This window comes from Delftia sp. WSY_12, from assembly GCF_043104645.1.
GTDB classification, from domain to species: domain Bacteria; phylum Pseudomonadota; class Gammaproteobacteria; order Burkholderiales; family Burkholderiaceae_C; genus Comamonas; species Comamonas tsuruhatensis.
Genome location: NZ_JBICKW010000025.1, coordinates 57,672 through 143,891, shown reverse-complemented (window position 1 = coordinate 143,891; position 86,220 = coordinate 57,672). Strand labels below are relative to the sequence as shown.

Below are 86,220 nucleotides of genomic sequence, written 5' to 3'. Positions count from 1 at the left end.
GCACGGCCGTGCTGGCCGGGGCGTTGCCCTTGTAGGGCACGTGGCTGACCTTGGCGCCCGTGGCATGGGTGAGGATGGCCGAGGCCAGGTGGCCCGGCGTGCCGTAGCCGGCCGAGCCCAGCGTCAGGCCGCTTCTCTTGCCCTGGGCGATGAACTGGTCCAGGGTCCTGAGGCCGGTGCGGGGATTCACGGCCACCATCATTCCCTGCGAGGCGATCATCATCACGGGACGCAGGTCCGTGCCCTTGAACGGCATGCTCTTGTAGATGAAGGGATTGACGGTGAAGGTCGTGTCGATGCCGACCAGCAGCGTGTAGCCGTCGCCGGGCGCCTTGGCCGCGTTGTCGGTGCCGATGTTGCCGCCCGCGCCGGGCCGGTTGTCCACGACGAAGGGCTGTTTGAGCTCACGCTGCAGTACCTCGCCCAGGCTGCGCGCCAGAATGTCGGCGGCGCCAGCGGGCGCGAAGGCGACGACGATGCGCACGGGTTTGGCGGGCCAGGCGGCAGCATCGGCGGCCGCATCGGCCCGGGCGCCAGCGCCGGAGCCCAGGCCCAGCAGAAGGGCCAGGCCGGCCCGCAGCAGCGGGCCGCGCAAGGCATGGGTGGCATGGGTGGCTTGGAACAGGGAAAACATGGTGGCGAACTTTCTGCGCTGAGGGGGCGCCGGGCTTTGCGAGAATCCCCAAGCCGGCTCCGGACGGTGGCTCCCGTTGTCTCCTTTCCGGACGGGGCCACTGTAGAAGTCCCCGCAGCAATTGATCTAATCAACTGTTCCCCGTGAATACCCGTCCAGCCCCCACGTCCATCCAGCAGATGCTGCTGTTTCGCATCAACCGCTACTTTGGTGCGGCCGGCGGCGTGGCCATGCGCATGTGCGAGGCGCATTTCGGCATCACGCGCCGCGAGTGGGGCGTGATGGCCACGGTGGCTGCCAACGAGGGCCTGCTGTCGTCGGAGCTGGCCGAACGCGCGCAGCTGGACCGCGCACGCACCTCGCGCGCCCTCAGCGGGCTGGAGGAAAAGGGCTGGGTGCAGCGCAGCCCCCTGCCCGGCGACCGCCGCCGCGTGGCCGTGTCGCTGACCGCCGAGGGGCGGCGCATGTACGGCCTGATCCTGCCGCGCATGGCCCAGATCCACCTGGACCTGGTGTCCGTGCTCAGCGACGAGGAACTTGAACAATTCGACACCTTGCTGGCCAGGCTGCAGCGCCATGCGCTGACGCTGGAGGCAGAGGGCCGCTACGACGCCCTGCCGCGCGTGGACCGCGGACGGCACCGGCGCTGACACGCCGACGGCAAAGCCTGCCGCCATGCAGGGCCTGCGGGCGATGACACAATGCATGCCCATGCAATTTCCCTACGAACTGGCCGTCGGCTGGCGCTACACCCGGGCCGGGCGCGCCACGCGCCGCAACGGCTTCATCTCGTTCATCTCCGGCGTCTCCATGCTGGGCATCGCCCTCGGTGTCGCGGCGCTGATCATCGTGCTCAGCGTGATGAACGGCTTCCAGAAGGAAGTGCGCGACCGCATGCTCAGCGTGGTCTCGCACATCGAGATCTTCGCGCCCCAGGGTGCGGCGCTGCCCGATCTGGAGCGCACCATGCGCGAGGCGCGCGCCAACCCCGACGTGCTGGGCGCCGCACCCTTCGTCGCGGCCCAGGCGCTGCTGGCGCGTGGCGAGGACATGAAGGGCACGCTGGTGCGCGGCATCGATCCGGCGCGCGAGGGCGAGGTCACCGACGTGGCCGCCACCAATGCCGAGGTGCTCCAGCGCCTGGTGCCTGGCGAGTTCAACGTGGTGCTGGGCGTGGAGCTGGCGCGCTCGCTGGGCGTACGCCAGGGCGACATGGTCACGCTGATCGCCCCGGGCGGCCAGGTCACGCCGGCCGGCGTGGTGCCCCGCCTCAAGCAGATGCATGTGGCCGGCACCTTCGACTCCGGCCACTACGAATACGACTCGGCCCTGGTGATGATGCATTACGAGGACGCGCAGCGCCTGTTCCGCCTGGAAGGGCCGACCGGCATCCGCCTGAAGCTCAAGGACCTGCATGAGGCACCGCGCGTGGCCATGGAACTGGCCCACACCATCACCGACCGCCTGCTGATCCGCGACTGGACCCAGCAGAACCGCACCTGGTTCGCGGCCGTGCAGCTGGAAAAACGCATGATGTTCATCATCCTCACGCTCATCGTGGCCGTGGCTGCGTTCAACCTCGTGTCCACGCTGGTGATGACGGTGACCGACAAGCGCGCCGACATCGCCATCCTGCGCACGCTGGGCGCCTCGCCGTCCAGCATCATGGGAATCTTCATGGTGCAGGGCGCCATGGTGGGCGTCATCGGCACCTTCGCGGGCCTGCTGCTGGGCCTGGGCATTGCCTTCAACATCGATGTCATCGTGCCGGCCATCGAGCGCCTGCTGCATGCCAACTTCCTGCCCAAGGACATCTACCTGATCAGCAAGATGCCCAGCGATCCGCAGTACAGCGACATCATGCCCATCGCCGTGATCTCCCTGGTCCTGGCCTTTGTCGCCACCATCTACCCGAGCTGGCGCGCCAGCCGCGTGAACCCCGCCGAGGCGCTGCGCTATGAATGAAGTGAATGTGATGCCCGGTTTCGAAGTGTCCCAGCAGGGCGCCGTGGTCCTCGATGCGCGCGGCCTCACCAAGCGCTTCGCCGAAGGACGGCTCAACGTGCAGGTGCTGGCAGGTGTCGACCTGCAGGTGCGTGCGGGCGAGACGCTGGCCATTGTCGGCGCCTCGGGCTCGGGCAAGAGCACGCTGCTGCACCTGCTGGGCGGACTGGACGCCCCCACCAGCGGCAGCGTCACCCTCAAGGGCGAGCCCCTGCATGAACTCAGCGCCCAGAAGCAGGGTGCGCTGCGCAACAGGCACCTGGGATTCATCTACCAGTTCCACCATCTGCTGCCCGAATTCAGCGCCCAGGACAACGTGGCCATGCCGCTGCGCATACGCCGCGACGACCGGGCCGAGTGCATGGAGCGCGCCGCACGCATGCTGGCGGCCGTGGGCCTGGGCGAACGCATGCTGCACCGGCCGGCCGAGCTGTCGGGGGGCGAGCGCCAGCGCGTGGCCATTGCCCGCGCCCTGGTCACGCAGCCTGCCTGCGTGCTGGCCGACGAGCCCACCGGCAACCTGGACCGCAGCACGGCCGACACCGTGTTCCGCCTGATGCTGGAGCTGGCGCGCAGCCATGGCACGGCCTTTGTGATGGTCACGCACGACGAGCAGCTCGCGGCGCGCTGCGACCGCATGGTGCGCCTGGTGCAGGGACAGCTGGCCTGACCCTGTACTGGGTCCTGCGTGCGCCGTCCTGCGCGCTCCGGCGTCAGGCCATGCGCAGCAGCTTGCCGCCCATGTGCGGCGTGCGCACAGGCACCACGGAGGGCGCTGGCGCCGCCTTGATCTGCGGGGCCTCGGGAACCATGGCCGCCGGCAGCGACTTGCGCACGGGTTGCGCGCGGGGCGTGTCGCCGATGTTCACGCTCTGGGCCGTCAGGTCGGCCGTGACCTCGCGCAGCCGCGCAGACTGCGCCATGGAGGCCTGCACCACGTCGCCCATGATGGCCGTGACCTGGTGGGAGGAATCCACGATTTCCTGCATGGTCCCGCCGGCCTGTCGCACCTGCTCGGCGCCCAGAGCCACCTGCTCCACCGAGGTGTGGATGAGCTGCTTGATCTCCTTGGCGGCGGCGGCACTGTTCTGCGCCAGTGCCCGCACCTCGCCGGCCACCACGGCAAAGCCCCGGCCCTGCTCGCCGGCGCGGGCCGCCTCCACGGCGGCGTTCAGCGCCAGGATATTGGTCTGGAAGGCGATGCCGTCCATCACGCCGATGATGTCGCTGATCTTGCGCGAGCTGGCGCTGATGGACTCCATGGTGCCCATCACCTCGTGCACCGTGCGCCCGCCCTGCTCGGCCACCAGGCAGGCCTGGCGGGCCAGTTCATTGGCCTGGCCTGCGTGCTCGGCGCTTTCGCTCAGGCCCTGCATGGCCTCGCCCAGGGTCTGCGCGGCCGTGAAGCGGCGCGTGATATCGCGGGCGTACTTGACTACCTTGAAGGGCCGGCCGTCGGCATCGAGGATGGGGTTGTAGCTGGCCTCGATCCAGACCTGGCGGCCGTGCTTGCCGATGCGCAGGTACTGGCCTGCATCGTGCTGGCCGCTGCCCAGCTTGCGCCAGAACTGCGCGTATTCGGCGCTTTGGCGCTCATGGGGCTGGACGAACATGCTGTGGTGCCGCCCCGTGACCTCGTCCAGCGTGTAGCCCATGGCCTGCAGGAACAGGCGGTTGGCATGGAGGATGTTGCCGTCCAGGTCGAACTCGATGATGGCCTGCACCTTGGAGATGGCGGCCAGCTGGCCTTCGGCATCGGCGTTGCGGCGCTGCTGCTCGGTGATGTCGGTGGCGTACTTCACCACCTTGAAGGGCCGGCCATGCCGGTCGAAGATGGGGTTGTAGCTGGCCTGCAGCCAGACATCGCGCCCATCCCTGGCGATGCGCCGGTAGCGCCCCGCATCGTGGATGCCGCTGCCCAGGCGCTGCCAGAACTGGGCGTATTCGGGGGATTCGCTGACCTGGCTGTCCACGAACATGCGGTGGTGCTGGCCGATGACCTCGTGCTCCTCGTAGCCCATGGTGTCCAGGAAGTTCTGGTTGGCAGCCAGCACATGGCCTTGCAGGTCGAACTCGATCACCGCCTGGGACTTGTGTATGGCGGCCAATTGCCCGTCAAGCTCCGCCTTGCGGCGTGCGCCACCGAGGTCCAGGATTCGACTCCATGCTGAGCGCTTCATGGGAATTCCTCTCTCCAAAGCATGCCGGCCGGTGATGCGGGAGCCCGATGCGGGGTGTAAGTGTTACTTTATGTATTTTTATGGAGGCGCAAGCCATTCGTGTATTGATTTTGTCAAACGGAGCCGACTCGCAATAAGCCAAGGGTTTGCCCTTGCTCCGGGCCTCGTCTGCCCCTTGGACGGGCGCTGCCCGGGCCGGTGGCATGATGCGGCCATGCCCGCCTGGATAGACACCCACTGCCACCTCGATGCCCCTGAATTCGATGCCGACCGCGATGCCGTGCGCGCGCAGGCGGCCGAGACAGGCGTTGCGCATCTGGTGATTCCGGCCGTGGCGCGCGAGCACTGGGACACGGTGGTGGCGCTGGCGCGGCGCCATGGCGACAGCTATGCGCTGGGCATCCATCCGCTGTACACGCCCAATGCCCGCGAGCAGGACATTGCCGCATTGCGCGAGACGCTGGACCGGCTGCGTGGCGATCCCCAACTGGTGGCCGTGGGCGAGATCGGGCTGGACTTCTTCGTGCCAGGGCTGGACGCACAGCGGCAGGTCTGGTTCTACGAGCAGCAGATCGCGCTGGCGCGCGAGTTCGATCTCCCGGTCATCCTGCATGTGCGCAAGTCCAGCGACCGGCTGCTCAAGACCCTGCGCGCGCGGCCCGTGGCGGGTGGCATTGCCCATGCCTTCAACGGCAGCGTGCAGCAGGCCCAGGCCTTCATCGACCTGGGTTTCAAGCTGGGCTTCGGCGGCGCCGTGACCTATGACCGCGCGCTCAGGCTGCGCGAGTTGGCAGCCAGCTTGCCGCTGGACGCGCTGGTGCTGGAAACCGACGCTCCCGACATTCCGCCGCACTGGCTCTACACCACGGCCGGGCAGCGTGCCCAGGGCCAGGCCCAGGGCCGCAACACGCCGGCCGAGCTGGCACGCATTGCGGATGTGATTGCGCAACTGCGCGGCATTACGCCCCAGGCCCTGGCCGAGGCCACGGGCCGCAACGCGCGTGCCGCGCTGCGCGGCCTGCCCGCCATGGCCTGAGCCTGGGCCGCGCATGCCCATGAGCGGTCTTGCCGCCCGCTGCGAGCAGCCCGGCGAGTGCTGGGCGACAATGCCGGCCATGTCCTTGACCGTTTCCGATCTGCCGCCCCCCGGCACCCCGCGCTGGCAGGGCCTGGCGCCGGTGGCCGATGCGCGGACCCGGGCCCTGGTGCTGGGTAGCTTTCCGGGCCTGCGATCGCTGCAATTGCAGCAGTACTATGCCCATCCGCAAAACCAGTTCTGGCCCCTGCTCCAGGCCTTGTGGCCCGAGTATCCGCAGCCCGGCCGCGATGACTATGCGGGCCGCTGCGAATGGCTGCTGGCCCGGGGCCTGGGGCTGTGGGATGTGTACGCCAGCTGCGAGCGCGAAGGCAGCCTGGACAGCGCCATCCGCGCTGCCGAGGTGAACGACTTCGCTGGGCTGCGCACGCACTGCCCGCTGTTGACGCTGGCCTTGCACAACGGTGGCGAGAGCTACAAGCACGCCGGCCGCACGCAGGCCCTGGGCCTGGCTGCCGTGAAGCTGCCATCGACCAGCCCGGCCAACGCGAGCTGGCGTTTCGAACGCAAGGTCCAGGCCTGGCGCGAGGCGCTGGCTCTCCATCAACTGCTCTGAATCTTTCCATTTTTCCCGACGTGATACGCAAGACCCGTGGCGCCGCCAAGGCCGCCCCTTCCTCTCCCGCCAACGCCGCAGATGCCGAGCTGCCCGAAGTCAGCGTCTCCGACGATGGCGATGTGCGCCACCTGCACCTGGGCACGCCCTGGATACAGGGCTCCATGCGCATACGCGAGCCCTTCGAGATCGAGCTGGAGTACGTGCAGCGCATGATGGCCTGGCTGCTGTTCATGGAACCCGCCAGCGTGGCCGGCCGCCATGCCATGCAGCTGGGCTTGGGCGCCGCGGCCATCACCAAGTTCTGCCACAAGAAGCTGCGCATGCGCACCACGGCCATCGAGCTGAATCCGCAGGTGCTGGCCGTGTGCCGCAGCTGGTTCAAGCTGCCGCCCGACAGCGACACGCTGCGCGTGGTGCTGGCCGATGCGGCCCAGGAAATCCGCAAGAGCCAGTGGCTGGGCACGGTCGATGCGCTGGCCGTGGATCTCTATGACCACGATGCGGCCGCGCCCGTGCTGGACAGCGCCGAGTTCTATGCCGATTGCCGCAATCTGCTGACCGAGGACGGCATCATGACCGTCAACCTGTTCGGCCGCACCTCCAGCTACGAGCGCAGCCTGGCACGCATGGCCGAAGCCTTTGGCGAAGAGGCCATGTGGGCCTTCCGCCCCACGCGCGAAGGCAACACCGTGGTGCTGGCCCAGCGCACGCCGCGCGCGCTCGACCCCGCAGCGCTGCAGGCCGCCAGCGCCCAGGTGCAGGCCCGCTGGGACCTGCCCACCACGCGCTGGCCCAAGATCTTCGTGCGGCCCTGGTAGAGCGGGCTGGCCGGGCAGGGAGGCCGGCAGGCTTACCATAGGGCGCAGTTCAGCTTCCGGCCCAACGCCATGTCCGACCCGACCTCCACCGCACAGCCCACAACCGCCGTCGCTCCGCGCAATCCTTCGGGGCCCCTGGACTGGCGCAGGCTGGTGCAGTGGCTGCAGGCCGACGGCGTGATCACGGCCGAAGAGGCCCAGCGCACCGTGGCGCGCTGCTCGCAGGCCGAGAGCACCCAGCACCCGCTGGTCCGGCTGGCCAACGTGGGCGTGGCCCGGGCCGGTGACGGGCGCGCGCTGGACATCGAGGAGCTGACCCAGTACCTGGCGAGCCGCAGCGGCCTGGCCTACCTGCGCATCGACCCGCTGCGCGTGGATGCGGGCCGCGTGGGCGAAATCATGAGCGCCAGCTATGCCGAGCGCCACAAGGTGCTGCCCGTGCAGGTGTCGCCGCAGGAAGTGGTGGTGGCCACGGCCGAGCCGTTCATCGACGACTGGGTGGCCGAGGTCGAGCGCCAGGCGCGCCGCAAGGTGCGCCGCGTGCTGGCCAGTCCGGTGGACCTCAAGCGCTACACGGGCGAGTTCTTCGCCTTGGCCAAGTCGGTGCGCGCTGCCGAGAAGGCCGGCGGTGCGGCCAGCGCGGCCAGCTTCGAGCAGCTGGTGGAGCTGGGCAACAGCAGCAAGCAGCTCGATGCCAACGACCAGGGCGTGGTGCGCGTGGTGGACTGGCTGTGGCAATACGCCTTCGACCAGCGCGCCAGCGACATCCACATGGAGCCCCGACGCGACCAGGGCGTGATCCGCTTTCGCATCGACGGCGTGCTGCATCCGGTCTACCAGGTGCCCATGGGCGTGCTCAACGCCATGGTCTCGCGCGTGAAGCTGCTCGGGCGCATGGACGTGGTGGAAAAGCGCCGTCCCCAGGATGGGCGCATCAAGACCCGCAACCCGCGCGGCGACGAGGTGGAAATGCGCCTGTCCACGCTGCCCACGGCCTTTGGCGAAAAGCTGGTGATGCGGATCTTCGACCCCGACAACACGGTCAAGGACTTGGACGCCCTGGGCTTCACCAGCCATGACGCCCAGCGCTGGAACGAGCTGGTGCGCCGCCCGCACGGCATCATCCTCGTGACCGGTCCCACGGGCTCGGGCAAGACCACCACGCTGTACTCCACGCTCAAGCGCGTGGCCACGGAGGAGGTCAACGTCAGCACCGTGGAGGACCCGATCGAAATGATCGAGCCCAGCTTCAACCAGACCCAGGTGCAGACGCAGCTGGACTTCGGCTTCACCGAGGGACTGCGTTCGCTGATGCGCCAGGACCCGGACATCATCATGGTGGGCGAAATCCGTGACCTGGCCACGGCCGAGATGGCCGTGCAGGCCGCGCTGACCGGCCACCTGGTGTTCTCCACGCTGCACACCAACGATGCGCCCAGCGCCGTGAGCCGGCTGATGGAGCTGGGCGTGCCGCCCTACCTGATCAACGCCACGCTGCTGGGCGTGCTGGCCCAGCGCCTGGTGCGCACGCTGTGCCCGCAATGCAAGCAGCGCGACGAGGAGACTTCGGCCGCCACGCTGGCCGAGGCCGTGCGGCCCTGGAAACTGTCAGGCAGCTACCAGCCCTACAAGCCCGTGGGGTGCGTGGATTGCCGCATGACGGGCTTTCGCGGGCGCATGGGCCTGTACGAGCTGCTGACCGTGAGCGAGGCGCTCAAGCAGCAGATCCACACCTCACCGTCCATGGATGCGCTGCGCCGCCAGGCCGTGCAGGACGGCATGCGTCCGCTGCGCCTGGCCGGAGCCCTGCGCGTGGCCGAAGGCGTGACCACGCTGCAAGAGGTCATGGCCAGCACGCCCCTGCTGGGCTGACTGGCGGATAAAAACGTAAGTGCCTGCTCTTGCGCAGGCCGTTGCCAATGATGGATGGGGTGCCTGGCATGGGCACCCTTTTTTCCTCATGCGGGTAGGACATGAGGGTATGCCCTTTGTAGGTGGAATCCACATTCGGACACAGTTTTTCTGAACGCAAAATCGCCGGGTCGTGATTCCGTAAGGAGACATTCTCGTGAAAATCAAGAGTCAGAAAGACTTTTTTTCCGGCGTGATGTTTTTGGTTGTCGGCCTCGCTTTTGCGATCGGCGCAACCAACTACACCGTCGGCACCGGTGCCCGCATGGGCCCGGGCTACTTCCCGCTGATCCTGGGTGTGCTGATGTCCATTCTGGGCACGGCCATCTGCTTCTCCGGCCTGACCAAGGGACCCTCCGGCGGTGACAAGATCGGCAAGTGGGCGTGGAAGCAGGTGTTCTTCATCCTGGCCGCGAACTTTGCCTTCGGCATCCTGCTGGTCGGCGTTCCCAATCTGGGCATTCCCCAGTTCGGTCTGATCGTCGCCATCTATGCGCTGGTGTTCATCGCCAGCCTCGGCGGCCATAGCTTCAACTTCAAGGAAGTGGCAATTCTGGCCACCGTTCTTGCCGTAGGCAGCTATGTGGCCTTCGTGTGGGCACTGAATCTGCAGTTCCCCGTCTGGCCCAGCTTCATCACCGGCTAAGCAGGAGCATCGTCCGTGGAACTTTTTCAGAACCTGGCGACCGGCTTCGGCGTCGCCTTCACTTTCCAGAACCTGATCTACTGCTTCGTCGGCTGTCTGCTCGGTACGCTCATCGGCGTGCTTCCAGGCATCGGCCCCGTGGCAACGATCGCCATGCTGCTGCCAGCGACCTACGCCCTGCCTCCGGTGGCGGCGCTGATCATGCTGGCCGGTATCTACTACGGTGCGCAGTACGGTGGCTCGACCACCGCCATTTTGGTGAACCTGCCGGGTGAATCCTCGTCCGTGGTGACCGTGATCGACGGCTACCAGATGGCCAGAAAGGGGCGAGCGGGACCCGCTCTCGCTGCCGCAGGACTCGGCTCGTTCTTCGCAGGCTGCGTGGGCACCGTGATCCTGGCCGCCTTCGCGCCTCCGCTGACGGAAGTGGCCTTCAAGTTCGGCCCTGCCGAGTACTTCTCGCTGATGACCCTGGGCCTGATCGGCGCCGTGGTGCTGGCTTCGGGCTCGCTGCTCAAGGCCATTGCGATGATCGTGCTGGGCCTGCTGCTGGGCATGGTCGGTACCGACGTGAACTCCGGTGTGGCCCGCTACAGCTTCGACATTCCCGAACTGACCGACGGTATCGACTTCGTCGTGATCGCCATGGGCGTGTTCGGCTACGGCGAAATCATTGCCAACCTGTCCAAGCCCGAGGACGAGCGCGAAGTGTTCGCAGCCAAGGTGACGGGCCTGATGCCCACCGCCGAGGACTTCAAGCGCATGCTGCCTGCCATGCTGCGCGGCACGGCCCTGGGTTCTGCCCTGGGTATCCTGCCCGGTGGCGGTGCCATGCTGTCGGCCTTTGCTGCCTACACCATCGAGAAGAAGACCAAGCTCAAGCCGGGCGAAGTCCCCTTCGGCCAAGGCAACATCCGTGGCGTGTGCGCGCCCGAGTCGGCCAACAACGCAGGTTCGCAGACCTCCTTCATCCCGCTGCTGACGCTGGGCATTCCGCCCAACGCCGTGATGGCGCTGATGGTGGGCGCGATGACCATCCACAACATCCAGCCGGGCCCGCAGGTGATGACCAGCAACCCCGAGCTGTTCTGGGGCCTGATCGCCTCGATGTGGATCGGCAACCTGATGCTGATCGTCCTGAACCTGCCGCTGATCGGCGTCTGGATCAAGCTGCTGACCGTGCCCTACCGCTGGCTGTTCCCGTCCATCGTGCTGTTCTGCGCGATCGGCGTGTACGGTACCAACAACAACACCTGGGACGTGTGGATGGTGGGTATCTTCGGCTTCGTGGGCTATGTGTTCCACAAGCTGGGCACCGAACCGGCTCCCTTGCTGCTGGGCTTCATCCTGGGCCCGATGATGGAAGAAAACCTGCGCCGTGCGCTGCTGCTGTCGCGTGGCGACTGGAGCGTGTTCGTGACCCGTCCGATCTCGGCCGGCCTGCTGCTCGCCGCCGTGGTGCTGCTGGTGGTGGTGCTGATGCCCGCAGTGAAGAACAAGCGCGAAGAAGCATTCGTCGAGGATTGATCGCCTCAGCGCTGCAACCATGTTGCTTGACGGCCCTTCGGGGCCGTTTTTTTTTGCGTCGACGAGAAATGCACGTGAAAGCTGTTGATCCCGGATGGCAGGAGGACGCAGCGCCCGTGCCTGCACAATAGCGCGCAGTCTTTCGAGGTCACGATGTCCCCACTTCTGTCATCCCAGCACCCGCTGCGCGTGCTGCTGCACAACGAGATCCATGCGCGTCCAGCCGAGGAAATGCAGGCGCCGCTGGCCATCACCCACGTGGTGATGCTCACCGACGCGGCCCAGCGCGAGGCCAGCCGCGCCCATGTGGCCACCCTGCTGCGCAACCACCACCTGCCCCCGCCCGATGCGGCGACCACGCATGTGCTCATCGATCTGGGCGCCTTTCACCTGCGCTGGGAGCTGCACACGGAATTCGTCTGCTGGACCTTCAGCAAGCCCATGTCGCAGGCCGGCATGGACGATGTGCGCGAGCCCGAGGCCGCCATCGACTACGTGCCGCGCGACTGGCTGGCTGCATTGCCTGGCCAGTGCCTGAGCGGCCTGCACCTGTGGGCCTTGCAGGAACAGGCGATCAACGAGCCGCACCTGGTGCGCCACCTGTTGCAGGAAGACACGCTGGTGGGCGCACGCGTGGCCGGCGATGCGGGCAAGGTCTACACGGACTTCGCCATCCATGCCGATGGCTTCTCGCGCATGCTGCTGCTGGCCGGCGAATCGCTGTCGCCGCGCCGCCTGGGGCGGCTGGTGCAGCGCCTGCTGGAGATCGAGACCTACCGCATGGCGGCCTTGCTGGGCCTGCCTGCCGCCCGCCAGGCCGCTGCCGTTCTGGCCACGGCCGAGCGGGACCTGGCGGCCCTGGCCCATTCCATCCGCCTGGCGGACCGCGATGCCGAGCCGGCGCTGCTGGACCGGCTCACGCGCCTGGCCGGGCAGGTGGAGAGCGAGTACGCCACCACGCACTCGCGCTTTTCCGCCAGTGCGGCCTATTTCGAGCTGGTGGACAAGCGCATTCAGGACATCCAGGAATCACGCATCGACGGCATACAGACCATCCGCGAGTTCATGGACCGGCGCCTGACGCCGGCGCGCAGCACCTGCGAATGGGCGGCGCGGCGGCAGAACGCGCTGTCCGAGCGCGTCTCGCGCGTCAGCAGCCTGCTGCGCACGCGCGTGGAGATCGAGCAGCAGCAAAGCAGCCAGCAACTGCTGGGCGCCATGAACCAGCGCCAGGACATGCAGCTCAAGCTGCAGTCCACGGTGGAAGGCCTGTCCGTGGCCGCCATCACCTACTACTTTACGGGCCTGATCAGCTATCTGGCCAAGGGCGCCAAGGCCCTGGGCTGGCCCTGGTCGCCGGAGAGCACGGCCGCCGTCGCCATTCCCGTGGTGGCGCTGGGTGTGTGGTGGTCCTTGCGCAGGCTGCACCACAGGCTGTTCCGTGGCCAGCACGGCGGCGGCGCGCATTGAAGGCAGCGCCAGGGGCTCGCCGGTGTGCCGGCGAGTTCACGTTTTCTCACGTTTGGCGTGAAAGCGTCGAAGCCTCGCGCACAATGTGCGCTGCCGTTCTGCAAGGATCGAGCAAGGTTGTGTTTGTTCAGGAGTGAGACATGGATCTGGGAATCGCGGGCAAGTGGGCCCTGGTATGTGGCGCCAGCAAGGGCCTGGGCTTTGGCTGTGCCAAGGCGCTGGCGCAAGAGGGTGTGAACCTGGTGATCAATGCGCGCAATCCCGAGGCCCTGCAGGAGGCCGCGGCCAGCCTTGCGGCCCTCGCGCCGCAGGTGAAGGTGCTGGCCGTTGCCGCCGACATCACCACCGAGGAAGGCCGTGCCGCCGTGCTGTCGGCCGCCGGCGGCCCGGGCGTGGATTTCGATATCGTCATCACCAATGCGGGCGGCCCGCCTCCCGGCGATTTCCGTGACTGGGACCGCGCGGCCTGGCTCAAGGCCGTGGACGCCAACATGCTCACGCCCATCGAGCTGATCAAGGCCACGGTGGACGGCATGGCGGCACGCGGCTTCGGCCGCATCGTCAACATCACGTCCAGCGCCGTGAAGGCGCCCATCGACATCCTGGGCCTGTCCAACGGCGCGCGCAGCGGCCTCACGGGCTTTGTGGCGGGCCTGGCGCGCAGCGGCATCGCGGCCAAGGGCGTGACCATCAACAACCTGCTGCCCGGCAAGTTCGACACCGACCGCCTGCGCACCACCTTCACGGCCGCCGCCAACAAGAGCGGCAAGAGCCTGGACGATGTGCGCCTGGTGCAGCAATCCCAGGTGCCGGCGCGCCGCTTCGGCACGCCCGATGAATTCGGCGCCATCTGCGCCTTCCTGTGCAGCGCCCACGCAGGCTACATGACGGGCCAGAACATCCTGCCCGACGGCGGCCTGTACGCAGGAACCTTCTGATGCGCCAGGGCACTGCGACCATGACCGCCTCCGGAGCCCGCAAGCCCCGGGCAGTGCCAGGCATGGCCGCGCAGTTGCAAACGGGCGGCGGACAGGGGCGGTCTTGAAAACCCCGGCCCTGCATCGCGGCCAGCGGCCTCGCCGCAGCCTGCCCATGTCGCATGCCATGCAGGGAGCCGGGAGATGAGCGAACTGTCCCACCAGACGGACTGGTCGCAGGCGATTGCAGGCCCCTCCGCGCGCCCGGCGGCTGCGCTCAGTCCCCCAGGCATGCGCCATACCCTGGGCCTGATGCTCGTGCTGCTGACGGTGGCCCTGGCGGCCGCCGTCGTCTGGCTGCTCAGCGGCATGCGCACCACCGCGCAGGAAGAGGCATCGCTGCGCCTGGTGCGCTTTGTGCTCGGTACCGAGGCGGCCATCAGCCGCAGCCTTGAATCCCTGGACGCACTGGCCATGGGGGTGGATGAATGGCTGGGTTCGCGCGATCCCGCATCGGCCTCGCAGCCGCAACTGCAGGAGATGCTGCACGCCATGGAGCGGCAGAACACGCTGGCGCGCCGCGCCTCCGTGCACGACTCCAAAGGCCGCGAACTGGCGGCTTCTGGCGATGGCCCGGCCATTGATCTGCCGGCCCAGGCCTGGGAGCGCCTTGCGGCCCAAAGCCGCTCAGAATTGCTGGCCAGCCCGCCCTCCGTGGCGCCGCAGCCGCCGGGCGGCGAGCGCATGCTCTATCTGGTGCGCCCGCTGAGCCGTGCGCAGCAGGGTGGCTATGTGCTGATGCAGGTGCCGGTGGCGGCGCTGGGCGCGGTGCTGGCCCAGGGCGGCGTGCTGGACGGACTGGAAGTCACGCTGGAGCAGGGCAGCGGCGAGCTGCTGCTGTCCATGCCCCCCTACGGCGAGGCCTCGGCTGCGCGGTTGCTGCCGGCGACATCGCAGTTGGCGTCCAGCGGCGTCATGCCCATGGCCGCACGCCTGAGCCGAGTGCCCGCCCTGGTGGCCGCGCATCCGCTGCCCAAGGGCAATCTGTGGGTCACGGCCAGCCTGCCCATGTCCTCCGTGCTGGCGGGCTGGCGTGTGGCGGCCTGGCTGATGGTGCTGGCCGTGATGATCTTCGGCGTGCTGCTGGCCATACTGGGCTGGACGGTCCACCGCTACATGGATCGCCTGCATGCCGCGCGCCGTCAGGCACAGCGCTCCGAGCAATGGCTGGACCAGGCGCTGGACAGCATGGTCAGCGGCTTTTTGCTGCTGGATTCACAGCAGCGCGTGCTGCGCTGGAATCGCTGCTACGAGGAGATGTTTCCATGGCATGCGGATCAGCTGGAGCCCGGCCGGCCCCTGCAATCCCTGCTGGATGCCAGCCCCAGCGCCGTGGGTCTGGTGGCGGCGCCGGAGCAGATCGATGAGGCGAAGGACCTGCACCGGCAACTGGTGCTGCGTCCTGGCGTCCCCATGGAGCAGCAACTGGCCAGCGGCCGTTTCGTGCAGATGACGGCGCGCCCGGCTGCCGAGGGCGGCGTGGTCATCACCTACAACGATGTCACCGATATCCGGCTGGCCACGGCCGAGATCGAAAGCCTGGCCTTCTACGATCCGCTGACCAGCCTGCCCAATCGCCGCCTGCTGCTGGACCGCCTGGCCCAGGCCACGGTGCTGGCTGCGCGCGAAGGCTGGACCGGGGCGCTGCTGTTCCTGGACCTGGACCAGTTCAAGATGCTCAACGACACGCTGGGCCATGAAGTGGGCGACCAGCTGCTGCAGCAGGTGGCGCACCGGCTGCGCAGCGCCGTGCGCTCTTCGGACACGGTGGCGCGCCTGGGGGGCGATGAATTCGTGGTCATGCTCTGCGAGCTGTCGCACGAGCCTGCCGAGGCGGCCACGCTGGCCCAGCGCATTGGCGAGAAGATCCTGGCGCGGCTCAACCAGTCCTATGTGCTGGGTGCCCACCTGCACCGCAGCGCCTGCAGCATTGGCGCCACGCTGTTCGGCCGCCAGCCGCAGTCGGCGGCCGAGCTGCTCAAGCAGGCGGACATCGCCATGTACCAGATCAAGGCGCGCAACGGCAGCGGCCTGTGCTTCTTCGATCCGCAGATGCAGGTGGAGATCCACCAGCGCGTGCGCATGGAGGGCGACCTGCGCCAGGCCCTGGCGCAGTCCCAGTTCGAGCTGCACTACCAGCCCCAGTTCACGCTGGCAGGCGAGGTCATCGGTGCCGAAGCCCTGCTGCGCTGGCGCCACCCCGAGCGCGGCCTGGTACCGCCCGGCATGTTCATCGCCGTGGCTGAGGAAAGCGAGATCATCGTGCCGCTGGGCATGTGGGTGGTGCGCACGGCCTGCGAGCAGCTGGCCGCCTGGCAAAAGGATGCGCGGCTGCGCCATCTGCAGGTGGCCGTGAATGTCAGCGCCCGCCAGTTTCGCCACCAGGACTTTGCCTCCCAGGTCATCGAGCAGGTGCGCAGCGCAGGCATCGCCCCCCATCTGCTCAAGCTGGAGCTGACCGAGTCGCTGGTGATCGAGAACGTGCAGGAGTCCATCGCCAAGATGAAGCAGCTGCGCAGCCATGGCGTGTGCTTTTCCATGGACGACTTCGGCACCGGCCATTCCTCGCTGACCTACCTTACCCAGCTGCCGCTGAACCAGCTCAAGATCGACCAGTCCTTCGTGCGCCACCTGGGCATGCGCCATACCGACGATGTGATCGTGCAGACCATCATCGGCATGGCTCGCAACCTCAACCTGGATGTGATCGCCGAAGGCGTGGAAACGCTGGAGCAGCGCGCCCTGCTGGCGCACTACGGCTGCGAGTACTTCCAGGGCTATCTGTTCAGCCCGCCCGTTCCCATCCGCGCGTTCGAACAGCTGCTGGCCAAGGTGCCCGTGCGCACCGCGGCACACGGCCTGCCCAAGGCTATCCCCGGCGCGAAGACACCATGATGCCGCCCACGATGAGTACGAACGCCAGGCCGTGGTACAGGCGCGGCGCTTCGCCCAGCAGCGCGATCGACAGCAGGGCGGTGAACAGCGGGATCAGATTGCCGAAAAAGCCCGCCACGGCCGGGCTGCTGCGCTGCACGCCCAGCCCCCAGAAACGGTAGGCCAGGATGGCCGGGCCCAGGGCGATGAACAGCAGTGCCCCGCCCAGAGGCCAGCCCCACTGAATGTGGAACTGCCCCATGGCCATCTCGCCGCCCGTGAACAGGCCGGACCAGCCCAGGCCGAAGACCATCTGGGCCAGCAAAAATCCTGCCCAGTCCGAGCGCAGCCGCTGCGGGACCTGCGCCTTGGACAGCAGCCAGGTGTAGAGGGCCCAGACCATGGTGGCCAGCACCATGAACAGATCGCCGGGCACGAGCTGCAGATGCAGCAGCAGCTCGGGATCTCCGCGCGACAGCACCACGGCCACGCCCAGCATCGACAGCAGTGCGCCCAGCAGTTGGCGCCGGCTGACGGGAATGCCCCATACGATGCGGCCCAGGGCCAGCATCCACACCGGCATGCTGGAGCTGACCAGGGTGACGTTCAGCGGCGTCGAGGTCTTGAGCGCCAGATACAGCAGCGCGTTGTAGCAGCCGATGCCCAGCAGGCCCAGCACGGCGAACTGCCGCCAGTGGCTCCAGGTGCCGCTGCTGCGGCCCAGTGCCCATCCTGCCAGCGGCACAAGCAGGACAAAGGCAATGGCCCAGCGCAGGAAGTTCAGCGCAAACGGCGAGATCAGGTCATGGACCAGGCGACCCACGATGGCGTTGCCGGCCCACAGCAGGGGCGGCAGCGTCAGGATGGCGGCGGTGGACAGCTTCAGCGGCGGGCTCGTGTGGCTCATAGGCCCGCCACTATAGGTGCTGCGAACGCTCTTTGCCGGCCTTGCGCCAGTCCTGTGCGGGCCCGGTGCAGCGTCTTGCGCGTGGCCTCCCGAAACATGGCACGATGCCGCTCTTGTTGGTTTTTTGCAGGAGTGCATCCCATGGGTATTGCAGTGCAGATCCGCCACAACGGCGGCCCCGAAGTCCTGGAGCTGGTGCAGGTCGCCGTGGGCGAGCCCGGGCCGGGCCAGGTGCGCATACGCCACCATGCGGTGGGCCTGAACTTCATCGATGTCTACCAGCGCTCGGGCCTGTACTCGCTGCCCATGCCCTTGAGCCTGGGCATGGAGGGCGCAGGCGTGGTCGAGGCCGTGGGAGAGGGCGTGCAGCACCTGGGCGTGGGCGACCGCGTGGCCTATGCCAGCAATCCGCCGGGCAGCTACAGCGAGGTGCGCGTCATGCCCGCCATGTGCGTGTGCCGCCTGCCCGATGCCATTGCGTTCGAGACGGCCGCCGCCATGATGCTCAAGGGCCTGACCGCGCAGTACCTGCTCAAGAAATGCATTCCGGTCGAGGGCCTGGCACCGGGTGATGCCGTGCTGTTCCATGCGGCGGCCGGTGGCGTGGGCCTGATCGCCTGCCAATGGGCCAGGGCACTGGGCCTGCAGCTCATCGCCACGGCAGGCTCGGACGAGAAGTGCGCGCTGGCCCTGGCCAACCGTGCAGCCCATGCCATCAACTACCGCAGCGAGAACTTCGCCGAGCGCGTGCAGGAGATCACGGGCGGCCAGGGTGTGAAGGTGGTCTACGACAGCGTGGGCAAGGACACCTGGGAAGGCTCGCTGGCCTGCCTGCGGCGCTTCGGCCTGTTGGTGAGCTTCGGCAACGCCTCGGGCCCCGTGGCGCCTTTCGCTCCTGCCGTGCTGGCGGCCAAGTCGCTGTATGTGACGCGCCAGACCCTGTTCTCCCACATCACCAGCCGCGAGGCCACCCAGGCGATGGCCGACGATTTGTTCGCCGTGGTGGAAAGCGGTGCCGTGAAGATCCATATCGACCAGCGCTATCCGCTGGCCGAGGTGCGCCAGGCCCACATGGACCTGGAGGCGCGCAAGACCACCGGCTCGACCATCCTGCTGCCATGAGTGTGCAAAAGCGCCTGACTGATCCGGCTGACCCGGCCGACCCGGCCGTGAAAGCCTGGCTGGACCGCCTGCGCGCCGACACGCGCCAGCCCGCGCTGCAGCCGCGCCGGCCGTTGCTGGTGACGGGGCAGGAGACCGGTTCGCTGGAAGACGGCCTGGCCGCGCTGCTGCCGGACGATGTGATGCATGCCCACGGCGTGGCACTGCGCCTGCAGGCCGGCCAATGGCATCTGCAAGGCCAGGGCGATGCCACGGTCCTGCTCAACGCCCTGGCCCGGGTGCTGCGTGCCACGGGCCACAGCGGCCCCTGGCGCGATGAGCAACTGGCCGTGTGCAACGTCCAGGGCCAGCGCATTGCCACCGTGGAGCGCGGCGCCGTGCGCCCGCTGGGCATTGCCACCCAGGCCGTGCATCTGGTGGGCGAGACGGCCGATGGCCGCATCTGGGTGCAGCAGCGCGCCGACAACAAGCCCACCAACCCCGGCATGTGGGACACGCTGATGGGCGGCATGGTGGCCGCGTGCGATACCGTGGCCGAGGCCGTGGAGCGTGAAACCTGGGAAGAGGCCGGCTTGCGCGTGGCCGAGCTGCAGGGCCTGCGCCATGGCGGCCATGTGCTGTTCGAGCGCCCCAGTGACGAGGCCGAGGGCCGGGGCTTCATGCGCGAGCGCATCGACTGGTTCAGCGCCACCGTGCCGCCGGCGCTGGAGCCCGGCAACCAGGATGGCGAGGTCCAGGCTTTTGCGCTGATCGAGCGCGACCAGCTCGTCGAATGGCTGCTGCAGGGCCGCTTCACGCCCGAGGCCGCCCAGGTGCTGGCGGCCTGGCTGGGCTGGTGAAACGCTTCAGCGCGCCGTCTTGTTCAGTGCCGATTCCTTGAGCCGGCTGGGCGCCAGGGCGCCGGCCGATTCGAGGATGGGGTAGGCCACCGAGCACAGCAGCGAGTTGATGCGCTTGAGGTCACTGATCAGGTCGATGTGCAGCGAGCTGGTCTCTATGCTGGAGACGGTGTTGTCGGACAGGCGCGCCAGGTGGGTGGCCGAGTAGGCCAACTCCAGGTCGCGGAAACGCGCCTTTTCCTCCAGCAGCTTCTGTGCCTCGCGCACATTGCCGTTGAGGAACACGCTCATTGCCAGGCGCAGGTTGTCCAGCAGGTGGTGCAGCAGCTCGCGGATCTCCTGCGTGCCGGCCTCGGAGAACTGGCGGCCCTTTTTGATCTTCTTGTCCTCGATGTCCAGCAGCACGCGCTCGATGATGTCGCCGATCTGCTCCATGTTGATGGTGAAGCTGATGATTTCCGTCCAGCGCTGGCCCTCGCGCTCGTCCAGTTCGGCGCGCGAGATCTTGGTCATGTAGTACTTGATGGCCGAGTACAGATCGTCCACCGTGCCTTCAAGCTCGCGCAGCTCCTGGGACAGCTTGAGGTCGTCGGTCTCCAGTACCCGCTGCATGCCGATCAGCATGGACTCGACCATGTCGGCCTGGTGCAGGGCCTCGCGCGCGGCGCAGGAAATGGCCAGCGATGGCGTGCTCAGCGCCGACGGGTCCAGGTGGCGCGGGCGCAGCAGGCTGGTGGAGCTGGCCTCGGGCTTGGGCAGCAGGGCCGTCACCCAGCGCGCCACGGTCTGCGTGAGGCCGATGAAGCACAGGCTGTTGAAGATGTTGAAGGCCAGGTGGAACAGCACGATGTTCTGGCCCTTGCCGTCGATCATCGGCATCACGTAGGTGGCCCACAGCCCCAGGAAGGGCGCCACGATGGCCACCCCCATGATCTTGAACAGCATGTTGCCGATGGTGACCTGGCGCACTTCGGTGCTGGACTTGGCCGTGGTCAGCACGGCCACCAGGCCGCTGCCGATATTGGCGCCCAGCGTCAGGCCCAGCGCCACTTCCATGGGAATCGCGCCCGAGCTGGCCATGGCCGCGATCAGCAGCACGATGGCCAGGCTGGAATAGGCCATCACGGCCAGCAGCGCACCCAGCAGCAACTCCATGAAGATATCGCTGGTGACCGAGCCCAGCAGGGTGCGCACGGCGGGGGCTTCCAGCAGCGGCTCGGTGGCCTCGACCACCAGGCGCAGCGCCAGCAGCATCACGCCCAGGCCGATCAGCACGCGGCCTATGCGCCCGGCCGTGGTGTCCTGGCGGGTGATGAACAGCACCACGCCCACGAAGATGAACAGCGGCGACAGCCAGGACAGGTCGGTGGAGAACAGCACGGCCATCAGCGCCGTGCCCACGTCGGCGCCGCGCATCACGGCCAGCGCGGCCGGCAGCGAGATCAGGCCCTGGCCCACGAAGGCCGAGGTCATCAGCGAGGTGGCCGTGCTCGACTGCACCAGCGCAGTCACACCCAAACCCGACAGCGCAGCCGAGAAACGGTTGCTCATGCTGTGGGCGAGCAGGTCGCGCAGGTTGGCGCCGAACACCCGCAACACGCCGGTGCGGACCATGTGCGTGCCCCAGACCAGCAGGGCGATGGCGGCCAGTAGATTGAGTAAGTGCTTCATGTGCTGTGAGCGGAGAAGCGGACCAATATAACCCCGGTCCCGGCTTGCGCGCAGGAGAGTCGGCCGCATGAGCGCACAGTTTGGTGCGAAATAAAGAAAATTGTAGAAATAAAACGAATCAAAAAGAATTTCGGTTGACCAAAAACGCACTCAGGAAAACCCGAGGAGAAAGCCCGTTGGCACGCAGTTGGCGGCAGCCTCCATGAAAAAGCCCCTCGCAGGAGGGGCTGGGCTGGCTGTCGTGGCGTGCGCCGCGGCGGGGATCAGGTTCTTTTGGCCCGCCGTGCGCGCAGCACCTCGTCCAGGATCAGCAGGCCCGCGCCCACGCTGATGGCGATGTCGGCGGCATTGAAGGCCGGAAAGTGCGAACGGCCCCAGTAGAAGTCCAGGAAGTCCACCACGTAGCCGTGCTGCAGGCGGTCCACCACGTTGCCGATGGCGCCGCCCAGGATGCTGGCCAGCGAGAAGCAAAACAGCTTCTGCCCCGGATGCTTGCGCAACTGCCAGACGATGAGCAGCGTGGCCGCCACGCCGATGCCCACGAACAGCCAGCGCTGCCAGCCGCCCGCTCCGGCCAGGAACGAGAAGGCCGCGCCCGTGTTGTGGGCCCGCACGATGTTGAAGAAGCCCGTGATCGGCGTCCAGTCACCCAGCTGGTAGGCACCAAGGATCCACTGCTTGGTGAGCTGGTCGATGGCGATGATCGCCAGCGACCAGGCCAGCCAGGGCCAGATGCGGCTGTTGCGGGATTCGGGGACCGCAGCAAAGGTAGGGGTCATGGCAGCGCCTCAGGGGTTGATTACGCCTTGTGGCGCTCTTCGCCAGCACCGTGCAGGTTGCTGTCGCAACGGCCGCACAGGCTGGGGTGCTCGGGGTTGATGCCCACGTCGGCGCGGTAGTGCCAGCAGCGGTCGCACTTGGCGTGGCTGCTGGGTGTGACGGCGGCCTGCAGCGCCTCGCCCGCCAGGGCCTCGGCCGCCGAGGTGATGAAGACGAACTTCAGGTCGTCGCCCAGGCTTTGCAGCAGGGCCAGGTCTTCGGGCTGGGCCGAGACACTGACTTCGGCCTGCAGCGAGGAGCCGACCCGGCCTTCGGTGCGCACGGCCTCGATGTCCTTGTTCACCACGTCGCGGATCTCGCGCAGGCGCGCCCACTTGGCCAGCAGGGCCTCGTCACCGGCCGGCAGGTCGGTGTAGGTCTCCAGGAAGATGGACTCGCTGTCGCCGAAGACCTTCCAGGCCTCCTCGGCCGTGAAGGACAGGAAGGGCGCCATCCAGCGCAGCATGGCATGCGTGATCTGGTGCAGGGCGGTCTGGGCGCTGCGGCGGGCCAGGCTCTTGGGCGCGCTGGTGTACAGGCGGTCCTTGAGCACGTCCAGGTAGAAGCCGCCCAGGTCTTCCGAGCAGAACAGCTGCAGCTTGGCCACCACGGGGTGGAATTCATAGACCTTGTAGTGGGCCAGCAGCTCGGCCTGGAACTGGGCCGCGCGGGCCAGGGCCCAGCGGTCGATCTCCAGCAGCTCTTCGGTGGGAACCGAGTCCTGCGCAGCATCGAAGTCGCTGACGTTGGCCAGCAGGAAGCGCAGCGTGTTGCGGATGCGGCGGTAGGCGTCTACCACGCGGGCGAGGATCTTGTCGTCGATGCCCAGGTCGCCCGAGTAGTCGGTCGAGGCCACCCACAGGCGGATGATCTCGGCGCCCATCTTGTTGCTCACGTCCTGCGGGGCGACGGTGTTGCCCAGCGACTTGGACATTTTCTTGCCCTGGCCGTCCACGGTGAAGCCGTGGGTCAGCAGGCCGCGGTAGGGCGCGCGACCGAAGATGGCCGAGGCCAGCAGCAGCGACGAATGGAACCAGCCGCGGTGCTGGTCATGGCCTTCCAGGTAGAGGTCGGCCTCGGGGCCCTGGTCGTGGTGCATGTCGGCGTGCGTGCCGCGCATCACGTGCCAGAAGGTGGAGCCGGAGTCGAACCAGACTTCGAGGATGTCGGTGCTCTTGGTGTAGTGCACGGCCTCCTCGGCGCCCAGGATGTCCTCGGCCGTCACGCGGCTCCAGGCCTCGATGCCGCCCTGCTCGACCATGGTGGCCGCCTGGTCGATGATCTCCATGGTGCGCGGGTGCAGCTCGCCGCTGTCCTTGTGCAGGAAGAAGGGCAGGGGCACGCCCCAGCTGCGCTGGCGCGAGATGCACCAGTCGGGGCGGCCGGCGATCATGTCGCGCAGGCGGGTCTTGCCGTTCTCCGGGTAGAACTGGGTGTGCTCGATGGCTTCCAGTGCGATCTGGCGCAGCGTCTGCGCGGGCTTGTCGCCGGGCTTGGTGAACACGCCCTCGCCCTCGTCCATGCGGATGAACCACTGGGCTGCGGCGCGGTAGATCACGGGCGTCTTGTGGCGCCAGCAGTGCGGGTAGCTGTGGGTGATGGTCTTGGTGTCCATCAGGCGGCCGGCCAGCTTGAGCGCGTCGATGATGACGGGCGTGGCCTTCCAGATGTGCTGGCCACCGAACAGCGGCAGCTCGGGTGCGTAGACGCCGTTGCCCTGTACGGGGCTCAGGATGTCTTCGCGCGTCATGCCGTTGTTCATGCAGCTGTTGAAGTCGTCCACGCCATAGGCGGGGGCCGAGTGCACGATGCCGGTGCCGTCATCGGCCGTGGCGTAGTCGGCCAGGAACACGGGCGAGACGCGGTCGAAGCCCTTGTCCATATCGGCCAGCGGGTGCTTGAACTGCAGGTGGTCCAGCTTCCTGCCCACGGCGGTGGCGACGACCTGGCCTTCGAGCTTCCAGCGTGCCAGACACTTCTCGACCAGGGCCGAGGCCACGATCAGCAGACCGCGCTCGGTGTCCACCAGGCTGTATTCCAGCTCGGGGTTGACGTTGAGCGCCTGGTTGGCGGGGATGGTCCAGGCCGTCGTCGTCCAGATGACGATGAAGGCTGGCTTGGCCAGCGATGGCAGCCCGAAGGCGGCCGCCAGCCTGTCGGGCTCGGCCGTGGGGAACATCACGTCCAGCGTCTGGCTTTGCTTGTCGGCGTACTCGATCTCGAACTCGGCCAGCGAGGAGCCGCAGTCAAAGCACCAGTACACCGGCTTGAGGCCGCGGTAGACGAAGCCGCGCTCCATGACGCGCTTCAAGGCGCGCAGCTCGGCGGCCTCGTTGGCGTAGTTCATGGTCTTGTAGGGATGGTCCCAGTCGCCGAGCACGCCCAGGCGCTTGAAGTCCACCATCTGCTGGGCGATCTGCTCGGTGGCGAATGCACGGCTCTTGGCCTGCATCTCGTCGCGCGGCAGATTGCGGCCATGCAGCTTTTCGATGGCGTTCTCGATGGGCAGGCCGTGGCAGTCCCAGCCCGGCACGTACATGGCGTCGAAGCCCTCGAGCTGGCGGCTCTTGACGATCATGTCCTTGAGCGCCTTGTTCACCGCATGGCCGATGTGGATCTTGCCGTTGGCGTAGGGCGGGCCGTCGTGCAGGATGAACTTGGGCGCACCGTGGCGCGCATCGCGCAGCTTCTTGTAGATGCCCTTGTCCTCCCATTCCTGGACCCAGCCCGGCTCGCGCTTGGGCAGATCGCCGCGCATGGGGAAGGGCGTGTCGGGCATGTTCAGCGTGGCGCGATAGCCCGCATTGGCGTTGGGAGAGACTTTCGAATCAGACATGGAGAACCTTGAAAGCAGGCCAGAGCCCGGACCGTCTGGTCCAGGCACGGGGAAAAGGGGAGGAAGCCTGGTGCGCACCCGCGCCCGGGCAGGTGACGGAGATCGTCAAATTCGGTCGCGCGTGGTCTGGCGACGGGTCTCGGTGTAGATGGGTGTGTGGATGGTGGCGAAGAACGCGCGCGCGTCATCGCAGTCCTTGGCGATGCCGGCGGTGAGGGCGTCGAGACTGTCGTACTTCAGCTCGTCGTGCAGTTTGTGCAGAAGTTCCACGCGGATGATTTTACCGTAGGCCTCTTCGCCACCCGGCGCGCCGGGCCAATCGAGGCAGTGGGTTTCCAGCAGGACGCGCCCGCCGTTGACATCCGTCGGGTCCAGGGAAGGGCGCACACCGAGGTTGGCCACGCCGCGCAGAGGACGCTCATGCAGTCCGTGGACCAGCACCGCGAAGATGCCGCTGGCCGCGGGCTTCCAATGGTTGAAGCGCAGGTTCAGCGTTCGAAAGCCGTCGCCCGCGCCCTGGCGGCTTTCGGCCAGGCTGCGGCCCAGCTTGCGCCCGTGGACCACATGGCCGGAGATGGTGTAGGGATGACCCAGCAGCCGCGCCGCATCCTGCATGCGCCCCTCGGCCAGGGCGCAGCGCACATGGGTGCTGGACACGCGCAGGCCATGCACTTCGTAGCTGTTCATGCGGGCCACGTCAAAGCCCTGGCGCTGGCCTGCCGCGTCCAGCATGGCGTAGTCGCCCGCGCGCTGGGCGCCGAAGCGGAAATCGTCGCCGACCAGCACGTATTTCGCGCCCAGGCCGGCCACCAGCACCTCATCGATGAAGGCCTGGGGCGCCTGGCTGGCCAGCGCCCGGTTGAAGGGCAGCACCACGGTCTGGTCCACGCCGCAGCGCTGCAGCTCCGACAGCTTGTCGCGCAGCGTGCCTATGCGCGCCGGCGCGATCTCGGGCCGGCCCAGGGCCTGGGCGAAGTAGTCGCGCGGATGGGGCTCGAAGGTCAGCACGCAGGTGGGCACGCCACGCTGGGCAGCTTCAGCCGACAGCAGGGCCAGCATGGCCTGGTGACCCCGGTGAACACCATCGAAATTGCCGATGGTGACGGCGCAGGCCGGTTCTCGCCCTGGATGGTTGAAGCCTCGAAAAATCTTCATGGGACGCTTTGTTTTCAATAGCGGCTGGCACGCGCGCAGCCAGCACAGGCTGTCAATCCGACACGGAAACAGAGTATATTGCCTCGATAAGGCCTGCCTTGCAGGCCCTGTGCACTGGCTGCATTCCCGTTCACCTTGGTGTCAGAGGAGGCGTGTCGTGAAGGTCTTGAAGCTGTCGGCCCAAGGGCTGCCCCAATCCTGGATTACGCTGGAGCAGGCGGCGCTGCATTACGCGGCGGACGATGTGCGCTGGGAGTCCGGCGGGGAAGTCGCCTGTTTCCGCGGTGGCCACAATGCCGTCACGGGCTGCCAGTCGGTCATCCACATCAACAGCATCATCGGCACGCGCGGTGCGCCCTCCATCAACCCGCACAGCCTGCAGCCGGGCCTGACCAACGGCAAGCTGTTCGCACGCGACCGCTGCATCTGCGCCTACTGCGGCCGGGTCTTCCACGAAAACGACCTCACGCGCGAACACATCGTGCCCATCTCCGCAGGCGGCGGCCATCACTGGATGAATCTGGTGACTGCCTGCCGTTCCTGCAACCACCGCAAGGGCGCCCGCACGCCTGAACAGGCGCGCATGCCCCTGCTCTACACGCCCTATGTACCCAGCCTCTGGGAAGACTTCATCCTGCGCAACCGGCGGATTCTGGCGGACCAGATGGAGTTTCTGCTGCTGCACGTGCCCAGAAGCTCGCGCTGGGCGCGCGATAGCCTTGTCGGGGACGGTGGTGCGCCCACGCACGAGGTGGCGTGGGCTTGATGAGAACTGTCAGGCAGCGGTCTTGGTTGCGGTCACGACGAAGCCCTGAACCGGTTGCCCGCCTTCCTGCCGCAGCACCAGTTCCTCGGTCGATACGCTGAAGCCCGCTTGCTTGCACAGTGCTTCGATATGGCTGCGCTTGTGGGCGTAGCGTTGGCTGGGCTTGGGCTGCAGGATCAGGTCCGGGCCATCTTCCGGAGCCGTCTCGCAGGAGAGGATGAGCTCGCCGCCTGTCTTGAGAATGCGTGCCGCGTTGGGAACAACCAGTTGGGGATCGCCGATATAGATCAACACGTCCAGCAGGGTCAGAACATCGTATTCATTGGCCGGTGTGTTTTGCAGCGCATCCACCAGATCCACATTGTGGAAACGGTCATAGACGCCGTGTTTGGCAGCTTCCTCGATCATCTTGAGCGAGCTATCCACGCCGATCAGATAGCCTTGCATCGGACCCAGGAACAGCCCCAGCAAGCCGGTGCCGCAGCCCAGGTCCAGCAGATTGAAGTCCTTGGCCGGGTGGCGCTCCATCAGCTGGCCAGCAACGATTTTCGGTAGTTGGTAGTTCAGGCCAAGAACCAGATGCTTGTCGAAGCGCCCGGCCATCTCGTCGAACATGGCCTGGTGCATCTTTACTGGAATATGTTTGGGAGTCTCGGCTCGTGCCAGCGCCGCGTAGTAGGCCAGTGTGGCGTCCTGCGGGAATTTCGCCTCGAGCGTCCGGATATCGTCCAGAGCCGCTGTGGTTTCGCCACGTGCGATTTGGACCTTGATGCGCCCCATTTTGTAGGCAGGCTGTTCCGGGAATTCATCCACCAGGGCGTTCCATATCTGGAGCGCCTCGGAGTGTTCTCCCAATTCGGCCAGATCGGCAGCCAGATGCTGTCGCAGCAGAGCATCGTTGGGGAAAAGTTCCAGTCCCCTGCGAAGGTGAAGGACGGCCATTTCAAGCTTGCCGGCACGGTGTGCGATGTCCACAACGCCGGCCAGCACCTGGGGATTGCGGGGCTCGATGCGCGCCACTTTCTCCGCCATTTCAATGGCGAGATCGAACTGATCGCGACGCGCACGGTAGAGGGCCGATTCCAGCAGACCCGGACCCCACATCGGTGCGAGTTCAACGCAGCGATTGAAGGCTTCCTCTGCTTTGGCGGGGTTGCCTGCCTTCTCTGCCATCAGCCCTGCCAGCATGAATACGCGGGCATCGCCAGGCATCTTGCGGTGAGCCTTGTTCAGAGTCTGTGCGGCCTTGCGCAGATCGCCGTTGGAGATCTGCTGGCGAGCCATTTCCAGGTGCTTGCGGTTGATATCGGCGGGGATGGAAGTAGCGCTCATGGACAGGTGTGTGTTTATGGCCAGGATGAGGCGGGCCTTGATGGCGGCAAATGCCGACAGGCCACGCCAGTGGCGAACTTTTCATTATCGTGGATTCTTCGCCGCATCATGTTTCAAGCCGCTGTCTGCAAGGTTTTGGACTGCGCAGCGGGAGCGGGATGCGGCGGCAGCGTGAGCGTGAAGCTCGTGCCGCCCTCCGGTGAAGGTGCCGCCTGTATGTCGCCGCCATGCAGTCGCGCAATGCGCCGGGCGACCCACAGGCCCAGGCCGAAGCCGCGGGCCTGGTCCGCGCGGTGGCCGCGCTCGAAGCGCTCGAAGATGCGTTGCGCCAGCCCGGGCGCCAGGCCTGGGCCCTGGTCGCTGACGGTGAGTTCCAGCTGACCACGGTCGTCGGTGCGCGCGCGCACGGTGATTTCTCCGGCCTTGGCGTACTTCACGGCGTTGTCCACGAGGTTGGACAGTGCGATGCGGATGAGCGTGGAGTCGCACTCCCAGATGGGGGGCGCCTGCGCGCTGTCCAGGCGCAGACGGTGGCGGCGAGACCAGTGCACGAGCTGCGCGGCATCATCGACCAGCTCCATGACGGGAGCGCGGTGCAACTGCAGCCTGAAGGCGGGAGCGTCCAGGCGGTCGCTGATCAGGCAGTTGTCCACCAGGGCCGTGAGGCGTCTGCAGGCGCGCCGGATCTGGGCGGCGCGTTCGAGCTGGGAGTCGATGTCGGGGGAGGGAAAGGAAAGTTGCTCGGTGGCGGCACTGTCCACCACGGCCAGCGGCGTGCGGAACTCATGGTTGACCATGTTGAAGAACTGCCGCTGCTCCAGTCGCAGCGTGCGTTCGCTGTGCAGCGCCGCCTGCAGTGCGTTCTGCGCCCGCAGCAGCTCGGCCGTGCGCAGCCGCACGCGCTCTTCCAGCGCATGCTCGGATTTGGCCAGGGATTCGAGCAGTTGTGCCTGGCGTGCCATGGAGTCCCGAAATTTCTGGATCAGGCTGGCGCCGACGGCCACGGTGATCACGATGTTGACCAGCAAGGTGTTGAGCTGCCAGAAAACGCTGGTCTCTATGGTGGGCAGGCTGGCAAGGCCCACATAGGCTGCCGTCACATACAGCCCCATGAGCCCGTACATGGTGCTGGGAACGACCATCAGCACATGGACCAGGCTGGCACGATCGCGCAGCAGATTGCTCCATGCGACCACCGCAAACAACGCGCTGATGGCCCAGGGCGCGCCGACCCCTATCCAGGCCCAGTCCTGGTAGCGGCCGAGCGGGATGCTTGGCAGGCACAGCAACGGGATGATTCCCAGGGCGAGCAGGGCCCGGTCCATGCGCCGCCAGCGTGTGTCGCGGGTCAGCAGCTCGCGCATCTGCCAGGCCAGGGCGGCGGGAAGCATCAGGGTGCCAAGGCTGACGCACAGATGACCCCAGTGCGCCAGATGGTCGGGCAGCCAGATCTGCAGGTAGCCCCGGTCGCTGGCGCCATGGATCAGTACGGCGATGGCTGCCACGGCCATGGCGGCCAGTTTGCGCAACCGCAAGGCCAGGGCTGCCCCGATGATCAGCAGGGCCAGCATGAGGTTGATGCCCTGGTGGATGCCCGATGCCCATTCCACGGCCGAGAACTGCGTCATCAGACCGCTGCTGCGCCAGATCGTGGCGTCCAGCTGCATGGGGCTTGAGGTCTGCACGCGCAGGATGAAGGGCTGGTCCGTGTACAGCGGAAACACGAGCTGGCGCACATGGACCCGTGGTTCGCCGGTTGCTGTATCGCCGCTGCTGCGCATGCGCCAGGCGCCGTCCATGTACTGGTACAGCGCGACCTGGTCCAGGTAGCTGGGCAGGATCTCCAGCCACAGAGGGTCCTGCTCGGGGTCGATCTTCCCGGCCGCGATATAGGGAGCCTGCACCTTGAGCCAATACACATCGCGCGTGTAGCCCTTGTTCAGCGGTGTGTCGAGCGCGGTGAAGTCCGTATCGGGCAGGGCTGCCACCTGGTCGATGGTGAGGCTGCCCTGCGCATCGACAAGCGCCAGCATGGGCAGGTCCGTGCCCAGCTGCAGGCGCTTGGCTGGAAGGGACTGCCAGGCCGGACTGAGGATGAAGCAGACCACCAGCACCAGCGAAAACACCAGCCAGCCCGGCAGCGCCAGACGGTTCAGGACACGCAGCAGGTTCAGGATACGCATGGCGAGGCGGGCTGTGTTGCAGCTGTGGCAAGGCCGCTGTCTTCGGGAATGCTGCAGGGCAGCGTCAGCGTGAAGCAGGTGCCTCCGCCCGCAGCTGGCGTGACCTGCACATCGCCGCCATGCATCTGGGCCACGCGCCGGGCCACCCACAGGCCCAGGCCGAAGCCTCGGGTCTGGTCCGAGCGCTCTCCGCGCTCGTGCAGCTCGAAGATGCGCTGCGCCAACTCGGGCGCCAGGCCAGGGCCCTCGTCGCTGACGGTGAGCTCCAGCCGGCCCTGCCCGTCCAGGCGGGCACACACGGCGATTTCGCCGGCCTGGGCGTATTTCACGGCGTTGTCCACGAGGTTGGACAGGGCGATGCGCACCAGCGTGGGATCGCACTGCCAGGAGGCGGGGATGCCGGCAGTCTCCAGCCTCAGATGATGGCGGCGCGACCAGTGCACGAGCTGTACGGCATCGTCGATCAGGTCCGTCACCGGAACCCGGTCGAGCTGCAGCCGGAACGCAGGCGCGTCCAGGCGGTCGCTGACCAGGCAGTTGTCCACCAGGGCCGTGAGTCGCCTGCAGGCACGCCGGATCTGGGCGGCCCGCTCCAGTTGGGAGTCGATGTCGGTGGACGGAAAGGTCAACTGCTCCGTGGCCGCGCTGTCCACCACGGCCAGCGGCGTGCGGAATTCATGGTTGACCATGTTGAAGAACTGGCGCTGCTCCAGCCGCAGGGTGCGTTCGCCGTGCAGCGCGGCCTGCAGCGCGTTCTGTGCATGCAGCAGCTCGGCCGTGCGTGTGCGTACCCGGCCTTCGAGCGCGTGCTCGGAGCGGGCCAATGACTCCACCAGTTGCGCCTGCCTGTCCATGGAGTTCTGGAATTTCTCGACCAGGCTGGCGCCCACGGCAATGATGATGAGGATGTACAGCAGCAGCGATTCCAGTTGCCAGTACATGCCGGCTTCGATGTCGGAGGACACCAGCCCCGTGAACGCTGCAGCCACGTGGATGCCCATGACCGCATGCAGCGTGTAGGGAATCAGCACCAGCAGGTTGACGATGCTGGGGCCCTGGCGGAGCAGGTTCTTCCAGGCCACCAGAGCGCTCAGCATGCTAGCCATCCAGGGGACGCTGACTCCGAGCCAGGCCCATTGCGTGTAGTGCCCCATGGGAATGCTGAGCAAGGCCAGCAGCGGCGCCAAGGTCAGCAGCACCAGCATGCGGTCGATGCGGCGCCAGATCGTGCCGCGCGTCAAGGTCTCGCGTGCCTGCCAGGCAAAGGCGGCAGGCAGCAGGAAGACGCCCACGCTCACCCAGATATCCGCATGCGGCGCCCAGGGCTCGGGCAGCCACAGCTGGGCATAGCCGCGCACATTGGCGTTGTGGGTCAGAACCACGAACGCCAGCAGCGTCATGGCCATCAGGCTGCGCATGCGAAGGGCCAGGGCTGCGCCGGCGATCAGCAAGGTCAGCACCAGGTTCACGCCCTGGTGCACCCCCGAGGCCCACTCCACGCTGGACAGCCAGGCCATCAGCCCCGTGCTGCGCCAGACCGTGGCGTACAGCTGCATGGCGCTGCTGGTCTCGATGCGCAGCACAAAGGGCTGGCCGGCGCGCAGTGGAAACACCAGCTGGCGCACATGGATGCGCTGGGCCATGGGCACCGTGTCGCCGCTTTCGCGTGCCTGCCACAGGCCATTCGCCTGCTGGTAGAGCGTGACCCTGTCCAGATAGGTGGGCGTGATCTCCAGCCACAGCGGATCATTGCCGGCCAGCGCACTGGCGGGTGCGAGGGCAGGCATGGCAACCCTCACCCAGTAAGCCTGGCGGGTATAGCCCTCGTTCAGAGGCGTGCGCCGGGTTTCGAAGGCATCATCGGGCAGGGCCGCGACCTGTTCAATGGTCATGCTGCGGCCCGCATCGGCAAGCACCTGCATCGGCAGGTCCTTGCCCAGACGCAGTCCCTTGTCAGGGGGAGACATGGTTGCCGGGCTCAGCACGAAAAATGCGAGCAGCCCGAGCGATACCGTGATCCATGCAATAAAAGTAAATTTTTGTGTGTTTCTCTGAACTGTGAGCATTCGAGAGTGTTCGTGCATGGCGGCGGACGTTCACCCCAATGAAAATCCGCGCACCAATAGGCAAACATCATGCAGCAGACACTAGAGCCATCGATCGAGTTCACCGTCGCCGTCGTAGAGGACGACGAGGATATTCGTATCAATGTGTGTCGATTTTTAACAAAGTCTGGCCTGCATGCCTGGGGCACGGATTCTGCAGAAGACTTCTACATAAAGCTACTGCGCGAGAAGGCAGATCTGGTCGTCGTCGACCTGGGTCTGCCCGGCGAGGACGGGCTGAGCCTGGTCAAGCGCCTGGCCGAGCAGGAGATCCCCGTGGTGGTGCTCACGGCACGCGGCGATCTGGACAGCCGCATTGCCGGCCTCAATGCTGGCGCCCTGCAGTACTTCGTCAAGCCCACCGACATGAACGAGCTGGTGGCCGGCATCCGCTCCCAGCTGCGCCGCAACACCGGTCAGCCGGGCAGGGCGTCCGCCCCATTCCTGACCTGGCGCCTTGACCCCCTGTCGGCCTGCATGGTCGCACCCAACCACCAGATCATTGCCCTGACCAGCCGCGAGCTGGAATTGCTCGGCTGCCTGATGGCCACCCCCGGGACCATGGTGTCCAAGCAGACCCTGATCGAGGCCATGGGCTATGCCGATGTGGATGACGGTTTTCACCGCATCGAATCGCAGCTGACGCGGCTTCGCCGCAAGACCCTGGATATCTCCGGGCTGGCCCTGCCGGTGAGGGCCGTGTTCGGCCGAGGGCTGGTGTTCGTGCCTTAGGCGCCTTTTTCTTCTCCATTTCAGCTTTTTGAACCGCAGCCGTCCGGGCATGCGGAAGGGATTCGTTCGCCCATTTTTTTGCTGCAAAAGCGCGTGCGCGTGCTTGGGCGGCTTGGTGCGGGCGGCGTGCGCAGGCGGGCGGCGTGGGCCGTCGGAGTTTTCAACCGTGATCAAACACACATGAAGAGAGGAATGGTATGGCGAGACAGAGTTTGCATATCCGGCCCACAGGGCCGCGCATGAAGGCCTGGAGGCAGGCCAGAAGTCTGGTTGCAGCCGGCACCCTGGCAATGGTGGGTGCAGTTGCGCAGGCGGCATTTCTGAATGGGGACTTCGAGGCAGGGGACCTGACTGGCTGGACCCCCCAGGCCTGGACCAACAATGGCACCCAGGCCAATCCGAAGCGCTTGAGCGAGTTGCGCCTGCAGCCACCTGGCACCAAGTCCCATCTGGTCGAAATCGCCAGCGGCTCGGAAGGCGCTGCAGACGAAGTCCTGTTCCGGGGTGACGCCGGCCAGTCCGCCCTCAAACTGACTTTGGCAGGCTCCCACTCTGCCCGCATCAACCTCAAGGCGAACAGCGCCACCCCAGCCAGCAACGTGATACCTCGGTCCAGCAAGGTCACGGGGGGACTCGCCGGCTGGACCCAGCAGGTCAATACGGCAAGTTCCATCACCCAGGAAGTGACGCTGACTGCAGATGACATCGACCAGGACGGCAAGATCCACATTCGATTTGTCGCGGCGCCCGTGCTTGAGTACGCCAGCAATCACGGAGGCGAGGATCGCCCCTACTTTGCCATCTCGCTGGTCAAGACCTATGACGCCCAGACCGCCACGGATCTGACGGGCTCACCCCAGGAGTTGTTCTTCAAGTACCACTACGGCGGCGAGCCGGGAGCACCCTGGAAGACCTTTACCGACAAGGGCGGTGCCATCCAGAACTACACCGACCCCCAGGCCTACGATGTCGCTCCTGGCAATGCCTACCTGCGGGTAGGCGACAAGGTCAGGCTGCAGGCCGTGGCCTCGGCCTGCAGTGCCGGTGGCCACGCAGGCCATCTGTACGTTGACAACTTCGGCACGACCCTGCCCAAGACCCTGTGGATCAGCGCGTCCGGGCCTGTCAGCGCGCCCAAGGCGGACGGCACGGAGATCACCTACACCTATACCTATACGAACAACGGCAGCACCCCGGTGAACAACGTGAAGGTCACGCCCGCCATGCCCGTGGGCACGGATGCGGGCGTCAGTCCGACCACGTTCGTGTCGCTGGCCGGCGACGGCGGCGCTTGCACGGCCCCGGCCGTGGGCAGTTCAGATCCTGCACAGTGCGACTTTGGGACCCTGGCTCCCGGGCAGTCGGGCACGTTCACGATGACCGTGAAGGTTCCTGCGGGCACGCCGTCAGACCAGATCAACAACGGCAACTACACCATCGGAGGCGACCTGACCTCGACCCTGCTCGGTGCCATGGTGCAGACCCAATTGCTGGCTCCCGCGGCGAGCAGCGACATGGTGCCTGATGTCTCCGGACTCCCGCCCACCGCCGTGGTCGGCGTCCCCTACACCGGCAGCTTCTCCTGCAAGAACGATGGTGCAGCCAGCGCAGGCCAGGCCATCTGCGATGCCTCCGGTCTGCCCCCTGGCGTGACGGCAGGCCAATGCACGATAGACGGCGCGGCCTGGATGCAGCCCGCCGTGGTGCCTGCGGGCAAGACGGTGGTCTGCCAGGTCTCCGGCACACCGACGGGTCCAGGCGGCAGCTCGACGGTCACGGTGACCACGGGCGGCGACAACGATCTGACCCCGGGCAACAACACGGCCACGTCGAACATCGCGGTCACCACAACGCCGGACATGCAGATCAATCTGAGCGGACTGCCCTCCACCTCGCCGCTGAACATTCCCTATAGCGGCAGCTTCACCTGCAGCAACCAGGGCCTGGCCAACGCCGTGAGCGGCACCTCCTGCGCCGTCACCGGCCTGCCGGCTGGCGTGACGCAAGGCGCATGCTCCATCAGCCCCGGCAATGCCGCGTGGGTGGCGGGCAATGCGGTGCCGGTGGGAGCCACGGTCACCTGCCAGGTGAGCGGTACGCCCACAGCCGCAGGTTCGTCCACGGTCACGGGCACCACGGGCGCAACGGATGATTCGAATGCGGCAAACAACACCGCGACCATGAATGTGTCCACCGTTGCAGTGCCCGACATGGGCGTCGATCTGAGCGGCCTGCCGACCGCGTTCACTGCCGGCACGCCCTACAGCGGCAGTTTTGTCTGCAAGAACCAGGGCTCGGCCGAGGCATCGGCAGGGACCTCGTGCGCAGTCACGGGACTGCCGCCTGGCGTCAGCCAGGGCGCTTGCCGCATCAGCCCCTCCAATGCAGCCTGGTCCGCAGGGGATGCCGTGCCTGCGGGCGCCAGCGTGACCTGCACGGTCAGCGGAACGCCCAGCTCCGTGGGGGCGGTGGCACTGACGGGCAGCACCGGTGCGACCGGAGATGCCAACCCGGCCAACAACACGGCTTCCCGCGCGGTGGCCGTGGCCGTATCGCCCGCCTCCATCCCCACCCTCTCCGAATGGGGCCTGATCCTGATGTCCGGCTTGATGGGCATCATGGGCTGGGGCATGGTGCGCCGCCGCCGCTTCAACGCGCTGTGACCGGCAACCGGTCGTGACGCAGGGCGGCCTTCGGGGCGCCTTTTTTTTTTTGGTTCGGAGCATGGCCGCAGCCCATTGACATGCTCAATATGTGATCGAATAAGGGTTTATACCTATCATTCGCCCCATGATCGTCCGTGATCGCCCCGCCGGCCTCAGGCTGTTTCTGATTTTGCGGGGCTCGGTGCTCCAGCGCATCCAGGTCACGCTGCTCGTGAACATCGTGTTTGCCGCCATCATCACCCTGGTGCACGGCAATCTCTTCGACGTGAAGATCACGGTGACGCCCATCCCTTTCACGCTGATCGGCCTGCCGCTGGCCATCTTCCTGGGCTTTCGCAACAACACCGCCTATGACCGCTACTGGGAAGGCCGCAAGCTCTGGGGCGAGATGGTGATCTGCGCGCGCACGCTGGCGCGCCAGTGCCAGAGCCTGATTGCGCTGGACACGGTGCCCGATCCCCGGCGCCGCGACAGCGACGTGCGCGTGCGCATGGTGCACCGGGCTGTTGCCTTCGCGCATTCGCTGCGGTCCCAGCTGCGGGGCCTGCACGACGATGCCGAAGCCGGCCGCTGGCTCGTGGACAGGGAATGGCGCCAAATCCAGGCCCTGCCGCTGGAGCAGCGCTGCGACGCACTGATGATGTCCATGGGGCATGACCTGGCGCAGTGTGTGCGCCGTGGCGAGATGGAGCCCTGTCTGGCCGCGTCCATGGACAAGACCTTCACGCGCATGACGGCGGCAGCCGCCTCGTGCGAGCGCATTCGCAACACGCCCATGCCGTTCTCGTATGCGCTGCTGCTGCACCGCACGGCCTATATGTACTGCTTTCTGCTGCCGTTCGGCCTGGTGGACACGACCGGGTTCATGACGCCCTTTGTCGTGGCCATCGTGGCCTACACCTTCTATGGGCTCGACGCCCTTGGCGATGAACTCGAAGAGCCCTTTGGCCTGGAGAGCAACGACCTGCCGCTGGACACCATCTGCCGCTCCATCGAGATCAGCCTGGGCCGCACGCTGGGCGAGACGGATCTGCCCGCGCCGCTCAGGCCCGAGGGCTACAGGCTGACCTGAGGCGGCGGGCAAGCATGGGAAAAAGCAAAGGCCCATGAAAAGCCCATGAAAAAGCCCCGCAGTTTCCTGCGGGGTCTGGTGGTCTGAAGCGGGACCCGAGGCTCAGGCAAACACGCCGGCCGTGTCCTGCATCTTCCCGGACACGATGCCCAGATGGTGCAGCGTGTCCCCACCCGTCATCTCCATCTGCGTCAGGCGCTTGAAGTAGTGGCTGCCTGCGTACTCGTCGGTCACGCCGATGCCGCCGTGCAGCTGCACCGACTGCTGGCCCACATAGCGCAGCGACTGGCCCAGCTGGACCTTGGCGCGCGCGATGGCCACGTGGCGCTCCGCCTCGGGCGTGTTCATCTTGAGGCTGGCGTAGTAGCTCATGGAGCGGGCCAGCTCCAGCTGCATCTTCATGTCCGCCACGCGGTGGCGCAGGGCCTGGAAGCTGGCGATCACCGTGTTGAACTGCTTGCGCTGGTTCATGTACTCGGTGGTGAGCTTCAGTGTCTGCTCCATGGCGCCCACGCCTTCGGCGCACAGGGCGGCGTTGGCCACGTCCTGGGCCAGTGTCAGGGCGGCCAGGCCATCGGTCGTCACCAGCGTGGCGGGGGCCGCCTGGCAGCGCAGCTCGGCGGCGCGGCTGCCATCCTGGGTCCGGTAGCCCTGGGTGCTGACGCCGCTGGCGCCGCGCTCCACCAGGAAGAGGGCGATCTTGCCGTCCAGCTGGGCCGGCACCAGGAAGGCATCGGCCGCGTCGCCTGCGGGCACCACGCTCTTGGTGGCATCCACCGTGTAGCCGCTGCCGCTCTTGCCGGCCGTGGCCGCGCAGACGTCGAGCCGGTAACGGGCCTGGCGCTCCTGGTGTGCCAGCACGACCAGGGCCTCGCCGCTGGCCACGCGCGGCAGCCACTGGCCGGCCACGGAGGCGTCGGCATGCTGGCCGAGCACGCTGGATGCCACGAAGGCCTGTGCCAGCGGCTCCATCACCAGGCCGCGGCCCAGCTCTTCCATCACCACCATCACGTCGGTGGCGCCCTGGCCCAGGCCGCCGTGCTCCTCGGGCACGGTCAGTGCCGTCAGGCCCAGTTCGGCCAGCTCGCCCCAGGCCTCGCGCGAGAAGCCGCCCGCCTCGACGATGGAGCGGCGGCGCTCGAAGGTGTAGCCCTTGTCCACCCAGCGGCGCACCGCGTCGCGCAGTTGCTGCTGGTCATCCGAAAAATCAAAGTCCATTTTCTGTCTCCCGAAGCTGATCGAAGCGCGTCCGGCGCACTTCTGGGGTCAGCGAAACTCCAGCCAAAATCAGCCCAGCACCGTCTGAGCGACGATGTTTCTCTGGACCTCGTTGGAGCCGCCGTAGATCGTCGTCTTGCGCATGTTGAAATAGGTCGATGCCAGCGGCGCGTTGTCCGCCACGCCGCCGGGGAAGTCGCCCTGCCAGCCGGCTTCCATGGCTTCTTCGATGAAGGGCAGGCTGAAGGGGCCTGCGGCCAGCATCATCAGCTCGGAGTAGCGCTGCTGGATTTCACTGCCCTTGATCTTGAGCAGGCCGGCGATGTCCAGCGGGTTCTTGCCCGATTTCTCGGCCGACAGCACGCGCAGCACCAGCATCTCCAGCGCGACCACGTCGACTTCGAGCTTGGCGATCTCGTCGCGGAAACGCTGGTCCTCATAGACGCCTTCGGCCTTGGCGATGCGCTTGAGGCGTTCCAGCTCGCGCTTGGCGCGGTTCACGTCGGCGATGTTGGTACGCTCGTGGCTGAGCAGGTGCTTGGCGTAGGTCCAGCCCTTGTTCTCCTCGCCGATCAGGTTCTCGGCCGGCACTTCCACATTGTCGAAGAAGACCTCGTTGACCTCGCACTCGCCGTCCAGCAGCTTGATCGGGCGCACGGTCACGCCAGGGCTCTTCATGTCCACCAGCAGGAAGCTGATGCCGGTCTGGGGCTTGCCCTCGTTGCTGGTGCGCACCAGGCAGAAGATCCATTCGCCGTACTGGCCCAGCGTGGTCCAGGTCTTCTGGCCGTTGACGATGTATTTGTCGCCCACGCGCTCGGCGCGGGTCTTGACGCTGGCCAGGTCCGAGCCCGAGCCCGGCTCCGAGTAGCCCTGGCTCCACCACACTTCGCCGCTGGCAATGCCGGGCAGAAAGCGCTGCTGCTGCTCGGGCGTGCCGTAGGCCATGATCACGGGCGCCACCATCACGGGGCCGAAGGGAATGATGCGCGGCGCGCAGGCCAGGGCACATTCCTCCTCGAACAGGTGCTTTTGCACGGCGTTCCAGCCGGGTCCGCCGAACTGCTTGGGCCAGCCGTAGCCCAGCCAGCCTTTCTTGCCAAGAATCTTGGCCCAGTTCTGCAGGTCGTCGCGCGTCAGGCGCAGCGAATGGCGCACCTTGTGCGCGATGTCCTGGGGCAGGTTGGCCCGCACCCAGGCGCGGACTTCCTCGCGAAAGGACTGTTCTTCAGGGGTAAATGCCAGGTCCATGGACTGTGTCTCCTTCAATCCCGGCTTTTGTAGCACGCGCGTTCTTTTTTGAACTGTCCAGGGCGTGACAACCTATGGCAATCCCTGATGGCTTCACGGCCGCCGGATATCAGGCAGGCTGATCGGGTTCTTCCAGACCCAGCTGGGCGTAGACATGTGCCAGACGTGCCTGCAGCTGGCGTACCTGGGCTTCCAGATCGACCACGCGCTGGGCCAGGGCATCGCCGCGTGCGCCTGCTGCCGCAGGGGCCGAGGCGATCGCGTTCACGTCCACGGGGCCGCACAGCAGGTGGGCCCAGCGTTGTTCGCGCGCGCCGGGCGCGCGGGGCAGCAGGACGACCAGCGGGCCGCCTTTTTCCTCGCTGCGCTCGCGCAGCTCTTCCAGGAAGGCTTCGACCGAGGAGATGTCGGCAAAGCGGTGCCAGCGCTCGGAGTTGATGCGCAGCTCGCCAGCCGTCTGCGGGCCGCGCAGCATCAGCAGGGACAGCAGCACGGCGCTCTGGTCGGGCACACCCACGCCGCGCGGGAAGTTGTGTTCCCAGCGCGTGGCGCGTGCGCTGCTGATCTGCACGGACATGGTGCGCAGGCGCAGGCTGTCCAGCGCTTCCTGGGCTTCGCCCTCGCTGACTTCCATCACCGGATCGCGGCTGCTTTTCTGGTTGCAGCCCGTCACCAGTGCGTTGAGCGTGAGCGGGTAGCTGTCGGGCACGGTACGCGCCTTCTCCATCAGGGTGGCCAGCACGCGGGCTTCGACGGCGGTCAAGGGGGTGGAGCGGGGATCGAATGGCATGGGTCTGAGGGCAAGAGGTGACAAGGCCCGGCAGGGCCATGGGCCTTGCCGGGGCTGGCGCAGGCCGCGCGGCCCGCGGTGCGACAATCGCCGCCCATGAAAAATATCGTGATCCTGATCTCGGGCGGCGGCTCGAACATGGCTGCCATTGTGCGTGCTTCGCAGCAACAGGACTGGGCGCGGCGTTATGGCGCCCGCGTGGCCGCCGTGGTCAGCAACAAGGCCGAGGCTTCGGGCCTGGTTTTCGCGCGCGAGCAGGGCATTTCCACCGAGGTGCTGGACCACCGCCCGTTCCCCAGCCGCGAGGCCTTCGACGCCGAGCTGGCCCAGGTGATCGACCGGCACGCGCCCGCGCTGGTCGTGCTTGCCGGCTTCATGCGCATCCTCACGCCGGGCTTCGTTGCGCATTACGAAGGTCGCATGATCAACATCCACCCCTCGCTGCTGCCCGCCTTCACGGGCCTGCACACGCACCAGCGGGCCATCGATGCAGGCTGCCGCTTCGCCGGCTGCACCGTGCACCGCGTGACGGCCGAGCTGGATGTGGGCCCCATCCTGGAGCAGGCCGTGGTGCCCGTGCTGCCCGGCGACACGGCCCAGGCACTGGCCGCGCGCGTGCTGGTGCAGGAGCACATCATCTACCCGCGCGCCGTGGCGCAGTTGATGCGGGGCTAGGGTCTGCTCACAGGCCTTCGCTCTGAAAGGCCTGCTGCTCCACTTCGGGGCAGCGTGCAAAGCGGGGCTGCTCCACGCCGTTGATGACGACGGTTTCGTTGAACATGGCGGCCGGCCGCACCCACAGGCCGCGCTCGCCGTAGAGCGCGCGGTACAGGGTCATGGACTCGCGCGTTTCGCTGTGGCGCACGGTGGCAAGCACTTCGTAGAGGGCGCCCTTGTAGTGGCGGTACAGGCCCGGGGGCGTGGGGATCAGGGGAGGCAGGTCGTCGTTGGTCATGGGGCGCCATGGTAGCTGCGCCAGCCGGGGGCTGCTGCGGGTTCCGACCTGTGGCCCTCTCGGATTTGCAAGGCAGTGGGACAATCGCGGCCATGCATCCCAAACAGCTTCTCGACGCCTGCGCCGAACTGGTCAAGCGCACCCTGACTTTCGAACATCCGGCCGACGCCGTGGTGTCACGCTTTTTCCGTGAAAACCGCAACCTGGGCCCGCGCGAGCGCGCTGCGCTGGCCGAGACCGCCTACACCGTGCTGCGCAAGAAGCTGCTTTTTGAGAGCCTGGCGCGTTCTGGCAGCGGCTCGCGTGAGCGCAGGCTGGCCATTTTGGGCTTTGCCCACAGCCAGGAGGCACTGGCCCGCGTGGCTGGCAAGACCGAGCAAGGTGTCAAGGACGCACGCAGCTTCGTGCGCGCCGCGCTGTCGCCGCAGGAGCTGCAATGGCTGGACGCCTGCGAGGCCGTGCGTCCCGACGAACTGATGGAGCCGCACCGCCACAACCTTCCCGAATGGCTGGTCGCGCCGCTACAGCAGCAACTGGGCGATGACTTCTGGGCCTTTGCCCAGAGCATGGAGCAGGCCGCGCCGCTGGATCTGCGCGTCAATGCGCTGAACGCCAAGCGTGCCGATGTGCAAAAGGAACTGGCCGATGCCGGCATCGCCGCCGAAGCCACGCCTTACTCGCCCTGGGGCCTGCGTGTGCAGGGCAAGCCGGCGCTGGCCCGGATGGACGCTTTCACGCGCGGTGCCATCGAGGTGCAGGACGAAGGCTCGCAACTGCTGGCGCTGATGCTCGATGCCAAGCGCGGCGAAATGGTGGTCGATTTCTGTGCAGGCGCAGGCGGCAAGACCCTGGCCATTGGTGCTTCGATGCGCAGCACGGGGCGTCTGTACGCCTTCGATGTCTCGGGCCACCGGCTCGAGGCCCTGAAGCCGCGCCTGGCGCGCTCGGGCCTGTCGAACGTGCACCCCGCGGCCATCGCCCATGAGCGCGACGACCGCGTCAAGCGCCTGGCCGGAAAGATCGACCGCGTGCTGGTTGATGCCCCCTGCTCGGGCCTGGGCACGCTGCGCCGCAATCCCGACCTCAAGTGGCGCCAGTCGGCCAAGGCCATCGAGGAACTCACGCAAAAGCAGGCGGCCATCCTGGCCAGTGCTGCGCGGCTGGTCAAGCCGGGCGGGCGCCTGGTCTATGCCACCTGTTCGGTCCTGCCCCAGGAAAACGAAGCCATCGCCGACGCCTTTGCAGCGGAGCACTCTGACTTCGTGGCCATGGATGCCGGAGAACTTCTGGCCCAGCTCAAGGTGGAGCGGGGCGATGTGCTGTGCAGCGGCGGCGAGACCGGCACGCAGTACCTGCGCCTGTGGCCCCAGCGCCATGAGACGGACGGGTTTTTCGCCGCCGTTTGGACCCGGAAGCCGTAACTTGCAGACGCAATAAGCTGTAAATCGCGGGAGATTGCCGAACGCCTTCACGGGGGGCTCGCCTAAAATTGAGGCATCGGTGCCACTGGGCGCCGGCTTTGGCAAAGGCTTGGGTCATGTCTGTGGATTTCGCGTCGGTTTGGAATATTGCCCTGGACTGGATGGCCCATGGCCTGTGGCAGCTGTCGTGGTGGCAGCTGCTGCTGTATGCCCTGGTCACCACCCACGTCACGATTGCGGGCGTCACCATCTTCCTGCACCGCTGCCAGGCCCATCGTTCGCTGGACCTGGGGCCGGTGCCCTCGCATTTCTTCCGGTTCTGGTTGTGGTTGGGCACGGGCATGGTCACCAAGGAGTGGGTGGCCATCCACCGCAAGCACCACGCCAAGTGCGAAACCGAGGACGATCCCCACAGCCCGCAAACGCGCGGGCTGGATACCGTGATGCGCCAGGGCGCGGAGCTGTACCGCGAAGAGGCCAAGAACGCCGAGACGCTCAGGAAGTTCGGCCACGGCACGCCCGACGACTGGATCGAGCGCCATCTCTACAGCCGGCATTCGATCTGGGGTCCTTCTCTGATGCTGGTCATCAACGTGCTGCTGTTCGGCGCCATCGGACTGACCATCTGGGCCGTGCAGATGGCCTGGATTCCGTTCTGGGCGGCCGGCGTGGTCAACGGCCTGGGCCATTTCTGGGGCTACCGCAACTTCGAGGCCCAGGACGCCAGCACCAACCTCGTGCCCTGGGGCCTGGTCATCGGCGGTGAGGAGCTGCACAACAACCACCACACCTATCCGACCTCGGCCAAGTTCTCGGTCAAGCGCTATGAGTTCGATGTGGGCTGGGCCTACATCCGGGCGATGCAGGCGGTCGGCTGGGCCAAGGTCAAGAAAACGCCGCCCAGGCTGGTCATGGGCGCCATCAAGCCTGTGGCCGACGAAAAGACGCTGGAGGCCGTGATCGCCAACCGCTACGAGGTCATGGCCCGCTATGCGCGCGGCGTGCGTGCCGCCGTGCAGTTCGAACTCGATGCGCTCAAGCAGCGCAAGGCGCAGCAGGCCGACCTGTCCTTGCTCAGGACGGCGCGCCGCTGGCTGCACCGCGATGCCGACAAGGTGCCCGCCCAGGCGCAGGACCAGCTGGCCCAGGCGCGCGCCGCCCATCCCGTGCTGGACCAGATGCTGGTCATGCGCGAGGAGCTGCGCCAGCTGTGGCTCAACACCTCGCTGTCGCGCGAGCAGCTGACGGCCCATCTGCAGGCCTGGTGCCATCGCGCCGAGGCCAGCGGCATTGCCGCGCTCAAGGAGTTCTCGGTCAAGCTGCGCGCTGCCCACGCCTGAAGCTGCGAAGCCAGCCGGCAAGCGTCCATTCCCGGGGCCGCATCTTCTCTTCGGAGGCGATGCGGCTTTTTGCTGCGGGGTTCGGCTGCAGTTCCAGACCTGCCGTGGCCTGGGACACGGAGCGGACTCTTATCCGCAGGTCCGCGCCTGCGCGCCAGCCCTGGCCCGGCTGCAGCCTGAGGGTCAGCCCCGGCGCTGCATCGGCCCAGGCCTGCTGCGGGACGCTGATTTCCAGGCTGCCCTGGCGGCAGAACAGCTCGCAGCCCTCCTGCATGGACAGATACAGGTCGTTTCCGGGGGCGAGATGGCGCAGTTCGAAAGAGCGGGTGTGGGCATTGTGCATGGGTCGGTGTCCTGTAGTTCCAGGCCCCAAGCGTAGGCATTCGGCCCTCTTTGGCACAGGCACAGCCTATGGTTTGTTGCGCCGCAGCAGTGCAGGCAGTCCATGTTCTGTTCTGCTGCATGACCTGATGATCTGTATCTGTTGCGTAACAGCGCTTTGAGACAAGATCTCGGTCAAGCACTTCCATCCCCAGCCGTTTTCCATCCTGCCCATGACCGCCGCAAGCGCCGCCCCCACCCTGTACCGCCGCCTGGCGGCCGACTACAGCCTGGCCATGGAGATGGGCACGCTCAAGGCGGGCGAGCGCATGCCTTCCGTGCGCGAACTGATGCGCCGCCACGAGGTCAGCCTGTCCACGGCGCTGCAGACGCTGCGGCATCTGGAGGATCTGGGCCAGCTCGAGGCCCGCCCGCGCGTGGGCTACTTCGTGCGCGATGCCCGGCCTGCAGGGCTGGCGCCTGCCAGCGAACCGGATCTGAGCCAGCCCGTGCAGCCGTTGCCACAACAGCACTTTGCGGGCATCAATGAGCACATCTCGCTCATGCTGGAGCGCGGCCGCCAGGCCGATGTGCAGGTGGACCTGGGCGGTGCCACGCCGCCGCCGGAACTGTTCGACCGCGGCTACCTGAACCAGGCGGCTGCCCGGCTGCTGCGCGAGCAGCCCGATCTGCTGGTGCTGGGGCGTTCCATGATGGGCAGCCACCCTGATTTCCAGCGGGCCATGGCGCGGCGCGCGCTGGCGGCGGGCATCCATGTCGCACCGGCCGATGTGCTGGCGACCACGGGCAATTCCGAGGCCGTGAGCCTGGCGCTGGCCGCCGTGGCCTCGCCGGGGGATGTGGTGGCCGTGGAGTCGCCGACCTACTACGGCCTGCTGCAGGTGGTGGAGTCCTTGCAGATGCAGGCGCTGGAGATTCCCTGCAGCCCGCGCACCGGCCTGTCCCTCGAGGCACTGGAGCTGGCCCTGCAGACCCAGCCCCGGCTGAAGGCCGTGGTGGTCGTGCCCGAGCTGCAGATGCCGCTGGGCACGCGCATTCCCGATGAACACAAGGCCAGACTGGTCGAGCTGTGCGCCGCCCACGGCGTGGCGCTGATCGAGGACGACTCCTACGGCCTGTTCGTGGAAAGCAGCCAGCCCGTGCGCCCCATCAAGGCCTGGGACCGCCTGCCGGGACATGTGATCTATTGCGAGGCCTTCAACAAGAGCATGGCGCCAGGCCTGCGCCAGGGCTGGATGAACGCCGGCCAGTGGCATGGCCGTGTGCAGATGCTCAAGTTCGCGCGCAGCCGGGGGACCCAGACCCTGGCCCAGTTGCTGGCGGCCGCCTGCGTGGGCTCGCCCGCGCATCTGCGCAATCTGCAGCGCCTGAAGCAGCAGCTGCGGCGCCAGCGCGAGGGCATGGCGCAGCTGGTGGCGCGCTTTTTCCCGTTAGGAACGCGGCTGAGCCTGCCGCCCGGCGGGCTCAGCCTGTGGCTGGAGCTTCCGGCTGGCGTGTCCACGTCCGCACTGTTCACGCAGGCGCTGGCGCGCGGCATACGCACGGCGCCGGGCAGCATGTTCTCCAACTCGGGCCGCTACGAGCACTGCATGCGCCTGGGCTGCACCCTGCCCGTGGATGGCGTGGTCGAGCAGGCCTGCCGCGATCTCGGCGCCATGGCCTGCGCGCAGCTGGGCCAGCCCGCGCGCCACGGGTGAGGGACGCAAAAAAACCGCCGGGCTTGCGCCGGGCGGTTTCTTTGTCGGTACCAGGGACAGGCTGAATTACTTCAGCTTGATTTCCTTGTACGTGACGTGCTTGCGAGCCTTGGGATCAAACTTCATGATCGCCATCTTCTCGGGCATTGTCTTCTTGTTCTTGGTCGTGGTGTAGAAGTGGCCGGTTCCTGCAGTGGATTCCAGCTTGATCTTTTCGCGTCCGCCTTTAGCAGCCATGGTGTTTCTCCTTGAGGGATTTAGGCTTGGCCACGGGCACGCAGGTCTGCGAGCACGGAGTCGATACCGTTCTTGTCGATCAGGCGCAGAGCAGCGCTGGAAACGCGCAGGCGCACCCAACGGTTTTCGCTCTCAACCCAGAAACGGCGGTATTGCAGGTTGGGCAGGAAACGACGCTTGGTCTTGTTGTTGGCGTGGGAAACGTTGTTTCCCACCATGGGCTTCTTGCCCGTTACTTCACATACGCGTGCCATGAGGACACTCCGATAATTGTACAGCCGCCGACGCTGATGCCCTGCATTTGCTGCAGGGCCTGCCGGCAACCTCACCTCGCCATAAAGGGTGGCGGTAACCCCATCGCTGAAAGTGTCCTGGCCATGCAAGCAAGGCGCGCTTCAAATTCAGCAAAGCCACGGATTATAGCGTCTTCATGAGAAAAGCCCCTGGGCCAGCCAATCACGGCGGCAGCCAGGGGCTTTTGCCGCCCTGCACGAGGGCAGGGCGGGCGGGATGGCATCCCGCTTATTCCTGCTCGAGGAAGCGCTGGGCGTCCAGCGCGGCCATGCAGCCCGTGCCGGCGCTGGTGATGGCCTGGCGGTAGACATGGTCCTGCACGTCGCCGGCCGCGAACACGCCGGGCACGCTGGTCTGGGTGGCGAAGCCCTTGAGGCCGCCCTGGGTGATGATGTAGCCGGTCTCGTCCATCTCCAGGTGGCCCTTGAAGATCTCGGTGTTGGGCGCGTGGCCGATGGCGATGAAGCAGCCCTGCAGCTGGATGTCCTCGGCATGGCCATCCTGGGTGCTCTTGATGCGGATGCCGGTCACGCCGGACTGGTCGCCCAGCACCTCGTCGAGCACGAAGTGGGTCTTGAGTTCGATCTTGCCGGCACGGACCTTGTCCATGAGCTTGTCCACGAGGATGGGCTCGGCCTTGAACTTGTCGCGGCGGTGCACCAGGGTGACCTTGCTGGCGATGTTGGACAGGTACAGGGCTTCCTCGACGGCGGTGTTGCCGCCGCCGACCACGCACACGGGCTGCTCGCGGTAGAAGAAACCGTCGCAGGTGGCGCAGCCCGAGACGCCGCGGCCCATGAAGGCCTCTTCGGAGGGCAGGCCCAGGTACTTGGCCGAGGCGCCCGTGGCGATGATCAGGCTGTCGCAGGTGTAGGTGCCCGAGTCGCCGGTCAGCGTGAACGGACGCTTGGAGAAATCGACGCTGTGGATGTGGTCGAACACCACCTGGGTCTTGAAGCGCTCTGCGTGCTCCAGGAAGCGCTGCATCAGTTCGGGGCCCTGTACGCCGTTCACGTCCGCAGGCCAGTTGTCCACTTCCGTCGTCGTCATCAGCTGGCCACCCTGGGCCATGCCGGTCACCAGCAGCGGGTTGAGGTTGGCGCGCGCGGCGTAGATGGCGGCCGTGTAGCCGGCAGGGCCGGAGCCGAGGATCAGGACTTTGGCGTGTTGCGTAGAAGACATGGATGCAGTTCTTGAAAAAGGCGCACGCCGGCAGTCGGCGTGCAGAAAAAAGATACATCGGGCACAGCCATGGAGTATCGCTCCGCAGCCGGGTTCCCGTTGCCATGCGGATCAATGGCCCGGATTGTCAAAAATGATCGGCATGGCGCCGTCATGCAGCGGCGTCATGTTCTGTTGCAAGTGCTTGCATTACGCTAGCAGGCCGTCCTGGCTGTTTTTGCGGCCAGCCCGAGGGGGCTGGGGTAAGCTCCCGCCTGCGTATGACCTACTCATTGAACGCTCTGAACGCTTCCACATCCGCCAAGGGCAAATCCAAGTCTGCGGCGCGCCCCGGCATGGTGGCGCGCTTCGGCCATGAAATGCTTCTGTTGGCGGGGCTGCTGGCCCTGGTGTTCTGGCTTGCCTCCATGTTCAGCTACTCGCCCCAGGATCCAGCGTGGTCCACCTCCGGGGCGGGACACGCGCGCCTGGTCGCCAACTGGATGGGCCGCGTCGGAGCCTGGCTGGCCGACGCCTGCTATTTCGGCTTCGGCATGTCGATCTGGTGGCTGGTGCTGGCCTCGGTGCAGACCTGGATGTCTTCCTTCGCCCGCTGGCTGCGGGGCGGCGTGCCCCGCGATGGCGTGCAACTGCCGCCGCTGTGGCGCCGGCGCCTGCGTTTCTGGGGTGGCCTGCTGCTGCTGCTGGGCGCAAGCTGCGCGCTGGAATGGACGCGGCTGTACCGCTTCGAGAGCGTGCTGCCAGGCCCTGCCGGCGGCGTCTTTGGCTACATGCTGGGCTACCACAGCCTGCAATGGCTGGGCTTCATGGGTTCGGGCCTGATCGGCATCTGCGTGGCCGTGATCGGCCTGGCCATGGTGTTCCGCTTTTCCTGGGGGCATCTGGCCGAATCCATGGGCGCACGCCTGGATGGATGGGTGCATTTCCTCTTCGCGCGCCGCGAGAAGGCCCGGGACGAGGCAGCAGGCCGCCGTGCCGCGCGCGAGCGCGAAGAGGTGTTGCAGGAAGAGCGCACGGAAAGCGCCGTGCAGCACCCGCAGCCCGTGCAGATCATCGAGCCCGTGCTGCAGGAGGCGGCAGCCCCCAGCGTGCGCGTGGTCAAGGAGCGCCAGAAGCCGCTGTTCTCCGAATTGCCCGACAGCAAGCTGCCCCAGGTGGACCTGCTCGATGCGGCGCAGCAGCGCCAGGAGAGCGTCTCGCCCGAGACGCTGGAGATGACCAGCCGGCTGATCGAAAAGCGCCTCAAGGACTTTGGCGTGGAAGTGCATGTGGTGGCCGCCATGCCCGGCCCCGTGATCACGCGCTACGAGATCGAACCGGCCACGGGTGTCAAGGGTTCGCAGATCGTGAACCTGGCCAAGGATCTGGCGCGCTCGCTGTCCCTGGTGTCCATCCGCGTGATCGAGACGATCCCCGGCAAGAACTTCATGGCGCTGGAGCTGCCCAATGCCAAGCGCCAGTCCATCCGCCTGTCCGAGGTGCTGGGCTCGCAGGTCTACCACGACGCCAAGAGCATGCTGACCATGGGCCTGGGCAAGGACATCGTGGGCAACCCGGTGGTGGCCGATCTGGCCAAGATGCCGCACGTGCTGGTCGCCGGCACCACGGGTTCGGGCAAGTCGGTGGGGATCAACGCCATGATCCTGTCGCTGCTGTACAAGGCCGAGGCGCGCGATGTGCGCCTGCTGATGATCGACCCCAAGATGCTGGAAATGTCGGTCTACGAAGGCATTCCTCACCTGCTGTGCCCCGTGGTCACCGACATGAAGCAGGCCGCCAATGGCCTGAACTGGTGCGTGGCCGAGATGGAGCGCCGCTACAAGCTCATGAGCAAGCTGGGCGTGCGCAATCTGGCGGGCTACAACACCAAGATCGACGAGGCCAAGGCGCGCGAGGAATCGATTCCCAACCCCTTCAGCCTCACGCCCGAGGAGCCCGAGCCGCTGCAGCGCCTGCCGCACATCGTCATCGTCATCGACGAGCTGGCCGACCTGATGATGGTGGTCGGCAAGAAGATCGAGGAGCTGATCGCGCGCCTGGCCCAGAAGGCCCGCGCGGCCGGCATCCACCTGATCCTGGCCACCCAGCGCCCCAGCGTGGACGTGATCACCGGCCTGATCAAGGCCAACATTCCCACGCGCATCGCCTTCCAGGTCAGCAGCAAGATCGACAGCCGCACCGTGCTCGACCAGATGGGTGCCGAGTCCCTGCTTGGCATGGGCGACATGCTCTACATGGCCAGCGGCACGGGCCTGCCCGTGCGCGTGCACGGCGCCTTTGTGTCCGACGAGGAAGTGCACCGCGTCGTGGGCTACCTCAAGGAGCAGGGCGAGGCCGACTATATCGAGGGTGTGCTCGAAGGCGGCACGGCCGAGGGCGACAGCGAGTTCGGCGCGGAGTCCGGCGACGGCGGCAACGGCGAGAAGGACCCCATGTACGACCAGGCCGTGGAAGTGGTGCTCAAGGACCGCAAGGCCAGCATCTCGTATGTGCAGCGCAAGCTCAGGATTGGTTACAACCGCTCGGCCCGCCTGCTGGAAGATATGGAAAAGGCGGGCCTGGTCAGCGGTCTCACGGCCAGCGGGCAGCGCGAAGTGCTGGTGCCGGCGCGCGCCGGGGAATGAGCCCGCATTTCGCAATCATGGAGAAAGAATGAAACGTCTGTTGACTGCAGTTGTGATCGCGGCAAGCGCGACGGCCTCGTGGGCCGATGGCCTCAAGAGCCTGGAAGCCTTCATGAAGAATTCCCAGGCCGGCCGCGCCGAATTCACCCAGGCCGTCACGGCCCCGTCCAAGGATGGCCAGCCGCCGCGCACCAAGAACTCCAGCGGCCAATTCGAATTCCAGCGTCCCGGCAAGTTCAGGTTCGTCTACACCAAGCCGTTCGAGCAGACCATCGTGGCCGACGGCAAGACGCTGTGGCTCTATGACGCCGACCTCAACCAGGTCACGCAGCGCGCGCAGGCCCAGGCCCTGGGCAGCACGCCTGCCGCCATCCTGGCGTCGGCCAGCGATCTCAAGGCGTTGAGCGCCGACTTCGATCTGCAGTCCGCGCCCGAGCAGGATGGCCTGCAATGGGTCCAGGCCAGCCCCAAGGACAGGAACGGCCAGCTCAAGAGCGTGCGCGTGGGCTTTGCAGCCGATGGGCAGCTTTCGGCGCTGGACATTCTCGACAGCTTTGGCCAGCGTTCGCTGATCCGCTTCAGCAAGCTGCAGACCCAGGCATCCCTGCCGGCCTCGACCTTCGAGTTCAAGGTGCCTGCGGGCGCCGACGTGCTCAAGCAGTAATCCACCGCTGCACAGGACGGCCCTTCAAGAACCTCACACGCTGCGGTGCGCAGTTTGTGAGGTTTTGTAATGGTTTTGCCTAATATCGCCGGGACAATAGCGGCCTGCGGCCAGCGACTGTTTCGACGTCCCTTCGAGGACATGCTGGCCGGCTCTCGCATGTCTTTATGAACCTCAGTCGCAAGTTGCCGCTCGCCATTGCCATGGCGCTGCTATTCACCCTGGCCGCCGGATTCTTCGGCCTCTGGTCGGCCCATCAATCCCTTGGCGTCTTTCACGGCGACGTACAGCGCCACATGGCCGCAGAGCGCCTTGCCGCAGAAGTGGAAGGCCACTTCAAGACCCAGGTCCAGGAATGGAAGAACGTGCTGCTGCGCGGCTCGGACAACGCGCTGCGCGAGCGGCACTGGAAGGGCTTTCTGTCCGATGAGCGCGCCGTGCAGGACAAGACCACCGCCTTGCTGGCCCTGGTGGAAGACGCCGCCCTGCGCGAGATGGCCCAGCGCTTTGTGGCACAGCACCGCAAGATGGCCGAGGGCTATCGCGTGGGCCTGGACAAGTTCGAGGCCACGGGCTTCGACCCCTCCGTGGGCGACATGGCCGTGCGCGGCGTGGACCGCGAGCCGGCCGAGCTGCTGTCCCAACTCAAGGCAGGCATCGCTGCCCAGAGCAAGTCCGTGGCCGACGATGCCTACAGCAGCGGCAGGCGCGCCACGGAATTGAGCCTGGCGCTGATGCTGGTGGCGGCCGTGGCCGGCGTGGCCATTGGCTGGCTCATCACCCGCGCCGTGGTGGCACCGCTGCGCAGCGCGGTCCGGCTGGCCGAGAACGTGGCCCGTGGCCATCTGACCAATGCCATAGCGAGCGGCGGCCGCGACGAGCTGGGCCAGCTGCTGCGGGCGCTGGGCGCCATGCAGGAACAGCTGCGCAGCATCGTCGTGGAAGTGCGCGGCAATGCGGAGCAGGTGGCATCCGCCAGCTCGCAGATCGCAGCGGGCAACAGCGACCTGGCCCAGCGCACCGAGCAGCAGGCGTCGGCCCTGCAGATGACGGCATCCTCCATGGACCAGCTCGACTCCACCGTGCGCGGCAATGCCGATCACGCAGAGAAGGCCAACCTGCTGGCTTCGTCCGCCAGCGACATTGCCACGCGCGGCGGCGATGCCATCTCGGCCGTCGTGGGCACCATGCGCAGCATCCAGGATGCGTCCGAACGCGTGGTCAGCATCATCGAGGTGATCGACGGCATTGCCTTCCAGACCAACATTCTTGCGCTCAACGCGGCCGTGGAGGCCGCACGGGCCGGCGAGCAGGGCCGGGGCTTTGCGGTGGTGGCCGCCGAGGTGCGCACGCTGGCCCAGCGCAGCTCGGGTGCGGCGCGGGAGATCCGCGACCTGATCCAGGCCAACGCCCAGCGCGTGGCCCTGGGCGCCCAGGAGGTGGACAGTGCGGGCGCGACCATGGCCTCGGTGCAGGAGGCGATTGCCAAGGTCTCGCGCATGATCGGCGCCATCAGCCATTCCAGCGGCGAACAGAGCGCGGGCGTGAGCCATGTCAACAGCGCCATCGTCCGCATCGAGGAAGGCACCCAGCAGAACGCCGCGCTGGTGGAGCAGACCAGTTCGGCCGCCGAGAGCCTGCGCAAGCAGGCCCATCAGCTGGTCGAACTCATGTCGAGGTTCAGGACGGCTTGAACGCGGCGGCGGGCGCAGGGCGCAGCCGGTCGTGGAGGGCGGCCAGCACCAGGGTCGCGGCCACGGGCAGGGCCCAGCCCATGCCGTTGCCCGGCAGGCTGTTCAGGAACGCGGGCAGCCAGTCCTGCCAGCCGGCAGCCCTGGCTGCATCGATGAGACCAAACAACAGGGCCACGGCCAGCACCGGTGCGAACACCCGCTGCGCATTGCGCCACAGGCCAGACAGCAGGCTCAGCACCACCAGGGCGATGGCCAGCGGGTAGATGCCCACGAGCACGGGTCCGGATACGGCGATCAATTGGGCCAGGCCCTGGTTGGACACCAGAATGCAGGCCAGGCCGATGGCCACCACCACTGCACGGTAGGGCAGGCGCAGCATTTGGCTGAAGTAGGCGCCGCAGGCACTGACCAGGCCCACGGCCGTGGTCAGGCAGGCCAGGGAGATCACCACGGCCAGCAGCAGGCTGCCGATGGGGCCGAAGGTGTGATCCACATAGCGCGTGAGGATGAGCACGCCGGTCTGTGCCTGCGGGGCGATGGACTGGCTGGTGGCGCCCAGATGGATCAGCGACAGATACACCATGCCCAGTCCGACGGCGGCGATCACGCCCGCGAGGATGGCGTAGCGCGTCTGCAGGCCGGTATCGGAGATGCCGCGGTCACGGATGGCGTTGACGATGACGATGCCGAAGGCCAGCGCCCCCAGCGCGTCCATGGTCTGGTAGCCCTCCAGGAAACCTTCGGTCAGCGGCGACACCAGGTAGTCGCCACTGGCCCTGGTGGCCTCCCCGGCCGGCAGCAGCACGGCGGCGGCGCCCAGCACCACCAGCGCCAGGATCAACACGGGCGTGATCAGCTTGCCGATGTTGTCGATCAGCTTGCCCGGGAACAGGGACAGGCCCATGACCAGGGCGAAGTACACGGCAGAGTAGATGAACAGGGCTGTGCTGCTGTGGCCCATGAAGGGCGCAAAGCCCATCTCGAACGACACCGTCGCCGTGCGCGGCGTGGCGAACAGCGGCCCCAGGATGAGATAGATCAGCAGGCCCAGCACCATTCCGGCCTTGCGGCCCACGGGCGAGGTCAGTGCGTCCATGCCGCCGCCCACGCGCGCCAGTGCGACCACCGTGAGCAGGGGCAGGCCCACGCCCGTCAGCAGGAAGCCCGTGGCCGCAGCGGCCGCGTGCTCGCCGGCGCCCTGGCCGACCATGGGCGGAAAGATGATGTTGCCCGCGCCGAGGAACAGCGCAAAGGTCATGAAGCCTAGGGCGATCAAGTCCCTGGTCTTGAGTGTTTGCATGGATGCAGAAATGAAAAGGCCCCGCATTGCCGCATGGCAGGCGGTTCCGTAAACGGAGGGAGGCGCGGGGTTGGAAGGCTGCGATGACGCAGGCCCGAAGGTCGCGCGCGGATCGCGCGGCCGGCTCCGCAAAGGGCAGCATTTTAGGGCTGCGGCCCGAAGCAGGTGTGAAATGTCAGTGATTGCTCTTGATGGGGTGCATGCAAACAATCCATGTCGTTTCAGTGACATGCCTGGAGGCGATGGCCATATTCCCATCTGAAGATCAGGAGTTTCAGTCCACGGCCGACATCAGGCATCAAGGCCTGGCGCACCTGCGCCAGCCATGGCGTGGACAATGGCGCCATGGTTCTGCAACTGCATCTGTTCCTCTTGGCGAAGAATCCGCAACACGGGCTACCGCACCTCGCGTGCGGGGAGCGGCCTTCGAGAGAGCTGTCCCATGGCTGATCTGTTCACCCAGGAGCCCTCCGCACCACTGGCCGAAGCCCTGCGGCCCAAGACCCTGGACGAGGTCGTGGGCCAGTCCCACCTGCTGGGCGAAGGCAAGCCGCTGCGCCTGGCCTTCCAGTCGGGCAAGCCGCATTCCATGATCTTCTGGGGGCCACCCGGCGTGGGCAAGACCACGCTGGCCCGGCTCACGGCCACTGCCTTCAAGTGCGAGTTCATTGCGCTGTCGGCGGTGTTCTCCGGGGTCAAGGACATCCGCGCGGCCATGGAGCAGGCCCAGCAGAACCTGGCCATGGGCAGGCACACCATCCTGTTCGTGGACGAGATCCACCGCTTCAACAAATCCCAGCAGGATGCGCTGCTGCCCTATGCGGAAAGCGGCCTGGTGACCTTCATCGGCGCCACCACGGAAAACCCGTCCTTCGAGGTGAACTCGGCCCTGCTGTCGCGCGCACAGGTCTATGTGCTGCAGTCCCTGACCGACGAAGAGCTCAGGCAGCTGCTGCAGCGCGCGCAGGAAAAGGCCCTTGGCGGCCTGCAGTTCGACGACTTGGCGCGGGACACCATCATCGGCTATGCCGATGGCGACGCCCGGCGGTTCCTGAACCTGCTGGAGCAATGCCAGACGGCGGCGGGCGCTGCAGGCGTCACCCGGATCGATGCCGAATTCGTGCAGAACGCGCTGACCTTGAATGCCAGGCGCTTCGACAAGGGGGGCGACAACTTCTACGACCAGATCTCGGCCCTGCACAAGTCCGTGCGCGGCTCCCATCCCGATGCGGCGCTCTACTGGCTCACCCGCATGCTCGACGGCGGCGCCGATGCGCGCTACCTGTCGCGGCGCATCGTGCGCATGGCCTGGGAAGACATAGGCCTGGCCGATCCGCGCGCCATGCAGATCGCCAACGATGCGGCCCTGACCTACGAGCGCCTGGGCAGCCCCGAAGGCGAGCTGGCCCTGGGCCAGGCCGTCATCTATCTGGCCATGGCTCCCAAGAGCAACGCCGGCTACAACGCCTACAACAAGGCCCGGGCCTTCGTGAAGCAGGACAGGAGCCGCGAGGTGCCCGTGCACCTGCGCAACGCGCCCACCAAGCTCATGAAGGAGCTGGGCTATGGCCATGAATACCGCTACGCGCACGACGAGCCCAACGCCTACGCGGCCGGCGAGACCTATCTGCCCGAGGGCATTGCGGAGCCGGGCTGGTACCAGCCCGTGCCACGGGGCCTGGAGATCAAGATCGGCGAGAAGCTGGCCGTGCTGCGCAAGTGGGATGAAGAGGCTGGCGGCGGCGCATAGCCGAATCCCGTGAGAGCAGGCCGGGGCTGGAGCCAGGGCTAGGCGCCCGGGCCGGGCTCCACCGTCACATCCCGCGCGTGCAAGGGAGCGTGGCAGTGCGAGCAGACGATCAGGGGATCGAACGTGTGGCCGCACACCGAATGCCGGTGCAGCAGGGGCCGGCCTTCCTCGCCGGACATGTGCACATCGCCCCAGTGCACGATGGCCATGACCACGGGATGCAGGTCCAGTCCCTTGGACGTGAGGCGGTACTCGTGCCGCACCGGCGCCTCCTGGTAGGCCACCTTCTTGAGCACGCCGGCCTCGACCAGCCTGGCCAGCCTGTCCGACAGCATGGGGCGTGAAATGCCCAGGCGCCCCAGGAATTCATCGAAGCGGCGCACTCCCAGAAAGCAGTCGCGCAGCACCAGCAGCGTCCAGCGGTCACCGATGACCGAGACCGTGCGTGCGATGGAGCAGCGCTCCTCTTCCAGTTCGTTCCATTTCATTGGGCAGTTCCCCGCTTGACGGGTTCAGATTTTAAACCTACCGTGCATAAAGTTCAAAAAATGAACTGACTTCTTCATCCACGGAGATTCCATGACCGACAAGAAAGCCATCCTCGTCATCGGTGCCGGTGACGCCACGGGCGGGGCGATTGCCCGGCGCTTTGCGCGCGAAGGCTATATCGCCTGCGTCACCCGCCGCGATGCCGACAAACTCCAGCCGCTGGTCGAGCAGATCCGCGCTGCTGGGGGTGAAGCCCATGGTTTTGGCAGCGACGCGCGCAAGGAAGAGGAAATGGTGGCCCTGGTGCAGAAGATCGAGGCCGAGATCGCACCCATCGAGGTCGCCGTCTTCAACATCGGCGCCAACGTGCGCTTCGGCATCACCGAAACCACGGCGCGCGTCTACTTCAAGGTCTGGGAGATGGCCTGCTTCGCCGGCTTTCTGATGGGGCGGGAGGCGGCCAGGGTGATGCTGCCGCGCGGCCGGGGCACCATCATCTTCACGGGTGCCACGGCCAGCCTGCGCGGGCGCGAGGGCTTTGCCGCGTTTGCCGGTGCCAAGCACGGCCTGCGCGCCCTGGCGCAGAGCATGGCGCGCGAACTCTGGCCCAAGGGCATCCATGTGGCCCATCCCGTGATCGATGGCGCCATAGACACCGAATTCATCCGCAGCAATTTCCCCGAGCGCTATGCCCTCAAGGAGCAGGGCGGCATCCTCAATCCCGAGCACATTGCCGACCTCTACTGGCAACTGCACCAGCAGCCGCGCGACGCCTGGACGCACGAGACCGAGATCCGTCCCTGGATGGAGCCGTGGTGAGCCGCCTTGCCTTATCGCATCGTCACTTCCTCCCACTCCCGCAGGCCACGCCATGAACACCAAGGTGCAATTTCTCTTCGACTTCGGCAGCCCCAACGCCTATCTCTGCCACCAGGTCATTCCCCGGATCGAGGCGCGCAGCGGCATCCGCTTCGAATATGTGCCTGTCCTGCTGGGAGGCCTGTTCAAGCTGGCCAACAACCGCTCCCCGGCCGAGGCCAATGCCGACATTCCCAACAAGCGCGCCTATGAGGCGCTGGAGCTGCAGCGCTTCGTGCACAGGCACAGCCTCACGCGCTTCCGGATGAATCCTCACTTTCCCGTGAACACCCTGCAGATCATGCGTGGGGCCGTGGCCGCCCAGGACATGGGCTGCTTCGAGCGCTATGTCGATGCGGTGTTCTCCAGCATGTGGGAGAAGGGCTGCAAGATGGACGATGCCCAGGTGATCGGCACCGAGCTGTCCGGTGCGGGTCTGGACGCCCCAGCCCTGATCGCCGCAAGCCAGACGCCCGAAGTCAAGGCCCGGCTGCTGGCAAATACCGAGCAGGCCTTCCACCGTGGCGCTTTCGGATCGCCCACCTTTTTTGTTGGCGACGAGATCTACTTCGGCAAGGACCGCCTGCGCGATGTGGAGGAGGAGGCGCTGCGGGCCTGAAGCCAGCCTCAGGCCGACCGTCCGTCGTAGCGCGTGATGCGCAAGGCTTCGGCATCCACGCCTTCCAGGCAGCGCACGTTGACTGCCGCCATGTGCCGGCCCTTGGGATCGGTGGCTTCGCCGAAAGGGTGGATGCCGCAGGTCGGGCAGAAGCGGTGCTGGATCAGATGCCGGTGGAAGGTGTAGGAGCGCATCTGATCCTCGGGCGTGCTCAGCTGCAGCTGTTCGCGAGGCACGAACCACATGAGGGCGCCCTTGCGCGCGCAGATGGAGCAGTTGCAGGCCATGACCTGGGTGAGTTCGCCTTCCACATCGAAAGCGATGCCGCCGCAGTGGCAGCTGCCGTGGTATTTCATCGGGGTTCTCCGTGGCCACCGCTTGCTGGCGGCACTGCCGTTGATGGTAGGAGTTCATGCTGGCTGCGGCAAATTGCTGCAGTGCTACATAAGAGCGCGTGGCTTGTAAAGCCTCGGGAAACCCCGCTGCAACAAGGCGTTGCAGGCCACCGGGGGGTGCCTAGAATCGCCCATCCCCTGCGGCTTCCTGATCACAAGCCGGGATGCGGCAGGAGAGCTTCCACCACCATGGCATTGCTGGCTCCGTTCGTTTGGATGCGAGGCACGCTGAATGTCTCCATCCTGAGCAAAAGGGGAGAGCGCATATGGACATACTGCTTCAGCAGGTCATCAACGGATTGGTCCTGGGCAGCATGTATGCCCTGATCGCCCTGGGCTACACCATGGTGTACGGCATCATCCAGCTCATCAACTTCGCCCATGGCGAGGTGCTCATGGTCGGGGCGCTGACCAGCTGGAGCTGCATAGGCCTGATGCAGGAGGCCATGCCGGGAGCACCGGGCTGGCTGATCTTGCTGCTGGCGACGGTGATCGCCTGCGTGGTGGCCGCCGCACTGAATTTCGTGATCGAGAAAGTGGCCTACCGGCGCCTGCGCAGCAGCCCGCGCCTGGCGCCCCTGATCACGGCCATCGGCGTCTCGCTGCTGCTGCAGACGCTGGCCATGATCATCTGGAAGCCCAACTACAAGGCCTATCCCACGCTGCTGCCGAGCACGCCCTTCGAGATCGGCACGGCGGTGATCACGCCCACCCAGATCCTGGTGCTGGTGGTCACGGCGATTGCGCTGGCTGCGCTGACCTACCTGGTCAACTACACCAAGCTCGGGCGCGCCATGCGGGCCACGGCCGAGAATCCGCGCGTGGCGGCCTTGATGGGTGTCAAGCCTGACATGGTGATCTCTGCCACCTTCATCATCGGCGCCGTGCTGGCGGCCATCGCGGGCATCATGTACGCCTCCAACTACGGCACGGCCCACCACACCATGGGCTTTCTGCCGGGGCTCAAGGCCTTCACGGCGGCCGTGTTCGGCGGCATCGGCAACCTGGCGGGCGCCGTGGTCGGCGCCATGCTGCTGGGGCTGATCGAGTCCATTGGCTCGGGCTACATCGGTGATCTCACGGGTGGCGTGCTGGGCAGCCACTACACCGACATCTTCGCCTTCATCGTGCTCATCATCATCCTGACGCTGCGCCCCTCGGGTCTGCTGGGTGAGCGTGTGGCCGACCGCGCCTGAGGAGAGACGCATGAACAGCAAGAAGACCGTGCAATGGATCCTGGGCGGACTGGCGCTGCTGGTGCTGCCGCTGGTGCTGCAGTATTTCGGCAATGCCTGGGTGCGCATCGCCGACCTGGCGCTGCTCTATGTGCTGCTGGCACTGGGCCTGAACGTGGTGGTGGGCTACGCGGGCCTGCTGGACCTGGGCTATGTGGCGTTCTACGCCGTGGGCGCCTACATGTTCGCGCTGATGGCCTCGCCGCATCTGGCGGAGACCTTCGAGGGCTTTGCCGCCATGTTCCCGGACGGGCTGCATACCTCCATCTGGCTGGTGATACCGCTGGCGGCGCTGCTGGCGGCCATCACGGGGATTTTGCTGGGCATTCCGGTGCTCAAGCTGCGCGGGGACTACCTGGCCATCGTCACGCTGGGCTTCGGCGAGATCATCCGCATCTTCATGAACAACCTGGACCAGCCGGTCAACATCACCAATGGCCCCAAAGGCATAGGCCAGATCGACTCGGTCAAGATCCTGGGGCTGGACCTGGCCAAGCGCCAGGAGATCTTCGGCTACGACATCAGCTCGGTCACGCTGTACTACTACCTGTTCCTCTTCCTGGTGCTGGTCAGCATCGTGATCTGCTGGCGCCTGCAGGACTCGCGCATAGGCCGCGCCTGGATGGCCATCCGCGAGGATGAGATCGCCGCCAAGGCCATGGGCATCAACACGCGCAACATGAAGCTGCTGGCCTTCGGCATGGGCGCCTCTTTTGGCGGTGTCTCGGGCGCCATGTTCGCGGCCTTCCAGGGCTTCGTCTCGCCCGAGTCGTTCAGCCTCATGGAGTCCATCATGATCGTGGCCATGGTGGTGCTCGGCGGCCTGGGCCATCTGCCCGGCGTGATCCTGGGTGCGGTGCTGCTGTCGGCGTTGCCCGAGGTGCTGCGCTATGTGGCCGGTCCCCTGCAGCAGATGACCGATGGGCGGCTCGATGCCTCCATCCTGCGCCAGCTGCTGATCGCGCTGGCCATGATCGTCATCATGCTGATGCGTCCGCGCGGCCTGTGGCCGTCGCCCGAGCATGGCAAGAACCTGCCGCACCAGTCCTGAGCATGGAGAAACCGCAGATGGCGAATACGGCAGACAACAGCTCCAGCGCTCCGGTGCTCAGGGTTTCGGGCATTTCCAAACGCTTCGGCGGGCTGCAGGCGCTGTCCGATGTGGGTATGACCATTGGCCGGGGCCAGGTCTACGGACTGATCGGACCCAATGGCGCGGGCAAGACCACCTTCTTCAACGTGATCACGGGCCTGTACACGCCCGACAGCGGCAGTTTCGAGCTGGCCGGCAAGGCCTACGAGCCCACGGCCGTGCACAAGGTGGCCAAGGCCGGCATTGCGCGCACCTTCCAGAACATCCGGCTGTTTGCCGAGATGACGGCGCTGGAGAACGTGATGGTCGGGCGCCATGTGCGCACGCACTCGGGCCTGATCGGCGCGGTGCTGCGCACGCGCGGCTTCAAGGCCGAGGAGGCCGCCATCCGCGCGCGCGCCCGTGAATTGCTGGACTACGTGGGCATCTCCAAGTACGCGGACTTCAAGGCCCGCACGCTGAGCTACGGCGACCAGCGGCGCCTGGAGATCGCGCGGGCCCTGGCCACCGACCCGCAGCTGATCGCGCTGGACGAGCCGGCCGCCGGCATGAATGCCACCGAGAAAGTGCAACTGCGCGAGCTGATCGACCGCATCCGCCGCGACCAGCGCACCATCTTGCTGATCGAGCACGACGTGAAGCTGGTCATGGGCCTGTGCGACCGCGTCACCGTGCTCGACTATGGCAAGCCCATTGCCGAAGGCACGCCGGCCGAGGTGCAGAAGAACGACAAGGTGATCGAAGCCTATCTGGGCACGGGAGGACACTGAACCATGGGCGAGCAAGAGCAAGACAAGGGCGCGTCCCCTCCGGTGCTGCTGAAGGTCGAGGGCCTGAAGGTGGCCTATGGCGGCATTCAGGCCGTCAAGGGCGTGGACTTCGAGGTGTGCCAGGGCGAGCTGGTCTCGCTGATCGGCTCCAACGGTGCCGGCAAGACCACCACCATGAAGGCCGTCACGCGCAGCCTGCAGATGGCGGACGGCGATGTCCACTACCTGGGCCGCAGCATCCGGGGCGTGGGCGCCTGGGATCTGGTGGCCCAGGGCCTGGTCATGGTGCCCGAAGGGCGCGGCGTGTTCGCGCGCATGACCATCACCGAGAACCTGCTCATGGGCGCCTACACGCGCAACGACAAGGCCGGCATTGCCGCCGACATTGAGCGCATGTTCGGCATCTTCCCGCGGCTGAAGGAGCGCCGTGACCAGCTGGCCGGCACCATGTCGGGTGGCGAGCAGCAGATGCTGGCCATGGCGCGCGCGCTGATGAGCCAGCCCAAGGTGCTGCTGCTGGACGAGCCCTCCATGGGCCTGTCGCCCATCATGGTGGACAAGATCTTCGAGGTGGTGAGCGACGTGCACGGCCTGGGCGTGACCCTTGTGCTGGTCGAGCAAAATGCCAGCCGTGCGCTGGCGCTGGCCGATCGCGGCTATGTGATGGAGTCCGGCCTGATCACCATGACGGGGCCTGGCCAGACCCTGCTCAGCGACCCGCGCGTGCGGGCTGCCTATCTGGGCGAGTGAGCGCCACGGCTGCCGTGAGCGCGGGGATGGATGGAATGCCCCGTGCCACTGACGGGATATGGCAAAAATATGACGATTTGATGAAGATTCATCAAGCGTCGATCGATGCGAGACTTTGCGTATTTGTGCGATGGAATGGGTTATTCGAGGAAATTCGCGCAAAAAGGCAATTTTTGGAAAGAAATCGAAAATCCGCCCTGCCCAGTGCCGGACGCGATAATTTGGGTTTCCCCGCGTCGGGCTGCACATCACATGAACTGGCTCCAACACATCCCCGTCGGGCTGCAGACCGTGGTGCTGCTGGCCATGAGCAATGTCTTCATGACCTTCGCCTGGTATGGCCACCTGAAGAACCACGCCTCGTCGCCCTGGTACGTGGCAGCCCTTGTCAGCTGGGGCATCGCGCTGTTCGAGTACCTGCTGCAGGTGCCCGCCAACCGCATAGGCCACACGCAGTTCAGCGTGGCGCAGCTCAAGATCATCCAGGAGGTGATCACGCTGGCGGTGTTCGCGCCCTTTGCCGTGCTCTACCTGAACCAGCCGCTCAAATGGGACTTCCTCTGGGCCGGGCTGTGCATGGTGGGCGCGGTGTACTTTATTTTTCGCAGCGGCTGACAGGGCGGCGCGCCGGCGCGCAAAAACGCGCCTGGGACTCAAGAGTACACTTCGCCCCGTTCAAGCCGGGAAGCCATGCCAAGCATCCGCAATGTGACGCAGTGAGTCGCCTGGTTCCCCCTGTTTCCCGGTAAGGAGCATTCATGCTTTTTGGCAAGTTATTGCCGCGCGAAGGCAATTTTTTCGAGATGTTCAACCAGCATGCCGATCGCATCGTCGAAGCCGCGCATGCCTTCTCGCAGCTTGTCGCCAACTACAACGATCCTCATCTTCGCGAGAAGTACAACGAGGACGTGAACAACGCCGAGCGTGCCGCAGACCGCGTGACGCACGACGTCACCAAGGCGCTGCACAAGACCTTCATCACGCCGCTGGACCGCGAGCACATCCACTCGCTGATCAACACCATGGACGACGTGGCCGACCTGATCCAGGACTCGGCCGAGACCATGGCGCTGTACGACGTGCGCCACATGACGGAAGAGATCACGCGCCTGACGGACCTGTGCGTGCGCTGCTGCGAGCGGCTGCGCGATGCGGTCAAGCTGCTGTCGCGCATCTCCGATCCCTCGGTGGTGGACGCGGCGATGAAGACCTGCGAGGAAATCGACCGTCTCGAATCGGACGCCGACCGCGTGATGCGCTCGGCCATGAGCAAGCTGTTCCGCGAAGAGCCCGATGTGCGCGAAGTCATCAAGCTCAAGGCCATCTACGAGCTGCTGGAGACGGTGACCGACCGCTGCGAGGACGTGGCCAACCTGATCGAGGGCATCGTCCTCGAAAATTCCTGAGCCCTCGCGGAGTCGTTTCTCTATGGAATCCGTACAAGCGGCCCTGTGGGTCGTGATCCTGCTGGTGGTGCTGGCCCTGCTGTTCGACTTCATGAACGGCTTCCACGATGCTGCCAACTCGATCGCCACCGTGGTCTCCACGGGCGTGCTCAAGCCCACGCAGGCCGTGGCCTTCGCGGCCTTCTTCAACGTGGTGGCGGTCTTTGTCTTTCACCTGAGCGTGGCAGCCACCGTGGGCAAGGGGATCGTGCAGCCCGGCATCGTCGACACGCATGTGGTCTTCGGCGCCCTGGTCGGTGCCATTGCCTGGAACGTGATCACCTGGCACTACGGCATCCCCAGCAGTTCCTCGCATGCGCTGATCGGCGGCATCGTGGGCGCGGTGATGGCCAAGGCCGGCGCAGGCGCACTGATTGCCAGCGGCATCGGGAAGACCGTGGCCTTCATCTTCGTCTCGCCGCTGCTGGGCTACCTGCTGGGCTCGCTGATGATGGTGCTGGTGGCCTGGGTCTGCCGGCGCGCCGCGCCCAACAGGGTGGACCGCTGGTTCCGCAGGCTGCAGCTGGTCTCCGCCGGTGCCTATAGCCTGGGCCACGGCGGCAATGACGCGCAAAAGACCATCGGCATCATCTGGCTGCTGCTGATCGCCACCGGCTATGCCAATGCTGGCGACGCCGAGCCGCCGCTGTGGACCATCGTCAGCTGCTACCTGGCCATCGGCCTGGGAACCATGTTCGGCGGCTGGCGCATCGTCAAGACCATGGGCCAGAAGATCACCAAGCTCAAGCCCGTGGGCGGCTTCTGCGCCGAAAGCGGTGGTGCACTGACGCTGTTCTTTGCAACCTTCCTGGGCGTGCCGGTCTCGACCACGCACACCATCACCGGCGCCATCGTCGGCGTGGGCTCCACCCAGCGCGCCAGCGCCGTGCGCTGGGGCGTGGCAGGCAACATCGTCTGGGCCTGGGTGCTGACGATCCCTGCCAGCGCCTTCGTGGCATCGATTGCCTACTGGATCAGCCTGCAGCTGTATTGAGCCGGGGCTGCTGCCGCCAAAAAGAAAGACCGCCCATGGCGGTCTTTCTTTTTTCGGGGGAGGCGTTGGCTGCGCCTCACTGCGAAATCTTGCGCGCCTCCTCCACCTGGTGCTCGAAGTAGTGCTGGAAGCTGTAGGCAATGCTGGCCATGAGCACGGCGGCGCCCAGCATCAGCGACAGCGCAATGGCAAAGATGGTTGACCAGCCCGTGCGTCCGGCCTGCGCCTGCACGTCAATGCCGGGGTTGTGGCGCCGGTTCCAGGCTTCGGTATCGGTCAGCCCGTAGAGGATGGCGCGCAGCGCGCAGCCGGCGATGGTGAAGCCCAGCAGCGGAATCAGCAGCCAGCTGAGCTGGTCGTCCTGTCCCAGTTGCTGCACGCGTTCGATGCCGTACACGCCCAGCGCCGTGGGCACGGGCAGCAGCCAGCCCAGCCAGTCGCCGAGCCCATGCAGGTAAAAGCGATGCAGCCCCAGCGGCCCGCCCACAAAGGCCAGCCAGGCGGCCAGTGTCTTGTTCCTGGGGCGGGGAGCCCGGTCGGCGCCGGTGGTCTGGGGCAGGGGCGTGCTGGGTCGGTTCATGCGCCCATTATTCGGGCGAACTGCGGTCGCCGTCTCCCAGGGTCTTCTCCATGAGCACGATGTCCAGCCAGCGGCCGAACTTCCATCCCATGGAGCGCAGCGTGCCCGCAGGGGTGAAGCCTGCAGCGCGGTGCACCCCGATGGAGCCGGCATTGGCCGAGTCGCCGATCACCGCCAGCAGCTTGCGCACGCCGGCCGCCTCGCAGTCGTGCGACAGCGCATCGATCAACAGGCGGCCCACGCCCTGGCCGCGTGCCGCGTCATGCACATAGATGGAATCCTCGGCAGAAAAACGATAGGCCGGGCGCGGCTTGAACCAGTTGGCGTAGGCAAAGCCCAGCACCTGGCCCTGTGCGTCCACGGCGACCAGATAGGGCAGGCCCTTGGCCAGCACATCCGCGCGGCGCGTGGCCATGTCGGCTTCGGAAGGGGGATCGGTCTCGAACGTTCCTGTGCCATGCAGCACGTGGTGGCGGTAGATGGCGGTGATGGCAGCGAGATCGCTGTCCTGGCTTGGGCGGATGGTAGGCATGAGAAAAGAAGTTCGATATAATCGCTGGTTTTACGGCGTGTCGCTGGCCGGGTGGCCATGTCGCGTGTCTCAAACGCCGCAAAACTCTGTGCAGCCATTTATTGTGTGTTAATTACGTGGTGGCTGCGCCACCCGAAGGAAAATCATGGTCGTCATTCGACTCTCTCGCGGCGGTTCCAAGGCCCGTCCGTTCTACAACATCGTTGCTGCTGACAAGCGCGTTCGCCGCGATGGTTCGTTCATCGAACGTCTGGGCTTCTACAACCCCAACGCCCGTGGTGGCGAAGAGGGTCTGCGCGTTGCTCTGGACCGCGTGAACTACTGGAAGGGCGTTGGCGCGCAGGCTTCCGAGACCGCAGAGCGCCTGATCAAGCAGGCCACCCAGAAGACTGCTGCCTAATTCAGCACCCCTTCTGAAATCGGGTTCCGTTGGCTTGTCTGACGGGGCCCGTTTTTGTTTTCCCCCTCCGGATCGCCTTGCACCGATCTGCACTGACCGTCCACCTACTGCCTACCGACTGCCATGAGCCACATGCCTGAACTCGAAGCCAGCGTCCTGCCTGCCGATGCCGTGGAGGTCGGGCGCATCGCCGATGCCTGGGGCATCAAGGGCTGGTTCAAGGTGGCGGCCTTCAGTTCCGACCCCGAGGCCCTGTTTACGGCCAAGCAGTGGTATCTGCAGCCCGCCGAAAAAGGCGCCCGGCAGTTCACCGGAACCGTGCTGCTGCCGGTCAAGCAGGCGCGCGTGCACTCCGACTCCGTCGTCGCCACCTCGCCCGCCGTGAACGACCGCAACGCTGCCGAGGCCCTGCGCGGTGCGCGCATCTTCGTGGCGCGCAGCGATTTTCCGCAGCCCGAGGATGGCGAGTATTACTGGGTCGACCTGCTGGGCCTGTCCGTGGTCAACCGCGAAGGCGTGGCCCTGGGCATCGTCCGAGACCTGCTGTCCACCGGCCCGCAGACCGTGCTGGTGCTGGCCTATGAAGAGGATGGCAAGGAGCGCGAGCGCATGATTCCCTTTGTCGACGCCTATGTGGACAAGGTGGATCTGCCGGGCAAGACCATCGTTGCCGACTGGCAGCCCGACTACTGATCGCCGACATCCATGCGCTTCGACATCCTCACGCTGTTTCCCGAGCTGTTCACGCCGTTTCTCGAAAGCGGCGTGACGCGCCGGGCCTATGCCTCGGGCCAGGTCGGCGTGCACCTGTGGAATCCGCGCGACCATGCCCAGGGCAACTACCGGCGCGTGGACGACCGGCCCTTTGGCGGCGGGCCGGGCATGGTGATGATGGCCGAGCCGCTGCAGCGCTGCCTGCAGGCGGCGCAGCAGGCGCGCCGCGACGCGGGCGAGACCGAGCCGGCGCCGGTGGTGCTGTTTTCGCCGATAGGCACGACGCTGCGCCACTGCGTGGTCGCCGACTGGGCGCAGGGGCAGGGTGCCATCTTGCTGTGCGGCCGCTACGAGGGGTTGGACCAGCGCTTCATCGATGCCAATGTCACGCACCAGCTGAGCCTGGGCGATTTCGTGCTCTCCGGTGGCGAGATTGCTGCCATGGCCTTGCTCGATGCCGTGGCCCGGTTGCAGCCCGGCGTGCTCAACGACGAGGGCAGCTTCCAGCAGGACAGCTTCAATCCCGCGCTCGACGGCCTGCTCGATTGCCCGCACTACACGCGCCCCGAAGTCTGGGAAGGGCGCGAAGTGCCGGCGCCGCTGTTGTCTGGGCACCACGCGCAGATCGAGCGCTGGCGCCGCGACCAGCGCCTGTCCATCACGGCCAGGCACCGGCCCGAGCTGATAGAGCAGGCGCGCGCCCAGGGCCTGCTCAATGCCAAGGACGAGGGGTTTTTGGCAAAAAACGCCGCCGGGCTATAATCCGCGATTCTTCGATCCTCTATCCGGCCGCTGCTACGAACAAAGCAGCCATGGCGCCAATCCCGGCGCTTGCCAATCCTGGCGCGGACAAGATCGATTGGATGTTGACCATGAATCTGATCCAGACCCTCGAGCAAGAGGAAATCGCCCGTCTGAACAAGACCATCCCCCAGTTCGCCCCCGGTGACACCGTCATCGTGAGCGTGAACGTGGTCGAAGGCAGCCGCAAGCGCGTGCAGGCCTACGAAGGCGTCGTGATCGCCAAGCGCAACCGTGGCCTGAACAGCGGCTTCACCGTGCGCAAGATCTCCAGTGGTGAAGGCGTGGAGCGTACGTTCCAGACCTACTCGCCCCTGATCGCCGGCATCGAAGTCAAGCGTCGCGGTGATGTGCGTCGTGCCAAGCTGTACTACCTGCGCGAGCGCAGCGGCAAGTCGGCCCGCATCAAGGAAAAGCTGCCGTCGCGTGTCAAGGTTTCTGCCGAAGCCTGAGCACCTGCGTCACAGCTGGAAAGCCGCTACAGTCGCCTGTAGCGGCTTTTTTGTTGCTCGCTCGTTTCTCACCACATTCCTTCATTCGTGTCCTCTCTGCCCGATACCGCCATACCCGTGCCGACCGGCGGCCCGACGCCAGCGGCCGTCGCCTCGGTCGCCGACCCGCGCATGGCGCAACTGGTGGGCAGGGACAGCCACCTGCCCGCCGTGCCTCTGGAGGCCCGCGCGCCGGATGCCCTGCGCCAGCGCTTTGCGCGGCCGCCCCGCTGGGCTCCCGAGGTGGTGCGCGAGAAACGCTTCAGTGATCGCCAGCCCACCGATGCCGCCGTGCTCGTGCCCATCGTGCTGCGCTCCGAGCCCACGGTGCTGCTGACCGAACGCACGGCCCATCTGTCCACGCATTCGGGCCAGGTGGCCTTTCCGGGTGGCAAGCGCGATCCTGAGGATGTGTCTGCCCAGGCCACGGCCCTGCGCGAGGCGCAGGAGGAAGTCGGGCTTGCTGCCGGCGATGTGGAAGTGTTGGGCACCCTGCCCATCTACACCACGGGCACGGCCTTTCTGATCACGCCGGTGGTGGCCCTGGTCGATCCCCGGGCGCGCCTGCATCCCAATCCCTACGAGGTGGCGGACGTGTTCGAGGTGCCGCTGTCCTTTTTGCTCGATCCTGCCAACCATGAGCGCCACGCCATGGTCTGGAACGGCGTGCCGCGCGAATGGTTTGCCATGCCCTACCAGGATGGAGACCGCCAGCGCTACATCTGGGGCGCCACGGCCGGCATGCTGCGCAATCTTTACCGATTCCTGTCGGCCTGATGCCCGGATGGGGTGCCGTGCCACCCCGGGGTCACGGGCCTGCCCGCATGCGCCAGTATGATGGCCGGATGAGTTTCTTTGCCATTCTGATCGCCTTGCTGATCGAGCAGGCGCGCCCCCTGACGCCGGCCAACCTGGTGCACACAGGCTACAGGGCCTGGACGGTTTCGGTGCGCCGCAACTTCGATGCCGGCCAGGCGCACCACGGCTGGCTGGCCTGGACCGTGGCGGTGGCGCTGCCCTGCGTGCTGGTGACAGGCATCTATATGCTGCTGCTGTGGGGCGTGGGCTGGCCGCTGGCCATGGTCTGGAATGTGGCCGTGCTCTACGTCACGCTGGGCTTTCGCCAGTTCAGCCACCACTTCACGCGCATCCGCGATGCGCTGGATGCAGGTGACGAGTACGCGGCGCGCGAAGCCCTCGCCCACTGGCAGCAGGTGGACGCCAGCGAAGTGCCCCGCAGCGAGGTGGTGCGCCATGTGATCGAGTATTCGGTGCTGGCAGCGCATCGCCATGTGTTTGGCGTGCTGTTCTGGTTCTCTGCACTGGCGGCGCTGGGCCTGGGCCCGCTGGGCGCCGTGTTCTACCGCATGACCGAGCACCTGTCGCGCTCCTGGTCGCGCAAGGGCCTGCTGGGTGGCAGCCAGGTCAGTGTCCAGTTGCAGCACGCCTCACGGTTGGCCTGGACCGTGATCGACTGGCTGCCCGCACGGCTGACGGCTCTTTCCTTTGCCGTGGTCGGCAGTTTCGAGGAGGCCATCGAGGGCTGGCGCTTCCATGCCCAGCGCTTTCCCAACGACAACGACGGCGTGATCCTGGCCGCCACCTCGGGCGCCATCAACGTGCGCCTGGGCGGCGAGGCACTCAAGCGCCGCGAGGGCATCTCGGTGACCCGTGACGACGGCGAGGAGATCGACCTCGACGTGGACAGCGAAGCCACGCCGGGCCGTGAGCCCGAGATCGGCCACCTGCGCAGCGTGGTCGGCCTGGTCTGGCGCTCGGTCGTGGTCTGGCTGCTGCTGCTGGCCCTGCTGTCGCTGGCGCGCCTGTTGGGCTGAGTGCGCAGCCTGCGGGCGAGCCCTGGATGACGCCCCTTTGGAGGCGTCGTTTCCTCCCTCCCGGAGCGGCCCCGTGGCGTTTGGGGGAGGCTCAATACTTCGTGGCCTGACTCAACTCATCAAACAGCTCGGCATAGATGCAGTACCGGTTGGCACTGATGTCATGGTCGGCGTCCATGCCGTGTTCCTCATCCTCCACGCGCGGCATGACCGCGCATCCGGGCTCGTGCAGGTGGGTGCAGTTGTAGAACTTGCATTCCTGCGCATGGGCGCCGATGTCGGGCATGCAGCGGGGCAGGTCGGTGGGTTCGATGTGGCGCAGGCCGAACTCCTGGAAGCCCGGCGAGTCGATCAGGGCTGTCGTGCGCTCCGCGTCCATCCAGTACCAGCTGGTCGTGGTGGTCGTGTGCTTGCCGGAGTTCAGTGCCTGCGAGATCTCGTTGGTGGCAGCGCGTGCGCCGGGGACCAGCAGGTTGATCAGGGTGCTCTTTCCCGAGCCGGAAGGGCCCAGCACCAGCGTGGCCTTGCCCTTGAGGTGCTTCATCAGCAGCTGCCGATCGGCCTCGCCCTCATTGGCCAGCGACAGCGACAGTACCTCGTAGTGCGGCTTTTCCTGGCCCAGGTACATCTCGCGATAAGGCTCCAGGCGCTCCCAGGCGTCGGCAAAGGGCTCGGCCAGGTCACGCTTGTTGAGGGCAATCAGGGGCTTGATGTGGGTGGCTTCGGCAGTGATCAGGGCGCGGGCCAACTGGCTTTCGGAGAAGACCGGCTCGGCGGCGATCAGGATCAGCACCTGGTCGATGTTGGCTGCAAAGGACTTGGTGCGTATCTCGTCCTGCCGGTAGAACAGGTTGCGCCGCTCCAGCACCTTTTCTATGGTGCCTTCTTCCCCCTGGCCTGGGGGCGGAAGTTGCCAGCGCACGCGGTCGCCCACCACGGTCTGGCTCTTCTTGCCGCGCGGGTGGCAGATGTGGCGCGAGCCGTCTTCGGTCTCGACCACGCAATGGCGGCCATGGCTGGAGACGACCAGGCCTTCGTGCAGTGCGGAGCGCTCAGCCATGGGTCAACGGGGTGCGATTCATGGGCGCGCCAGCAACGCATCGATACGCCTTGCGCACTCGATGTCGGTGGACGAGATGCCGTTCACGTCATGCGTGTTCAGGCGTACACCGCAGCGGCCGTAGCTGACGGTCAGGTCGGGATGGTGGTCCTGCTGGTGGGCGATCAGGGCCAGCGCATTCACGAAGGCCATGGTCTCGTAGTAGTTGGCGAAGGCGTAGCTCTTGGCGATGGCATCGCCATCGAGCTGCCAGCCCGGCAGGGCGGCCAGTGCGGTGTGCAGCTCGTCGGAAGTCAGCGCGCGGCGCTGCTGGTTGGACCAGTCCTGTTGTTGCAAGCGTTGTGTGCTCATGGTGAGTGCGTATGGTTCAGGTCGGAGAGGGCATGCGCGCCAGCCGGGCGAGGGCGGGCGGATGCGAGTAGTAAAAGCTCACGTACCAGGGATCGGGCGTGAGCGTTGAAGCATTGTCCTCGTACAGCTTGAGCAGTGCCGAGGCCAGGTGGGCGCCGCTGGCCTGTTGCATGGCGTAGGCATCGGCTTCGAACTCGTCGCGGCGCGACAGGGCCGAGAACAGTGGGGTGACAAAGAAGCTGAACACCGGCACGGCCAGCAGGAACAGCAGCAGCGCCACGGCCTCGTTGCCGGCGCCGATGCCGCTGTGTCCCAGCGCAAGGTCCAGACCCGGACGCACGCCCAGGCCCAGGTAGAACCACAGCTGCTGCGACAGCCAGCCCAGCAGCGCAAAGCCCGCCAGGCTGGCGGCAAACATCAGCAGCATGCGCTTGAGGATGTGGCGGTGCTTGAAATGGCCCAGCTCATGCGCGAGCACGGCCTCCACCTCGTCGGCGTCCAGCTGCTTGAGCAAGGTGTCGAAGAACACCACGCGCTTGGAGTGGCCGAAGCCCGTGAAATAGGCATTGGCATGTGCCGAGCGGCGGCTGCCGTCCATCACGAACAGGCCCTTGGCCGTGAAGCCGCAGCGCTGCATCAGTGCGCTCACGCGCTCCTTGAGCGGGCCGTCCTCCAGCGGATCGAACTTGTTGAACAGCGGTGCGATGAAGGTCGGGAAGATCCACATCAGCAGCAGGTTGAAGCCCGTCCAGACGGCCCATGCCCAGAGCCACCACAGGTCGCCGGCCGAACCCATGAGCCACAGGATCAGTGCCGCAATCGGAAGGCCGATTGCTGCGCCCATGGCCGTGGACTTGGCGGCATCGGCCAGCCACAGCCGCAGCGTCATCTGGTTGAAGCCGAAGCGCTGCTCCAGCACAAAGGTCTGGTAGAGCGACAGCGGCAGCTCCACCAGGCCGGAGATCAGAGCAAAGCTGGCCAGCAGCGCCAATTGCTGCCACAGGCCGGCGCCCATCCATTCCAGCAACTGCTGGTTGAGTGCATCCAGCCCGCCCAGCAGCGTCCATGCGAGCAGCACCACGGCGCCCAGCGTCATGTCGATCAGGGCAACGCGTGCCTTCGCCAGTGTGTAGTCGGCGGCCTTCTGGTGGGCGGCCAGGCTGATGCGCTGCGCAAAGGCCTCGGGCACCTGCGCTCTGTGGCCTGCCACATGGCGAACCTGGCGCGAGGCCAGCCAGGCGCGCAGCAGCCACTGGGCCAGCACGGCTGCGGCAAACAGCAGGGAAAGCGTCGAGGAAAAATCGGGGTTGAAGACCATGTGGCCGCAGTGTAGGCGACAATTTGGGCCATGTCCGAAGCCTCTAGCGCCTGCATTCCCGTCCCCGCCGAATCCGGCACGCCCGTCACCCTGAGCAAATCCGACCTCAATCTCGTCTGGCTCGACTGCGAGATGACCGGGCTGCAGCCCGACACCGATCGCATCATCGAGATCGCCGTGGTCGTCACCAGCCCGGACCTTGCCACGCGCATCGAGGGTCCTGTGTTCGCCATCCATCAAAGCGATGCCCTGCTCGACGGCATGGACGCCTGGAACAAGGGCACGCACGGCAGGAGCGGCCTGATCGAGCGCGTCAAGGCATCGACCACCACCGAGGCCGATGCGGAAGCCGCGCTGATCAAGTTCCTGGCGCAGTACGTTCCCAAGGGCAAGGCGCCGCTGTGCGGCAACAGCATTGGCCAGGACCGGCGCTTCATGGAGCGCTACATGCCCAAGCTCAACGACTTCTTTCACTACCGCAACGTTGATGTCAGCACCCTCAAGGAACTGGCCAGGCGCTGGAAGCCCGATGCCTACGCATCCTTCAAGAAGGCCCAGCGCCACACGGCGCTGGCCGATGTGCATGAATCCATCGATGAGCTGGCGCACTATCGCGCACGCCTGCTGAGCGTCTAGCGCCCGGAGCCGGGCCCTCCGGCCATTTTTGTGCAGGGGGGGCTTGCGGGAAAACCCCAGGAGTGCGACAATCTACAGCTTGCCTCCATCAACAAGGGGCAATTTGCACATCTCCATCACACAAGGGCTCCTGCGCTGTGTGTCTGAGGTCGATGTCCACAGACCTCCATGAAGGCTTTCATGGATGGCGGGACCATCGGTTTCGGACCAGCCGAAAACGCCCATCCGCCCTTTTGCGAAGGGCCGGTCAAGTCTGACGGTGGATGTTGACCCAACCGTCGAGAAAAGCGTGGCAGATCGCTGACTGCGCGTGCTTTTCGTTAGAGCCATTCATGAACGACATCTCTCAAGAGCAGGGCATCATTGCCGCTGCCGATTCCTCTTTTGCTTGCGCTGCCCAAGCCTCTTCCGTGCTGGACGCCGCCGTTGCCGGTGCCGAGCAGGCCGCTGCTGAAACCGTCGAGGGCGCCGAAGCCGCTCAGGCAGCTCCCGAACTCCCCAATGCCTTCGTCGAGCTGGGCCTGGCTGAAGAGCTGGTCCGCGCCGTTGCCGATCTGGGCTACACCCAGCCCACGGCCGTGCAGGCGCAAGCCATTCCCCTGGCCATGGGCAGTGGTGATCAGGCCTTCATCGACCTGATGGTTTCCAGCCAGACCGGCTCGGGCAAGACCGCCGCCTTCCTGCTGCCCGTGCTGCACACGCTGATCCAGCAAAAGGCTGACGAGGAAGCCGCCATCCGCGCCGAATATGACCGCCAGTGCGCCGAGGCCACTGCCAGCGGCCAGCCCACACCCAAGCGCAACAAGCGCAAGGACCCCACCAATCCCCGCAACTTCAAGGCGGCCGTTCCCGGCGCCCTGATCCTGTGCCCCACGCGCGAGCTGGCTCAGCAGGTGGCGCATGACGCCATCGAACTGGTCAAGCACTGCCGTGGCATCCGCATTGCCAACGTGGTGGGCGGCATGCCCTACCAGCTGCAGATTGCCAAGCTGCAGAACGCCAACCTCGTGGTGGCCACGCCTGGCCGTCTGCTGGACCTGCAGCGCTCGATGCAGATCAAGCTCGACCAGGTGCAGTTCCTGGTGGTCGACGAGGCCGACCGCATGCTGGACCTGGGCTTCTCGGACGATCTGGCCGAAGTCAACGACCTGACGGCCCAGCGCAAGCAGACCATGATGTTCAGCGCCACCTTCGCGCCCCGCATCCAGCAGCTGGCCATGCGCGTGATGCATGACGGCGGATCGGGCGTGAAGAAGGTCACCATCGACACGCCCCAGGAAAAGCATGCCAACATCAAGCAAGTGCTATTCTGGGCCGACAACTCCCAGCACAAGCGCAAGCTGCTGGACCACTGGCTGCGCGACACCACCATCAACCAGGCCATCGTCTTCGCATCGACCCAGGTCGAGTGCGACGGCCTGGCCAACGACCTGCAGCAGGACGGCTTCTCGGCCGTGGCGCTGCACGGCGCCCTGAGCCAGGGCCTGCGCAACCGCCGCCTGATGGCGCTGCGCAGCGGCCAGGTGCAGGTGCTGGTGGCGACCGATGTGGCGGCACGCGGCATTGACGTGCCCTCCATCACCCACGTCTTCAACTACGGCCTGCCCATGAAGGCCGAGGACTACACCCACCGCATCGGCCGCACGGGTCGTGCCGGTCGCGAAGGCGTGGCCGTGACGTTCGCGGAATTCCGTGACCGCCGCCGCATTTTCGATATCGAAGGCTACAGCCGTCAGCAATTCAAGGCCGAGGTGATTCCTGGTCTCGAGCCTGCACAGCGCGCACCCAGCAGCAACGAAGGCCGTGGCGGCCGTCGTGGCGGCGGCTTTGAAGGCCGTGGTGGTGATCGCCGAGGCTCCGCCGGCGGTGGTCGTGGTGGTTTCGGTGGCGACCGCGGCTTCGGCGGTGGTGACCGCGAGCGCAGCTTTGGTGATCGCGGTGGCGACCGTGGCTTCGGCCCCCGCCGTGATTCGGAAGGCTATGGCCGCAAGGCCGGCTTCGGCAGCTTCGGTGGCGGCCAGCGTGAAGGCGGCTTCGGCCAGGGTCAGCGCGAAGGCGGCTTTGGCCAGGGCCAGCGTGAAGGTGGCTACAGCCAGGCTCCGCGTGAAGGCGGCTTTGGCCGTGGCGGCGAAGGCCGTGGCTTCGGCGGCGACCGTGGCGCTGCGCGCGGCGGCGACCGTCGTGAGGGTGCTCCCCGCGATGGCGGCCACCGCGATGGCGGCTTCCGTGGTGCATCCGGTGAATCGCGTGGCTTCGGCGGTGAATCCCGCGGCGGCTTCGGCGGTGGTGAGCGCCGTCCGGCCTTTGGCAAGAGCGCTCCCAAGCCTTACTCGCCCCAGGGCGGCGATCGCAAGCGCGCCGTGCGCTGATCGATTCCGGCTTTGCATGCAGACCGGCCCTTCGGGGCCGGCTTTTTTTTGGGCAATCCGCCTGCCTGCCTGGCGCTGCCTGTGTTCGTGGCGCAGAACCTGCTGTCTGGCGGGCTCTGCGACTGCCATAATCGCGGCGCGGAGGTGCCCTGTGGAGTCTTTGATCGCGTCCAGTGTGGATTTTGAGCACATGTTCGAACTGGCCCCCGTCTCGCTATGGCTGGAGGACTACAGCGCGCTCAAGCGCCTGCTCGACCAGTGGCGAGCACAGGGCGTGACCGATCTGCAGGTGCATTTTTCTGCCCATCCGCAGGCACTGCAGCAGTGCAGTGCCGCGCTCAGGGTGGTTCGCGTCAACCAGCGCACGCTGGACCTGTTCGGCGCCGCGGACCAGCAGACCTTTCTCGACAGCCTGGGCCAGGTGTTCCGTGATGACATGCATGCCGGCCTGGCCTGCGAGCTGCAGGAGCTTTGGAAGGGCTCGCCGACTTTTGCCAACCGCACCGCCAACTACACGCTGGACGGGCGCCGGCTGGACGTGCAGATCCGTGGCCGCATCCTGCCCGGCCATGAGGAGCTTTGGGACTGCGTGCTGGTGTCGCTGGAGGACGTGACGGCCGAGATGCGCAGCACGCGGCAGCTGCACCGCAGCGAGCAGTACTCGCGCGACCTGTTCGAGTACTCGCCCGTGTCGCTGTGGGTCGAGGACTTCAGCTCCATCAAGCGCCTGCTCGACGATGTGCGCGCCCAGGGCATCAGCGATTTCGCCACCTTCCTCAAGGTGCATCCGGAATTCATCTCGCGCTGCATGCAGGAGATTCGCGTCATCGACGTGAACCGCCAGACGCTGCGCATGTTCGGTGCCACCGACAAGCTGCAGCTGCTGAGCCGGCTGGGCCGCATCTTCCGCGATGAAATGATCGACTCCTTTGCCGATCAACTCCAGGACCTGTGGAACGGCAAGCTCGTGCAGCACCGCGAAGTGGTGAACTACGCGCTGTCGGGCGACACGCTGCACATCCACATGCAGCTGGCCGTGCTGGACGGCCATGCGGACGACTGGGGGCTGGTGCTGCTGTCCCTGGTGGATATCACGGCACGCAAGAAGGCCGAGGCCTATCTGGAATACCTGGGCAAGCACGACGTGCTCACCCAACTGCGCAACCGCGCCTTCTATATCGAGGAATTGAACCGCCTGGCGCGCAAGGGGCCGTGGCCGCTGGCCGTGATCGCCATCGACATGAATGGTCTCAAGGAGGCCAATGACGAGCATGGCCATGCCGCAGGCGACGACATGCTTCGCCGCGTGGGCGAAGTGCTGACCAAGGCCGTGGATGCGCCTGCTTGTGCGGCACGCGTGGGCGGCGACGAATTCATGGTGCTGCTGCCAGCCTCGGACGAGCGCGGCGCCGAAGCCGTCAAGGAGCGCATCCTGTCCCTGCTGGAGCTCAACAACCAGTTCTATCCGGGTCAGCTGGTCAGCCTGTCCATGGGCGTGGCCTGTTGCAACGAGGGCAGCCAGCTGGAGGCCACCGTGTCACGCGCGGACCAGGCCATGTATGCCGAAAAGGCGCGCTACTACAAGGAAAAAATGCTGGACCGCCGCGCGGGCCGGGCATAGACGCCCGGGATCCCGGGAGCAGTGGCCTTCAGGCCTCCGCTCCCGGGATCCCGGGAGCAGTGGCCTTCAGGCCTCCGAGGCATGCCGCCCGATTTCGGGCCAGCGGTGATGCAGGTAGATCCACGACGCCAGCCCGATCAGCATCATGCTGATCGAGCCCAGGGCCAGCAGCACCGTCGAATGCATCACCAGCGGCGCCAGCACGCCGGCCACGATGCCATTGGCCGTGGAGCCCACCACGGCCTGCAGCGATGAGGCCAGGCCGCGCCGCTCGGGATGGATGTCCAGCACCAGTAAGGTCACGACGGGCACCATCATGGCCCAGCCGAAGGCGAACACACCCACGGGAATCAACGCCCAGCTCACATGGGCAGGCCAGATCAGGTTGGCAACCAGGTTGACGATGGACACCACGAACATGATCACGAAGCCGTGGCGGATCTGGTGCTTGGGTGGAATGCGCCCGGCCAGCCGGCCGCTCACCCAGGCGCCGCCCATGATGCCCGAGATCGAAATCACGAAGAACCAGAAGAACTGCTGCGGCTGCAGGTGCAGCAGGTCGCCCAGGAAGGCGGGGGCCGACAGCACGTACAAAAACATGCCGTTGAACGGCACGCCGCTGGCAAAGGCCAGCAGCACAAAGCGCGGATCGCTGCACAGCGCCTTGTAGCCCTGCATCAGTGGCTTGAACCGGAAGGGCTGGCGCTGCGCCTGCGGCAGAGACTCGGGCAGAAAGCGCCAGTTGATGCTCCACAGCAGCACGCCCACCAGCGTCAGGAACCAGAATACGGCCGCCCAGCCCAGGTGCACGAACAGCCAGCCGCCCAGCACCGGCGCCAGCGCCGGGGCAATGCCGAAGAAGATGGTGATCTGGGCCATCACGCGCTGGGCCTGGGCAGGCGGAAACAGGTCGCGCACCACGGCGCGCGACACCACGATGCCGGCGCCCGTGGACAGGCCCTGCAGCGCCCGGAACAGCACCAGTTGCGTGATGTTCTGCGACAGCGCGCAGCCTGCCGAGGCCAGCGTGAACACGGCCAGTCCCCATAGCACCACAGGGCGGCGGCCAAAGCTGTCGGCCATGGCGCCATGGAAAAGGTTCATGAAGGCAAAGCCGAACAGATAGGCCGACAGCGTCTGCTGCATCTGCAGCGGCGTGGCGTTCAAGGCCTGGGCGATGCCCGAGAAGGCCGGGATGTAGGTGTCGATCGAGAACGGTCCCAGCATGCCCAGGATGGCTAGCAGGACGGCCAGGGCCCAGCGCGGGCCCTTCCAGAGTGGGGAAACATTTTGTGGCATGCAGGCGAGGCGGTTGTGCGCTGCAGGCGGGCCACAGGCGCAGAAGAGGGCCGCACACTCATGCGTCTGCGGCAGGGTGACACTGTAGCGGCTTGGCTGGAATCCGGTGTGACGGATGGCTTGGCGAATGACCTGGGCGATGGAATGGATCGATAGTTTGTATCTAAATATTATAAATATCGATAGAATTTATCTTTTACGCCCGCATGCACAGGTCCGCCGTCGGGTGGATGGCATGGTTCTGGGCGCTTTCGCCAAGGATCTTTCATGACTGTTTCTCGCCGCACGTTGATATCAGGCCTGGCTCCGGCCGCGTTGCAGCTGACCGCCGGCGCTGCCTGGTCCAAGGGCCACCGGCTGCAGCTGTCGGCGGCCTATGGCGATGGCATCTTCCACACGCAGAACCTGCGCAATTTCGCGGCACGCGTGGGTGCCGACACCCGGCAGTCGCTGGAGATCGAGGTGGTGTCCGGCTCGGCGCTCAAGCCCATGGCGCAGGTGCTGCCTGCGCTCAAGCGCAATGACCTCCAGTTCGGCGAAGTGCTCATGTCGTCCTGTGCGGACATCCACCCGCTGCTGGCCATGGACTCGCTGCCTTTCATGGTGCGTGGCTTTGACGAGGCCGCGCGCCTGTGGCAGTTGACCCGCCCCGTGCTGCAGGAGTTCTTGCTGGCCCAGCAGGGCGCGCGCCTGCTGTTTGCCGTGCCCTGGCCGGCGCAGGGTCTCCTGAGCCGGCGCCCGGTCCACAGCATCGCGGATCTCAAGGGCCTCAGGCTGCGTGTGCAAAGCGATGCGACCAAGCGGTTGGCCGAGCTCTGGGGGGCGCAGCCGGTGGTGATTGCCGCAGGCGATCTGGGTGCCGTCGTGGAGCAAGGTGGTATCGATGCCATGATTACCTCCAGCGCCACGGGCGCCGACATCCAGGCCTGGAAGGCCATGAAGGTGTTTCTGGATATCAAGGCCTGGATTCCCAAGAACATGCTTTGCGTCAGCGAACTTGCCTGGAGGGGCTTCACCGAGCCCGAGCGCCAGGCCATCGGCCGCGCTGCCGAGTCGGCTGAAAAAGAGGGCTGGGCGCTGGCCCAGCAGGCCGATGAGCTGGGCAAGAAGATCCTTGCCGACAACAAGGTGTCCGTGGCGGCGCCTTCAGCGGATCTGCGCCACATGCTGGATTTGGTGGGCGAGCGCTTTGGTCGCGAGTGGGTGGCCAAGGCCGGCAGCAGCAATATGTCGGTGCTGATGGAGTACAACAAGAAAAGGCACTGAGCGCCGGTGCGCTGAGTGCCTTTTTCGGGGTGTTGGTGGTGGGCCCTGAGTGATTCGAACACTCGACCAACGGATTAAGAGTCCGCTGCTCTACCAGCTGAGCTAAGAGCCCCACGTATTTCTGCGTGGCTGCCTGAAGAGATCAGGCAAAGGAATTCTTGGTGGGCCCTGAGTGATTCGAACACTCGACCAACGGATTAAGAGTCCGCTGCTCTACCAGCTGAGCTAAGAGCCCCCTCGGGTATTCCGAAGGAATCAGCCTGGATGAATCCAGGCTGAAAAGGAATTTTTGGTGGGCCCTGAGTGATTCGAACACTCGACCAACGGATTAAGAGTCCGCTGCTCTACCAGCTGAGCTAAGAGCCCCAAAAACAAGTCTGCGCTGCAAACGAGACCGCAATTATGCGGCATTTTTGGCGTGCTTGCAGGAAGACACGCCAATTTTTTGGTTCATGGCGCGATCTCGGCATGCGCGGCCTGCGTGACGTCGGGAACGCAGGCACAAAAAAAGGCGGCCGAAGCCGCCTTGCCTTGGTGTCTGCGCTTACATCAGCAGATGTTCGCCTGCGTTGTCACCGCCCAGGATCACGTAGTTGACCTTGCGGATGTCCATCAGCTTCTTGCCGCCCGAGTAGCTGATGGAGCTTTGCACATCCTGCTCCATCTCGATCAGGGTGTCGGCCAGAAGTCCCTTGACGGGCTCGAGGATGCGCTTGCCTTCGACGTGCTTGTACTCGCCCTTGTTGAAGTCCGAGGCCGAGCCGTAGTACTCCTTGAAGCGCTGGCCGTTTTCCTCGACCGTCTGGCCCGGCGATTCCTCATGGCCCGCGAACAGCGAGCCGATCATCACCATGGTGGCGCCAAAGCGCACGCTCTTGGCGATGTCGCCGTGGCTGCGGATGCCGCCGTCGGCAATGATGGGTTTGGTGGCCACGCGCGCGCACCACTTGAGCGCCGACAGCTGCCAGCCGCCCGTGCCGAAGCCCGTCTTGAGCTTGGTGATGCAGACCTTGCCGGGGCCGATGCCGACCTTGGTGGCGTCGGCGCCCCAGTTCTCCAGGTCGATCACGGCTTCGGGCGTGCCCACGTTGCCGGCGATCACGAAGGACTTGGGCAGCTTTTCCTTGAGGTAGCCGATCATGTTCTTCACGCTGTCGGCATGGCCGTGGGCGATGTCGATGGTGATGTATTCGGGGCACAGGCCTTCGGCGACGAAGCGGTCCACGGTGTCGTAGTCGGGCTTCTTGACGCCCAGCGAGATGGAGGCGAAGCAGCCCTTGCCCTGCATCTCGCGCACGAACTGCACGTTGTCCAGGTCAAAGCGGTGCATCACGTAGAAGTAGCCGTTGCGGGCCAGCCAGGTGCAGATGCTTTCATCCACCACCGTCTTCATGTTGGCCGGCACGGCCGGGATGCGGAAGGACCGACCGCCCAGCTCCACGCTGGCATCACACTCCGAGCGGCTTTCCACGCGGCACTTGCGCGGCAGCAGCAGGATGTTGTCGTAGTCGAAGATTTCCATTTGATTCCAAGCTCCATGAAAGGTCGCGGCAGGAACATCCCTCCGCGATGGGGCGCTTGGCTTGGAGGCCGGTCTTGCGGGCGGCGCGGGCGGGCCGCGTCGCCAGGGCGGCTGTGGCCCGGGCACAAAAAACCGGACCGCAAGAAACTTGGGCCCGGTGATTGATTCTATACGTTGCCGGCGGCGGGCCCGGGCGCCCTGTCGATATAGCGGTTATAGCAATGGCGTTATGGACCGGGAAGATGCGCTGCATGTGTCGAATGCGGGAAATGCAGCATGGCTTTCCCCGCAGGCCGGGGCGCTTCCTACAATGCCGGGATGTTCCCGATCGATCTGCTCGACGGCGCCTCCGGTGCCGCACCCGCCTCCAACTCCCCTTTGCTGGCCAACCTCAACGAGGAGCAGCTCGCTGCCGTCACGCTGCCGGCCGGCCATGCGCTGATCCTGGCCGGCGCCGGCTCGGGCAAGACGCGGGTGCTGACCACGCGCATCGCCTGGCTGCTGCAGACGGGCCAGGCCACGCCGGGCTCCATCCTGGCCGTGACCTTCACCAACAAGGCGGCCAAGGAAATGCTGGCGCGCCTGTCGACCATGCTGCCCTACAACGTGCGCGGCATGTGGATAGGCACCTTCCACGGCCTGTGCAACCGGCTGCTGCGTGCCCACCACCAGGCGGCAGGGCTGTCGTCCACCTTCCAGATTCTGGACACGCAGGACCAGCTGTCGGCCGTCAAGCGCCTGTGCAAGCAGTTCAACGTGGACGACGAGCGCTTCCCGCCCAAGCAGCTGCAGTACTTCATTGCCGGCTGCAAGGAAGAGGGCATGCGCCCCGGCGACGTGGTGGCCAATGACCCGGACACGCGCAAGAAGGTCGAGATCTACCAGCTCTACGAGGAGCAGTGCCAGCGCGAAGGCGTGGTCGATTTCGGCGAGCTGATGCTGCGCTCCTTCGAGCTGCTGCGCGACGATGCCGCGCTGCGCGCCCACTACCAGCGGCGCTTTCGCCACATCATGGTCGACGAGTTCCAGGACACCAACAAGCTGCAGTACCAGTGGCTCAAGCAATTGGCGGGCGACGTGGTGGATGGCCGCCTGCAGGCCCTGGGCAGCGTGATCGCCGTGGGCGACGACGACCAGAGCATCTACGCCTTTCGCGGTGCGCGCGTGGGCAACATGCAGGACTTCGTGCGCGAGTTCGATGTGCGCCAGCAGATCAAGCTGGAGCAGAACTACCGCTCCTACAGCAACATCCTGGACTGCGCCAACGCGCTCATCAGCCACAACAGCCAGCGCCTGGGCAAGAACCTGCGCACCACCCAGGGCCCGGGCGAGCCCGTGCGCATCTACGAGGCGCCCACCGACATGGCCGAGGCGCAGTGGATGGTCGAGGAAATCCAGCAGCTCGTGAAAAAGGACGGCTGGCAGCGCCAGGAAATCGCCGTGCTCTACCGCAGCAATGCGCAAAGCCGGGTGATCGAATCGCAGCTGTTCAATGCCGCCATTCCCTACCGCGTGTACGGCGGGCTGCGCTTTTTCGAGCGCGCCGAAATCAAGCATGCGCTGGCCTACCTGCGCCTGCTGGAGAACCCGCACGACGACACCAGCTTTTTGCGCGTGGTGAACTTCCCACCGCGCGGCATCGGCGCGCGCAGCGTGGAGACGCTGCAGGACGCGGCGCGCAGCGCGGGCTGCTCGCTGCACGATGCCGTCTCGGCGGTGCCGGGCGCGCCGGGCGCCAAGCTCGCAGGCTTTGTCGCCAAGATCGACGTGCTGCGCGAGCAGACCCAGGGCCGCACGCTGCGCGAGATCATCGAGGCCATCGAGGAAGAAAGCGGCCTGCTCGAGCACTACCGCAACGAAAAGGAAGGCGCCGACCGCATCGAGAACCTGCAGGAACTCGTGAACGCGGCCGAGAGCTTTGTCACCCAGGAAGGCTTTGGCCGCGATGCCGTGGCCCTGCCGCTGGACGAGCACGACGGCGCCAGGGCGCTGACGCAAAGCCCCGCCAGCCAGGGCCTGGACCCTGCGCTGCCGCTGCTGGACACGCCGCTCACGCCGCCGGCCGGCACCGTGGCCGGCATGGTCGATGCCGATACCGGCGAGACCCTGTCGCCGCTGGCCGCCTTCCTGACGCACGCGGCGCTGGAGGCTGGCGACAACCAGGCCCAGGCAGGCCAGGACGCCGTGCAGCTGATGACCGTGCATGCCTCCAAGGGCCTGGAGTTCGACGCCGTCTTCATCGGCGGCGTGGAGGAGGGCCTGTTCCCGCACGAGAACGCCATGATGGACCGAGGCGGCCTGGAGGAAGAACGCCGCCTGGCCTATGTGGCCATCACCCGCGCGCGCAAGCGCCTGTACCTGAGCCATTCGCAGACGCGCATGCTGCACGGGCAGACGCGCTACAACGTCAAGAGCCGCTTCTTCGACGAGCTGCCTGAAGAGGCGCTCAAGTGGATCACGCCGAAGCAGGGCGGCTTTGGCAGCTACGCGCCCCGCCCCGGTGGCGGCGGTGGTGGCGGCTATGGCTCACGCGATCGCGGCGGCTTCGGCAGCAAGGCCGAAGGCTGGCGCAGCGAGGTCTTCGCCAGCCCGCCCGTGCCGCCGCAAAAGGCCGACCCGGGCCACGGCCTGCGCGTGGGCCTGAACGTGTTCCACAACAAGTTCGGCGAAGGCAAGGTGCTGGCCCTGGAAGGCACGGGCGACGACGCGCGTGCCCAGGTCAGCTTTGGGCGCCACGGCACGAAGTGGCTGGCGCTGTCCATTGCCAAGCTCACGGTCGTGGAGTGAGGGCCGGGCCGTCGTGTCCGGCGGTCAGGGCTTGACTTCGAAGCTCAGCGTGGTGGTGTGGCGCACGTCGGTGTACTTCTTGCCGTCCAGCGTGACCGAGCCGTTGTCCACGCGCGCCGTCACCTCCAGCACGTACAGGCCCGGGAAGTAGGGCTTGAAGCTCACCGTGCCGTCCTGCGATGGCGTGAGCGTGCGGTACCAGCCCTCGCTGGTCTGCACATTGACCTGGCTGGCCGCGACCTTGCGGCCCTTGAACACCAGCTGGAACGTATCGCCGCCCGCCGTGGTGGGCACCAGCTCCAGGTCGTTCACGGCCTTGGTGTCGTTGCGGCCGAAACGGGCCTGGTAATAGGTCAGCACGCCATTGGCGCCGGGGCGCGTGGCGGCGATGCGCACATCGCCCTGGCCTGCGTCCGCGGTGAAATGATTGGCCTCGGCCTTCAGGGGAAGGCTCTTGCCGTCGGGCAGGACCTGCTTGGCGTCCTCCAGGGCCGGCAGCTGTTGCAGCGGCTTGCGCAGTTCTCCGGCATAGGCCCGGGCCTGTCCTGCGTCCTGCTGCAGCCAGAGATAGTCGGCATGTGCAGCCGGCACCGCCAGGGTGGCAGCGGCCGCCAGCCATGCGGAGGCCGTGCTGCGAAGGATGCGGGAAGCTGGGGTCATGGAGTCTCTCCTGTGGTGTGGCTCTGCGTGCGCCTGCCGGGCCTTGAGGGGCGTGATCCGGCGGGGCTGAAGATGGTGCGATGGCGGGCTAGCGACGCCGCAATGCATCAGAAATTATAGCGACCAGGTGAGAATGACTCTTGTTTTGCACGCTAAGAGTCGGGTTCATGACATCCATGCAGTTGCGGCGCAGGCATGCAAAAAGGCCATGGAAATCCATGGCCTTCTTGTTGTGGCGCCACGCGCCGCAGGGCGGCGGTCAGGCCGACAGCTTGGGCTGGGAAGCGGTGCCGGTCAGGTAGCCGACGGCGGCGCCGAACTTGCCGCGATAGTTGGTGCTGATCAGCGGGTCCAGCGTGGACTTGACCACGTTGTGGATGCTGCCCCAGTCACCGGCGTGCTGGAAGTTGCTCATGATGTAGGTCCAGCCGTTGATCTCGTCCACGGCGTGCAGGCCCGTGGATTCGCCGCCTGCGGGAATCGACATCAGGCGCGACAGCTGCTTGGTGTCGATGTTGTAGGCCCACAGGAAGTTGTTGACGTGCTGGCCGCTGTCCTCGCCGATGAACAGGGTGCGCATCTTCTCCGAGAACTTGAGGTTGTCGGGGTTGCAGATCTTGTTCGGGTTGCCGGTGTTGCCCAGCGCGTCGGCGCTGATATCCTCGCCGGCCAGCAGGGCCTTGGTGTCCACGGGCATCCACTCGCTGTTGATGGCGGCGCCGGCCGTGTCCTTCTGGCCACCGCGCAGGTTCAGTGCCATCACGGCGCCGGCCTTGAGCTGCTTGGGGATGGACACGCCATTGCCTGCCACGTTCAGCGCATCACCGGCCACCATGGACTTTTCGCAGTTCTGCAGGGCCGAGTAGGCCACCTTGTCCTTGGCGTTGACGGTCGTGCCTTCCATCTTGGTGAAGCCCATGCTCGCGCCCTTGAAGGCGGCGTAGCGGTGGGTTTCCAGGAAGGCGGCGGCCTTTTCCATGCCGGGGTTGATCTTGATCCACTCCACCTTGCCGTTGGCGGTGATCTTGGTGTAGCTGGCGTCGCCCGGATCGGTCTTGGCCACGGTCATGATGTCCGTGGGCTTGAGCGTGTTGGCCAGCTGCTCGATCTCGGCGCTGGTGGCCGAGCCCAGCTTGATCCAGGTCAGCGCGGCGGCGCTGCCCGATGCGGGGTCGATGGAGAAGCCTGCACCCACCTTGGCCACGTACAGCGAACCCGAGGACAGGTCCTTTTCCTTGTCGGCCACGAAGACGAAGTAGCCGCTGTTGGTGGCGTCGTCGCCCATCAGCGCCGTGCGCTGGTCGGGCATGACCTGGACCAGCTCGTGCGAGATGCGGCCCATGCAGAAATGCTTCTTGATGCTGGCCGTGCCGTCCACGTTGACCGTCACTTCGGGCATGTGGCCGTAGTGGTAGGGGTTGGCCTTGGTCTGGTCGCCATACAGGTTCTGGCTGAAGGCCTGCAACTGCGCATTGCCGGTGGCGAAGGCGTCGGGCTCGTACTCTTCGCTGGACAGATGGGTGCCCCAGGGCGACAGGCTGGCGCCGCAGGTGATCCACAGGCCGTGCACCTTGGAGGTGTCCACGTTGTGGTACTTGACCAGGCTGAGCTTGCCCGTGGTCTGGTCCTGGTCCAGCGTCAGCACGGCGATGGGCGAGGGCAGCTTGCCG

76 protein-coding genes and 3 tRNA genes (1 of these 79 cut by a window edge) are annotated in these 86,220 nt (G+C 66.1%); 46 read left to right on the top strand and 33 right to left on the bottom strand.

Annotated elements, in window-relative coordinates; genetic code table 11:
• The coding region (locus tag ACF8LI_RS17420; protein WP_392453854.1) for a tripartite tricarboxylate transporter substrate binding protein at window positions 1-634 on the bottom strand (634 nt) is incomplete at its 3' end.
• Between the two features lie 179 nt (window positions 635-813).
• Between ACF8LI_RS17420 and ACF8LI_RS17415 the strand changes: the two genes are divergently transcribed.
• The 3 genes from ACF8LI_RS17415 to lolD all read left to right on the top strand — a co-directional run bounded on the left by ACF8LI_RS17415 (window position 814) and on the right by lolD (window position 3,308).
• Window positions 814-1,284 carry a MarR family winged helix-turn-helix transcriptional regulator gene (locus ACF8LI_RS17415; protein ID WP_016445728.1) on the top strand — a complete coding sequence of 157 codons (471 nt, stop codon included), beginning with the start codon at window positions 814-816 and terminating at the stop codon, window positions 1,282-1,284.
• Between the two features lie 61 nt (window positions 1,285-1,345).
• Window positions 1,346-2,599: a lipoprotein-releasing ABC transporter permease subunit gene (locus ACF8LI_RS17410; protein WP_034347641.1), complete on the top strand. Its 1,254-nt coding sequence runs from the start codon at window positions 1,346-1,348 to the stop codon at window positions 2,597-2,599.
• Window positions 2,592-3,308 (top strand): lipoprotein-releasing ABC transporter ATP-binding protein LolD, encoded by a 717-nt coding sequence (gene lolD / locus ACF8LI_RS17405; protein WP_013800885.1) that lies wholly within the window; start codon window positions 2,592-2,594, stop codon window positions 3,306-3,308. Before ACF8LI_RS17410 ends, lolD begins: the two co-directional genes overlap by 8 nt.
• A 43-nt stretch (window positions 3,309-3,351) precedes the next feature.
• Here lolD and ACF8LI_RS17400 read toward each other — a convergent pair whose 3' ends face one another.
• Window positions 3,352-4,818: a methyl-accepting chemotaxis protein gene (locus tag ACF8LI_RS17400; RefSeq protein WP_392413464.1), complete on the bottom strand. Its 1,467-nt coding sequence runs from the start codon at window positions 4,816-4,818 to the stop codon at window positions 3,352-3,354.
• A gap of 214 nt (window positions 4,819-5,032) precedes the next feature.
• Between ACF8LI_RS17400 and ACF8LI_RS17395 the strand changes: the two genes are divergently transcribed.
• The 9 genes from ACF8LI_RS17395 (at window position 5,033) to ACF8LI_RS17355 (ending at window position 16,717) form a co-directional block, all read left to right on the top strand.
• Window positions 5,033-5,854, top strand: a complete 822-nt coding sequence (locus tag ACF8LI_RS17395; RefSeq protein WP_016451088.1) for a TatD family hydrolase — start codon at window positions 5,033-5,035, stop codon at window positions 5,852-5,854.
• Between the two features lie 70 nt (window positions 5,855-5,924).
• Complete coding sequence (locus ACF8LI_RS17390) at window positions 5,925-6,470, top strand: DNA-deoxyinosine glycosylase (RefSeq protein WP_392413510.1); 546 nt, start codon at window positions 5,925-5,927, stop codon at window positions 6,468-6,470.
• A gap of 20 nt (window positions 6,471-6,490) precedes the next feature.
• Entirely contained in the window at window positions 6,491-7,291 is an 801-nt protein-coding gene (locus ACF8LI_RS17385) for a spermidine synthase (RefSeq protein ID WP_047468244.1), read from the top strand.
• A 69-nt stretch (window positions 7,292-7,360) separates the two neighbouring features.
• A complete protein-coding gene (locus tag ACF8LI_RS17380; RefSeq protein WP_016445734.1) occupies window positions 7,361-9,163 on the top strand; it encodes a GspE/PulE family protein in 1,803 nt (600 codons plus the stop codon).
• A gap of 196 nt (window positions 9,164-9,359) precedes the next feature.
• Window positions 9,360-9,848 (top strand): tripartite tricarboxylate transporter TctB family protein, encoded by a 489-nt coding sequence (locus ACF8LI_RS17375; protein ID WP_016445735.1) that lies wholly within the window; start codon window positions 9,360-9,362, stop codon window positions 9,846-9,848.
• A gap of 15 nt (window positions 9,849-9,863) precedes the next feature.
• Window positions 9,864-11,375: a tripartite tricarboxylate transporter permease gene (locus ACF8LI_RS17370; protein WP_016445736.1), complete on the top strand. Its 1,512-nt coding sequence runs from the start codon at window positions 9,864-9,866 to the stop codon at window positions 11,373-11,375.
• A 153-nt stretch (window positions 11,376-11,528) separates the two neighbouring features.
• Complete coding sequence (locus tag ACF8LI_RS17365) at window positions 11,529-12,845, top strand: DUF3422 family protein (protein WP_016445737.1); 1,317 nt, start codon at window positions 11,529-11,531, stop codon at window positions 12,843-12,845.
• Between the two features lie 140 nt (window positions 12,846-12,985).
• Window positions 12,986-13,783 carry an SDR family oxidoreductase gene (locus ACF8LI_RS17360; protein ID WP_016445738.1) on the top strand — a complete coding sequence of 266 codons (798 nt, stop codon included), beginning with the start codon at window positions 12,986-12,988 and terminating at the stop codon, window positions 13,781-13,783.
• Window positions 13,784-13,966: 183 nt separating this feature from the next.
• The gene (locus ACF8LI_RS17355; RefSeq protein WP_016445739.1) at window positions 13,967-16,717 is read left to right on the top strand and encodes an EAL domain-containing protein; all 2,751 of its coding nucleotides are present in this window, start codon (window positions 13,967-13,969) and stop codon (window positions 16,715-16,717) included.
• On the opposite strand, the gene ACF8LI_RS17350 is transcribed toward ACF8LI_RS17355, so the two are convergent.
• Window positions 16,692-17,603: a DMT family transporter gene (locus ACF8LI_RS17350; RefSeq protein ID WP_034364101.1), complete on the bottom strand. Its 912-nt coding sequence runs from the start codon at window positions 17,601-17,603 to the stop codon at window positions 16,692-16,694. The two genes, ACF8LI_RS17355 and ACF8LI_RS17350, sit on opposite strands and share 26 nt — an antisense overlap.
• 141 nt (window positions 17,604-17,744) lie before the next feature.
• On the opposite strand from ACF8LI_RS17350, the gene ACF8LI_RS17345 reads away from it, so the two are divergent.
• The gene (locus tag ACF8LI_RS17345) at window positions 17,745-18,725 is read left to right on the top strand and encodes a quinone oxidoreductase family protein (RefSeq protein ID WP_392413461.1); all 981 of its coding nucleotides are present in this window, start codon (window positions 17,745-17,747) and stop codon (window positions 18,723-18,725) included.
• Window positions 18,722-19,564 (top strand): NUDIX domain-containing protein, encoded by an 843-nt coding sequence (locus ACF8LI_RS17340; RefSeq protein WP_392413459.1) that lies wholly within the window; start codon window positions 18,722-18,724, stop codon window positions 19,562-19,564. The genes ACF8LI_RS17345 and ACF8LI_RS17340 overlap by 4 nt, the downstream gene beginning before the upstream one ends.
• A gap of 6 nt (window positions 19,565-19,570) precedes the next feature.
• Here the strand turns inward: ACF8LI_RS17340 and ACF8LI_RS17335 are convergent, their stop codons facing one another.
• The 4 genes from ACF8LI_RS17335 to ACF8LI_RS17320 all read right to left on the bottom strand — a co-directional run bounded on the left by ACF8LI_RS17335 (window position 19,571) and on the right by ACF8LI_RS17320 (window position 26,045).
• Window positions 19,571-21,235, bottom strand: coding sequence for a Na/Pi cotransporter family protein (locus tag ACF8LI_RS17335; RefSeq protein WP_013800898.1), 1,665 nt, complete (start codon window positions 21,233-21,235; stop codon window positions 19,571-19,573).
• A 263-nt stretch (window positions 21,236-21,498) separates the two neighbouring features.
• Window positions 21,499-22,014: a signal peptidase II gene (gene lspA, locus ACF8LI_RS17330; RefSeq protein ID WP_013800899.1), complete on the bottom strand. Its 516-nt coding sequence runs from the start codon at window positions 22,012-22,014 to the stop codon at window positions 21,499-21,501.
• A gap of 20 nt (window positions 22,015-22,034) precedes the next feature.
• Window positions 22,035-24,890: an isoleucine--tRNA ligase gene (gene ileS, locus ACF8LI_RS17325; RefSeq protein WP_392413456.1), complete on the bottom strand. Its 2,856-nt coding sequence runs from the start codon at window positions 24,888-24,890 to the stop codon at window positions 22,035-22,037.
• Between the two features lie 105 nt (window positions 24,891-24,995).
• A complete protein-coding gene (locus ACF8LI_RS17320) occupies window positions 24,996-26,045 on the bottom strand; it encodes a bifunctional riboflavin kinase/FAD synthetase (RefSeq protein ID WP_034399628.1) in 1,050 nt (349 codons plus the stop codon).
• 157 nt (window positions 26,046-26,202) lie between these two features.
• On the opposite strand from ACF8LI_RS17320, the gene ACF8LI_RS17315 reads away from it, so the two are divergent.
• On the top strand, window positions 26,203-26,811 hold the full coding sequence (locus ACF8LI_RS17315; protein WP_016445747.1) for an HNH endonuclease: 609 nt from the start codon (window positions 26,203-26,205) through the stop codon (window positions 26,809-26,811).
• Window positions 26,812-26,820: 9 nt separating this feature from the next.
• Here ACF8LI_RS17315 and ACF8LI_RS17310 read toward each other — a convergent pair whose 3' ends face one another.
• The 3 genes from ACF8LI_RS17310 to ACF8LI_RS17300 form a co-directional block, all read right to left on the bottom strand.
• The gene (locus tag ACF8LI_RS17310) at window positions 26,821-28,143 is read right to left on the bottom strand and encodes a tetratricopeptide repeat protein (RefSeq protein WP_017405184.1); all 1,323 of its coding nucleotides are present in this window, start codon (window positions 28,141-28,143) and stop codon (window positions 26,821-26,823) included.
• Between the two features lie 113 nt (window positions 28,144-28,256).
• Window positions 28,257-30,326, bottom strand: a complete 2,070-nt coding sequence (locus ACF8LI_RS17305) for an ATP-binding protein (RefSeq protein WP_392413454.1) — start codon at window positions 30,324-30,326, stop codon at window positions 28,257-28,259.
• Window positions 30,314-32,293, bottom strand: coding sequence for an ATP-binding protein (locus ACF8LI_RS17300; RefSeq protein ID WP_047326582.1), 1,980 nt, complete (start codon window positions 32,291-32,293; stop codon window positions 30,314-30,316). The genes ACF8LI_RS17305 and ACF8LI_RS17300 overlap by 13 nt, the downstream gene beginning before the upstream one ends.
• A gap of 168 nt (window positions 32,294-32,461) precedes the next feature.
• On the opposite strand from ACF8LI_RS17300, the gene ACF8LI_RS17295 reads away from it, so the two are divergent.
• The 3 genes from ACF8LI_RS17295 (at window position 32,462) to ACF8LI_RS17285 (ending at window position 36,901) form a co-directional block, all read left to right on the top strand.
• The gene (locus tag ACF8LI_RS17295; RefSeq protein WP_016445751.1) at window positions 32,462-33,163 is read left to right on the top strand and encodes a response regulator transcription factor; all 702 of its coding nucleotides are present in this window, start codon (window positions 32,462-32,464) and stop codon (window positions 33,161-33,163) included.
• A gap of 407 nt (window positions 33,164-33,570) precedes the next feature.
• Window positions 33,571-35,826: an IPTL-CTERM sorting domain-containing protein gene (locus tag ACF8LI_RS17290; RefSeq protein ID WP_392413453.1), complete on the top strand. Its 2,256-nt coding sequence runs from the start codon at window positions 33,571-33,573 to the stop codon at window positions 35,824-35,826.
• 127 nt (window positions 35,827-35,953) lie between these two features.
• Entirely contained in the window at window positions 35,954-36,901 is a 948-nt protein-coding gene (locus tag ACF8LI_RS17285; RefSeq protein WP_016445753.1) for a bestrophin family protein, read from the top strand.
• A gap of 102 nt (window positions 36,902-37,003) precedes the next feature.
• On the opposite strand, the gene ACF8LI_RS17280 is transcribed toward ACF8LI_RS17285, so the two are convergent.
• From ACF8LI_RS17280 to ACF8LI_RS17270, 3 genes are all read right to left on the bottom strand, one after another.
• On the bottom strand, window positions 37,004-38,119 hold the full coding sequence (locus tag ACF8LI_RS17280) for an acyl-CoA dehydrogenase family protein (protein ID WP_016451097.1): 1,116 nt from the start codon (window positions 38,117-38,119) through the stop codon (window positions 37,004-37,006).
• Window positions 38,120-38,188: 69 nt separating this feature from the next.
• Window positions 38,189-39,370 (bottom strand): acyl-CoA dehydrogenase family protein, encoded by a 1,182-nt coding sequence (locus ACF8LI_RS17275; RefSeq protein WP_017405188.1) that lies wholly within the window; start codon window positions 39,368-39,370, stop codon window positions 38,189-38,191.
• A gap of 109 nt (window positions 39,371-39,479) precedes the next feature.
• A complete protein-coding gene (locus ACF8LI_RS17270; RefSeq protein WP_016445756.1) occupies window positions 39,480-40,160 on the bottom strand; it encodes a YceH family protein in 681 nt (226 codons plus the stop codon).
• 96 nt (window positions 40,161-40,256) lie between these two features.
• Here ACF8LI_RS17270 and purN point away from each other — a divergent pair, with 96 nt between their 5' ends.
• Complete coding sequence (purN, locus tag ACF8LI_RS17265; RefSeq protein ID WP_034364124.1) at window positions 40,257-40,835, top strand: phosphoribosylglycinamide formyltransferase; 579 nt, start codon at window positions 40,257-40,259, stop codon at window positions 40,833-40,835.
• Window positions 40,836-40,842: 7 nt separating this feature from the next.
• Here purN and ACF8LI_RS17260 read toward each other — a convergent pair whose 3' ends face one another.
• The gene (locus tag ACF8LI_RS17260) at window positions 40,843-41,115 is read right to left on the bottom strand and encodes a DUF1653 domain-containing protein (RefSeq protein ID WP_047326585.1); all 273 of its coding nucleotides are present in this window, start codon (window positions 41,113-41,115) and stop codon (window positions 40,843-40,845) included.
• A gap of 92 nt (window positions 41,116-41,207) precedes the next feature.
• Here ACF8LI_RS17260 and ACF8LI_RS17255 point away from each other — a divergent pair, with 92 nt between their 5' ends.
• Both ACF8LI_RS17255 and ACF8LI_RS17250 read left to right on the top strand, forming a co-directional pair.
• The gene (locus ACF8LI_RS17255) at window positions 41,208-42,536 is read left to right on the top strand and encodes an RsmB/NOP family class I SAM-dependent RNA methyltransferase (protein ID WP_017405190.1); all 1,329 of its coding nucleotides are present in this window, start codon (window positions 41,208-41,210) and stop codon (window positions 42,534-42,536) included.
• 116 nt (window positions 42,537-42,652) lie between these two features.
• Window positions 42,653-43,876, top strand: a complete 1,224-nt coding sequence (locus tag ACF8LI_RS17250; protein ID WP_016451099.1) for a fatty acid desaturase — start codon at window positions 42,653-42,655, stop codon at window positions 43,874-43,876.
• Here ACF8LI_RS17250 and ACF8LI_RS17245 read toward each other — a convergent pair.
• Window positions 43,851-44,219, bottom strand: coding sequence for a hypothetical protein (locus ACF8LI_RS17245; protein WP_016445761.1), 369 nt, complete (start codon window positions 44,217-44,219; stop codon window positions 43,851-43,853). The two genes, ACF8LI_RS17250 and ACF8LI_RS17245, sit on opposite strands and share 26 nt — an antisense overlap.
• 211 nt (window positions 44,220-44,430) lie before the next feature.
• On the opposite strand from ACF8LI_RS17245, the gene ACF8LI_RS17240 reads away from it, so the two are divergent.
• Complete coding sequence (locus ACF8LI_RS17240; RefSeq protein ID WP_016451100.1) at window positions 44,431-45,915, top strand: PLP-dependent aminotransferase family protein; 1,485 nt, start codon at window positions 44,431-44,433, stop codon at window positions 45,913-45,915.
• 66 nt (window positions 45,916-45,981) lie between these two features.
• On the opposite strand, the gene rpmG is transcribed toward ACF8LI_RS17240, so the two are convergent.
• The 3 genes from rpmG to trxB all read right to left on the bottom strand — a co-directional run bounded on the left by rpmG (window position 45,982) and on the right by trxB (window position 47,628).
• Complete coding sequence (gene rpmG / locus ACF8LI_RS17235; protein WP_012207164.1) at window positions 45,982-46,152, bottom strand: 50S ribosomal protein L33; 171 nt, start codon at window positions 46,150-46,152, stop codon at window positions 45,982-45,984.
• Window positions 46,153-46,172: 20 nt separating this feature from the next.
• Complete coding sequence (gene rpmB / locus ACF8LI_RS17230; RefSeq protein ID WP_012207163.1) at window positions 46,173-46,406, bottom strand: 50S ribosomal protein L28; 234 nt, start codon at window positions 46,404-46,406, stop codon at window positions 46,173-46,175.
• A gap of 268 nt (window positions 46,407-46,674) precedes the next feature.
• A complete protein-coding gene (gene trxB, locus ACF8LI_RS17225) occupies window positions 46,675-47,628 on the bottom strand; it encodes a thioredoxin-disulfide reductase (protein WP_016445763.1) in 954 nt (317 codons plus the stop codon).
• A gap of 260 nt (window positions 47,629-47,888) precedes the next feature.
• Between trxB and ACF8LI_RS17220 the strand changes: the two genes are divergently transcribed.
• From ACF8LI_RS17220 to ACF8LI_RS17210, 3 genes are all read left to right on the top strand, one after another.
• Window positions 47,889-50,252 (top strand): DNA translocase FtsK, encoded by a 2,364-nt coding sequence (locus ACF8LI_RS17220; RefSeq protein WP_392413449.1) that lies wholly within the window; start codon window positions 47,889-47,891, stop codon window positions 50,250-50,252.
• 28 nt (window positions 50,253-50,280) lie between these two features.
• A complete protein-coding gene (gene lolA / locus ACF8LI_RS17215; protein ID WP_047217411.1) occupies window positions 50,281-50,916 on the top strand; it encodes an outer membrane lipoprotein chaperone LolA in 636 nt (211 codons plus the stop codon).
• 167 nt (window positions 50,917-51,083) lie between these two features.
• Window positions 51,084-52,610, top strand: coding sequence for a methyl-accepting chemotaxis protein (locus ACF8LI_RS17210; protein WP_016445766.1), 1,527 nt, complete (start codon window positions 51,084-51,086; stop codon window positions 52,608-52,610).
• Here the strand turns inward: ACF8LI_RS17210 and brnQ are convergent.
• Window positions 52,597-53,910, bottom strand: a complete 1,314-nt coding sequence (gene brnQ, locus ACF8LI_RS17205; RefSeq protein ID WP_392413446.1) for a branched-chain amino acid transport system II carrier protein — start codon at window positions 53,908-53,910, stop codon at window positions 52,597-52,599. The two genes, ACF8LI_RS17210 and brnQ, sit on opposite strands and share 14 nt — an antisense overlap.
• Before the next feature lie 442 nt (window positions 53,911-54,352).
• Between brnQ and ACF8LI_RS17200 the strand changes: the two genes are divergently transcribed.
• A complete protein-coding gene (locus tag ACF8LI_RS17200) occupies window positions 54,353-55,660 on the top strand; it encodes a replication-associated recombination protein A (RefSeq protein ID WP_017405196.1) in 1,308 nt (435 codons plus the stop codon).
• A 38-nt stretch (window positions 55,661-55,698) separates the two neighbouring features.
• Here the strand turns inward: ACF8LI_RS17200 and ACF8LI_RS17195 are convergent, their stop codons facing one another.
• Window positions 55,699-56,148, bottom strand: a complete 450-nt coding sequence (locus tag ACF8LI_RS17195) for a helix-turn-helix domain-containing protein (protein WP_016445769.1) — start codon at window positions 56,146-56,148, stop codon at window positions 55,699-55,701.
• Between the two features lie 91 nt (window positions 56,149-56,239).
• On the opposite strand from ACF8LI_RS17195, the gene ACF8LI_RS17190 reads away from it, so the two are divergent.
• Window positions 56,240-56,968 (top strand): SDR family oxidoreductase, encoded by a 729-nt coding sequence (locus tag ACF8LI_RS17190; protein ID WP_016445770.1) that lies wholly within the window; start codon window positions 56,240-56,242, stop codon window positions 56,966-56,968.
• A gap of 52 nt (window positions 56,969-57,020) precedes the next feature.
• Complete coding sequence (locus ACF8LI_RS17185; protein ID WP_016445771.1) at window positions 57,021-57,626, top strand: 2-hydroxychromene-2-carboxylate isomerase; 606 nt, start codon at window positions 57,021-57,023, stop codon at window positions 57,624-57,626.
• Between the two features lie 8 nt (window positions 57,627-57,634).
• Here ACF8LI_RS17185 and ACF8LI_RS17180 read toward each other — a convergent pair whose 3' ends face one another.
• Window positions 57,635-57,982: a GFA family protein gene (locus ACF8LI_RS17180; RefSeq protein ID WP_392413444.1), complete on the bottom strand. Its 348-nt coding sequence runs from the start codon at window positions 57,980-57,982 to the stop codon at window positions 57,635-57,637.
• A 305-nt stretch (window positions 57,983-58,287) separates the two neighbouring features.
• Between ACF8LI_RS17180 and ACF8LI_RS17175 the strand changes: the two genes are divergently transcribed.
• From ACF8LI_RS17175 to ACF8LI_RS17145, 7 genes are all read left to right on the top strand, one after another.
• Window positions 58,288-59,217, top strand: a complete 930-nt coding sequence (locus ACF8LI_RS17175; protein ID WP_016445773.1) for a branched-chain amino acid ABC transporter permease — start codon at window positions 58,288-58,290, stop codon at window positions 59,215-59,217.
• A gap of 10 nt (window positions 59,218-59,227) precedes the next feature.
• Window positions 59,228-60,307 (top strand): branched-chain amino acid ABC transporter permease, encoded by a 1,080-nt coding sequence (locus tag ACF8LI_RS17170; RefSeq protein ID WP_016445774.1) that lies wholly within the window; start codon window positions 59,228-59,230, stop codon window positions 60,305-60,307.
• Between the two features lie 17 nt (window positions 60,308-60,324).
• On the top strand, window positions 60,325-61,119 hold the full coding sequence (locus ACF8LI_RS17165; RefSeq protein WP_016445775.1) for an ABC transporter ATP-binding protein: 795 nt from the start codon (window positions 60,325-60,327) through the stop codon (window positions 61,117-61,119).
• A gap of 3 nt (window positions 61,120-61,122) precedes the next feature.
• Window positions 61,123-61,869, top strand: a complete 747-nt coding sequence (locus ACF8LI_RS17160) for an ABC transporter ATP-binding protein (protein WP_392413442.1) — start codon at window positions 61,123-61,125, stop codon at window positions 61,867-61,869.
• Window positions 61,870-62,121: 252 nt separating this feature from the next.
• Window positions 62,122-62,484, top strand: coding sequence for a DMT family protein (locus tag ACF8LI_RS17155; RefSeq protein WP_016445777.1), 363 nt, complete (start codon window positions 62,122-62,124; stop codon window positions 62,482-62,484).
• 143 nt (window positions 62,485-62,627) lie between these two features.
• The gene (locus tag ACF8LI_RS17150; protein ID WP_016445778.1) at window positions 62,628-63,275 is read left to right on the top strand and encodes a DUF47 domain-containing protein; all 648 of its coding nucleotides are present in this window, start codon (window positions 62,628-62,630) and stop codon (window positions 63,273-63,275) included.
• A 22-nt stretch (window positions 63,276-63,297) separates the two neighbouring features.
• Window positions 63,298-64,308 carry an inorganic phosphate transporter gene (locus ACF8LI_RS17145; protein ID WP_016445779.1) on the top strand — a complete coding sequence of 337 codons (1,011 nt, stop codon included), beginning with the start codon at window positions 63,298-63,300 and terminating at the stop codon, window positions 64,306-64,308.
• A 76-nt stretch (window positions 64,309-64,384) separates the two neighbouring features.
• Here the strand turns inward: ACF8LI_RS17145 and ACF8LI_RS17140 are convergent, their stop codons facing one another.
• A complete protein-coding gene (locus tag ACF8LI_RS17140) occupies window positions 64,385-64,888 on the bottom strand; it encodes an NINE protein (protein WP_016445780.1) in 504 nt (167 codons plus the stop codon).
• A 7-nt stretch (window positions 64,889-64,895) separates the two neighbouring features.
• The gene (locus tag ACF8LI_RS17135) at window positions 64,896-65,420 is read right to left on the bottom strand and encodes a GNAT family N-acetyltransferase (protein WP_016445781.1); all 525 of its coding nucleotides are present in this window, start codon (window positions 65,418-65,420) and stop codon (window positions 64,896-64,898) included.
• Between the two features lie 145 nt (window positions 65,421-65,565).
• Between ACF8LI_RS17135 and rpsP the strand changes: the two genes are divergently transcribed.
• From rpsP to ACF8LI_RS17105, 6 genes are all read left to right on the top strand, one after another.
• A complete protein-coding gene (rpsP, locus tag ACF8LI_RS17130; RefSeq protein WP_012207143.1) occupies window positions 65,566-65,820 on the top strand; it encodes a 30S ribosomal protein S16 in 255 nt (84 codons plus the stop codon).
• Window positions 65,821-65,943: 123 nt separating this feature from the next.
• Window positions 65,944-66,513, top strand: a complete 570-nt coding sequence (gene rimM, locus ACF8LI_RS17125; RefSeq protein ID WP_016445782.1) for a ribosome maturation factor RimM — start codon at window positions 65,944-65,946, stop codon at window positions 66,511-66,513.
• Between the two features lie 12 nt (window positions 66,514-66,525).
• Window positions 66,526-67,296, top strand: a complete 771-nt coding sequence (gene trmD, locus ACF8LI_RS17120) for a tRNA (guanosine(37)-N1)-methyltransferase TrmD (RefSeq protein WP_392413440.1) — start codon at window positions 66,526-66,528, stop codon at window positions 67,294-67,296.
• A gap of 110 nt (window positions 67,297-67,406) precedes the next feature.
• Window positions 67,407-67,787, top strand: a complete 381-nt coding sequence (rplS, locus tag ACF8LI_RS17115; RefSeq protein WP_016445784.1) for a 50S ribosomal protein L19 — start codon at window positions 67,407-67,409, stop codon at window positions 67,785-67,787.
• Between the two features lie 87 nt (window positions 67,788-67,874).
• Window positions 67,875-68,603, top strand: a complete 729-nt coding sequence (locus ACF8LI_RS17110) for a CoA pyrophosphatase (RefSeq protein ID WP_016445785.1) — start codon at window positions 67,875-67,877, stop codon at window positions 68,601-68,603.
• 68 nt (window positions 68,604-68,671) lie between these two features.
• The gene (locus ACF8LI_RS17105) at window positions 68,672-69,661 is read left to right on the top strand and encodes a CobD/CbiB family protein (protein WP_392413437.1); all 990 of its coding nucleotides are present in this window, start codon (window positions 68,672-68,674) and stop codon (window positions 69,659-69,661) included.
• Between the two features lie 91 nt (window positions 69,662-69,752).
• Here the strand turns inward: ACF8LI_RS17105 and rsgA are convergent, their stop codons facing one another.
• The 3 genes from rsgA to ACF8LI_RS17090 are packed head-to-tail and all read right to left on the bottom strand — an operon-like array spanning window position 69,753 to window position 72,390.
• Window positions 69,753-70,721 carry a ribosome small subunit-dependent GTPase A gene (gene rsgA, locus ACF8LI_RS17100; RefSeq protein ID WP_016451111.1) on the bottom strand — a complete coding sequence of 323 codons (969 nt, stop codon included), beginning with the start codon at window positions 70,719-70,721 and terminating at the stop codon, window positions 69,753-69,755.
• An 18-nt stretch (window positions 70,722-70,739) separates the two neighbouring features.
• Window positions 70,740-71,072, bottom strand: a complete 333-nt coding sequence (locus tag ACF8LI_RS17095; protein ID WP_016445788.1) for a 4a-hydroxytetrahydrobiopterin dehydratase — start codon at window positions 71,070-71,072, stop codon at window positions 70,740-70,742.
• A 16-nt stretch (window positions 71,073-71,088) separates the two neighbouring features.
• Window positions 71,089-72,390, bottom strand: coding sequence for a M48 family metallopeptidase (locus ACF8LI_RS17090; protein WP_016445789.1), 1,302 nt, complete (start codon window positions 72,388-72,390; stop codon window positions 71,089-71,091).
• A 30-nt stretch (window positions 72,391-72,420) separates the two neighbouring features.
• Between ACF8LI_RS17090 and orn the strand changes: the two genes are divergently transcribed.
• The 3 genes from orn (at window position 72,421) to ACF8LI_RS17075 (ending at window position 77,016) form a co-directional block, all read left to right on the top strand.
• Complete coding sequence (orn, locus tag ACF8LI_RS17085; RefSeq protein ID WP_016445790.1) at window positions 72,421-73,026, top strand: oligoribonuclease; 606 nt, start codon at window positions 72,421-72,423, stop codon at window positions 73,024-73,026.
• 332 nt (window positions 73,027-73,358) lie between these two features.
• A complete protein-coding gene (locus ACF8LI_RS17080) occupies window positions 73,359-75,395 on the top strand; it encodes a DEAD/DEAH box helicase (protein ID WP_392413436.1) in 2,037 nt (678 codons plus the stop codon).
• Between the two features lie 151 nt (window positions 75,396-75,546).
• A complete protein-coding gene (locus ACF8LI_RS17075) occupies window positions 75,547-77,016 on the top strand; it encodes a diguanylate cyclase domain-containing protein (protein ID WP_392413434.1) in 1,470 nt (489 codons plus the stop codon).
• A 66-nt stretch (window positions 77,017-77,082) separates the two neighbouring features.
• Here the strand turns inward: ACF8LI_RS17075 and ACF8LI_RS17070 are convergent, their stop codons facing one another.
• Window positions 77,083-78,315, bottom strand: coding sequence for a multidrug effflux MFS transporter (locus tag ACF8LI_RS17070; protein ID WP_392413432.1), 1,233 nt, complete (start codon window positions 78,313-78,315; stop codon window positions 77,083-77,085).
• A gap of 267 nt (window positions 78,316-78,582) precedes the next feature.
• Between ACF8LI_RS17070 and ACF8LI_RS17065 the strand changes: the two genes are divergently transcribed.
• Complete coding sequence (locus ACF8LI_RS17065; protein WP_016451115.1) at window positions 78,583-79,581, top strand: TRAP transporter substrate-binding protein; 999 nt, start codon at window positions 78,583-78,585, stop codon at window positions 79,579-79,581.
• 36 nt (window positions 79,582-79,617) lie between these two features.
• Here the strand turns inward: ACF8LI_RS17065 and ACF8LI_RS17060 are convergent.
• The 4 genes from ACF8LI_RS17060 to ACF8LI_RS17045 form a co-directional block, all read right to left on the bottom strand.
• Window positions 79,618-79,693 (bottom strand) — tRNA-Lys (locus ACF8LI_RS17060).
• A 47-nt stretch (window positions 79,694-79,740) separates the two neighbouring features.
• A tRNA-Lys gene (locus ACF8LI_RS17055) sits at window positions 79,741-79,816 on the bottom strand.
• Window positions 79,817-79,871: 55 nt separating this feature from the next.
• Window positions 79,872-79,947: transfer RNA gene (locus ACF8LI_RS17050), tRNA-Lys, on the bottom strand.
• A 178-nt stretch (window positions 79,948-80,125) separates the two neighbouring features.
• Window positions 80,126-81,103 carry a GMP reductase gene (locus tag ACF8LI_RS17045; RefSeq protein WP_016445795.1) on the bottom strand — a complete coding sequence of 326 codons (978 nt, stop codon included), beginning with the start codon at window positions 81,101-81,103 and terminating at the stop codon, window positions 80,126-80,128.
• Window positions 81,104-81,421: 318 nt separating this feature from the next.
• Here ACF8LI_RS17045 and ACF8LI_RS17040 point away from each other — a divergent pair, with 318 nt between their 5' ends.
• Window positions 81,422-83,890, top strand: coding sequence for a UvrD-helicase domain-containing protein (locus tag ACF8LI_RS17040; protein WP_017407381.1), 2,469 nt, complete (start codon window positions 81,422-81,424; stop codon window positions 83,888-83,890).
• 24 nt (window positions 83,891-83,914) lie between these two features.
• Here ACF8LI_RS17040 and ACF8LI_RS17035 read toward each other — a convergent pair whose 3' ends face one another.
• Both ACF8LI_RS17035 and ACF8LI_RS17030 read right to left on the bottom strand, forming a co-directional pair.
• The gene (locus tag ACF8LI_RS17035; protein ID WP_016445797.1) at window positions 83,915-84,550 is read right to left on the bottom strand and encodes a hypothetical protein; all 636 of its coding nucleotides are present in this window, start codon (window positions 84,548-84,550) and stop codon (window positions 83,915-83,917) included.
• A 259-nt stretch (window positions 84,551-84,809) separates the two neighbouring features.
• Window positions 84,810-86,220, bottom strand: partial view of a PhoX family phosphatase gene (locus ACF8LI_RS17030; RefSeq protein WP_047326594.1) — the 3' portion only. 542 nt of this gene lie beyond the right edge of the window; only the last 1,411 of its 1,953 coding nucleotides appear in the window; its start codon lies off the right edge, out of view; the stop codon is at window positions 84,810-84,812.

What these genes read in the sequence shown, in the direction of transcription:
- ACF8LI_RS17415 (WP_016445728.1), top strand. Translation starts at nt 814, where the DNA reads ATGCTGCTGTTTCGCATCAACCGCTACTTTGGTGCGGCCGGCGGCGTG.
- ACF8LI_RS17410 (WP_034347641.1), top strand. Translation starts at nt 1,346, where the DNA reads ATGCAATTTCCCTACGAACTGGCCGTCGGCTGGCGCTACACCCGGGCC.
- lolD (WP_013800885.1), top strand. Translation starts at nt 2,592, where the DNA reads ATGAATGAAGTGAATGTGATGCCCGGTTTCGAAGTGTCCCAGCAGGGC.
- ACF8LI_RS17400 (WP_392413464.1), bottom strand. Translation starts at nt 4,818, where the DNA reads ATGAAGCGCTCAGCATGGAGTCGAATCCTGGACCTCGGTGGCGCACGC.
- ACF8LI_RS17395 (WP_016451088.1), top strand. Translation starts at nt 5,033, where the DNA reads ATGCCCGCCTGGATAGACACCCACTGCCACCTCGATGCCCCTGAATTC.
- ACF8LI_RS17390 (WP_392413510.1), top strand. Translation starts at nt 5,925, where the DNA reads ATGCCGGCCATGTCCTTGACCGTTTCCGATCTGCCGCCCCCCGGCACC.
- ACF8LI_RS17380 (WP_016445734.1), top strand. Translation starts at nt 7,361, where the DNA reads ATGTCCGACCCGACCTCCACCGCACAGCCCACAACCGCCGTCGCTCCG.
- ACF8LI_RS17365 (WP_016445737.1), top strand. Translation starts at nt 11,529, where the DNA reads ATGTCCCCACTTCTGTCATCCCAGCACCCGCTGCGCGTGCTGCTGCAC.
- ACF8LI_RS17360 (WP_016445738.1), top strand. Translation starts at nt 12,986, where the DNA reads ATGGATCTGGGAATCGCGGGCAAGTGGGCCCTGGTATGTGGCGCCAGC.
- ACF8LI_RS17355 (WP_016445739.1), top strand. Translation starts at nt 13,967, where the DNA reads ATGAGCGAACTGTCCCACCAGACGGACTGGTCGCAGGCGATTGCAGGC.
- ACF8LI_RS17350 (WP_034364101.1), bottom strand. Translation starts at nt 17,603, where the DNA reads ATGAGCCACACGAGCCCGCCGCTGAAGCTGTCCACCGCCGCCATCCTG.
- ACF8LI_RS17345 (WP_392413461.1), top strand. Translation starts at nt 17,745, where the DNA reads ATGGGTATTGCAGTGCAGATCCGCCACAACGGCGGCCCCGAAGTCCTG.
- ACF8LI_RS17340 (WP_392413459.1), top strand. Translation starts at nt 18,722, where the DNA reads ATGAGTGTGCAAAAGCGCCTGACTGATCCGGCTGACCCGGCCGACCCG.
- ACF8LI_RS17335 (WP_013800898.1), bottom strand. Translation starts at nt 21,235, where the DNA reads ATGAAGCACTTACTCAATCTACTGGCCGCCATCGCCCTGCTGGTCTGG.
- lspA (WP_013800899.1), bottom strand. Translation starts at nt 22,014, where the DNA reads ATGACCCCTACCTTTGCTGCGGTCCCCGAATCCCGCAACAGCCGCATC.
- ileS (WP_392413456.1), bottom strand. Translation starts at nt 24,890, where the DNA reads ATGTCTGATTCGAAAGTCTCTCCCAACGCCAATGCGGGCTATCGCGCC.
- ACF8LI_RS17320 (WP_034399628.1), bottom strand. Translation starts at nt 26,045, where the DNA reads ATGAAGATTTTTCGAGGCTTCAACCATCCAGGGCGAGAACCGGCCTGC.
- ACF8LI_RS17310 (WP_017405184.1), bottom strand. Translation starts at nt 28,143, where the DNA reads ATGAGCGCTACTTCCATCCCCGCCGATATCAACCGCAAGCACCTGGAA.
- ACF8LI_RS17305 (WP_392413454.1), bottom strand. Translation starts at nt 30,326, where the DNA reads ATGCGTATCCTGAACCTGCTGCGTGTCCTGAACCGTCTGGCGCTGCCG.
- ACF8LI_RS17300 (WP_047326582.1), bottom strand. Translation starts at nt 32,293, where the DNA reads ATGTCTCCCCCTGACAAGGGACTGCGTCTGGGCAAGGACCTGCCGATG.
- ACF8LI_RS17295 (WP_016445751.1), top strand. Translation starts at nt 32,462, where the DNA reads ATGCAGCAGACACTAGAGCCATCGATCGAGTTCACCGTCGCCGTCGTA.
- ACF8LI_RS17285 (WP_016445753.1), top strand. Translation starts at nt 35,954, where the DNA reads ATGATCGTCCGTGATCGCCCCGCCGGCCTCAGGCTGTTTCTGATTTTG.
- ACF8LI_RS17280 (WP_016451097.1), bottom strand. Translation starts at nt 38,119, where the DNA reads ATGGACTTTGATTTTTCGGATGACCAGCAGCAACTGCGCGACGCGGTG.
- ACF8LI_RS17275 (WP_017405188.1), bottom strand. Translation starts at nt 39,370, where the DNA reads ATGGACCTGGCATTTACCCCTGAAGAACAGTCCTTTCGCGAGGAAGTC.
- ACF8LI_RS17270 (WP_016445756.1), bottom strand. Translation starts at nt 40,160, where the DNA reads ATGCCATTCGATCCCCGCTCCACCCCCTTGACCGCCGTCGAAGCCCGC.
- purN (WP_034364124.1), top strand. Translation starts at nt 40,257, where the DNA reads ATGAAAAATATCGTGATCCTGATCTCGGGCGGCGGCTCGAACATGGCT.
- ACF8LI_RS17260 (WP_047326585.1), bottom strand. Translation starts at nt 41,115, where the DNA reads ATGACCAACGACGACCTGCCTCCCCTGATCCCCACGCCCCCGGGCCTG.
- ACF8LI_RS17255 (WP_017405190.1), top strand. Translation starts at nt 41,208, where the DNA reads ATGCATCCCAAACAGCTTCTCGACGCCTGCGCCGAACTGGTCAAGCGC.
- ACF8LI_RS17250 (WP_016451099.1), top strand. Translation starts at nt 42,653, where the DNA reads ATGTCTGTGGATTTCGCGTCGGTTTGGAATATTGCCCTGGACTGGATG.
- ACF8LI_RS17245 (WP_016445761.1), bottom strand. Translation starts at nt 44,219, where the DNA reads ATGCACAATGCCCACACCCGCTCTTTCGAACTGCGCCATCTCGCCCCC.
- ACF8LI_RS17240 (WP_016451100.1), top strand. Translation starts at nt 44,431, where the DNA reads ATGACCGCCGCAAGCGCCGCCCCCACCCTGTACCGCCGCCTGGCGGCC.
- rpmG (WP_012207164.1), bottom strand. Translation starts at nt 46,152, where the DNA reads ATGGCTGCTAAAGGCGGACGCGAAAAGATCAAGCTGGAATCCACTGCA.
- rpmB (WP_012207163.1), bottom strand. Translation starts at nt 46,406, where the DNA reads ATGGCACGCGTATGTGAAGTAACGGGCAAGAAGCCCATGGTGGGAAAC.
- trxB (WP_016445763.1), bottom strand. Translation starts at nt 47,628, where the DNA reads ATGTCTTCTACGCAACACGCCAAAGTCCTGATCCTCGGCTCCGGCCCT.
- ACF8LI_RS17220 (WP_392413449.1), top strand. Translation starts at nt 47,889, where the DNA reads ATGACCTACTCATTGAACGCTCTGAACGCTTCCACATCCGCCAAGGGC.
- lolA (WP_047217411.1), top strand. Translation starts at nt 50,281, where the DNA reads ATGAAACGTCTGTTGACTGCAGTTGTGATCGCGGCAAGCGCGACGGCC.
- ACF8LI_RS17210 (WP_016445766.1), top strand. Translation starts at nt 51,084, where the DNA reads ATGAACCTCAGTCGCAAGTTGCCGCTCGCCATTGCCATGGCGCTGCTA.
- brnQ (WP_392413446.1), bottom strand. Translation starts at nt 53,910, where the DNA reads ATGCAAACACTCAAGACCAGGGACTTGATCGCCCTAGGCTTCATGACC.
- ACF8LI_RS17200 (WP_017405196.1), top strand. Translation starts at nt 54,353, where the DNA reads ATGGCTGATCTGTTCACCCAGGAGCCCTCCGCACCACTGGCCGAAGCC.
- ACF8LI_RS17195 (WP_016445769.1), bottom strand. Translation starts at nt 56,148, where the DNA reads ATGAAATGGAACGAACTGGAAGAGGAGCGCTGCTCCATCGCACGCACG.
- ACF8LI_RS17190 (WP_016445770.1), top strand. Translation starts at nt 56,240, where the DNA reads ATGACCGACAAGAAAGCCATCCTCGTCATCGGTGCCGGTGACGCCACG.
- ACF8LI_RS17185 (WP_016445771.1), top strand. Translation starts at nt 57,021, where the DNA reads ATGAACACCAAGGTGCAATTTCTCTTCGACTTCGGCAGCCCCAACGCC.
- ACF8LI_RS17180 (WP_392413444.1), bottom strand. Translation starts at nt 57,982, where the DNA reads ATGAAATACCACGGCAGCTGCCACTGCGGCGGCATCGCTTTCGATGTG.
- ACF8LI_RS17175 (WP_016445773.1), top strand. Translation starts at nt 58,288, where the DNA reads ATGGACATACTGCTTCAGCAGGTCATCAACGGATTGGTCCTGGGCAGC.
- ACF8LI_RS17170 (WP_016445774.1), top strand. Translation starts at nt 59,228, where the DNA reads ATGAACAGCAAGAAGACCGTGCAATGGATCCTGGGCGGACTGGCGCTG.
- ACF8LI_RS17165 (WP_016445775.1), top strand. Translation starts at nt 60,325, where the DNA reads ATGGCGAATACGGCAGACAACAGCTCCAGCGCTCCGGTGCTCAGGGTT.
- ACF8LI_RS17160 (WP_392413442.1), top strand. Translation starts at nt 61,123, where the DNA reads ATGGGCGAGCAAGAGCAAGACAAGGGCGCGTCCCCTCCGGTGCTGCTG.
- ACF8LI_RS17155 (WP_016445777.1), top strand. Translation starts at nt 62,122, where the DNA reads ATGAACTGGCTCCAACACATCCCCGTCGGGCTGCAGACCGTGGTGCTG.
- ACF8LI_RS17150 (WP_016445778.1), top strand. Translation starts at nt 62,628, where the DNA reads ATGCTTTTTGGCAAGTTATTGCCGCGCGAAGGCAATTTTTTCGAGATG.
- ACF8LI_RS17145 (WP_016445779.1), top strand. Translation starts at nt 63,298, where the DNA reads ATGGAATCCGTACAAGCGGCCCTGTGGGTCGTGATCCTGCTGGTGGTG.
- ACF8LI_RS17140 (WP_016445780.1), bottom strand. Translation starts at nt 64,888, where the DNA reads ATGAACCGACCCAGCACGCCCCTGCCCCAGACCACCGGCGCCGACCGG.
- ACF8LI_RS17135 (WP_016445781.1), bottom strand. Translation starts at nt 65,420, where the DNA reads ATGCCTACCATCCGCCCAAGCCAGGACAGCGATCTCGCTGCCATCACC.
- rpsP (WP_012207143.1), top strand. Translation starts at nt 65,566, where the DNA reads ATGGTCGTCATTCGACTCTCTCGCGGCGGTTCCAAGGCCCGTCCGTTC.
- rimM (WP_016445782.1), top strand. Translation starts at nt 65,944, where the DNA reads ATGAGCCACATGCCTGAACTCGAAGCCAGCGTCCTGCCTGCCGATGCC.
- trmD (WP_392413440.1), top strand. Translation starts at nt 66,526, where the DNA reads ATGCGCTTCGACATCCTCACGCTGTTTCCCGAGCTGTTCACGCCGTTT.
- rplS (WP_016445784.1), top strand. Translation starts at nt 67,407, where the DNA reads ATGAATCTGATCCAGACCCTCGAGCAAGAGGAAATCGCCCGTCTGAAC.
- ACF8LI_RS17105 (WP_392413437.1), top strand. Translation starts at nt 68,672, where the DNA reads ATGAGTTTCTTTGCCATTCTGATCGCCTTGCTGATCGAGCAGGCGCGC.
- rsgA (WP_016451111.1), bottom strand. Translation starts at nt 70,721, where the DNA reads ATGGCTGAGCGCTCCGCACTGCACGAAGGCCTGGTCGTCTCCAGCCAT.
- ACF8LI_RS17095 (WP_016445788.1), bottom strand. Translation starts at nt 71,072, where the DNA reads ATGAGCACACAACGCTTGCAACAACAGGACTGGTCCAACCAGCAGCGC.
- ACF8LI_RS17090 (WP_016445789.1), bottom strand. Translation starts at nt 72,390, where the DNA reads ATGGTCTTCAACCCCGATTTTTCCTCGACGCTTTCCCTGCTGTTTGCC.
- orn (WP_016445790.1), top strand. Translation starts at nt 72,421, where the DNA reads ATGTCCGAAGCCTCTAGCGCCTGCATTCCCGTCCCCGCCGAATCCGGC.
- ACF8LI_RS17080 (WP_392413436.1), top strand. Translation starts at nt 73,359, where the DNA reads ATGAACGACATCTCTCAAGAGCAGGGCATCATTGCCGCTGCCGATTCC.
- ACF8LI_RS17070 (WP_392413432.1), bottom strand. Translation starts at nt 78,315, where the DNA reads ATGCCACAAAATGTTTCCCCACTCTGGAAGGGCCCGCGCTGGGCCCTG.
- ACF8LI_RS17065 (WP_016451115.1), top strand. Translation starts at nt 78,583, where the DNA reads ATGACTGTTTCTCGCCGCACGTTGATATCAGGCCTGGCTCCGGCCGCG.
- ACF8LI_RS17045 (WP_016445795.1), bottom strand. Translation starts at nt 81,103, where the DNA reads ATGGAAATCTTCGACTACGACAACATCCTGCTGCTGCCGCGCAAGTGC.
- ACF8LI_RS17040 (WP_017407381.1), top strand. Translation starts at nt 81,422, where the DNA reads ATGTTCCCGATCGATCTGCTCGACGGCGCCTCCGGTGCCGCACCCGCC.
- ACF8LI_RS17035 (WP_016445797.1), bottom strand. Translation starts at nt 84,550, where the DNA reads ATGACCCCAGCTTCCCGCATCCTTCGCAGCACGGCCTCCGCATGGCTG.